The following is a 115,343-nucleotide window of genomic DNA, read 5'->3' on the forward strand; positions in this document are numbered from 1 at the left end:
GCTTTATTTTATGGTTCACAGGCATGGATTCCCGCTTTCGCGGGAATGACAGTAATAGGCATTTGTCATTCCTGTGTAAACAGGAATCCAGAAGCCTGCCCCTGGCTTTAACAGGGGTTGCAAAAACGTTATTGCCATGAAATATAAAGAGGATACGTTTATACCCCATGATGTTTTCTTTTTAATGAGTCAGTGCCTTTGTTTTTCCTATGCTTGCATTGCCGCACTTGAAAAAATTGATCGTAGTCTTTAGGATATCCGCCTGAGAGTTGAGTTCCTCGGAGGTGGATGCCAGTTCCTCTGCCGACTGGGCGTTTTGCTGGATCACCATGTCCAGTTGCTGGAGAGCCTTACTGATCTGTTCTGCACCCGTGTTTTGTTCGTTGTTGGCCGCGCTGATCTCCTGAATAAGTTCTGCCGTCTTTGATATGTCAGGGACAAGCTGTGTGAGCATCGTGGCGGTCTTCTCTGCGGTTGAGACGCTTGACTCCGACAACTGGGTTATCTCCACTGCGGCCTTCTGAGAGCGTTCTGCCAGCTTTCTCACCTCCGAGGCCACTACGGCAAACCCCTTGCCGTGCTCACCTGCCCGTGCCGCCTCTATTGCAGCGTTGAGCGCCAGGAGATTTGTCTGACCGGCTATGTCCTTTATGATTGATATCTTGTTGGTTATCTCTCTCATCAAATCAACAGTCGTTTTAACGGAGTTGCCGCTTTCTTTGGCATCGTGGGCGGCTTTTATGGCAATCTTTTCAGTATGCAGGGCATTTTCTGCGTTCTGCTTTATGTTTGAAGACATCTCTTGCATAGATGCCGATGTCTCCTCGATTGAGGCCGCCTGTTGCGTAGCTCCCTGCGAAAACGTCTGGGCGCTTGAGCTTATTACTCCACTGCCACTTGCTACAATATCGGAGGCCGCTCGTACATTAAGAATGACATCCGTCAGCTTTTCAGCCATGTGCTTCATTGCCGACAATAGTTGTCCCGTTTCATCCCTGGAGTCGGCATTTATACTCAGTGTCAGATCGCCATCGGCCAACTTGTTGGATACCTCAACGGCCTGCTTTAAGGGAAGCACTATACTGCGGGTGATCAATATGGCGATGACAATTCCGGCAAGTATAATAAGGCCAATTATTAACATCACGCCATACAGTGTAGTGTCGATAGTTGTCCCTATCCCGTGTGTCATATCCCTGGCCTCTTTCACCTGAGTGTCTCTGAACTGGCTAACCTTGTCGGTTAACTCCGAGGCAATCTTGTCAAAGCCCTCCATCAGCTTGTTTCCTTCTTCTATACCCTGTTTGATGTAGGTATCGGCCATCTTGTTGCCCAGTTCGTAGTAGCGTGAAAAGAGAGTCATTATCTCTTGAATTTCACTTATGGATTTCGTGTCATTCTCTGCCCTGTACATCCCCATGACCTTCTCTGCGTTTTCTTTAAATTTTGACGCTGCCTCGGCTGCCTCTTTATAACCGTCGGTATTGTGTGATGCTGCCACATCCTGTATAAACTGCTGCACCTGCACGACATCCAATACCATCTCATCGGCTATGAGGGCATATGGCAGACTCTCTTTTTCAATTTGCATGGCGTGTTGTTTGATATCCTTAAATGCAAAGAATACGCCACCACCCATGAGTAATATGAGCACTATGATTATCCCGAAACTGCCACCAATTCTGGTTCCAACCATTAAGTTCTTAAACATAATCTATCTAAAGTCCTCCTGTTAAAGAAATAGCTCTCTACACTCACCCCTCCCCTCCCCCCTAATGCTGTTGACTTAAGGAAACATAGTAACTGTCTGAACCAAGATTACACAGATTAAAAGATTTACAGGAAAAAAACACAAGCCTTCTTAACTTAATCCTGATAATCCCTTAATCCTTTTAAATCGTGGTTCAGACATCTTTATGCTTAAGTCAACAACATTACCCCTACCCCCTCCCATAAAGGGAGGGGAAACTAAAGCATATGTATACCGTATTGCCTTGTATTATTCTACCTTCCGAAGATCGGAGCCGCACTTGCACTTACCTGGCTTATCCGATACCGTATTGCATGTACAACCTGCGCCACAATTACACACGTAAAGCCCCTTGAGGCTTACCTTCTTGACAGGCTTACCGCAGGAACACTTTGTCGGATCGTTGGGGTCTATCTTGCAGGTGCAATCCTTGCCACAAGCGCATAGCACAGCCTCATTACCCTCGATCTTTAGCACGTGCATGGCGGCACTCTCATGATGTCCGCATGGACACTTACCAGGCTGCGCCAATGCCGCACCCTTGCAGTGACAATCCGCTCCACAGTCACACACGTACAGGATGCTGCCCTCATTGACCGAGGCACCTTCCTTTTTCTCCTGTGCCACAACAAAATTACCAAACACCGCTACTGCAACAAACACCGCCACTGCCATACCCAAGAGCCTTTTCATTAAAACCTCCATTGTTGATTTAATTTTCATGCTATCCATAGCATCCAGATTATAACATAACGGCAATAGAAACAGGTGACAAAAAAACTTTACTTTTTGGATAGCTTTTATCGCTACAAGGAAAGTGGGTATCCTCTTTATATTTCATGGTAACCATACTGTTACGCATCCTGGATTCCTGGTCAAGCCAGGAATGACACAATTGGAAAACGGCTGTAACTGTCATTCCTGCGAAAGCAGGAATCCATGTCTTTAAGCCATGAGTTAATTTTACCATGCTTTTTAAAGAGGATACGAATATCTCTTACTTAGGCAGACGGATAAAAAAACTGGTGCCTCTGCCTGGCTCTGACTTAAACGTGATCTCCCCCCCGTGCAACTTGACGATCCCGTGGCTGATTGACATCCCAAGCCCGGTGCTGGAGCCAAAGGGTTTGGTTGTAAAGAAAGGCTCAAACATCCTGTGGCGGTGCTTTTCTTCTATGCCCCGGCCCGTGTCTGTGAACTCTATTTCGACGAATTCTCTCTGCTCACACGCAACCTGCCTGGTTGTTATGTGCAACTGCCCCGTACCCTCCATGGCGTCGGCTGCATTGGTGAGGATGTTGATAAAGACCTCTTCGATCTGAGTTGCATCGGCCTTTATGTGACCTATCTCAGGGTCAAACGTAGTTGTTACGGAGACGCTGCCGAGGTTTGCACTCCTGAGGACCTTTCTCAGTGGCAGCCCGATGTCCTGGGGCGACTTGTGACGCTCCTGCAGCAGGTCGAGGATAAGTGCATTTACATCAACGTTGGTTATATTCGACGTTATCGTGGATGAAAACCGCAACAGTCCATTGACAACCCTCGAACACCTCTCCGAAGATTCCATGATCAGCTCAAGGTATTCCCTGTCCTCTGACTTGTCGGCAGATAAACGGTCTATCATCATCGACGTAAACATGATAATGCCCGTCAGCGGGGTGTTGATTTCGTGTGCAACGCCGGCAGCCATCCTGCCAATGGCCGCCAATCTTTCAGAGAGCCTCATCCGCTCCATTGCCTGCCTCTGCGGTGTGATGTCGCGCACCAACAGGATGACACCCACGACGTCTCCCGTGGCGTTGTCCCTGATTGGTGCCGCACTGCCCTCGATGTATACCCTGCCGCAGTTACCCGACAGCTTAGGTCTCAGCACACCGCTGACATAGGTTATGACCGCCCCGGTACGAAGCACCACTTCGGCAGGATTTTCCAGTTCTCTGTCAGAGTCCTCCGCCATGACGCCAAAGACATCTCTTACTGGCCTGTGCAGTGCAGCCTCGGCGCTCCAGCCCGTTAGTGATGTTGCATGGTGGTTGAGATATGTCACCAGCGTCCTGGTATCGGTTGTGATCACGGCATCGCATATGCTGTTAAACGTCGTTGCAAGCCAGGCCTGACTCTCCCTGAGCCTCTGTTCGGCCTTATGCTTGTACAGGGCGATGTCCACGGCTATTTGCAACTCCCGCTCCTTAAACGGCTTGATCAGATACCCAAACGGTTCGGCCAGTTTGGCACGCTCAATGGTCTTTTTATCCGAAAACGCCGTGAGAAATACAAACGGAATATGCAGGCGTGAATATATATGCGTGGCGGCCTCAATCCCGTCCATTTCGCCGTCAAGTTTGATGTCCATGAGGACGAGATCGGGTCTGAGTTCGGTAGCCCTGGCAATTGCCTTAACTGCCGTTGACACGATCCCGACGACCTCATAACCCATCTCCTGCAGACGTATCTCTATGTCATTGGCAATGACCCATTCGTCCTCTGCGATCAGTATTGTTGTCTTTGGAATGTTATTCATATTTGCCACGATCTCTAGTATACAATTTTGTCGCTCAGAAATATATAGCAGGGCTGATTACAAATTTGTCAGAGTTAAGTTATAATTAGACTAAAAAAAATATTTATACAACATATAGCAAAAATCAGGAGGACACGTAACAATGGCAGACGAATTCAGCAAGTACAAGGATGAGGTGGAACTGTTAAGAAGCCGTATCCTAGAGATGGAACAACGCAAACAGACAGAAGAAAAGGTCATCGCCGAAGACAGACCCCAGGTACAGTCCGCCCCCGTGCAGCGCGATGCATGGGCAGCAGATACCCCACCCCCTGCCCCACCCCAACAACGTACAGCGGCACCCGAACCGGCAAGACAAATATCCACGGAGGCAGAGAGTCCCAAGGGACCGGTAGGGCTTGACCTTGGCACCAGCAACATCGTCATGGCCCAGAACAAGGGAACCGACCTGCACATAGCAAAGCAGTTAAACGCATTTTTCCCTGTCATACAATCCAAGTTTACCAAAAAGATTTTGACGCAGAACAATGTCCTGTTTTTTGAGAAAAACAAGCTGTACTATATCATAGGTTACTCTGCGGAGAACTTTGCGAACATGTTCAACGAAAACACCCGCAGACCAATGGAAAAGGGCCTGCTGAGTTCCAGGGAAGACGACGGCATAACGATCATCCAGGCGATAATAAACACGCTTGTCAAGAAACCAAAGAATTTTGGTGAGTATATATGTTTCAGTATCCCCGGGATTCCCGTGGATAACCCTACGTTTGTGGCCGGCTATGAGTCGATCATCAAGATGTACCTTGGCGGGCTTGGTTACACGCCAATTTCCATCAACGAGGCACTTGCCATTGTGATGGAAGAGCTTGTCAATGACAACTTCACGGGGATCGGAATAAGCATGGGCGGTGGCATGTGTAACGTGTGTCTGTCCTACCTGTCGGTACCCGTCATTACCTTTAGCATACAGAAGGGCGGAGACTATATAGATGCGATGGTCAGCCGCGAAGTGGGCGAGCCGGCAACCAAGATAAAGGTGACCAAGGAGGAGGCGCTCGATCTGTCAGTCCTCCCCAAGAACAGGATAGAAACCGCACTGCACGTCTACTACCTGGACCTGATCAACACGCTGGTTGATACCCTCAGGGGTGTGATTTCATCTTCGGACAATATACCCAAGATATCGGCGCCGATTCCGATAGTCTTAAGCGGAGGCACGGCCATGCCCAAGGGGTTTAAGGAGAAATTTGACGAAACCCTTAGAAGAAGCAACATGCCCATAGACATATCCGAGGTAAGGATAGCGCGTGACCCTCTGAATACCACGGCAAAGGGTGCCCTGAAAATGGCCATGACCGTGGAGTCATAACCCCTGCAATGGCCGAAGACGTCTGCATATTCTCTGCCAATGCCATCAGGGCACAGGTGATACTTCATGCCTTGCAGCAGGCAGGGATATCTGCCGTCTTATCAGCCAACAAACCCATGAACTACAAGCTCTCAATATATGCCAACAACCCCCCCGGGCATCCCGGAGCGGTAAATACCAATGGCTTTACCCGCACGATCTTACCCGGGATTGTGATCATTGACGCCTACAGCTATACACGCGCAGAGCTGAAGGCCTTTAAAGAAGCTGCCTCAGACATCTTTGCACGGATGCACGCAGTTGTCCTGAAGGCTCCCCACGACAACACGGACTTTGAGGTTCAATGCAGAAGCATGAATTTTTGTGCATCAGTCCCCATTGACCCTGACCTCATTGTTGCAAAGGTGAAGGCGCTTATGGCCTCAAAAGATGCGGCAGATGCACGACCGTCGTCTGCCGCCAAGGATGACGATAAGCTCTTGAATGACTTGCGCGGCTTTCTCAACCTGAAATGATATTGTCGCTATGGAGACACACACCGGGAGGGCATGAGTGGACAAACAGGTCATAGCCATCGTTGGTCCCAAAGGGGGAGTAGGCAAGAGTACGATAGCGGCAAATCTTGCAGCCACCCTGGCAATGATGAACAAGAAGGTCATAGCGGTTGACCTCGACCTTAGCGGGGCAAACCTGCATACCTTTTTTGGTATCAAGGACACCGTGTCGCTGGACGACTTCATACTGAAGAAGGTGCCAGGTCTGTCATCGATACTCATAGACTCTGGCGTCAAAAACTTGCAGGTTGTCTGCGGCGTATCCAACATCCCCGGTGTGAGCAACATGTCCGAGCATCAGGAGATGAGGTTGGTCAGAGAGGTGCTGAGGCTCAATGCCGATGTCATACTGCTTGACCTTGCGGCCGGTTCATCGAACAGCGTGGTGGATTTTCTGTTTTTTGCCAACAAGGGACTCCTCATAACGACTACGGAGGTCAACTCGCTGCTAAAGATATACAGTTTTATAAAGACCTCGATGTACAAAAAGCTCCTGTTTTACTTCAAGGCAAAGGGGACGTCCGAACTTGTCAGGTTCATTGAGAATGCGCTGGACTTTGAAAATCACCCTCAAATAGCGACCATGGATGACCTCTTCAATCAAGCGGGAGCGATAAACGCCCAGGTTACGGAATCGGCGCGGGTGTTTATCGCCACCTACAACCCCCTTCTGGTGCTAAACCGGGTACATGCGCCCCAGGAGGCCGCCACCGTTGGCAGTGCCATAAAGGGCATTACCCGCAAGTTCCTCAATATCAACTGTGACGTTATCATGTCCATATCGGAAGACAGCGATATACGTAGATCGCTTGCGCACACTGCCCCGCTGGTGACTTACAATGCAGCCTCCACGTTTTCCAGAGAGATTAAGCAGCTTGCCATGAAACTCTGCACCGGATAAGTCCGCAAGAAAAAGAAAGGGGCGGCTCCGCCCCCTTCAGAACCCCCCGCAAGGGGACCAGTCCCCTTGACCCCATCTTGCGCAACCTTGATTTTTAAACATAAGGTAAACTCTTAACAATTCGTAAAATTCTCTGATGCGATTGCCTTGGGTTTGTCAAGGATTTTTTGTCTGCAGTTTTTAGTCTCCGTATAGTATAATATAGTTATGGATACACTGGCAGGGCAAGGGAGTTACGACAAGCTCATGAAGGAGCTTCTTGAAAAGATCGAGCGCCCCCTGATAGAGAAAGTATTGGGGATCAAGGCCGATAAGGTCAGCAAGCTCAACGTCGTGACGCAGTTGACGGACGAGCGGGAGGCGGATTTTGTCATCAAGGTGGAAAACCGTGATGAACCGTTCTTTATCGCACACGCCGAAATTCAGAGTACAAATGATCCCCCAAGAAGCTTAAAAATACGCTCAAGAGAATGCTGCGGTACTTTGTCCATCTCTATTCGGTGCACGAGGTCATAATAAAGCAGTACGTTGTCTTCATCGGCAAGGACAAGATGGCTATGAACAACGCCCTGGATATGCCCGGCGTCCACTACGAATACAATCTGATTGATATCAGAAGTATCCCCTGCGAGCGGTTTTTATACTCCAGAGTGCCTAATGAGATAGTTCTTTCCGTATTGTGTAACAGAGGGGATCGCGATGAGCGATCATTTGCGAAGGAGATATTAAGGGAGCTGCTGGTAAACGTCATAGGAGGCCTGGACCTGTCGATGTATATAAAGGAAACAGAGGTCTTTTCAAAGTTGAGGGACATGAAACAGATCAGAATAGAGGAGGTGGATAAAATGCCGATAGTATACGACTTGGAGACGGATATAAGATTCATGCAAGGAGTGCAGAAGGGTATAGAAAATGGCCGGGTAGAAGGCCGGGTAGAAGGTATGCATAATATGATTGAGACTTTGTTGAGGAGAAAATTTGGCGAAAGAGGTTTAGCCCTTATGCCAAAGATCAGAATGTATAAAGATGAGTCGAGGCTCTATGCAATAACTGATGCGTTGATAACTGCAGAGGACATCAGGGAGATTGAAGGGCTGCTCTAAAGAAGCAGAGAGGGCAAATCGCCCTGCCCTCCCCCCTTCTCTCTTTTCTTTTTTAACCGTAGAGGGCACGCTGCACGGTCTTGATGGCACATAAATCCGCACACATACTGCATACCTCCGACTGTGCAGGCGGCATGTGAGAGCGCATGGCACGAACCTTGTCGGGATTAAAGGACAGGGATATCTGCCCTTCCCAATCGAGCTTTTTCCTGTAGCGCGCCATCTGCCTGTCCCTGTCTATGGCTGACTGTATGCCCTTGGAAATATCCGCTGCATGGGCCGCTATCTTGGACGCTATAACACCCTCAATAACATCGTCAATATCCGGGAGCCGGACGTGCTCCGAGGGGGTAACGTAACAAAGGAAATCCGCCCCTGCTGCCCCGGCTATGGCCCCTCCGATGGCCGAAGTTATGTGGTCGTAGCCAACGCCTACGTCCGTCACCAACGGCCCCAGGACGTAAAACGGTGCCCCGCTGCACAACGACTTCTGCAGCTTGATGTTCATCTCCACCTGATGCAGCGGAACGTGTCCGGGACCCTCGATAATGCTCTGAACTCCGTGTTCCAACGCCGTCTTTTGCAACTTGCCAAGCGTGATAAGCTCCTGCACCTGTGCCCTGTCCGTGGCATCGGCCAGACAGCCCGGACGCAGACCATCACCAAGACTCAGGGTGAGGTCGTATCTCTTGGCCAGCTCCAAGAGCCGGTCGTACTGCTCATAGAGCGGATTTTCCCTGTTGTTGTAGACCATCCACTCAAGCAGCAGCGACCCACCGCGACTTACGATATCCAGCTCACGTCTCTGTGCCTTGAGGTGCTCTATGGCGCTGAGTGTCAGTCCACAGTGGACGGTGACAAAGTCCACGCCCTCCTTAGCCTGCAACTCTATGACGTCAAAGAGGTCATCGGCAGTCATCTTAAAGATGTTGCCATGTCGCTCGATGGTGGCAACGGCGGCCTCGTATATGGGCACCGTGCCAATGGAGACGGGGGATTTTTCGGTGAGACTCCGGCGCAGCTCCCTGATTGGTCCGCCGGTTGAGAGGTCCATCACCGCATCCGAGCCGTACTTTACCAACATGGCGAGCTTGACCAGTTCCTCTTCCACTGATACGTGGTCCTTGGACGTGCCGATGTTGGCATTTATCTTTGTGGTCATCCCCTTGCCAATCCCCAGCGGCTTGATGTTGCGGAGCGTGTTTCTGGATACCACGGTGTAACCATTGGCTATATCGGCTGAGACTGTCTCTGGTGATAGTCCTTCGGCAATTGCTACCTGTCTGATCTCTTCGGTTATTATACCCTTGCGGGCCTCATCTATTCTCGTAATCATAGTGACTCCAAATATTTTTTTGTCGCATCAAAGACACTATCACCTGACAGTATCCCAGAAATGACGGCAATGCCGTCAGCCCCGCTCCCCATAACATCCCCAACGTTGTCCACCTTGATCCCTCCGATGGCAAACACGGGAACCTTGACCTTTTTCCTGACCTTCTGAAGCGTCTCTATTCCCACGGGGGCGCCGTACATCAGCTTGGAGGGCGTTTCGTAAACCGGCCCCAGCGTTATAAAATCGGCCCCCTTCCTGGCCGCCTCCGTTGCCTCATCCAGGCTGTGGGTTGACTGACCTATTAGCACATTCTCCCCCACCAGCCCACGCACCACCGGGATCGGCATACTGCTCTGCCCCAGGTGAACGCCATCGGCCCCCACCAGGAGCGCCACGTCAACCCTGTCGTTGATAAACAGTTTGGCGCCATACCTGGCTGACAGTTCCCTGAGTTTCGTTGCAAGGGCCAACACCTCCCTGCCGGTCATGTCCTTTTCCCGCAGTTGCACGGCCTTAAGTCCCGCCCTGAACGCCTCCTCAACGGCCTCCTCAAGCGGGACTTTGGCAGTCTTCCTGTCCGTGATCAGGTACAGCCTGAAATCAATCGTCTGCATGATTTATAGTTACAGCAACATGCCGTCAAGTGGACTGCTTGCCGTTGCGTAGAGTTTCTTTGCAATCCTCCCGGCCTTGTGTGCGTATCGTCCGGCGATAACGGCGTGTTTCATGGCCTTGGCCATGGCGATGGGGTCTTTTGCCCCCGCAATGCCGGTGTTTATGAGCACGGCGTCACAGCCAAGCTCCATGGCAATGGCCGCATCCGATGCCGTCCCCACGCCGGCGTCAACGACAATCGGAAGGTCTACCGTTTCGATGATTATCTTGATGTTGTACGGGTTTCGTATCCCCAGCCCAGACCCAATGGGCGCTCCAAGCGGCATCACGGCGGCTGCCCCGGCATCGGCCAAGCGCTTTGCCGTTATGGGGTCGTCGCTGGTATAGGGCAGGACGATAAAACCCTCCTTGGCAAGCACCTCCGTCGCCTTTAGCAGTGCGCATACGTCTGGGAACAGTGTTCTATCGTCGCCGATGACTTCCAGTTTCACGAGGTCCGTCTCACATGCCTCGCGGCCCAGTCTGGCGTATCTGAGGGCGTCTTCGATCGTGTAGCACCCTGCCGTGTTGGGCAGTATCTTGTACTTCTTGGGGTCTATGAAGTCAAACAGGGCTGGCTGGCTTCTGTCCGTGAGATTGACCCTGCGTATGGCAACGGTAACAACGTCCGCACCGGATGCCTCTATGGCCCTGGCCGTTTCCTCAAAATCCTTGTACTTGCCTGTGCCCACCCACAGTCTTGAACTAAATTCTATGCCTCTGATGACGAGTCTGTCTTGCATCGTGTCTCCTTCTTATTGCCCATCAACATATTTGATATTCTGATACGAAATTCTCTTAACTCACGGTCTATTATCTGAGATTACACACCGAAAAGTCAAGAAGAAAAGGCATAAAAAGAAAAGACAAAGAAAAAAAGGGGTGGCTCCGCCCCCCTTCAGAACCCTCTGCAAGGGGTCACGGACCCCTTGACCCCTTTATAACCTCATTTCAGCGGTATTTAAATTCAGAGGGGAGGTTTAGGTGTACGCTCCATAATATTTATGCGTAGTGATCTTGTAAATTATATTGAACACTAGTCACAGCCATCATGGGATGTTTTTTTAACGGTTACAATGTGGGGCGTAGATGTTGAGTCTGGAAACTTAATATATGGATATTGGCCAAGCTCGTCGGCTTTTTTGAAATACTTATGTAACATATCTGAATTTTCTTTATTGAAAGTTGCAACTGCTATCTCAAACTCTTCATTAATGTTACGTGGAATACCAACAGTTGCAATTGCTCTCCAGTTACTTCCTTTTACTGTTGCTATTGGTTGTGGCCACCATCGCCCTTTTAGGGTTTTTACATGCAAAAAAACCCATATATCATCGTTATTATTAGCAGCATAATTGACAGTTCCTGTCACTTTTAACGCACACCCAACTGAGTTACCTTCTTCAGGTGATGTAATTTTAACTTTATTGTAAGATTCTCCAAATAGCTCACTTGCCTTCTTTGGATTTGTTCCTATCTTGTCTTCAGCATCTTTCAAATTAGGTTGGTTGGGAAATCCTTTTCCGTATACCTGAATCAGAGCAAGCTTATAGTAAAACGCTGATCTTGAATAGTACTGCTCTTTATAAGATTTATCTGCCTCTTTAAGTAAACTTTGATTGAATTCAGCTGCTCTTGGGTCTTGGAATCCTACTCTCATAACATTCGTATAACATGGTTGAATATACATGTTACGTATAAAGTTCTTGTATTCATCATCATCTTTTACATATGTCTCCATAGCTCTTTCTACAATATTTATAATAGCAAATTCAAAATAGTCTATTTCGCAATTTATTTCTTTATCCTTTAGTAAATTCAAGATGCTGTTTACGGATGTTATTGAAGATAAAATGGCTATCTGTTTGGAAGAATCTTTTATGTGTTCTGTAATGGCTGCATTTACATCGTCTTGCATTTGTTGATAGTTATAAATTTTTACGGTCATTATAATGCTCACGACGGTAAGCAAAACACCAAGGATGCCTAACATTATCTCGGTAAATGGGGCAAGATACAAAGCCTTGTTTCTTAACCGATTCCAAAAACCTATCTCTTTAGTATTCATTTCCATAATGTCCTCCAAGTCCTTATAACTATAATCTATGCAGGCTATGCCTGTTGATGCTCACACCGAAAGCTATGAACACCAGTTTAATTGTGGACTATTTAAAAAACAAAAATCCAGTGAATTTTACTTCACATGTTTTGTGACACTGCCATATGAGCACCATGATGTAAAACGTTGTAAAATGCGCCATGAGATGTATTATTAGAGGTCCGTACAGGTACCCATGTTGTGAAGTTTACTTCACTGGAATTTATCCGACTATTAAATTTAGGCTATTTCTTAAAGTGAATAGGTAAATGAGGTATCCCCCTCCCCCATTCCCTCCCACAAGGGGAGGGAGGTTAGAGAGACATCGTCATATTACCCTCCCTTTATGGGAGGGGTTAGGGGAGAGTTGGATGGATTTTGGCAACAGAGAACAAATTAGCCCTGATGCGACCACGCCGGACTGGAGTGCTATCTACGATTTAAGGTAGCATTTAAAACAACGGCATGTTTGAACCATCGGGGATGACTTTCCAGGTGTGGCCGGTTAAGGCGCCGGGGGAACCAACCGATGTTGCCTCCGTACCGTTTATCAGACCGATATACAACTGACCGGTTGGCTTGTCTGTGACACAGATGTCGCTGTTGCCGTCGCCGTTGAAGTCGCCAATGCCAACAACCTGCATGTTTGACGGCAATGTTGCCGGAGAACCACTGCCAATGATACCGCCGTTGATTAGCCATATGTAGAGCATCCCGGTTGAGGTATTGTACCAGAGGATGTCATTCTTGCCATCGCCGTTGAAGTCACCAATGCCCTTTATCTGCCAGGTCGTATCTGCCAGAGTCAGCGGGGAGTTGGCAGAGGTGATTTTGGTGCCGTTGAGGTACCAGATATATATAGCTCCGGTTGTCGTGTTTTGCCAAAGGATGTCGTCCTTGCCATCGCCGTTGAAGTCGCCTGTGCCCTTTATTTGCCAACCGGTATCAGGCTGTGTGCCCACTGTGCCCTGTGACGACACCCATGCTGTGTTCATAAACCAGACGTAGACCATGCCGGTTTTGGTGTTTTGCCAGAGGATGTCGTCCTTGCCATCGCCGTTGAAGTCACCAATGCCCTTTATTTGCCAACCGAGGTCAGGCTGCGTTGCCACTATGCCCTGCGCCAATACCGATGATGCGCTCATAAACCAGATGTAAACCGTGCCGGTTTTGGTGTTGTACCAGAGGATGTCGCTTTGACCATAGCCGTCAAAGTCGCCAATGCCCTTTATTTGCCAATCGAGGTCAGATTGCGTGTAAATTGCGTTGTCACTGACAGCCTTCAGGTCATCCATCAGCCAGAGTCTGGTGCTGCCGGTAGCGGTGTCGTACAGTAGGATATCGCCCTTGCCGTTGCCGTCAAAGTCCGCCTTTGCCTTTGGTGTTGGCGCAGTGCCACCCTCACAGGTGTATATTCTGACGTCATCGATGAGCCAACCCAGAAAGGCCGTGCCAACATCGGTCTTGAGGTTGAACCTGAATCTGACGCTTTTACCGGCCAGAGAGCTTAGATCGAGCCGGCTTGAGATGTAGCCGTTGCTGATGTCACTAAACCCATAAGCGCCATCATATTGACTCTTAAAGTTATAACCGTTGTGTGTAAACAGGGGGCCGGCATCAGTCCATGACACACCGTTGTCCGTGCTGTATGCAACACGCCCTATGTCCTGGGCAAGTAACTTGTTGGTGTTTGCCTCAAGGTCGTATGCGTGACTGAAGTGCAGATATGCCTTCTGTGGAATAACCACAGGTGTAGTCATCATAATGGCCGACTCTGACAGCGTCTCGGACTCCTCGCCGTAGATGCTGTATTTACCGCTTGTTGCGTAGCCTTCTTCGTGGGCGTTCCACGCATCGGAGCCTGTTATGGCGCTATGGGTCCACTTATCAGGGCCGCTCTCAAGGTCGTCTAAAAACACGTTCTTTGGCAAACCGCTATCACAGACCGGGGCATCGGCAGATGGACATTCCGATGGCTGTTGGTTCATTTCCACGGCTTCGAGGGCATTTTTCACCTGTAGACAGTCCGCCGATGTCGTCACTGAGGTGCTAATCAGCGTGTTGCAGGCCGCCTCAAGGGCGTTGTAGAGGTCTGCGTAGTCGCTGCCGGAGGTGAGTAAGTGGCTATGAGCCTCGTAGTATATCTTTGCAACCTTGGTGATGCCAATACCCGTAATCGTTTTTGAGTTAAAGGTATCGCCATCGGTCATCAGGTAAGCGGCCTTGTTGCTGATGTTGCTGTTTGTATGCACTCCGCCATTGTCTCTGTAACCGCAGTAGTAGTTGCTGCTGCTCATCTTATCTGGGTCTTTGAATAACGTCGGGTTCTTCATGTTGCGTATAGCCCCGATAGGGAGGTCTTCACCCATTGCCCACCTTACGCTTGCAGTATCGTTGCCATGTCCGTTTGTCAGGTCTGCGAACTCTCCCCACACATCGGAGAGCGACTCGTCAATGGCGCCAGATTGATAGTAATAAAAGAGGTTGGACGTAGCTTGCGTAACTGCGTGGGTATATTCGTGGGCAACGACATCATCGGCATAAGCAAAGCCACTGCCAAATACAAGTTGTTTGCTCTCAGTATCCCAATAGGCGTTTTCATAGGGACAGTCATCTCCGGTATTTTCCGGGCAATATCTGACCGTGACAACTATGCGACTGCCTGCGTTGTCGTAACCGTCTCTGCCGTGGATGCTTTGATAAAAATCATAGGCGTCACCAATATATGTATAGGCGTCATCGACGTCCTTTATACCGACAGCGGCCTGACCTTCACTCCTGACAGGGGTAGAACCCGGGAGGAAGTCATCCCGGACATTTTTTTTATCGTATATAGCCCTGTTTTTTGCGTCCCTGATCTGATTAAAGTGCAGGGCAATACGCCCGGTTTGTGCATCGACCAGTACAAGTTCATTGATTGTTCCTGGTGCATCTGCCTTGACGTTCATCCGCCAGACAAGGGTATTAATATTGCGTCCGTGGTCGAGCAAGACGGGGTTGTATATCCACAGTTGCGGTGTGTCGGCAGACAATTTTGCCTGTGAGGTGTCGTAATGCTTCGCTATCAGCCTCAGTGCCTCTGCCTTGGCTGCATCCGGCTCTACGGATGGCGTTGTCTTGACAACAGGCGTAGGAGAGACCTCCCCGTTGGCGGTTAAGACGTTCTTTTTGGCATCCATCTGGACTATCAGCTCACCGGCCATGACAGGGACGTCGTTATACACCTGCCGGAACCTGACTATCGACCTGCCGTCCCCGGTTGTCATCTGCCGCATAACCTTAAGTTCTTCCGCCTGGGAGTCAAGCCCAAACAGCCTGCCATAACCGTCAAGGAACCCCCTTGCCGCTGCCTCTGCCGTGGCGCTTTCCGTCAGCCCACGCACACGAGGCAGCATTGCGGCGCCATCAAATCTCATGAAACTGACACGCCCCGTACCACGATGGTAGGTCAGTATCACCTGCCCGCTTGCTGACTGCCTTAGCCTCTGAACCAGTTCGTCGTCACCTGAGGCCGCATACAACAAATCCCATGTGCTGCCAAAGCACCATGCAGTTGCAAGCAACAGCAGCAGAGATATAAACATTATCCGTCTTTTCACGCTAAAACCGCCTTTTTACTGATATCGGAAACTATGTCGTCTTACTTGCATTTTAGGATAAACAAAACGCTATGAAAAGTCAATCGTATATTAGACATTCGACATGGCAGGGCTATCGTATTAAAGAATTTGCAGAAGAGTACATGTTATGTAAAATATAGCAAAAAACTCATTTTGCAAGTGGCTGATATTAAATGATATTTGGGGGGCACGATAATTGCTTGATTTGAGATTTGCAAGAGGCTCATAACAATAAGCAATTTAAATGTCAAGAAGCGACAATATGATTTTTTTGATCGCATATTGTATAATAATCTGAAAGGGGGGTATGCACCCCGCGGCAAAGAGGGATTTACTTATGGATAACAGAGAACTTAAGCAAAAAATAATCACACTCCTTAAACCTCACGGTGTAAGGAGTATTGCAATATTTGGCTCTTACGCAAGAGGTGAGGAGACCTCTGAGAGTGATTTTGGACATACTTGTTGAATTCTCAGCAAAGAAAACGCTCTTTGATATCGTTGGCATCGAACAAGAATTATCCGAGACCTTTGGCATAAGCGTAGACCTGTTGACCGAACGAGCTATTAGTCCATATTTAGTTGACAGAATAAAGAAAGGGAACTATGCCAACTTATGAGGTGATTAAGTTGTGCTACCTTTTACGGCAAGCAAGAAATATATTAGTTATGGTTTAATACTAGAAAAAAATATGGAGGTAAATTTTTAATGGTTAAGTTAAAAAAGGATGCCACGATAGAGGCTTCACCAGAGGTGGTCTTTAACTATCTCAACTCCCCGGACAACTGGAGGGAGCTATACCCCAGGATCACTAAAATCTGGGATACAAAGGCCCTTCCCAATGGCGGCTATAGCTACAACTGGATGTTTAACATGGCCGGCATAACGAACGTCGAGGTGGCCAGTGAAAATACGGACGTGGTCAGAAATCATCGCCTCGATTTCAGGAACATGTGCGGCCTTAAGGGCAGGAAATACACCGAAGTCACCGAGTCCTTCAAGCTGGAGCCTGCAGATGGAGCAACCAGGCTGTCTTATACGGCTGACTATGTTGTCCATATTCCAATTGCCGGCAGGGTCTTCGAACTGATGTTTGTGCGGATGTACGAAATAAAGATAAATATAGTTATTGCTAATCTCAAGAAGAAAATGAAGTCGCTGAAATAACGCCGTAACTCCCTAAGCACATGACGGACAACCGCAGACCTGTCAGGCACCTGCCCCCATTGGCTGACAGGATGCGCCCCAAATCCCTGGAAGACTTCCTGGGGCAGGATGAAATCGTTGGCGTGGGTAAGTTGTTGAGACAGGCCATAGAAGGCGACCAACTGCCATCGATGATCTTCTGGGGGCCTCCTGGCAGTGGCAAGACCACCCTGGCCTCAATTATTGCCGGTCAGAGCAGGGCGGAGTTTCGTGCGCTAAGTGCGGTATCAAGCGGGCTGAAGGATCTGCGGGAGGTCATCACGGAGGCGCAGCGTAACAGCGCCAACGATAAGCGGACTGTCCTCTTCATTGACGAAATTCATCGGTGGAACAAGGCCCAGCAGGATGCCCTGCTGCCATATGTGGAGAAGGCGGTGGTTGTGTTAATTGGCGCCACCACGGAAAATCCCAGCTTTGAGGTACGCGGGGCACTGTTGTCCCGGTGTCGGGTGTTTGTCTTAAAGCAACTGAGTGAATCTGATATCGTCAGGATTATTGACAGGGCACTGGCGGATAAGGAAAACGGCCTTGGAGGGGTAGACATCAGTCTTGGCAGAACGGATGCCCTGTTGATGGCCCGGATGAGCAACGGGGATGCCAGGGCTGCGCTCAATGCCCTGGAGTACATCGCCGTTATGGGAGCCGAATCTGGCGGCCAGGTGACCATTACCGGGGCACTCGTGCAAGAGGCGTTTCAGAAATCGCATCTGCTCTACGACAAGGACGGCGAGGAACACTACAACATCATCTCCGCACTGCACAAGGCAATGCGCGGTTCAGACGCCAATGCCTCACTCTACTGGCTGGCCAGGATGCTGGAGGCTGGCGAAGACCCGTTGTATGTGGCGCGTCGTCTGATCCGGTTTGCCTCCGAGGACGTCGGTCTGGCCAACTCCAGGGCACTGGAACAGGCCGTTGCCGCCTATCAGGCCTGCATGTTTATCGGGATGCCGGAGTGTAACGTCATCCTGGCTCAGGCGGTTGTCTACATGGCCAAGAGCAACAAGTCCAACGAACTCTATACAGCCTATGCTCAGGCGGCCTCGGACGTCAGGGAATACGGCAATCTACCCGTACCGCTACATATCCGCAATGCCCCCACCAGGCTGATGAAAGACCTCGGTTATGGCAAGGGCTACAAGTACAGCCCCGATCACGACTACAAGGAGCAACAGGAGTACCTTCCGGCAGAGTTGCGGGGCAGGAAATATCTCAGGTAGCGTAGATAGCAATAGAATGGAGATATAGATTATGTTAAACATAGTTAAAAAGTATGTCGTTGATGAAAACAACAACAGACTTGCAGTGGAAGTAGACATAGAGACTTTTAACAAGATTGAAGAAATCCTCGAGGATTATGGACTTTATCGCCTCATGACCGATGACACTGACAATGAAATGCTTGACCTCGATGAGGCAAAGAGATTCTATAGCACACTGGATAAAGATTGAAATTCAAATATGGCAAGAGATTTAGAAATATCTCAGGTAACATCATTGTCCGATAAACCATTGTGGAGACAGCGTTATACATACACATTCCGTTTTGTCTGAGGAAATGCGGCTACTGTGACTTCTACTCGATTGTCCTGGACACCGGCATGGCAGGGCAGTACGTTGAGGCATTAAAGGTGGAGCTGCTCCTGCGACGGAGTGAGCTTGGCCCGCTGAAAAGCGTCTTCATAGGGGGTGGTACGCCCACGGCCCTTGAGGGTGAATGCCTGGCAGGACTGGTGGCGTTTATCCGGGAACACTTCGAGTCGGCCACCGACGCCGAAATCACCACCGAGGCCAACCCCCTGACCATTGATCCGCAAAAGCTCGTCCTGCTAAAAGACGTTGGGATAAACCGCCTGAGTATCGGTGTGCAGTCCTTTGACGATGCCATACTCAAGACGCTGGACAGGCTGCATGACGGCAATCAGGCCAGGAGGGCAATTGAGACCGTGGCCAAGGTCTTCAGCAACTACTCTGTAGACCTGATCTACGCCGTTCCCGGTCAGAGTCATGACAGTTGGCATTCGACGTTGGTTGAGGCTGTAGCCTGTGCCCCCTCACACGTATCGGCCTACGAGCTGACGCTTGAACCCTCCGTGCCACTTGCAAGGGCCGGATTGACCCTGCCCCCTGAGGATGTGGCCATTGAGATGTTTGACCTTACCGCCGGCTATCTCACTGCAAACGGATACATACACTACGAGATATCCAATTATGCCCGTCCCGGGTATCAATGCCTCCACAACCTCAACTACTGGCGTACCGGTGGATACGTTGGCGCAGGGGCAGGGGCTCACTCATACGCAGGCGGCAGGAGGTTTTCAAACATCGCCAGTGTCAACGATTACATCAGGGCCATCGCTGTTGGTACGTTGCCGGTTGAGGGGGTTATTGAAATAAATCCCCCGCTTGCACAACAGGAGGCTATACTCCTGGGGCTGAGAACCAGCGAGGGGGTGAGGGCTGTCATGAACCACGTTGTTGATGAACTGCAGGGGGAGGGACTGGTGAGCTTCAATGACGGCATTTTACGCCTTACGCACAGGGGGATGCTCCTGAGCAATCGGGTAATAGCGCAGGTCATTGCTGCCTTGGGATGATTGCCGCAGAAAGAAAATTTTTCCTGGCACTGTAAAAAATTTTCACCCTTATTCCATGCTAACCCCCCTGAGCAGATATAACTCAGAAGGCTATTATCTTGGTAAGTGTAACAATACAAACAGCACCTTTAATTGTTGGCATTAAAATTGCACTTGCTGCTATCAGTTTATTTTAAAATGGCTATATAATGATAATGGAGGTGCAATATGGCATTTGTAATTCAAACAAACGTGATGTCGCTAAATGCGCAGAGGAATCTGAGAAAGACTCAACCGATCTTAACTGAGGCCATGCAGAGGTTATCGTCTGGATACAGGATCAACGCGGCAAAGGACGATGCAGCAGGATTGGCAATTGCAACAAGGATGACGACCCAGACACGTGGTCTGACGGTTTCGGTGAGAAACGCTAACGATGGTCTCTCTATTGCCCAGACGGCAGAGGGTGCAATGGATGAGATAACCAACAACCTGCAGAGGATCAGGGAGCTTGCCGTACAGGCCATGAGCGGTCAGTACGGTGTTACGGACGTATCCTACATGCAGAACGAGGTTAACGCCTTGATTGAGGAAATCGGCAGGACAGCAGAACAGACAAAGTTCAACGACAGGAGACTCCTGGGCGGTATGTTTAACACCAGGCTGCATGTAAGTTATGCTGCCAGTGATGCAGGCATAAACGTCATTATTACTTCGATGAATACCGATGCCCTTGGCGGCAAAATATTTACATCTACAGGTAAGAATGGCGCTATGGCGTACCTAAAGGACATACACAGTGCCACTACGGTTGGTGTAGCTCAGGTAGGTGATAACTCCTTTGTATCTGTTGATGGAGCAGCCCCTACATGGAGTTACACGGCAAATGCTAGTATAACCTATTCCGGCATTGCTTCACTCTACGTTGCAGATTCTACCAGTGTGACGGGTTGGTCATCGAGGGCGTCTAACGCAATCGCCATAATAGATGGCGCACTAAATACTGTCTTGTCGGAGAAGGCGAAACTTGGTGCAAAGGCTAATCAGATGGAGGCTATAGTACGAAATCTCGACAATGTTCTCGAGACAACATATTCCGCACGTAGCCGAATCATGGATGCAGACTTCGCATTAGAGACGTCCAATATGACAAAGGGCATGATACTACAACAGTCTGGTATCTCGATCTTGGCACAGGCCAATAGTCAGCAGCAGAACATACTTGCCCTGTTGAGGTAGTTCGTTTTTTACAGATGCAAAAAGATGCTTTCTGTAAATATTTCAGTGATGACAGTGTTAAGCATTATGGGGTCAAGGGGTCAGCGAGGGGTCAGCGACCCCCGGCATAAAAGGGGCGAGCCGCCCCCGGCTAAGTTCCCCCGGCATAAAAGGGGACTTGTCCCCTTGACCCCACTCTATGAGCAACGGACTGTCTGCAAAGCATTATACGTGGTTTCCACGATAACCGTCCAGTTCTATTTTGCTGTGACATAAGTAATGGGCGACATTGACAGCCACGGACGCTTTATGCTACATTACCAAGTACGTGCGAGAGTGGCGGAACTGGCAGACGCGCTGGACTTAGGATCCAGTGGGGCAACCCGTAGGGGTTCAACTCCCCTCCCTCGCATTACCCCTAAAATCAACGGTTTATAAAGTTAGAGGGACAGTGATAGCCCCTCGAAAAACAGCCATGGTACCAAATTTAGTGTTAATTCTTATGATAATTAACAGCCGCCCCTTTCTTTCTTTGTATCGCATGCAATCGAAACACACTATAATAAAAATTCTCTGATGCAATTGCCCCTGTCATATTGTGTTTTGTGGTATTATATTTGAGGTTGTTTGATTTTTTAAAGATATTCGGAGGCAGATACATGAGCAGGACGTACAATATAGGGGTTATCGGAGGGGATGGCACGGGGCCTGAGGTTATCCGTGAGGGGATAAAGGTGCTGGAGGCGGCTGCGGCATTGGGCGGCTTTGAAGTTGAATTTACACACTATGATTTTGGCGGAGGGCGTTATCTCAGAACCGGTGAGGTGTTACCGGAGAGTGCCTTGTCCGATCTGAGGCGGCACAGTGCGCTGTTTCTTGGTGCCATAGGGCATCCCGACGTCAAGCCCGGGATACTGGAGAAGGGGATACTGTTGCGACTGAGGTTTGAGCTTGACATGTATGTAAATCTGCGACCTGTAAAGCTCTATCCGGGCGTAGACTGTCCACTCAAGGACAAGTGGCCCAAGGACATAGATTTTGTCGTCGTCAGGGAAAACACCGAAGGGTTGTATGCCGGAGCTGGCGGATTCTTCAAGAAAGGTACCCCTGATGAGGTTGCTGTCCAGGAGTCGGTCAATACACGCAAGGGGGTTGAGCGGTGCATCCGGTATGCCTTTGACTACTGCAAGCGGCGGAACAAGGACAAAAAACTCACACTCTGTGGCAAGACCAATGTCCTGACCTACGCATTTGACCTGTGGGAGCGTGTCTTTTATGAGGTTGCCCGTGAGTATCCCAACATCAAGGGCGACTACGCACACGTCGATGCCATTACGATGTGGTTTGTCAAAAATCCCGAGTGGTTTGATGTAATAGTTACCGACAACATGTTTGGCGATATAATCACCGACCTTGGTGCCATGATCCAGGGTGGTATGGGGATTGCTGCCGGGGGCAACATCAATCCGGAGGGCACATCCATGTTTGAACCCATCGGCGGGTCAGCCCCAAAGTACACCGGTAAAAATATCATAAATCCCCTTGCCGCCATCTGTGCAGGGGCAATGATGTTAAGCCACCTAGGTGAGGAGACATCCGCCACCCTCATTGAACGAGCAGTAATGGAGGTCACGGGCAAGCACATAAAGAGCCTCGCCGCCGGCAACATGGGGATATCAACGACAGAGGCAGGAGATCTGGTCGCAAACTATGTCGCTAAATTGTAGTGGTCGATATAGCGCATATGGCTTGGCGTGCAGCACAACGGGAACGGGAACGGCTATCCCCCCGTACCACGTAAGCAGAAGAGTATAAGTAGCTATAACGTAATTAACCCAATTAAAGAAAGAAAGGGGCGGCTCCGCCCCCCTTCAGAACCCCCCGCAAGGGGACCAGTCCCCTTGACCCCATAAAGGCTGGTGATGTTATACATGTTTATGCTAGGTTGCTTAACAATCTAATGATGTTCTAGTGTGGTCACTACAGCGATTAAGGGTATGCCTATTGAGCGCTTTAGCTTCAGGTATGCCATTTCGTAGCCGTATATGGCCTCTGAGAGTCTGCGTTCGGAGGTAACCAACAGGTTGTTGGCATCCATGACGTCTAGTGTTGTTGCAAGACCGGCATCGAATTGTCTGTTTACGCTGTGGTAGTTGTCGGCGGCGTAGGTCACGGTGTCCCTGAGGGAGTTTATGACGCCTTCTTGTGTCAGGTATTGCAACCAGGCGCTCTCAACATCAAGGGATATGGTCTTTTTCAGATATTGGACAGCCAACTCGCTCTGTCGTTGCTTTGCCTTGGCCTCTCTGATATCGGCTTGCCTGGTGCCACCCTCGTACAGGGGTAGGGTCAACTTTACGGTTGCGTAGACTGTTTCGGTGTTGTTGAATAACCAGCCGGGATTGTCGTCTTTTTTCATAAGCACGCCCTCTACGGACAACGTCGGCCAGGCAGAGCTGCTTGCAGACTCTATTGTCTTTTGGGCAATCTCACTGGCAGTAGTGTATGACTTGAGCTCGGTCCTTCTGTTGAGGGCCGTTTGTATGAGACACTCAATGTCGCCTGCAATGCAGTTTGCCAGGTCGTGTGTTACGGTGGAGGTGTCTCTGACGTCGAAGTCATCCGTGGAGTCATCCTTTAGGCCTGCGAGTTTTTTTAGTGTAGCCTTTTTGATCTTCAGGTCGTTTTGTGCTTGCAACACCTCGGTTGTGGCCGTTGAGAGTTCCGCTTCGGCCCTCAGAAGTGCGGTCTTTGTCACCTCTCCGGCTAACAACCTGCTCCTGGCCGCATCACGGTAGAGGGTTAGTCGTCCTACGTTTGCCTGTGCTATCTCAACGGACTTCTTTGCCTTCAGGCAGTCATAGAAGGCCCCAGCGATGCCGTAGAGATATCCCTCGGTGACGGAATCGTAGTCGTATCTGTTTTTTTCGATTGATTTTTCGGCCATATCAATTGCCTTGAACTCCTTGCCTCCCAGCGAAAGACTCTCATCCAGTCTGACGCCACCGCTTACTGATGAGTTTGGTTGCATCACCATTCCCCCGGAGGCAACCTTGTCACGGTTATATTGCGTGTAGAGTGAAAAGGCCGAAACCTTTGGGAGAACAGCCGCAACGGCCTTGTTTTTTTGCTGCTCTGCGATGTGGATATCCTCCTGCGATATCTTGATTGTTTCGGAGGTCTGCAGGGCATACCGGTAAAGCTCCTCCAGGCTGTAGGGATGCGATACGTCGGCCCCAAAGAGCAACGCCGGCAGCATCCATAGGGATATCAACCAGACCCCGATTTGGATAACAGAACTTGCAGCTTTCACTTTGCGGCAGGACTCAACCGGACTTTCCGTATCTATTGCTGAGATACTCATAGACAGCAGGCATGACAGAGAGTATGATGATAGCAAATATGACAATGGTAAAGTTCTTCTTTACAACCGGGATGTTTCCAAAAAAATACCCCGCCATAAGCAGAAGCGTGATCCACAACAGTCCGCCAACGACGTTGTAGGTGATAAAACGTGAGTAGGTCATCTTACCGATGCCGGCCACAAACGGTGCAAACGTCCTGATGATGGGTACAAAGCGTGCTATGATAATGGTCTTTGCCCCGTACTTTTCATAGAAGCGTCTGGTTCTCTCCAGGTGTTCTCTGTTGAACAGCCGCGAGTGTTCCTTGTTAAACACCCGAGGGCCGACGCTATGACCTATCCAGTAGTTGAGGGTATCGCCAATTATTGCGGCCAGACTGAGCAGGATGAGCAGCCAGTGAACCTTCATCGGCGTAATGGCGGCCAGCGCACCGGCGGCAAAGAGCAGTGAATCCCCCGGCAGAAACGGCGTTACGACCAGACCCGTTTCACAAAAAATAATGATAAACAAAATGGCATATGTCCAACTGCCATAGCCGTTGATCAGGTCATAGAGATGCTTATCGAGGTGCATCACGACCTCAAACAGGTTTCTAATCACTTGCATTGTATCACAAAGATTTGGTTCAATTTATGGATATATTCACGTTAAAGCAATCCCTCAATCTCTCTGATGTCCTGGGCCTTTATCAACGCCTCTGTTATTGAGCGGAGCCTTGACGTATCTCCATAGCCTCTGAATCTTCGACATAAACGATAAGCCTTCTTCACCAAATCTGGCCCTTAACAAAAGTTCTATCGTATCTTGCATGCCTTCCTCCCGGCCACTTTCCAAACCCTCTTCCTTACCTTGTATGAATCTCAGGTCCTTTTCTATTGGTAAATCGTATGCAAGTGACATTTTTCCAGCCTCCTCTATCACGATTTTTTGCATGTCTCTCAACCTTGAGAGCATCTCTAATGTCCTTATATTTCTTGACAGTTCCAGTCCTTTAGCGACCTTCATCAGCTCACCTAAAATCTGTCGTACAAGCTCCCTCTCATCGCGCCCGCCCATGAATCAACTCTTTGATGAGCTTATCGTAACTGCCTGGTGGTGTAGTATCCATACGATCTATTATAACGCATGACATTAAAAATTGAAAGATACCAAAAACTTGACAAGCACGTTGCTGTTGTTGTTTACTACCATAGATTGAGTTGACTGTCATCTTAAACAAAAGTGCCATACTTTAAGACTTTAGAACAAACATTGGTGGACAGCGTGTTGTATTGCAACCGGCAAATTCCCGATTTCAGGGAGAGGGTGTTCTATTGAGATTGAGACCTTCAGAGGCATTTTTGTTTGTTGCAATTGTGGGACTGATTTTCGTGCACAGTGCATCAGGTCGTGAGATTAGCAGAGTTAAGGAGCTTTATGCAAACAGACATGAGTTTGTTGATAAACAGGTCGTCATTGAAGGTAGGGTCGATACCATAGCGGAGATGGCAAATAAAGACAAGCTGGGCAGGTTTTCGTTGAAAGACGGCTACGGTGATGTCATAATGGTCAAGTCCCTGGATACGTCTCTGTTCCCCGGGGCCAATATCAGGGTGGAAGGGGTCGTCATCATAACCGATACCGGTAATGACAAAGGAGGTGGGATATTTATACATGCCTCCCGCATCACTGTCCTGGCACTGGGAAATACCACACCCCATGAAACCGTGCCACAACACTCCGACTCTGCACGCCCTGCTTACTCTGCCTCTTCGGTCAAGGGCACACTCCTGCTTATCGTGGCAGGTGTCGCTGCTGCACTGATAATCGCCCTTATCCTGATAAGAAAGAAGTCTGCCGGCAAACCTGAATTTGAGATAAAGGACATCATGTCCTCAAACAAAGATACTCTCACCGACAGGATGAACAAAGCAGGCATGGCCAACGTGCCCAACCCTGCACTGAACGATGTCACACTACAACTGCTGCCGGGTTACCTTGAAATCACCGCAGGGGTATACAAGTCTGCCGGCAAGAAGATATTTATCCATACTCCGTACACCAGGATAGGACGCCAGGAAGAGGGTGTAAACAAGGGGGTTGACTGGATAACCTTTCCCCCGGACTGCATGACGGTCAGCCGGTATCAGGCAGACCTGAGGTATGAGCAAGGTCAATACATAATCATATCGCGCTCACGGGTCAATCCAACCTTTGTAAACAACGCCCCCCTGATGGAAAATGACGCCAGCTTTATCAGGAACAACGACAAGATATCCTTCGGCGACGTTGAACTCACCTTCAGGGGCAAATAATAGTAAACCCTAACACACATACAGGATCGAGGACAGACGATGAAAGTTAAATTTTGGGGGGTGCGTGGTTCCATCCCCACCCCGGGAGAGAGCACGGTGCGATACGGTGGCAACACCTCGTGTATAGAGTTAAACGGAGATGATGGCACATTGATAATCTTTGATGCGGGGACGGGGATCAGGCTCGTGGGGGGGAGGTTGGCATCCAAACCTCCGGTGCCGGTGCATCTGTTTCTGTCACACACGCACTGGGACCATATACACGGATTCCCTTTTTTTATACCGGCTTTCATCCCCAGTTTCAATATCCACATCTATGGTCCGCCCCACTATGACAAGAGTGTCAAGGAGATCATGTCTCAGCAGATGGTGTACTCCTACTTTCCGGTAACGGCAAACGAGCTTCAGGCAAAGCTCCACTACCGTGACCTCAGGGAAGAGACCCTGACCATTGGGGCGCTCACCATATCAACCAAGTTGATGAACCATCCCGTCTCATGCTATGCCTACCGCGTTACCGAAGCAGGCAAGACCGTCATATACACCGGGGACAACGAACCCTACTACAACTTTATAAGCACCGGGGAGACCTCACAGGAGGAAACCCGGGAAATTGAATCGATAGTCGAGGAGCAGAACAACAGGAACGTGGAATTTGTAAAAGGTGCAGATATCCTGATAGCAGAGGCACAGTACACCGATGAGGAGTATCCATCGAAGCTCGGCTGGGGACACAGCTCCACCACTCATGTCCTCACGCTTGCCATAAAGGCCGGCGTCAAGCACCTGGTCATCTTTCACCACGACCCCGTCCACACGGATGAGTTCATGGACCGTCTTTATGAGCAGGCACTGGAGAAGTACGCACAGATGAACCACACAGGGCTTAAGATCAGCGTGGCGATGGAAGGGATGGAACTCACGACTTAGACGTCAGCCTCGGAGGGCGGTTCTTCTTCGTTGCCAAATGCCGCCAGGACTTCGCTGATGACCTCACGGTAGGAGTTGATGTACTTGGGGGAGACGTGGATGACCTCGACGGCCTTGACGCCTGCCTCTTTAGCTATGTAACCGGCGAGGGCTGTTGTCAGATGGTTGCGTCTGAGGGCGCGGTCGCTGTCGCCTTCCAGGAAGAATGCCTCGATGTACAGGACATCCGCTCCGGTTGCAAGGGCGATGGCCTTTTCGATGTTGCCTTGGGTGGGTGCGATGTCGGTGATGTAACACACCTTCTGGCCTCTGGTGATTAGCACCAGGCATAGGAGTTCCTCCAGAGTGTAGGCCCTGTCGTTGAGGACAAACTCTTGGGCGTTGTATCCGTTGCGGATGGCCGCCTTGAGGGTGTTGAGCCAGGGGCCTACGGTAAAGCCGCGTTCTTCCAGGAGGGCCTTGTTGACGTTTATGTGGAAGTCTTCCTTGAGGCTGTAGCCCAACACGGGGATGCCGTGGTCAAAGCCGCAGGCCTCAACGGATATGCCGTCGTATGAGAGTATCTCAGGGGTTTTCGGGAGTGTGAGGCGGTCAATGCGGCAAAACCCCTCCTGTGCGTAGAAGCTCGCGTGGAGTGCCTCGGTATCGGTCAGTTCGCAGACCTCGACCTTGAGCGGGTATTGTTTGATCAGGTTCCACGTGAAGCCTTTAAGTTTGCTCTGGACGGCCTCAATGATCCCCTCGGGGCCATAGATGTTGACGGGTGTCTCCCTGCCCAGGAGGCAGCGGATCAGCGGGTCAAAGCCTATGAAGTGGTCAATGTGCATGTGGGTGACAAAGACGTTTACGATCTTCTGAACCTCCCTGACGGATAACGCCGATATGTCGCCCAAGTCAAAGGCAAAGGCATTGCTCTGTCGCCTGAACCTCACAAACAGGACAGGATCGTTAAAGGGGTCGTTAAGTACCTTGCAAAAAAAAGTCGTCTTCATGGCGATAGAAAGAGGGGAAAGAAGGAGGGCGGAGCCGCCTCTTTTTCGCTCCAGGTCGCACCTGGCCCTCCTCAGACCTCCCCCGCAAGGGGAGGGGCGAGGCGCCCCGGCCGGAAAGAAGTCCCCTTGACCCCATTATTCTTAACCCTAATGTTCTAAACATTTATGCTCCGTTATTTATTTGGCCTTATCTGTCGCTTTAGGTTTTCCAATCTGAATATCGGTGTTGATGGTTTTTAAGACCTGGTAGCTCAACAATCCCAACATGTCGTTAAATGCGGTCGCACCGTTGGTTTGAGTGCTGCCGGCTCCCATGACGACCTCCGGCACCCACTTCTGCTTGGCCAGCTCCGTAACGGCCGTCTTCATAACGCTTTCGTAGACAGCGAGTTTTTGAGTCAGGGCGCCATCGGCTGCCATAATGAGTTCCTTCTTTTTAGCCTCACCCTCGCCCTCGGTAATGGCCGCTTCCTTTTTGAACTTTGCCGCTTCAAGTGTAAGCCTGGCCACGTCCCGTTCCTGTTCGGCCTGGGTTATGGCCTTTGCCTTGATGACCTCCTGTTCCCACTTGGCCTGGGCTGCGGATGCCTTACCCGTCTGTTCCACCGTGAGGGTTTGTTGTTCGGCCTTCTTGGCGTTTGCGATGGCCGTCTGGACGTCCATTATTGCCGCCTGTTGTGCGGCAATCTGCTTTTCAACCACATCATCGTACTTGATGCTGTTGATGCTGAGGTTATAGACCCGCACATTAAACTCCTTAAGCGGAGACGTTTCACGCCTGACCAGACCACCGGGAGCATCGGGACGCTTTATTAGCTCCACGACAGTAACCGTCTTGTCGGCCCCAGTGATGGGGTCCTTGACCTTGGTTTCTATCGAAGTTGTCGCAAAGACACCATCCTGGGCCTGGTCCTCGATGTAGCCAAGAAGCTCATTACGCCTGGCAGCATAGGACTCCGTACTGGACATCAACGGTCCCGACATATACACCGATTTTTCGATGATCGTTCTCACCAGCTCGTGCATAACCGCCCGTTGACTGCCGTACTTCGTATGTATGGCCGTAAGGTGTTTCTCATCCAGGGGCAGGTCTACCCTGACACTGCCGGAGACATTGGCGTGTCCGCCGTCGTTAAAGCGTATCTTGATGGATTCATCAGCCTGGGCGCCCTGGTCTTTCATCGAACTGAACCAGTACTGCATGCTCTTTTTGTACTTTGTAACCTTGCCAAACAGTTGCAGCTTTATCCCCTGCGTCGTATAGATATACAATGTACCGGTGATCGGATTTTGAATGATACATATTTCCCCGGCATCAACCTGCTCGAAAATATAGGAAGACATCAACAGGATCGCACCCGCTATGACAATCATAACGAACCGCTTTAAATGCTTACGGGAAAACTGAATCAGTGAACCAAGATTTCTGTTAGCCCCCAAGGGTAAAAAACCATCATCCATAATCCCTGCTCCTTAAATAATAGAGATTTTACATAGGCTTATAAAGTCCAAATCCATCATTAGATCGATATCAGACCACGATTAATCATTATACAACACCAGGCCAAACTTGTCAAATCTTTACATGTTTACTTTTCGCCCAAAAAAATGTTAGCCTATGAGTAAAGATAACAGATGACAGGCAAGAAGATACCAATAGTAGTTCGGCTGTTAGATATAATCAATGCGAACAAGGATTTCCCTGCAATGTCCCGGACGGTTGCACTTGTTAGTAAGCAGACTTCCTCTGACAGCGATGCCTCAGTAACGGAACTTACAAACACCATACTGGATGATTTTGCCCTGTCCAACAAGTTACTCAGGATGGTCAATACCGCCTTTTACATCAAGTATCACGGGGCAGGGAGGATCAACACGGTCTCTCGTGCCGTCTATATACTGGGATTTGGCAAAATAAGGGATGCCGCCCTGTCCCTTATGTTGTTTGAGCATATCAAGAACAAGTCCCTGGCCCTGGAACTCAGGGAGGCCTTTATAATCTCCTTTATGAGTGGCGTGGTGGCAAAGGAGATGGGCAAAAAGCTGGGCATCAAGGACATAGAGGAGGCCTTTATATGTTCCATTTTTCACGACCTGGGGAAGTTGCTGATCAGGTTCTATCTGCCGGAGGAGCAGAGAAAGATAAAGGAACTTGCCGCCGCTCAGGATATTACTGAGGATGAGGCAGCTCCTGATGTAATAAAGGCATCCTACGATACCGTCGGCATGGAGGTGGCCAAGAACTGGAACTTTTCCGACAGCATCGTCTATTGTATGCGCAAAATCCCCCTGTACAAGCTCGTCAAACCCACGACCGATATGGAAAACATAAGGGCTCTTGTCCTGCTCTCAAGTAAATTGTGTGAGCTAATAAACAAGGCAAAACCCGCTGATTGGGAAAAGACATTGGCCACCTTTAAGCACCGGTTTGATGTCTGCTTCCGCTCCGGTGAAAAGACCCTGGCAGACGTGCTTGAGGTATCATATAACGAAATAAAATCCTACTGTGATAATTTTGGCTTTAGCATGGACAACAGTCACTTCTTGCAAAATCTGGGCCTGCTATTAAAGGGACCCGAAGGCTTAAAAAAGGATAAAAAACTCTCTGACGCTGCTGCAAAACACCCTATGCAGATACTTGACAGCCTGCTTGATGGTGAAGAGGAGACCTCGCAGGTGCTGACCCCCGATGACATACTCACAAAGGGAATACTGGAAATAGCCAATGCCATGCTTGAGAGCTTCTCCTTAAATGACATACTGCGGATGATCCTGGAGGTCTTGTATCGCGGTATGGAATGTTCACATATTATTATCGGTATAAAGACTGCAAAGGAGCCATATATGGAAGGTCGTTTTGGCTTTGGCCATGACATAGGCAAGCTCGTTAAAGGGTTCAGGTTCCAGATTGAAAGCTCTTCGGATGACGTCTTTAATATATCGCTCAACAAGGATTCCATTGTCCTTATCAATAACGTCTATGACGTTGAGGTGCAGTCTTGCATACCCACGTGGTTGCGTACTACATTTGATGTCCGGACGTTTATCGTAATCCCCATTACGCTGAAGAAGGTCCCCGTAGCCGTGATCTATGGAGATTGGGCAGAAGTTGACCAAAAGGCGCCGCAACCCAAGCGTTTGAGATACGTCAAGACGCTCAGAAATCAGGCCATGTTGGCCATCAAGCATTACACGTAAGAACGATTTTTCCCACGAAAAAGGAGTAGCCGGATGATTCAGATAAAGAGACCTATGAGGCTGCGTGCAAGCGCCGAACTTAGAAATATGGTGAGAGAGACGGTTGTGTCGCCTGCGGACTTTGTGTATCCGTTGTTTGCCACCTTTGGCAGGGGTGTCAAGAGGGCGATAAATTCAATGCCCGGGTGTTTTCAGGAGTCCACGGACGAGCTCGTAAAGTCGGCCAGGCAGTTAAAGGAGCTTGGCATCCCGGCAACGATTCTCTTTGGCATCCCCCCGCACAAGGACGAACTTGCTTCCGGTGCATATGACCCCGATGGTGTTGTCCAGGAGGCGGTCAGGGCCATCAGGGATGCCGTGCCGGAGTTGTACGTTATCACGGATGTGTGCCTGTGTGAGTACACAAGTCATGGACATTGCGGCGTTATCAATGACGGCAGCATAGACAACGATGCCACGCTTGAGTTACTCTGCAAGGAGGCGGTCTCACACGCCCGTGCCGGGGCACATATGGTTGCACCCTCTGATATGATGGATGGCAGGGTCTACGCCATACGCACCGCACTGGACAGGGAGGGATTTCGCCCGGTGCCAATAATGAGCTATGCCGCCAAGTATGCCTCGGCCTTCTACGGACCATTCCGTGAGGCGGCCGCTTCAACGCCGCAGTTTGGCGACAGGCGACATCACCAGATGGACCCGGCCAACAGACGTGAGGCCCTCAGGGAGGTTGCCCTTGACATCGAAGAGGGAGCGGACATCGTCATGATCAAACCGGCCCTGGCCTATCTCGATGTCATCGCTGCCGTCAGGGAGACCTGCAACGTCCCCGTTTGTGCCTACAACGTCTCGGGCGAGTACTCTATGGTAGTGGCCGCGGCAGAGCGCGGGTGGATCGATTACAATGCCGTCATGATGGAGATGCTGCTGTCTATAAAGCGCGCAGGGGCCGATATCATCATAACCTACTTCGCCAAAGATGCCGCCAGGTTACTTTAACTGTAACTCTCCCAATATTTTTTTAAACCTATCCCGTATTAAAGTAGATTCACAGCCTCGTATCACAATGCCAAGCCTGGGGTGCATGAGAAAGTCATGAGTACATGCACCCGACAATCAATAAATATTTACTTGCAATTAACCGATAAACTGTAGTACTTTGTAAGAAAAAAATATACATATACTATAAAGCTTAATAAATAAGGAGATTAGGTATTGGTTTTAAATACAAGTGAAAAATTGGGCGATATATTAGTGCGGTCCGGCCTGATCGATTTAAAGCAGGTGCAAGAGGCGTTGGAGGAGCAGAAAAAGACAAAGAGGCGTCTTGGAATCATTCTATGCCAGAAGGGGTGGATCAAGGAGGAGGATATAGTAAAGGCCTTTTCCAGTCAGTTAGGCATCCCCTATGTTGAGCTGCGTACCTTTGAGCCGGACCACGTGGCCATGAGGATTATCCCGCAGGGGCTTGCCAAGAGGTATCTGACCCTGCCACTGAGCTTTGAAAGCGACAGGTTAAGCGTCGCTATGGCCGACCCTCTCGATGACCACCTCCTGGGCGCCATAAGGTTTGCCACCGGTAAGGAGATCAAAACCAACGTGGCTACCACTACCGAAATAAGGAAGGCCATCATCAGATTCTACGACGGGCTAAAGGTGCAACAGTTAGGCGATATACTCATAAAGGCAAGGGTAATCACCAGGCAGCAGCTTGATAAGGCGCTTGAAAAACAACGGAAAGACAACAGAAGACTGGGAGATATACTCGTTGCCGATAACGTGGCAACCGAAAAAGATATAGTGCTTGCCTGTGCATCGCAACTGGGATTCCCGTACAAGGAGCTGAGGGCAGTTGAACCAAACCAGGATGCCCTGCAATTCATCCCCGAGGGGCTGGCACGGACGCACCTAATCATCCCCCTGAGCATCATCAAACGGGTACTGATTGTCGCCATGGCCAACCCCCTGGACATCAATGCCATCAACTCCATTACCATTGCCACGGGTATGATCATCAAGGTTGTGATATCCACACAGGCGGAGATAAATGAGACAATCGACAGGTTTTACAACACCGTAAAGACGCAATGCCTGGGGACAATCCCCGTGAACTCCGATATCCTGTCCGTTAAAGACATGATCCAGAGCAAACCGTATAAAAAGCTGATGCTGGGTAATGTCCTGGTGGAAGCCGGACTCGTGGAGCCTGAACACATCAGACGTGCCATTGAAATCCAAAAGAATAACAAGAAACGACTGGGCGACATCCTGATCGAAGAAGGCTGCATCAAGGAAGCAGACCTGGCCAAGGCGATATCGGTTCAACTGAGCATCCCGTTTGTCGAACTCAGCGACTACCAATGTCAGCCGGAGGCATTGAAACTCATCCCTGAGAAGCTGGCCTCCAAGTACATGGTAATGCCGCTAAGTGTTGAAGAAAACCTCCTCTACGTAGCCATAACCAACCCCCTTGACAGAGAGGTTGTTGATATACTGACCTTCGCATCGGGTAAGAAAATAAAACTCAAGGTTTCTACGGCAACGGATATACGAAAGGGAATAGTTGGCTATTATCATAAAAAAGACGTAAAACGGCTGGGAGACATCCTCATGGACGCAGGTTTGATCACGGAGCAAAAGGTGACGGAGATGCTCGCCCTGCAAAAGGGCTGCACAAAGAAATTAGGCGAATTGCTCACAGAGCATGGTGTAGTCAGCGAAAATGATATATCCAAGGCCTTCTCAACCCAATTGGGCATACCCTTTGTAGACCTGCGAACTGTTACGCCTGATATAGAGGCGCTGGAACTCATCCCTGAGAGCGTGGCAAAGAAAAATATTTTAATCCCGCTGGAATTTGTAAACCGCGACCTGACCATTGCCATGGCCAATCCTGTGGACATCCTCACGATAAAAGAAATGGCACATCTCACCGGAAAACAAATCACGGTCAAGGTGTCAACCCCGTCTGTGATTTTAAATGCGATCTCCCGATATTACAGATACAACAATCCCCTGAAAAATATAGAGATAAAAGCAAACAAAATAAACGCGACAACAGAGGTATATCATACAAGTGACGATGCCGTAAATGACGTCAACTCCCCCCCGATTATACGCATAGTGGACAACATCCTGCTTCAGGCCGTCAGGATCAATGCCAGCGATATTCACATTGAGCCAAAGCAGAACACGCTTGATGTCAGATACAGAATAGACGGTCTGATGCGTAACATCAGCCAGTTTCCAGCTCACGTTCAACGTGCGGTGTCATCGCGCATCAAGATCATGGCGTCCTTGGACATAGCCGAAAGACGGGTACCCCAGGATGGCAGAATAAAGATCAGGATCGACGACAAGGAGATTGACCTCAGAGTCAGTACGTTGCCCAGTCAGTTTGGCGAAAAGGTGGTGCTGCGAATCTTGGACTCGACCTCCGCCGTGCTCAATATAAAAGACATAGGACTTTCCGGGCAGGATGCCCTGAGGTTAAAGGCCATGCTCTCCGTCTCAAACGGGATAATTTTGGTGACAGGCCCCACGGGCAGCGGTAAAAGCTCCACCCTCTATGCCATAATCAACTACCTCAAGAAACCAACGGTCAACATAATGACCCTCGAAGACCCCATAGAGTACAACGTAGAAGGCATCACCCAGATAGCAATCACCGAACGCCTCTCCTTTGTGCAGGGTCTGAGGGCTGCCCTGAGGCAAGACCCTGATATCATCCTGGTTGGGGAAATGAGGGACACGGAAACTGCCAACATAGCGGTGCAGGCCTCCGCTACCGGTCACCTGGTGTTGTCAACGCTGCACACCAACTCCGCCGTGGGCGCTATTGCCAGGATGGTGGATATGGGGGTCAAGCCTTTCATGCTGGCGTCCTCTCTGAGGGGGATCGTTGCCCAAAGGCTCGTAAGAAAAGTATGTGACAGGTGCAAGAAACCCTATCCACCCTCAAGTGAAGATCTCCTAAAAATCGGACTCCACAACAACGCTGACTTAAAAGACGCTACCTTCTATAAAGGGGGCGGATGTTCCCGCTGCTCAAAAACAGGCTACAAGGGGCGCATGGGTGTCTTTGAAATTATGACGCTAAGTCAACAGATGCGTACCCTGATTGTCAAGGAAGCCCCCGAGTATGAGATAGAAAGGGCAGCCGTAGAGGCAGGCATGTCTTTTATGCACGAAGACGCTGTTTATAAGGTCAAAAGCGGGTTGACAACCATCGATGAGGTTGCCCTGAGCATTCACCTGGTAGTGTAGTTAATTCATGGTTAGATACCAGTAATTGCGTGGGGGGTTGAAAGGGGGCGAGGGGGTGGGGCACCGCCAGGGCAATTAGACAAACAACCATGTAATATTATACAATGGACTAGCGGACAATTTTAAGGAGAACGATTTATGAATATAGCCATAATAGGTTGCGGCTACGTGGGACTGGTTACGGGTGCGTGTTTTGCCGAATTCGGCGGTACGGTCAGATGCGTGGATAATGACACCGAAAAGGTACGAATGTTAAACAGGGGTGAGATACCCTTTTACGAACCCAATCTTTCGGACATGGTCAGCAGAAATATCCGTGAGGGCAGGCTTGGGTTTAGCACAGATATGGGCGAGGCCGTCAGGAACTCACTGGTTATCTTCATTGCCGTTGGAACGCCCCCAAGGGATGACGGTTCGGCAGACCTATGCTATGTCTTTGAAGTTGCCAGGGAGATTGCCAAACACATCGACATATACAAGGTCATTGCCACAAAGAGCACGGTACCCGTGGGTACAGGTAGGAGGCTCAGAGAACTGATCGCTGAGGGATGTGACAACAGGACGAGTTTTGATATTGTCTCCAACCCTGAGTTTCTGCGTGAGGGGGCGGCCATTGATGACTTCATGCGTCCTGACAGGGTTGTAATCGGCGCAGAGAGCCGGCAGGCCATCTCTATCATGAAGGACCTGTACAGACCGCTTTATCTGATAGAGACCCCTTTTGTCATAACCAACATAGAGACGTCGGAGCTTATCAAGTACGCATCAAATGCCTTTCTTGCAACCAAGATATCATTTATCAACGAAATGGCAAACCTCTGTGAGCTGCTCAACGCCGATGTCCACGACGTTGCCCGTGCAATGGGTCTGGATGGCCGGATTGGCAAGAAGTTCCTGCACCCTGGTCCGGGCTATGGCGGCTCATGCTTTCCAAAGGACACGCGTGCCCTGCTGACCCTTGCCTCTGAGCACTCGCTTAATCTTAACATCATTTCTGCCACAATTAACACCAACGATAGACAGAGAGAGCGTATGTTGCAAAAGATACTCAATGTCATGGGTGAGGTCAGCGGAAGGACTATCGCATTTCTGGGACTATCTTTTAAGCCAAACACCGATGACATCCGCGAGGCGCCCTCACTATTTCTGATCGATGAGTTACTGAAACGGGGTGCCAACATTAAGGCATTTGACCCCGTAAGTATCAACAATGCCAGAAAACTATTTGATACCGTACACTACGCCAACGACCTCTACGATGTCTTTGTTGATGCCGATGCCGTTGTCCTGATCACGGAATGGAATCAGTTCAGAAACCTCGACATGCCCAGGATCAAGGCCCTGGTAAAGACTCCGTTGTTCTTTGACCTAAGAAACGTATACGAACCAGCTAAGATGAAGGAACTCGGCTTTTCATATTATGCCGTGGGACGATTATCAGGATAATTGGGCAAGTTTTTCATGGTTATGGGTATTATAGCAAATTTCGATTGGATTAAATACAACAGACGTGGCATTTTTATGGGGTCAAGGGGGCTTCTTCGTGCCCGGGGCGGCTCGCCCCTCCCCTTGCGGGGGATTCTGAAGGGGGGCGGAGGGGGTGGGGCACGATTTTCCCGCAGCGGGTCGCACCCGCCCCTGTCGTAAACCGCCCCTTTCTTCCTTCTTTACGTATAAAATTAATCACGGGCAGGTACTTATGATGAAAAAAAAGACATTAATAGCGTTGACACCGGTTTTGTTACCGATAGCCGTGGTACTCCTGCCGGTGTTGCTGCCGCTCATCCTGTTGTACGGATTTTCAGCGATTAACCTTCGGATCGGATACAGCAGGATGTTTTGCAGCGGTCCGCGCCCCACCGTCAAGGACCGGGTCATCAGCAACATGGAAAGCCGAGGGTTACCGGTACCTATGTGGTTGCGGAGGCCATCAAAGACCTGTAACCCTTAGGGGGTTACGGTGAAATCGACGCTGTCAGAGACAAAAAAGCTTGCGTCAGCGATGCCATCTGGTGTCAGGTCAACACCAAAGGTAACGGTATAGTTGCCCGGTGGCAGACCGTTGCCGTTAAAGACACTGCTGAGGGGGAAGTTAAACAGCGGCCCCTGGTAGCTTACACCGGCGCCACTGACCCACAACCAGGTGGCGGCGTTGAAGTGGTACATCAGGCCGTTTGGCCCGGTTGCATAGAGCCACCAGTCGGCATTGCTGCCGCTGAATTGGCCGGCTGCGAGGCTAACCGTTATGGATAGGTTATCGGTGGAACTAAGGCTTGTTTGGATGGACTTTCCGTTGACCATGACCTGTGGCAGGAGGCCCTTGCTGTGGCCATAGAGCTTGAGACTCCAGGACTTAAGCGTTCCCATATTGCCTGTTATGCGGTCTGCAACATGCAGTGTCCAGTTGCCCGATGCGGGTTCACCGAGGTGACGTGTTGAGCCAAAGCGCCAGTTGTCAAAGGTATACTCGGACGGACACGTGGTGGTTGGATGTGCAGAGGCCAGAACGCTCTTTGTCCCAGACGGGGAGGTCAGCGTTACGTCTAGGTCGGTGAAACAGGTGTGGTCGGGGGCATTGAGGTAAACCTCAACGAATTCAACTGTCATGTCTGCCGCTTCAGTTACGCTAACTGTGTTGTTGAGCCCTGCAGGGGTATTATCGGGGATGAATTGATTGACTGTGGCGGACTTTGTTACGGAGGTCTCCGGAGGCAGTGATGTCCACGTCTTTGCTTTGTTTATGGCCTCCGATACATCGATGGCTCCAAAACCATACTTGTGGTTGACGTGCAGTCCGGCGCCATTGACAGCCCAATCGCCGTCGAGTGGGTCGTTCTTGCGGGCGGACATTGCAAGTATGTAGCGCACATCACGCCATGACAGCAACGGGTTGGCCTCCAGGATGATTGCCACAGCCCCCGCCGCCATCGGTGCCACGGCTGAGGTACCACCAAAGTCGGTGGTGTACTTTCCGTTTTGGGTCAGGTCGGTGGTTGTGATATCGAGGGTGCCTCCGCTTGAGGGGGCATTTACCAAGATATTGGCGCCATCCTCGGAGTAGTATGCCACGGTGTCATTGTTTGTCGCTGCGCCAATGGCAAAGACGTAACGCGAGTTGGCATAGCCGTCGTTATTGGAGTTATCGTTATCTGATCTGCCATTGCCACCGGCCCAGGTGTAAACGTTACCCAGACCTCCACGCCCCTTACTGGTACCAAATCTGAGGGCATCCACAAAACTGGGGGGAGGGGCATCAAGCATATCTCCGGTGTCATCGGGACCCCAACTGTTGGTGTATATCCGGCCTTCATTGTAACCACGTGTCATTGCATCGATTCCGTTTTCGTCCGTGAAGTTCATCAGCAGGTTGTACCCCACCAAACCCGCTGCAGGAGCCACGCCGGTTACGCCAAGGGCATTAAACCCTCGTGCCGCTGCCAGACCGGCACAACTGGTGCCGTGTGAGTCTTTCTTGTCTGTGGGGGTCGGGTCCGTGGTATTGTTAAGATAGTTGTGGCTCTTGTCCGGAAGCACGTTGCCCCGGAGGTCCTCGTGTCCTATTTCCAGGCCGTTATCCACAACGGCAATTGTCTGGGACGGTGTTGCACGGTAGGTACTCCACAGGGACGATACGTTCATATCCGCTCCGGGGTGACCTCCACCCTGGCCGGTGTTTTTGAGATACCACTGTTGCAAAAACAGCGGGTCATTGGGTGTTGCGGTGTCTTTTGCAGAAACCGGTTTTTTAGTGATTACACGGTGGGTTACGTGCCTTATCCAGTTGGGATAGCTGTATTGTACCACAGCAGATTGGCGTATAGCGTTGGCTATACCTATGGGATCGCTGATCTTATCATAGGCGGACTCATATACGTATGTTGCGGAGTGTTCATCGGTAAGGGGCAGGACGCTCTTGCGTTTTAGGCCAAATTGTCCCTCTATGGCAGCAATCTGCTCCTGCGTGTAGGTGGCAGCATACCTCACGATGACCTCACCGCTGAGGGCCATGACACGTTTCATGCCCTTATCCGTGTAATAAACGTGTGAGGCATAGTTCATCCCCTCGGGCAATACGGCATACTCTCCGGCTGCCTTCCACGCATGGCGTTTAACGTCGCCCTCATACCAGTAGACGATATCCCTGTCCTGCATGGCCGCCTCCTGCCCCGCCGCCATGTGCGGCACCAGCAGCAGACAGCATGTCACCGCCACACACCACACTGCAATCAGCTTAATTGACTTCGAATACATCATCACGGTCACGCATTACCCTGTAAGTACAATCTCAACTCGGCTACTGATGCGGACCGCTTGATAAGTGTGCTTACTTCATTCAATTTATCTATTTTGTCAATGGTCCTGAGCATATTCATAAGCTCAAGTCCCTCAGGGCCATACTTAATCTCAAGCATCCCCTCTATCCCTTCCAGCTTGCCTTTGAGTTCGCCATCCAGCCTGCCTTTGAGTTCGCCTTCTTGCCTGCCTTTGAGTTCGCCCTTTGTAAATATATCCTTAAATAACTCGTATTCATCCAAATCAATGGTTATCGGCATATTCATTACCTCCTGTTTTACTTTATGTGCCAAATTTCTTAACCCGGAAAGATATAGCAATTTCTTGATATAATTCTCCCTTTCAACGGGCGACAGCAGGCAGAGTTTAACAAGTATCCTCCTGATGGTAACCTCTGCATCCTCGAACCTACACAGGATGGCCAGTATGATGTCATCAGGGTCATCGCTGTCAATGAGATAGTCGCCGTCAAGGGTTCGGCTGTCTATGAGCTTGTAGCCATACTTTATAAATCCAAACTCCATACTGCTTTTCATATTCAGCGGTTTGTTGCCAATATACAAGACAATCTGGATTGGTAATTTCTTGTACTGGTTGTATATCAACCCGGCATAGAGAAACATGCGTCCTAACATATTGCTATCGTTTGTCGATTGCATTTCGATCTGGACGATATCGTTGCCCGGCGCCGTCTCAAACGCAATATCAACACACCTGTTCTGAACGTCGGGGAATTGGACATCTATGAACTTGCCTGCCTCATAGCCCGTCAACAGCTTCAGAAACCTCTGCGGTACATCCTTTATGATGTCCTTTAGTGTTATGTCATACTTCTGGTACATGACTGCTTATTGTAATACCATATAAATACATGATGAATACATCATCACGGTTACGCATTACCCTGTAAGTACAATCTCAACTCGGCTACTGATGCAGACCGCTTGATAAGTGCGCTTACTTCATTCAATTTATCTATTTTGTCAATGGTTCTGAGTATATCCATCAGTTCAAGTCCCTCAGGGCCATACTTAATCTCAAGCATCCCTTCTATCCCTTCCAGTCTGCCCCTGAGTTCGCCTTCTTGTCTGCCTTTGAGTTCGCCTTCTTGTCTGCCTTTGAGTTCGCCTTCTTGTCTGCCTTTGAGTTCGCCTTCTTGTCTGCCTTTGAGTTCGCCTTCTTGTCTGCCTTTGAGTTCGCCTTTTGTAAATACGTCCTTAAAGACCTCGTATTCATCCAAATCAATGGTTATCGGCATATTCATTACCTCCTGTTTTACTTTATGTACCAAATTTCTTAGCCCGGAAAGATATAGCAACTTCTTGATATAATTCTCCCTTTCAACGGGCGACAACAGGCAGAGTTTAACAAGTATCCTCCTGATGGTAACCTCTGCATCCTCGAACCTACACAGGATGGCCAGTATGATGTCATCAGGGTCATCGCTGTCAATGAGATAGTCGCCGTCAAGGGTTCGGCTGTCTATGAGCTTGTAGCCATACTTTATAAATCCAAACTCCATACTGCTTTTCATATTCAGCGGTTTGTTGCCAATATACAAGACAATCTGGATTGGTAATTTCTTGTACTGGTTGTATATCAACCCGGCATAGAGAAACATGCGTCCTAACATATTGCTATCGTTTGTAGATTGCATTTCGATCTGGACGATATCGTTGCCCGGCGCCGTCTCAAACGCAATATCAACACACCTGTTCTGAACGTCGGGGAATTGGACATCTATGAACTTGCCTGCCTCATAGCCAGTCAACAGCTTCAGAAACCTCTGCGGTACATCCTTTATGATGTCCTTTAGTGTTATGTCATACTTCTGGTGCATGACTACTATAGTAATACCATATGAGCGCCCCTGTCAACAGTTATTTTACTTTGTTTTGGGTAAGTAGAATCATTCCCCGCATAAATATCAACATGAGGGTAGGGCGGAACCACTATTCTCCTTTCTTTATTCTTAGGGAGTGAAGTATTACGTCAGATTTTTTCAAGACGACTCTCTCCCTCTGTTATTTTATGGTATAATACCAGCGAAATGCTATAGAAAGGAGGAAAGACTAACGATGAAAAAGACAAGAATAACCGCTGCCTTTGAGAGACTGGGCAGCGCAGGGAGGAAGGCCTTTATCCCCTACATCATGGCCGGGGATGTGTCGCTGGATAGGACACGGGAACTGGTTCTGTTTCTGGAGCGACACGGGGCTGATATAGTAGAGCTTGGCGTGCCGTTTTCGGACCCCCTGGCTGACGGCCCTACCATACAGCGTGCCGCCGAACGGGCACTGCAAAACCACGTGACACTATCAGGGGTCATACAGGCCGTCAAGTCGCTGCGCAACCAAACGCAGGTCCCCATTGTCCTGATGACCTACTTCAACCCGGTCTACAAGCTGGGCCTTACACGCTTCATCGACGACGCCACAACAGCCGGGGTAGATGGCGTAATCATCCCCGACCTGCCACCCGATGAGGAAACGGATTTCATACGCTCCTGCGCCGATAGCGGCCTTGATACGATATTCCTCCTTGCCCCAACGTCCACAGAGGACAGGATAGAGCTGGTTGCACAGGCATCGCGGGGGTTTATCTACTACGTCTCCATCACTGGCATCACCGGTTCAAAGATATCAATAGACACCGAAATGCGGACGATGATCCGGCGCATCGGGCAGATGTCGGCCAAACCGGTCGCAGTTGGCTTTGGCATCAAGACCCCGCAGGAGGCAAAAGAGGTGGCAGACATAGCCGATGGCGTCATCGTCGGAAGCTCGATTGTCAACGCCATCCACGAAGACAAAGGCTCCCTGGAGCCGTACATAAAGGCCCTGAGAAAGGCCATATAGCAGAGGACGTCCAAATTTCCGCATTCTGTCAAAATATTGACACCAAGTAGCACTGACAAATGACGCCTCCTCTGTCAGTGCCTCTTGCACATGTGGTAGGCTTGTGTCGTTACCGTAAAGTCCTGCAACATCGGGATTAACAGACTCCTTACAGGCACTTGCTCCCAACATAATCACCATGAACCTCAACAACAACCTGACTCAAGCCATCCCCCGGATAAGGCTATTGCCGTATGGTACGTATTTTGCAAAGTACTTGGGATACGTCAGTAAAGTTATCTTTTTAAGATACTTATACGAAACAAAAGACGAAGACTGTATGTGTAAGAAGGCGTTTTGAGATGATAGGATTATTTAGCAAAAAAAACGAACCTGCAGGAGAGATCACCATGAAGAAGCTCTTTGAGGCAAAGGGTAAAGGGAAGGCAGTTGAAAAGAAAGAGGATACCAAAAACGATATTGCCATACTGGAAAATACCGCTAATGTCATCTTTAAGAAACTCGAAAAGCAAATAGAAATTCTTGAGGCAATAGAGGCCTCTGTGGATGCCAAGCTGGTAAATTTTGAGCGACTGTTACACATGGCTGATTCGGTTAATCACCCCCAGGGTGCGGTCAACAGACAGCACGAGGTCATGGCCCTGACATACAGGGGACTGGACATGGACGAAATAGCAGACGTACTGGGAATGCAGAGGGGAGAGGTTGAGCTGATCCTGAATCTCAATAAATAGAACAGGTTAGTCCATGAGCGGATGAGGTAGTGGAATAATATTCCCCCCTCCGGGGACGAATATGTCCGGTGTTGGGAGTGACGCTAAAAATTCGGCTTGGGCTTTAGCGGCGCTGTGTGGGCAATGAGGTTCAACGGAGGTTGGGACTGTCGTCAATATTTTATTGGGTACCAAACTTGCAAAATAATACGAAGGAGCAATTGATCTATGTATAAAGGAATTTATATAGCCGCATCGGGGGCAATTATGAAGCAACGTCACATGGAGACGGTATCGAACAATCTTGCAAATGCCGCCACGTATGGCTTTAAAGAGGACGGTATAACCTTCAGGGATTACCTGATGTCAGAATTCAGTGACACCGGCGATGAGGAACAGGCAAAGGTTGGCATTGGCGGCCGCTCAGGAGATGGCAGGATTATGACATACCTCTCCGATACCTATACCGATCATAGCAGTGGTGCGATGATCAGCACTGGCAACCCCTTGGACCTAGCCATTGATGGCCCTGGTTTCTTTGCCCTTGAGGGGGATAAGTACACAAGGGCGGGTAACTTTAAGTTAGACTCCGAGGGCTTTATCACCACCGCAAAGGGTGTAAGGGTGCTTGGCAGCGGGGGCTCCATACAGGTGCCTAATGGTAAGCTTGAAATAAGCGCATCGGGCGATGTTGCCGTCGATGGCACGATAATAGACAGGGTCAGGGTAGTGGGCTTCTCCGACAAGGCCAAGCTGAAAAAGGAAGGAGATACCAACTATACATCCAATGAGCCGGCCGTTGAATCAACGTCGGGGGTAAAGCAGGGTTTCCTGGAGGCCTCAAACGTAAACGTGGTACAGGAGATGGTCAACATGATCGAGCTGTACAGGGAGTACGAGTCAAATCAAAAGATGGTACAAACCTTTGACGAGGCTACTTCAAAGGTCGTAAGCGAAATGGCAAGGCTGTAGGGTGACGGCAATGATGAAAAAAATTTCAAGGAGGGAAATATAAATGTTAAGGTCTTTGTTTATAGCAGCAACGGGAATGAATGCACAAAAGTTGAGCATAGATGTGGTCTCCAATAATCTGGCCAATGTCTCAACGTATGGCTACAAGCAGGGTCGTGCGGAGTTTCAGGACCTCATGTATCAGGCCATGAAGTCCCCCGGTGGGCCAACGGCGGAGGGTAAGATGTCCCCCACCGGTGAGCAGATCGGCCTTGGTGTACGTACCGGCTCCGTGGGTAAGATATTTAAACAGGGCGACTTCGTCAACACCAACAACGAACTGGACCTGGCCATAGAGGGCGAGGGTTTTTTTCAGATTACGATGCCCGACGGCACCATTGCCTATACACGTGCAGGGGCATTTAAGCTCGACAGCGAAGGCAAGATTGTAAACGAAGAGGGTTACGCCCTTGAACCGGAACTCACCGTACCACAGGACACCACTTCTCTCACCATTGGCTCCGATGGCGTGGTCAAGGTACAGCAGAACAACCAGATAACCATGACGGAACTTGGTCAGATAGAGCTGGCGAGGTTTGTGAATCCAGCAGGCCTCAGGGCGCTGGGCAAGAACCTCTACCAGGAGACCGAGGCCTCCGGCACGGCAGTGGTCTCAACGCCGGGATTGCAGGGGTTTGGCACCCTGGCGCAGGGATTCCTCGAAACCAGTAACGTAAGCGTAGTGGATGAGATGGTCAACATGATAGTCAGTCAGAGGGCATACGAAATTAACTCCAAGGCCGTTCAGACCTCCGATGAGATGCTCCAGTTGGCAAACAACATGAAACGGTAACGGGATTTAAAGGAATCGTGCAATAATGGTAGCCTTTGTATTAGCGGCAGTGTTAAGCGGGTGGTCTGCCCAGGGGGTTGTCACCGACTACATCAGGGACAACTATCCGTGGTCAGAGGTGCGGGTGCAATCCGTAAATGAACCTGAGACCCTGCCCCCTGATGCCCCCGAGGGGATAGCGCTGCTCAGTGGCAAGGTCCCTGGAAGGGCGACCTTTCAGTTGAGTTTCCCCACAGGGAATACGATAAACTACGTGGTAGACGTCGATGCCTACGACTGGGTGGTGAATGCACGCAGGGCACTAAAAAAGGGCGATGTAATCAATGATGGCGATGTCTACAAGGAACTGGTAAACATCAAGAGGATACCCATTGGTGCCATAACAGAGGAGAGCGAGTGTACAGGCAGGACACTTACCCGTTCAGTTGCCGTCAACCGTGCCATTACCGAGCGCGTCCTTGATAACCTCTACGCCATCAAGAGGGGACAGGAAGTGATGATGCTGTATGAAAGCGGTACCGTGCGGATCACGGTAAAAGGCATAGCCAGAGACAATGGCAACGTTGGAAAATCGATCAAGATTGAAAATCCATCGTCAAAAAAAATAGTCGTTGGCAAAGTTATTGACAGTCATACCGTAAGAGTGGAGAGATAAGCAATGACAAAGTTCAAGGAAATAATATCATCAACGGTCTGGTTATCGGTGGGGTTTGCAGTGCTGCTGGCAAGTGGTTGTTCAACACCGGCAAGCAAGTTGCCATCGTCACCGCCGTCCTACGTATATGCCCCTGCGGCTGCCAGGGACCCGCAACAACAGGGGTCGCTCTACAGCGACACGGCAAGCCTCTACGAAGACAGTCGCGCCAGAAGGGTAAACGACCTGGTGACGATAAAGATCGTTGAAAACATCAAGGCCAACACCAAGGAAGAGACCACCGCAGACAAGGAGTCCAGTTACAACTCTGCATTGTCGAACTTCTTTGACGTTACATCCCAGGCTGCCGGCCTTGTAAAGGGTTCCGCAACCAACCCCCAACTGGCAACCAGCAACAAGGACAAGTTCAGCGGCAAGGGTGAGGTAAAACAGGAGGGCAGCTTCCTGGGCTCCATCACGGCCAGGGTCATGGAGGTGCAACCCAACGGTAACCTCATCATAGATTCACGCAAGGAGATCACAATAAACTACGAAAAGCAGATACTCGTCCTGCAGGGTATCATCAGACCCAACGACGTGGATGCCAACAACGTCGTGATGAGCCAAAAGGTGGCCGACGTCAGGCTGTACCTGGTGGGAGACGGCCTCTTGCAGGAGCTACAGACACCAGGGTGGTTGGGTAGACTGTTTGGACAGGCAAGGCCATTCTAATGAATAAGTCAGCCAAGATAAGATTCCGCAGCATGGGGCAGGGCAACGGCGGCAGGACAATCGCCCTTGTCATTCTGATAGTGATGGTGTTGCTGCCAACCTCTCAGTTGTACGCCGAGCGTCTCAAGGACGTGGCAAGCATCAGGGGGATCAGGGAAAATCAATTGGTGGGTTATGGATTGGTCGTTGGCCTGACCGGCACGGGTGATAAGAAGGGTGCAATGCTCATGAGTCTGACCAACATGCTGTATAAGATGGGCATAACGATAGACCAGAAGGACGTTGTGTCCAAGAACGTGGCCGCCGTAATGGTAACGGCCAAGCTGCCCCCGTTCCCCAAGGTAGGCAGAAAGATAGACGCCACCGTGTCGGCCATAGGGGATTGCAAGTCACTCCAGGGAGGTGTGTTGCTTATGACACCGCTTAAGGGCCCCGATGGTAAGGTCTATGCCCTTGCCCAGGGTGGCGTGTCAATAGGCGGGTTTGCGGCGGGACGTGGCGGGGCCACGGTGCAGAAGAACTTCCCCACGGTGGGCAACGTCCCCGAGGGGGCAACGATAGAAAAAGAGTTCGGCTACGACCTGGCAAATGCCGAAGACTTCACCATTGTCCTTAACAAGACGGACTTTACAACGGCGTCAAATATAAAAAACGCTATCAATAAACACCTCAAGGGTGATTACGCACAGACCCTTGACCCCTCATCGGTGAAGGTAACGGTACCGGAACAGTACAGGGGTGATGTCGTAAGTCTGGTCAATAACCTCGAGGCCGTTGATGTGAGCATAGATGTTCCGGCAAAGGTGATCATAAACGAACGCACGGGCACCGTGGTTATCGGCGAAAACGTCAAACTGTTGCCTGTGGCCATTGCCCACGGAGACCTGACCATAGAGATAACCGAGGCCACTCCCACCGATGTGGCGCTCCAGGCCATGGGCGGGCAGTCGGTGCAACCCGGCGTCAGTGTAAAGGAAAGCACCAAGGTGTCGTTGTCCAAGATTTCCGGCACAAACCTTGGCGATATAGTAGCAGGTTTAAACAAGCTGGGTGTTTCACCCAGGGACCTGATAGCGATAATGCAGGCAATAAAGGCGGCAGGTGCACTGTCGGCTGACTTAGAGATACTATAAAGAGGATAAATTAATATGAAAACGGTTAACGGACTATCGGCAAACCCCATGACCGCCCTGCGCAACATAAAGGGCAAAAAGGACCCCGAGGCAATAAAGGAGATCGCCAGAGAGATGGAAGCACTGTTTGCCGAGCAAATGGTCAAGGCGATGAGGTCTGCCTGCGGACCGATGGTGGGCAAGGGGTTGGGTGCGGAGATGTACGTGAACCTTTTTGATACAGAGATAGCGAGGCTTATGGCTCAACGCGGCCTCGGCCTTCAGGATACCTTCGTAGAGCAACTGAACAGGTTGAACGAGGAAAGTGGTTCAAAACAGAAACCGGCTACCAAGGATTCAGGGGATCCCCAACAGGATAAAGGCTCCTTAAAGAAATCCGAGCTAAGTACCGATAGTAAGTTATAGAAAACAACTTTCCTTAAAGGAGGTATAGAGATGAAGATATATGGTAATAAACCACCGGAAGGCAAAGAGGCCATCAGTCCTGTTAAAAGGATAGACAGGGCCGAACCCTATGCCGGCGGGGGTGGAATGTCAAGCGTGGAGAAAGTAACGACCTCCGACAAGGTCAACCTCTCGCCACGGGCAAAGGACTTTGAAGAAATAAGAGGGAGAATAGATCAGCTCCCCGAGCAGCGAATGGACAAGATAAAGATACTCAAGGAATCCATCGAAAACGGTACCTACAGTATTGACTCAAAGGCCATTGCCGCTAAAATGCTGCAAGAGATGTCATGAAAACAACCGATGCTTTAAAGAAAATTCTCAATGAGCAGGTCCTTGGGTATAAGGCGTTGTTTGAACTCTTGCAGGTAGAGCGGCAGTCTCTGGTTGACTTTAACGAACAGAGCGTCGAAAGACTTTCGAAGGAGAAAGACACCCTCGTGCTAAAGCTAAGGCTGCTGGAGGACGAAAGGGTCAGGCTCATGAGGAAATATTCTTTGGAGGCATCAAAAGAGGTAAAGGCCAGGCAGATACAAGCCGGTACCAACGATGGTAACAATCAACAGGTTTACACAAATATCAAAGCCGACATCAGTCTCAAAGAACTGGCAGAGATAACCGGTGATAGTGTGTTCCTTGATATCCGCTCAAAGCTGAGATCGCTGCTCCAAGGTATTGAAGAGTTAAACGACTACAACAAGATTCTGATAGAACGTTCGATAAACTATCTGAAAAATAACCTGAACTTTCTGAGGACCCTCGGGATTAACCCAAATGTTGTCAGAAAGGGGTTCTTCATTACAAAGGAGGCTTAAATGTCTGTTACAGCTTTGTTTGACATAGCAAGGTCGGCAATAATGGCATCCAGGACTGGCCTGGAAGTTACGGCCAACAACATCGCCAATGTCAATACCCCGGATCACAGTAGACAGGATACAATACTACAGATATCATCCCCGCTGATGACGCATGTTGGGGAGATCGGCAGGGGAGTGGATGTTGCCGATATCAAGAGACGGTATGACAAGTTCATAGAGACGCAGTTGATCTACGAGAAGTCCAACATGGGCAGAAGTGCAATGCTGGATGACACGTACTCCAAGTTGGAAGACGCCCTCAATGAACAAACAGGTGTCGGACTTGGCGGCATAATCACAGACCTGTTTAATGCCTGGCAAGAGATAGCCACCAACCCCGGTGCCTCAGCCCAGAGAAACCTCCTGCTGACAAAGGCAACCGAACTCGTCGATAAGGGCAAGGAGATCGAAAAGAGGCTGACCGACCTGGCCGCCTCCGTGGACAAGGAAATTCCTGCCGTAGTTGACAATATCAATAAACTGGCGGATACAATAGCACGATTGAACCTAAATATAGCCCAGACAGAGGCCGGCTCAACGCACGAGGCAAATAACCTCCGTGATCAGAGAACAGGCGCCTTGAAAGAACTCGCCGAACTGGTGAAGTTTGACAGCTTCGAAGATGAATTTGGGCGAGTCAACGTGATCGTAGGCCAGAGAAACCTCGTCAGTGGCAACATAGTTCATCCCATGCAGGGCACCAAGACGGCAGCCGGCAAGTTCAGTGTTGCCGTGGGTGACATCGACGTCACCGACAAGATAACTAACGGCAGACTAGGCGCCTTGCTCGAACTAAAGAACTCCGACCAGAGCGGAGTGCCCTTTGCCATCTCAAACATGAGAAGGATTGTCGGCTCCCTCACAAACGAAGTAAATATCATCCAGTCCACGGGCTTTGGACTAAACTCCACACAATCCGACTTCACCCTGACCAATAATACCCCTGCGGCAACCACCACCGGCGTTATATCCTCAACGAGTATCACTAACTTTACAAACTTTATCCCCGGTGAATATCAGATCAAGTTTTCGGCAACAGGGACGACATACGATGTCTACAGAAACGGACAACTATCAAGCAGCGGTAATGCCTACAACGGTTCAACCATCAGCTTGAATGGTATGGATATAAATTTCTCAACAGCCCCGGCAGCAAACGATACCTTCTACGTTGCAGCCAAAGGGTATGACCTGTTTAACTCCTACTCACCAACCGTCATAAATTACAACAGCACGACCGTCACCGACGTCAGTGCGATAATATTCGACAGAAGCTCGCTTACCTACAAAGAATACGAGGTGAGATTCACGGGCACCAACACATACGACCTCTACGATATAAAGGAAAAGACTACCGTCAGTGGCACTCTCACGACAGCCAACACGTTGATCGTAGACGGCATCCAGATGAGCTTTTCTGCGGCCCCGCAGGCAGGGGATGTCTTTAAACTCTCCCCAATAGACCTGGCAATTAAAAATAGCGGTGTTGCAATAACCGATATAGAAAAGATCGCAGCGGCATTAGGCTCACCAGGCTTACCCGGCGATAACAGAAATGCCCTGGCAGCCGTGCAACTGGCCGAGTTCAAACACGCTACCAATTCGTCTATGAAAAACAGTACGTTCAGCGATTTCTACTCCGCCTTCGTTGTCACCACGGGAGGCTTTAGCAGGGCAGCCAAGGACACCAATACGTTTGAAGCAAACATGTTCAACGAGCTTACACAACGACGTAATTCCGTGTCAGCCGTATCGCTGGATGAGGAGGCCATGAATATCATCCGCTTCCAGAAGGGATTTGAGGCCGCCGCACGACTTGTAAGCGTAACCGACGAAATGCTCAAAACTCTGGTGAACCTATGAGAGTCTCCACGTTTATGATATATGACCGCACCAAGCAGAGCTTTCAGGGCAACTTCGCCAAACTGTACGAGGTGCAACGAAAACTGGCCTCCGGGCTTAAGATAAATAAACCTTCTGATGACACCATAGGAATGCAGAAGGTACTCGACTACAAACTCACGCTCAATCACAACGAGCAGTACAGAAAAAACATGGACGATGCACGCTCCTTCCTGGAGGCAACGGACTCCGCCCTTGAGGCCGTAACGGATAACCTACAGCGCATGCACGAACTGATGATAGATGCCTCAAACGGCTCACGAGGCCCCGTTGACAGACAAGATGTAGCAAAAGAGATAGCAGTCCTCAAAGATGCCCTCTATAACCTGTCAAACAGCAAGTTCAGAGACAGATACCTGTTCTCAGGCTTCAACGCCTACACCTCCAGCTATGCCACTAACGCCGGCGGCTCCTACACCTACCTCGGAGATGCCAACCAGATCAACGTGGATATAAGCCTGACCGGTCGGGTAACCGAAAACATAACCGGTACGGATGCCTTTGCCATGTCCCTGCCACGCTCGGAGTCCATGCGTGTGGATACCGGTAACTTTGCCCACATCTCCTCCATAGCCAGCAGCGCACAGATCACTATTGTCATGAGCACTTCAAGCGACCCAACGGTTGCCGGCTACGACCAGTTGAGCTTTACCAATTACATCGATATGGCCAAAGAGATCGAAATTGCCCTAAATACCGATAACATCGAAAGGCTTTCGGCTCTGCAAAAATGTGTCTTCTTCGCCCTGGATAAAACGACAACCGTGCGCTCAACCGTCGGGGCAAGGTTAAACTACATCAGTTCAACACGGCAGGCCAACGAAGATTCATCCATGGGGGTTGAGGCGGTAAAGTCCAACGTCGAGGATGCCGATATGGCTGAAGTCATGAGTGATATATCAAAAACAGAGGTGGCCCTCCAGGCTCTGAGGCAGACATCGGCCCAGATATTGTCACAGTCCTTGCTGGACTTTCTAAAGTAAATTGCACCCCCCACGCAGAGAAAAAAAGATGTACTTCTTTACTGATTTGTTCTATAATAACCGTATAGCTGAATTTGTTCAGACTCATAGTGTATTGCATATTTGCATTGCTTAAGAAAAAGAATTGTGCTTTAAAAGGAGGGCAAGATGCTCGTATTGACAAGGAAGTCAGAAGAGGCAATAAAGCTGGGTGACCTTATCACTATCACTATCGTAGAAATAAAAGGCAATAAGGTCAGGCTGGGAATAGATGCACCAAACGGTGTCAGAATATACAGAAAGGAACTGTATGAAAGGATAAAGGCAGAAAACTTACTATCTGCCGGGTTGACCAAAAACGACTTTGACGAGATAAAAAATGCAATACAGTAATAGTATTTTATTTGAAACAACGCGGTTTGGTCCTCTCGTAATACAAACCAGTAAAATCATAGAATTCCCCGAGGGTCTGCTGGGCTTTGCAGAACTCAAGCGGTATATCTTGGTCGATCACAGGGATACCCCGCTTAAGTGGCTACAGGCTATCGACGACCCTGATATAGCCTTTATCGTTACGGACCCGACTATTGTATCGGCTGATTTTACCCTGACCATTGATACCGCTACCAAAAAGTACCTGGAAGTAGACAATGATGCCGACATGGTTGTCCTTGTTATCATCAGGGTAGACAATGGACGGGTAATCGCAAACTTCAGGGGACCGCTTGTCTTTAATGCCGCCAAAATGAGAGGCATACAGATTGTCCTGGATAAACTATAGTCACCACATCTAAGGCTGTATGATAGAAAACTACGGTTTAGCCAAGTCCGATAGTATTGTCACTGTCTTACGCACTGAGAGCAGACCGATAACGCTATTGTCTGGCGATGTGATGATGGCCGATGTCCTGGACGTGATAGAGTCCGGGATGGTTATGTTGCGTATAACCCCACCGCCTGGCAAGGGGGCTGGTGTCCAGGGTGGTGTCGTTACGGCCAAGACCAACGTACCGCTAAATGAGGGTGATAAGGTTGTCCTCGAGGTGCTTGGCTCAGGCAAAGAGGTCAAGTTCAGGTACCTGGGCACGGAAAAGGGTGAGCAGGAAACTGGCGGACAGGAAACACCCACCAAAACCCCACTAGAGCAGTTACAACTCAGGGTCTTCAGCCTGCTGTCAGAGCTATCAGACGCCAAACTCCAGAGTGAAGACCTCAAAACCCTCAAGGCCGCCTTTGACGCCATACCCGTTAGCATTAAGAGTAACTATCCGGAATTTTCGATGTTTTCCAAATTCGCACCAGACATAGAGCAGATAGATGCCAACCTCCTGAAGTCAGTCATAGAGGGGGCGGGCGTGCTGTTTGAATCAAAGCTCAAGACCGCCGTCATGCAGGAGATAAAGCAGGCCCCTGATGTGTTGCTTGCAAAGGAGACCCTGCATGGGGTCATCAACGTGGCAACCCTGGGGCTTGAGGAGCTTCAGGGACTTAAGTTTGACATAAGGGGGGCGCTAAACACCATCGTCTTTAAGGCTGAGGAGGGACTCTATGCCCTGCAGGATGTCAAGAGTGATATCGACCTCAGACAACTGCTCAATGCCCCCCTGGAAAAGGTAGAACTGGCGTTACAATTACCCCTGGATGGCAAACTCAGAGACTCGCTGATATATCTCAAACAGAGACTGCTTGATATAATGCAGACACATGACCCCATCAAGCAAGAACAACCCAAAACGGCGATCAACTTTGCCGATGATCAAAAGGCCCTGTTGTTCAGGCTCCAGGACGTGCTGTCTGAGGGTAGGGTCGCCGATATCCTGAAATACTCTGTCGGCAGAAAAGACGACATCCCCGACATTGTGGAGCGATTGATCAAGCACATAGAGTATTTCCAGGTCTCCTCAAAGGCCAATGACATGGTCTACTCGTTCTTGCCCTTTTCCTGGCAAGGGTTGAGGGATGGTGAGATGTTGTTCAAGAAAAACAAGTATTCCTCCAAAAAGACCTTTACCTGTGACATCAACCTCAATCTCCGGCAACTGGGGAAGTTGTCGATATCGGCAACGCTTTCGGATCGGGTGTTTTTTATATCCTTCCATGCCGAGCGACCTGAGACCAAGGACCTGATCGCTATCCACAAGTACGAGCTTGAAAGACGCTTTGAAGAGGTCGGCCTGTCCCTCAAGGTCATAAACGTGGCAGTAAAGGAAAAGATCGACTTTGCAGAGGCCAAAAACACCAGGGCCTTAGACCTTGTGGTGTGAGTCATCCCAAGTATGAATGAAAAACCCCGCAAAGCCGCAGCATTAAAGTACAAGCCTGGTGTTCCCGGCGCCCCCAGGTTGGTGGCCAAGGGGGCTGGCACGGTGGCCGACAAGATAGTTGAAATGGCCCAGGCAAGCGGCATCCCCGTTACAGAGGACAGGCAACTTATCGAAATCCTCTCCGCACTCGACCTCTACCAGGAGATTCCCTATGACCTGTACAAGGCCGTAGCAGAAATCCTCGCCTTCGTCTACTCTATAAGCAAAAAGGCATGAGATATATTGCCCCTATTTTCATGTGATACCTTAAGGATAAGTTGATATGTTTGAAGATATGCCTGCAATTTATGACTCATTTCAGATTGATGCACGGCTTGTTGTAACAAAGGATGACGTGCTAAATGCCTGCCAGAAATTACCGGATAATACCTTTTCTCTTATTGTTAGTTCACCGCCTTACAATATGGGTAAAAATTATGAAAAGGAACTGCCTTTGCAAGAATATATACAATGGCAAGAGACAATAATCAGTCAACTGGTAAGAGTTATGAGTAAAACGGGCTGCTTGTGTTGGCAAGTTGGAAACTATATAAACAATCGCGAGGTATTCCCTCTGGATATTTATTTCTATCCCATCTTTAAGAAAATGGGGCTAATACTTCGTAATAGAATCGTGTGGCATTTTGGTCATGGGTTACATGCCTCACATAGATTTTCAGGACGTTATGAAACCCTGTTATGGTTTACCAAATCTGAAGATTACGTTTTTAACCTTGATGCGGTAAGAATTCCGTCTAAATATCCTGGTAAACGTCACTATAAGGGAGAAAAACGTGGACAACCTAGTTGCAATCCTTTGGGGAAGAATCCTTCTGATTTCTGGGAAATTATTGCAGAGGAATTTGAATCCGGCATTATTGAAATTCCCAATGTCAAATCAAATCATCCGGAAAAAACCTCTCATCCATGTCAATTCCCGATAGAACTTATAGAACGATGTATACTTGCATTTACAAATGAAAACGATTGGATTTTGGACCCTTTCTGTGGGGTGGGTTCCGCACTGATTGCCGCTGTTAAACATCAACGTAAAGCAATGGGCATAGATAAAGATACAGAGTATTGTGAGATCACGAAACAACGATTAAACTCATATTACGAAGGAACTCTTAAAATACGCCCTATCAATAAAGAAATTTATAAACCTACAGGAAGGGAACGTGTTTCTCAAATCCCTATAGAATGGCTAATCAAGGAACAGACCTAAATGATAATTGCAGGGATATTCTCATTCAACCGTGGAAAAGAAATTGTCGAAAAAATATTGGTTAATAGTTATGACTTCCTTTAAATCAGACGAAAGTTTTCTTGAAAAAATCTCTATTGGTGCGATAGGCGCTAAGAAGGTTTTTGAATATCTTCAAAATCAAGAATTGGACCCCATTGAACTTGAAAGAGGTTCAATGAATTATAAGATTTGGAAAAAGATAAAAATTAAACGAATCAGGGTGCCTGATATCCTTTGTGTTAGGTGTGGGATTAGGATAGAATCCAGAGCAAAAACCAAACTGGAGATATCAATGTCTCATTCTCTGTCTGACCCGGAGAGGGGATGGGACTATGGCATGAAGGATAATGACTACGTCGCATTTGTGGTATGTGACAAAATTGGTGAAAGACCTATTGACTGGCAGGCTGATAATTTAATCCAGTTTGTTTCAATTAAGAATTTAAGACTAGCAGAGAAGGAAAAGATGGTCTTATATGTTAAGCCTAAAGGGTCAGAAGAAGGCTTTGAGGCCAGAATTACCTGGCCTGCTGCCACTGCTTCAGCAGATGGTATTATTAAAGAATCAACGGCTGAAAGAATACAGTATGAGCGCGAAAAGGATGGCAGAATAATAAGTCTGAAGACTTCTAAAAAAGGATTAAAGATGATCCCCCTTGTGCATACCGGGGACATTGTTCATAAGAATCAGGTGCTGGCCTCTGTTATTCCCGTTTCTATGACCTTTTCATGTGATTCAGTTGACTATAATTACTTTTTAGGTAATTTATCCAATCCGGCTCTTAGCGAGAGATATACTGCATCAAAAGCCCTTTCTTTTTTTAACAATTCTGAAGTTCAGACAAACTTGTCAAGTTTGTTAGACAATCCGGATGAACATATTTATGTAAAGCTGGAAGCGGCGGCAAGCCTCGCACGATTTGGAATAAGTCAAGGATATAATTTTATAAAAAAGTGTATCGGTAGCAGTTACCTGCAAAATGTTCTTGAATCAGTAATCGTATTAGCCGAGATTAAGACAGATACCTCATGTAAAATGCTCTGTGATATCTTAAATGATAATAATAATGATCCGGAAATACGAGCTGCTGCTGCATGGGGTATAGGCGAACTGAAAAATAAGACTGCACTCGATGCCCTTGTTAGGAGCTTCTCTGAGGTAAACGAAAATATAAAGATAGAAGCTGCCCGATCTTTGGCAAAGCTTACCAAAAACTATAGCCCTGAGATATTGAATAGTTTCACAAAATCAACTGCCATCCAAAAGCCAGGTATTGCATGGGCGTTAACTAAGTCTAACTCAATAGTCCTTGACCAGTTAATCAATGCTCTATCTGATGATGATTCAAAGCACTGGATTTCCTATATCATTGGGACACAGGGAGAGAGCAGATATATTACTGATATTGAAAAACTAAAGACAAAATATCCAGAGGTCTATTTTGCCGTTACGGTATTATGGAAGATTATGACAAGCTGGGTATATAAACTAAATGAATACTAAATATCTTTACAGAACAAAAATTGGCAGAGCGGTTGTTGGAGATTCTATGGAATTGTTAAGAAAAATTAATGACGATTCCGTTGATTTGGTCATAACATCTCCTCCTTTTGCCCTGCAAAGGCAAAAAGAATACGGTAACAGAGAGCAAAACGAATATGTGGACTGGTTGCTTTTATTTACTCAGGAAGTAAAACGTGTTATTAAAAATACGGGAAGTTTTGTTTTAGATTTAGGAGGAGCATATCAAAAAGCTAGACCCATAAGGTCATTATATAATTACCGTATTCTCATCAGGATGTGTGACGAACAAGGATGGCATTTGGCTGAGGAGTTTTTTTGGTTCAACCCGGCGAAACTGCCTTCACCTATTGAATGGGTTAATAAGAGAAAGATCCGTGTCAAAGATGCCGTTAATACCATCTGGTGGCTATCTAAAACTGATTTTCCAAAGGCTAATGTAAAAAACGTTTTAGCACCATATTCAGAAAGAATGAAAAAATTGATTGAGGACAGTGCAAGTTTCTATACACCTAAAAAACGACCTTCCGGACACGATATTAGCAGCGGTTTTGGTTTTGATAACGGCGGAGCCATACCATCAAACATGCTTCAGATTCCAAATACGGAAAGTAATTCTCAGTATTTAAGGTATTGCGCAATCATGAAAATAAAGGGACATCCAGCGCGGTTTCCTGCTAAATTACCAGAATTTTTTATCAAGTTTCTGACTGAGTCCAATGACCTTGTTCTAGATATTTTCGCAGGGTCAAACACGACTGGAGCTGTGGCAGAACAATTAAACAGGAAATGGTTGGCATTTGAAATAGATAATGCTTACTTAGCTGCTTCGGTGTTTCGTTTTCTACCATACGGGAATCCAGAAGTAATAGAACAAGTTCATAGTGTGTTAGCTAGCTCACCAGAGGCGACTATGGATTTAGACGAATTGATAGATTTAGCAGAAAAAAAGAGAATGATATCACCTTTCAATATTAATGAACCAGTTTTACCTTATTGAGCCAAAACAAATGATTTTCAAATATGAAAATCAGATACAGGAAGGAGGCATATGAGAATGATAAAACGTTTGAGTGTTATACTCCTGTTGCTGATTGTGCTGCCGATGTCTGCGGCAGCGGCGACGATAACTCTCCCGCAAACGGGGCAGACCACCAGCTACGTCGATGGCGACGGCGGGGCTATAAGGGCCGGTGTTGCGTGGCCGACCCCCCGGTTTAAGGACAACGGCAACGGCACGGTTACGGACAAACTTACGGGATTGATGTGGATGTCAAATGCCAACATGGCCGGTGGTAAGGTGACGTGGCAGGAGGCACTGAATCTCGTTGACTCGCTCAACAAGGGCGCCGCAAGGAATTACACCAACTGGCGTTTGCCAAACGTCAATGAGCTGTCAAGCCTCCTCAACGCCGAATACTCACTTGCCGCCGACTGGCTCAACACGCAGGGGTTTAAGGGCGTGCAACCATACTACTACTGGTCATCCACCTCCTATGCACCAAGGACGTCCTTTGCATGGGTCGTTGGGATGGGCAACGGCATTGTGTTCTACGATGACAAAATATTCAAAAACGCATTCTTCTGGCCAGTTCGCACGGCAGATGCAGCGGTAGTGGCCAGCCTCCCGCAAACGGGACAGACTACCAGCCTTGCCCCCGGCGATGATGGCGCACTAAAAACCGGCGCTGCATGGCCAACTCCACGCTTTAAGGACAACAGCAACGGCACCATCACCGACAATCTCACGGCCTTGATGTGGGTCAAAGATACCTCCACGCCATTAGTTGGCACATGCACGGGCGGAATCAAGGCCTGGCAAGAGGCCCTCGACTACGTGCGGTGTCTCAACGCCGGAAACTACCTGGGATACAACAACTGGAGATTGCCCAATAGCAGAGAACTTGTAAGCCTGATTGATCGCTCAATGGCCTGGCCACTTGCCCTGCCACAGGGACATCCGTTTACGTCGGCACAGTCACAATACTACTGGAGCGCCGACACGTACAGTATCTATAATCCCTACGCCTGTGTAGTCCTCCTGGCCAGCGGTGCCGTAGATTACACAAATAAAACGTACCAGTACTTTGTCTGGCCAGTACGTGCAGTACAGTAGCTTATAGCGTGTTTCGTTTGCATCCGATACAAAGAAAGGGGTGGTTTGTGGCAGGGGCAGGTGCGACCTGCTGCTGGAAAATCGTGCCCCACCCGCTCCACCCCCCTTTAGACCCCCCAGCAAGGGAGCACAGCCCCCTTGACCCCGTAAAAAATGCCACATGTTTTGTATTTAATCCAATAGAAATTTGCTATAACGACTAGAGCCTCGTGTAAAAAGGGGGCAGCGCCCCCAGGCATAAAAGGGGTCAGCGCCCCCGGCATAAAGGGGGACAGAACCCTTCCCACCTTCTTATCTTTCTTCAACCTACTGAATCTGCCACTCCGTACCGAGTACCGCCGGTAAGCCGCCAAGCGACAACTGCGTGCCATCCATGAGCCAGATGCATATCTCTCCGGTTGCGGTATTACGCCAGACTATGTCTCTCTTGCCGTCGCCATTAAAATCACCCACGCTTATGATCTGCCACTGAGGGCCGGCCTTGGCCGTCAGATCGCCGCCGGTTATGGTTGTGCCGTTCATAAGCCAAGTGTAGACCATGTCGTTTTCGGTGTTGCGCCACAGGAGATCGCTCTTGCCGTCACCGTTGAAATCGCCCACGTTGACTATCTGCCACTCCAGGCCAAGCGTCGCCGGTGAACCGCCACCCGTTATTGTGGCGCCGTCCATGAGCCAGATGTAGACCACGCCGGTTGATATGTTGCGCCACAGGATGTCGGTCTTGCCGTCACCGTTAAAATCGCTCACGCACGCAATCTGCCACTGAGTCCCAACCGTACCCGGGGAACCTCCGGCCTTACCGTTCATAAACCAGATGTAGGTCATCCCGGTTGAGGTGTTTATCCACAGGACGTCGCTGGTGTCGTCGCCGTCAAAGTCGCCTGAGCTTACCACCTGCCAGGCAGAGTCAACCGCCGATGGCTGCGACATAGACGATGGCGAGGCGCCGCTTTCTATCTCAGTACCATTCATGAACCACGTGTAGACCATTCCGTTGGAGGTATTGCGCCACATTATGTCGCTCTTGCCGTCGCCGTTGAAGTCGCCGATGCTTTCGATCTGCCATTCATGGCCAAGCGTTGCCGGTGAACCGCCGTTTGCTACCGTAGCCCCGCCCATGAGCCAGATGTAGACCATCCCGGTTGAGGTGTTACGCCAGACGATGTCCGTATTGCCATCGCCGTTGAAGTCGCCCATGCTTTCGATCTGCCACTCGTCGCCGAGCGTTGCCGGTGAACCGCCGTTTGCTATGTTGATACCGTTCATGAGCCACGTGTAGATCATGCCGTTTGACATGTTCCGCCACAGTATGTCGCTCTTGCCGTTACCGTTAAAATCCATCCTGGGGATTCTGCACAGCAGGCAGACGCCCTGGGTAAAGCTGACGGAGACGCTCCTGTTTGACGACATCGCTACGGTACACTGGTTGCCGCTTGTGGAGTCGCATCCCGTCCAGCCCCCGAACTTTGAGTCCTGCGTCGGAGTTGCGGTCAGGGTAACGGACGTCCCGCTGGCGTAGGTTGTCGTGCCGGTGTTTTCGTTCCAGGTTAGGGTGCCCGTTGAGGCGGTCACCGTGCCGGTGCCGGTCTTCGTGACGGTGAGAGTGTATAAATTTGGTGTCGGCGTTGAAGTTACAGTAAATGCTTGGATGAGATTGTTTAAGACGTCTGATACATAGACGTTACCGGAGCTGTCCACTGCTACGCTAAATGGCATGGCAAACTTACCATTACCCGTACCGCTTCCACCCCACTGAGTCTTAAAAACCCCGCTTGAGTCAAACTTTTGGATAAGGTTGTTTAAGGAATCAGCCACGTAGACATCACCGGAGCTGTCAACTGCTATACCAGTGGGGTTGTTAAACTTTCCGTTGCCTGCGCCGCTGCCGCCCCATTGGATGCTGAAAGTGCCGCTTGAGTCAAACTTCTGGACGAGGTTGTTTAAGGTGTCTACCACGTAAACATTGCCTATAGTGTCAGTTGCTACACCATATGGGGCATTAAACTTGCCGTTACCTGTACCACTTCCACCCCATTGTGTTATGAAAGTGTTGCCATAGTCAAACTTCTGGATGAGGTTGTTTAAGGTGTCTGCCACATAAATATAGCCGTTGACGGCCACTGTCACGCCAAATGGTGTGTTAAACGTTCCGTTGCCTGTGCCGCTGCCACCCCATTGGCTCTTGAAAACGCCGTTTGAGTCAAACCTCTGGATGAGGTTGTTGCCGGCGTCAGTCGTGTAAACATAACCACCAAGGTCCACCGTTATACCAACTGGAGAGTTAAACATCCCATAGCCAGTGCCGCTTCCGCCCCATTGGCTATTGAAACCGCCGTTTGAGTCAAACTTCTGGATGAGGTTGTTCAAGGAATCTGCCACGTAGACGTTGCCGGATTTGTCCACTGCCACACCATATGCCAGACCAAACGTCCCGTTACCCGTGCCATTTCCGCCCCACTGGGTCTTGAATTGATAGTCCTCAGCGTACAGGTTGCCTGTACTCAAACAGAGGACAAGGGCAAACGCCACCATAAAACCCTTGAATACAAACCTTTTATACAAGACCATTGAACTCGTGTCTTTTTTCATTAAACCCCTCACTAAGTGACTTTAATTATCAAATATCGAAAAAATTAAATTCGACAGGGGCTTCGCCCCTGTACCCCAAATAACCAAATAACCAAATGATCAATGTCCCAAGCGCACTGGCCATACGCTGTTGTCGTTGTAGACGTAGACGTTGCTGTACACGTGGCCGTCGTACGTGTTGGCGTACCACGCGTAGGATGTACTGTTAGCATTGGGAGTAGATGACCAGTAGTAGTCTGTCTGCACATTAAACCCCTGATCGTTAAGCCAGGACATCATATTAACTGCATAACCTTTACCTTCACTGTCCATGTTACAATAGTCCCACCAATAATTTGAAAGAACAGTTGGCAACCAACTGATATCGCCAGTTTTATTGCATATACCTGCCAACTGCTGAATGCTTGGCACCTGCCAGTCGCTATGCCCCTTGTATTTAGCATTGTTCAGACATTTCACAAAGTCCTGGGTTTGACTCCATTCCATATAATTATAACCATTGGTTAAACTACCATATGAACTACAGGAAGACACAATAGGTGCCGAATTCTGCGACCACATCAGGCCGGTAACGGAGTCGGTCATCGTACCATCGCCGTTATCCGTAAAGCGCTTGCCACCTGGAGTTGGTGTGGGAGTCGGTGTAGGGGTTGGAGTGGGTGAATTTACTACATTGAACGTATAAGTACTACTTAATTCGCCAACTGTGCCATCTGCATAAATAGGAAGTACATTCCAACTATATTTTCCTTGAGCAAAATTATCAACCTCGTATGAGCAAGAAGATTTCCATCCTCCCGTGTTGTTTGATGTACAAAAGTCTTTTACATTTACTGTTAGTTGACCTTTTGAAGTTATAGTAAGATAATATTTCGTAGCCCCAGGAAAATTTGTATTCCATTGGAAAGTAATCTTGGTCGAAGTACCATTAGCAGGGATATTATCTTTTAAAGGGTACACGAGTGTAGGAGCAAAGTCGCAGGTTGGGCCAGATATAAAGTCCTTAATCGCAAACAAAAACATCCAATTACAACGTGCATCGAAATAAGAATATTTCTCCTTACCGACACAGACATCGTGATTAAGACAAGCCTGCGTGTATATATTCACACCACGATTAGGAATACTATCCAAATCCCATATGGATGCAGGTATACATCCCTTGCCACAACGCCCCATACATTTATCTCCGCCAAATAACGTAGCTTCAGTTATAGTATCATTAGCATCTGAAGGCGGTTGAAATACCGTGTTTAAAATTGCGGCTATATCTGAGACGCCACCTGAAACATATCCAACATTTACAAGGATAGCTATTAGGTACGGCGGAATTGAGCAGATGTTTCCACCCACCTTTGTATATGTCGCATCTTGTGTAAGGTCTGTTTTACTAAAAACACTGCACAGATTAGCGCTTCCTGTAAATAAAGAAAAACTAAATCCACACCAGGGCAGGACTTGTGGTGTCTCTGACCTCGTTGTAAGGTTGACGATCTCAAGGATATTTAACGGCAGATTGCTTGGCCAACTGTCCATAAGGTTTAAAGTGCGCACCAACTTATCCTCTACAAGTGTCGAACCTCTTAGTCCACTTGCCACCACGTGCAGTGCCTTATTTACAAGGACGTTGTCTTCTTCCGTGAGCATCGCTACTGGATTGTTGCTATCATAAGCGCTGATATGGAAATCACCTTCTTTGCTTCCATAGCCGATTCTTACGTTTATCTGTTTGTCGTTCAATAGCAGGTTTATATCGATTACCTCATCTGCCCGTCCATTCACGGCTGAAAACCTGACTCCAGGCTTTTGGGTGTCTTTGGTCTTACCAACGTCAATTGTGTAGCCCTCTATCTTATCCTCCGTATATGTGGAGACAGCCAACCGTGTTAATGTCTCCTCGGCAGACACGATACCCAAAAGAAAAACCGTGCAAAGCACCACAGCTACTCCTACCACCCTTATGACTTTAAACATACAACCCTCCATTTTAATCCTTAACACGTAATACGTGTCTCATAGTTAAATATCCTCTTCAGAGTAAACACTCACATCGTCTCTATGCGACATACCGGAAGTCGCTCCTTTATCCTGCTTACATAATCGCCCGTCTCCTTCACGATTAACACCGACCTGGTCCTTACCTGCATCAGTCGTCTCAAAAAAACACCCTCGTGTCTCATCGGAAATCCATACTTCACCCCCTTATTGTTCTCCTTCATCCTTGTCAGGTTTAGAACCTCTCTTATCTCGGAGACAGGCTCCTCATAAAACTCATAGAAACACCCTACCTGAAAAAAAAGTACCGAGTCCCTAAACATACCACTGTAGTATATATACTGCATCTTTGATGTCTTAAAATGAGTCGCAAATCTATAGCGTGGGACTATACACTCGTTATCAAATGAGAAATACTCATTAAGAAAGCTGTATCGCTTGAGTATGTCGCTCCTTAGATTATACGTATCGGCCCACTTTAAGTGTCCAAAGTACGATGCAAGCACGCTACGCATGCTCTCAAGTATATCGTAGGCGTATATGAATCGTCTCATCCCGTTTACTTCTATAAGAAGCTGTTTCTCATAGTCATCAAGCCTCGTCTTTAGATTATTCACAACACGCCTCCTCACAAGTGTATATTCACGCCGAATTATGTAACCAAGGAAATTTATACCGTTAATCACCGGATATACGGAATTGTATTTTTCGTTTAAGGCAAGAGATAGCCGGCCCTCGATAAACATTCGTATCTTTTCCTTGACCTCGTCAAGCCACTGTTTGGACGTATGGAGTATTAAAAAGTCGTCGCAATATCGGACATAGTATCTACACTTGAGGGTATGTTTTACATACTGGTCAAGTTCGTTTAGGTACACGTTTGCAAAGAACTGACTTGTCAGGTTACCCACCGGTAGACCACGGTTGTCAGGGGCATTGAATAGGCTCTTGTGTATAGGCAAGTGTTTCAGGAGCCTCCTGTTGCCCTTTATCAGACAGTTCTGTGTAGGGTTATGTTGAATAACTACAGATGACAGGTAGAGTAGGGTTTCGTCCCTTACCTTCCTCTGCAACAGACTGTATAGGATACCCTTTTCAATTGTCATAAAGAAGTTCTTTATATCCATATGCAGGTAGTACAGCTTCTGTTTACCGTTATCGCTTCCCTTCCTTATAAATGATTTAACCCTTTGGACTGCCCCGTGTATTCCCTTATGTTTTCTACACGCATAGGAGTCGTAGATGAATACCGGTTCGTAGATTGCCTCAAGTCTCTCCACAAGCGCATGATGCACGATCCTATCCCTAAAGTCAGAGGCGATAACTTCCCGCATCTTAGGCCTTTCTAATACGAAACAGACAGTGCGAGAGGGACTATATGCCATTGTCGTTAGCTCCTCCGAAAGGTCGAACAACCTTTCTTCGGCGTTTATCTCAAACCTCAACGCATTTATTGTGTTTCGCTTATTGCGTCTACACTTTAGGTAACAACCGTAGAGGTTCTCAAAAGAAAAAAGAGGTTCTAACCACTCTCCCAAGCGCACTGGCCATACGCTGTTGTTGTTGTTGACGTTGTTGTTGCTGTTCACGTTGCCGTCGTTCATGTTGGCGTTCCACGCGTTGGATGTATTGTTAGCATTGGGAGTAGATGACCAGTAGTTGTTTGTCTGCACATTAGCACATCCTCTTGTGTGTCTTTCATCAGGTAATCCTCTTCGGTATGCCTGACTACCTGCTTATGCCTATAAGGCGGGATGGGCGCACAGTGGTTATCTATGCTCGCCCGACTCTCTGTTTCAGCCGTTGCTTTACAGCGGAAAAGAAAAGTCAGCTCTGGCATTATTTCTTACCTCTTACCGATTTCAACCAACCCTCGCACTGTCTGCTTAGTGATATTACGTCTTCTATGAGACGCTTAAAGGCATTAAAATTCTTAAATACTCTTATCTCCTTGCCCAGTCTGAGTATTACCCTCAGCTCCTCAACTGTATCCCTGAGTTTCGCAAGGGTGTCTGTTTTGTCTGTCTCTGAATTGGCTCGTATTATTAATCGTATAACCATACGGGATAGCTCCCTCATCTCTGAACCTATACTGTATTTGTTATACCTTGAAAATCCCCTGACAATATTGTCGATATATATTGACATGTCAAATGCTGTCTTGTATATTGGGAGGTGCTCATACTGTGCCATTGCAAACTCCCCTATCTGCTGACATCTCAATTCGGACATAGTCACAGGCATTGCGCCATCCTTTCTTGTCTACGGCAACGCATCCCTCACAAGTCCGCAAAGGCTCCCTTATTAAAAAATATATGTTGACAAAATAAAATGGAAGAAGTAGACTTACTTGTGACTTGTGACTTGTGACTTGTGACTTGTGACTTGTGACTTGTGACTTGTGACTTGTGACTTGTGACTAACGGTAAGCCCCTCTGAATGCTGCCCCGCTACACCCTCTGTTGTCTTGCACTCATACATACGACAGACTATCATAACTGGAAATGATTTGTCAACATATTTTTATGCACCCCAAAACAGAGGCAAGGGGGTGCTACCAGGACAATCGCATTGGAAACGTTCATGAATTGTTAATAGTTTACCTTACAGCCCTTGCCAGAACTGCCACATAGACCTCTTTGGCCCCGGCATCCAGCAAGACTTTGGTGCATTCGTTGACGGTTGCACCGGTGGTCAGGACGTCGTCAACGAGCAGTATGCGCTTGCCCCTGACATCCCTTGAGACCTCAAAGGCCCCCTTGAGCGCATGAAGGCGCTCCTCCCTGGACAAATGCACCTGATGCCCCGTCTCCCGAATCTTTAAGGCAGCATCATCCGCAACAGCGATACCAAACTCCCCTGAAAGACGGTGCGCCAAGAGTAGTGTCTGATTAAATCCTCGCTCTATGAGCCTCTGCTTTGTCACCGGAATTGCCGTTATCAAGTCAACTTTTGGTATGGGCAGTGAACAGATAAGGTCGCCCAATGGCCCTGCAAGGCGCTTGATGGGGGAAAACTTGTACCTGATGATGGCTTCCCTTAAAACGCCCTCATAGACCCCAAAGGCAAACGCTGCCCTGTACAAGGGTCGCACATCCCTACAGTCTTGACACATGACGTCGGAGTCGTCGTCTGAAGACTCGGCAAGTGGTCTGCAACAGACACTACAGTGCTTGCCCGTTATAGGCCTGAGCGTTGACCAGCACATGCTACAGATAGGGGCAGTTCTGATGCTGTCGGAGGGCTGCAAGCACATTGGACAACTCTGCGGAAACAAAAGGCCGGCAAGCCAGTTGAGAAACCTATGGATAGCCCCGGAACTCATTTTTCATTCACTGCGGGCAGGTGCCACAGAGGATGCTGTTGTTGGTTGAGAACATGCTGCAACGAAGTTCAGTATATGCCGTGCCATACCAGATGCCTCCAATGTCTCCTTCCAGGGCATTGCCCATGCTGAAGACCTCCGGGTGCATCCGTATGCAGCATGGTGTGACGAAGCCATCGCAGGAGATAAAGCATCCAAAAAATGGCCACCAACACACCCCTCGTCTGCGCTGTGAGCCGCCATACGTAACCGCTATCCCGGACCTGGCAAGCCTGGCACTGTATGCCCTTACCTGCGCTATGATCTCACCCTCAACCTCTAAAGATTTGGCCACAAATGCGGACATCGATTCAAACCCCTCCTGCCCTGCTATGTACCAGTTCTCCACAAACTGGATATGCAGTTGATCGGGTGAGGCCTCGGTTACAAAGTCGTACAGCAACGCGAGCTTATCAACGTTGTCACCGACGACGACAAAGTTAAAGACCACCCTGGGGACTCCCGACGTCCGGACACTCAACGCTGGTGCGATCTCCGTGAGATACCGCCGCCTGATGTCTCGTTGTCCCTGCGTGTCTATGGAGACGATCAGTTTGTCGAGGTGTTTCAGGAGACCTCCTTCGATGTTACGCCGCAGGGCAGAGGTGTTGGTCGTTATCGATGTGTTGATTCCCCTGTCTTTGCTCAACCTGAGCATTTCGATGAGTGCGGGATTTAGGGTGGGTTCGCCAAGTCCCTGGAGTTGCAGGCGCTTTACGGTTGGAAAACGGGTGATCAGTCGTTCAAAGTCGTCAAAGGACATGTTTCGGTTTCTCCTGCCATCGGGCAGGGTGTCCCTGCTGCATGAAGGGCAGGTGTAGGTACACTTTGTCGTCGGCTCTGCCTGGATGAAGAACGGCTCCCAGAATACGTCGTTATACAGTGCCTCATGCGTGTATCCGGCAACACCTGAGATGGCGTCTCTGGCCACCTGCCAATCAAACGTGGCAAGTACGATGCCGTCAAAGCTGACCTCCCTGAGCTTGCTCACCGGTGCAACCGTGTAATCGCAGAGCGTCTGCCCGTGTCGCTGCCGGTCGGCATCCACGACAGCGGCAATCTCAACACCACGCACCCTGGCTGCATCCAGGACGTGCCGCGCAATCCCCAACGAACCGTACACGGCAACCTTCATGGTAGCAAAAGAAAGAAGGGGGCGGCTCTGCCCCCCCTCAGACCCTGCAAGGGGAGGGGTGAGGCACCCCGACCATGAAGAAGTCCTCTTGACCCCTTCCTGCGAAACCTTTTACCATGCTTTTTTAAGAGGATACCCAAAATCGTTATATGACTGATATCTTAACGCTGATGGTGCCGGCGAGTTTTTTAAGTGGCTCCGAAGTGTCTATCAGTTTTCCGATGGGGTTGACCTTGGATGCGGCGCGGGGTTCATCGCCTATGCTTACCGGGGTGGGGCCAAAAAAGATGCAGAGCGCATTGCCAACCGGCCAGACCGCAAGCTCGCCCACCTCCATGACCTCCTTTGCGTCCCCTGCGATATCAACGTTGATACCACAATCGCCGTAGTACTCATCGCCCCAGCGCTCCATCCTTACCTCAAGTGGCAAGAGCATGCGGAAGGTGTCCGCCGTTTTGCTGTTGTTCAGTTCGGCCTTTAGTTTCACTTCTCCGGTTGACAATAGTATACTGTTACTCATAGACTACCTCCAGTGTAGAGAATCTTTAATGTTTTTATTAAGGCTTCTGCCTTGCTGAGTGTTTCGTAGTACTCTCTTTCGGGGTCTGAGTCTGCTACGATCCCGGCCCCTGCCTGAACGTAAGCATAACCGTCCTTGACTACAAAGCTGCGTATGATGATGTTGATATCCATGTTTTGAGCAAAACCGATATACCCCACAGATCCCGTGTATGGGCCGCGGGCAACCGGTTCGAGTTCGTCTATTATCTGCATACAGCGCACCTTGGGCACCCCCGTGATAGTCCCCCCGGGAAAGACGGCCCTGATTACGTCTATGCAGTCCTTGCCGCTGTTGAGGACACCCCTGACGTTTGATACGATGTGTATTACGTGCGAGTAGTCCTCCGTGATCATCAGCTCATCCACGCCGACCGTGCCATACCTGCATACCCTTCCCAGGTCGTTGCGTTCCAGGTCAATGAGCATGATGTGTTCGGCGCGTTCCTTTTCGTTGAGCAACAGGGCGCTGCGCTGCGCCTCATCCTCACCAACGTCCTTGCCACGTGGTCTCGTCCCGGCAATGGGACGCGTATCGACAACCAACACACCGTCGCTTTCGGCCATGACCCTGACCAACCTCTCCGGGGAAGAGCTGACTATCTGGTAGTCACCAAAGTCCAGGAAACACGCAAACGGCGACGGATTCACCCTTGACAGCAGGGTGTATATCTGCCAGGGGTCCGTATCCCCGATGCGTGCGGATAGCCTCTGCGAAAGGTTGGCCTGAAAGATGTCTCCGGCTCCTATGTACTCCAGCGTCCTTCCGACCATACCCATGTAGCGTTCTTTTGTTGTTTCGTGAATGATCTCAATTGTCCTGTGGCACTCAGGGGCAGGTTTTATGGTGTCAGTTGAGGCAACATCGGATAGTTTGCCCTCCAAAAAGGACGCCATGTTATTGATGAAGTCTGCCGTTTCATCATACTGGCGGCTCCAGTCGATCTTGGCTGCGTTAAAGACGGGACCGTCTTGCCTGATGCCAGGACAGACGATCAACCACGCCATCTCCCTGACGTGGTCTACCGCTATGAGCCTGTCTATCATGAAGAAGTGCAGCAGGGGGATGTTCAGGTCGTCTATGGCCGTGTTGGGGATGTCCTCGATGCACCGCACCAGGTCGTAACTAAGCAACCCCACTGCGCCTCCCTGAAACGGCGGCAGAGTGTCTGATATGCGCTGCTTGTAGCCGCCGATAAGCTCCCTGAGTTTGGTCAGCGGGTCCTTTGACGACAGGCTCCTTTTGCCGTCCTTCTGTACTTCTACCAGAGAGCCTTTTGCCTTGACCGTCATGTATGGCTCAAAGCCGATGAAGGAATACCTCGCCGTATTGACTGACCCGCGCACGCTCTCAAGGATAAAGGAGTTCTTCTGTCTCAAGGCAGCATAGTACAGCGATGGCCGTCTATAGGTCAGTTCCCTGTAAAGGGCAGGGATAGAGCCATTCGTCACGGCGGCCAGGAATGCGGGCTTGTCAGGATATATGGTCTTCATTCCAAGAATTAAGAAAGAAGGGAGGCGGCTCCGCCCCCCTTTAGCCCCCCCCGCAAGGGGAGGGGTGAGGCACCCCCGCCACAAAGAAGTCCCCTTGACCCCATTATGGCTTGTCCACGGCACATGTTTATTTTATCGCGGATTGTCACTGCTTTTCTTGAAGAATAGACTTGCTATAACCTTTGTCAGCAAAAAGTTCAAAGGTATAAGTAATAAAATGATCAACATGGCTATAAAAATTAACACTAAAGTGGCAGTGGCATAATCAGGGAATGTATGTTTAAAAGGCTCTGGTGTATATCTACCGGAATAAATGATGATCAAGGTTATTATTATTACAATTATAATGCTTATAATATTAAGAGTTATAAAGATTATTTTTTTTGAACGTGCCCTCTCTTTATCCGGATCATTATCCTTAAAGATTTTAAATACCCACGAGAAGATATCTACAAACATCTCAAATAGAAAACCGATTCCCTCAACTATAGTCATTGCCCTAGCTCCTGCTCATTTCCCGCTATAATTGCGATTTTCTGTGGTGTAAGGTCGTAGAGTTGGTAGACAAGCTGGTCTATAAGGATATAGTCATAGGTCTTAAACCACTGTCTGGCCTCAAGGGAGAGTGTATTGAGCCTCATCTTTTTACCTTCTTTACCTGATACGACAACTTTAAGGACGTTGGTTCCGGAGTTTCCAAAGAACCAGATGATATATCTGTCAAGGACCTGACCTTTAACAAACTCTCTTGTTATTCGTTCGATATTGGTCTTTGGAAGTCTTTCATCCCTGAGCTGCACGAAAAAGAAAAGGAGCTGTGAGGTCTCTCCTCTGCTAAGACAGACAGGACGAATCTCATTCCGATCAGCAAACTTTGGGTGTTCGGCTACAAGACGCAATATCTCAACGCCAAACAGATTGCGTTGATCCTGATGTGGAAACACGCTGTCCCAGTATCCGGTGGCAACAGACAACTCCGTGTACTTGTTTGACGTAAGCAGATCAGTCAAACAGGTCTTTAGTTGAAATTGAAATGTTGAGTTGTCAAGTATCTTGGCAAGTATTTGGGGATTGGCTGTCATACTATAATGTTGTCCTCTGTCAGTTCTGATAAAATCTTACACCTCACTTTATCATAAAACTCAGGATGTTGTCAATGGTCAAATTCAGAGAACCAAACGCCGTGTTTACACAATTAAAAAAAATCGTGATATTATATAATCTCGAGTTTTCGAAAAACATGCAACCAATGTGCATCAATATTGCCTGCCTATTTTTTTGCGATCTCAAGCAACTCCTTCTGTTTTTCACGCTTTCTTTCGACATTCTTTTTTTCAACCTCCAACCATTTTTTCACAAAATCATCATCGTCTTTTATTTTATCCATCAGAGAATTCAAGTTTTCATACTGAAGGGGCCAGGAGCGCATTGAGCCGGGGGTCGCTGACCCCTCCTGGAGCGAAAAAGAAGCGGAGCCGCCCCTTTCTTATTTTTTTACACGCCGCCAATAAACATTTCCTGTGTGTACCGGAGCATGTAGTAGTTGTCTGTGAACTCGCCGATGACAGGCGCTACTGGCAGCCCCTTGAGCAACCTTACCAGAAACAGCGGGCTGTTGGCCCCGGCGGCAATGCCCAAGGCAGCCCCGCCACCAAATCGCGGATTGACCTCGATGAACTTGACGCACCCGCCATCCAAAAAACACTGCAACGTGTTATGTCCTCTGAGATTGAGCTTAACGGCAAGCCTCTCTGCCTCGTCCATCAGTTGAAGGTTCCTGCACGTCTTGCCGACAAAGGACTCCCCCCCAAGGACGACTATCCGCTGACGAGGCACTACCGATATGACCCACCCGTTGAAGTCCGCAAACAGATCAATCGTGTACTCCTGCGCACGTACAAACTCCTGGACAAGCAGCTCAGGCGTCTCTTCAAGCACCCGCCTGTGCTCCTTGCGTGAGTTGATCAAAAAAATGCCACGACTGCCCTTGCCAGTACGTGGCTTGACAAGCAGCGGATACGTAATCTCCCTCTCTGCCGCCTCTGCTGTGTACAACCTTGGTGCAGAAAAACCATGTTGCGTGCAAAACTTGTAAAACAACAACTTGTCCTGACACGTCCTGATAGTCAACGGCGATGATACCATGACCGTGACCCCGATGTCGGCAAACCGCTGTTGGTGTTGTGCAAAGATCGGTAACTCCTCATCCCTGGTTGGTATCAGCAGTACGATCTCATACTCCGTACAAATCTCAAGCATCCGCGGGATAAATCCGGGATCGGCATCGGCAGGGACGAGGCAATGTCCATCGGCCATGTACAACGCCGCGGCCAACTCACTGGTATCAGCGGCAATGACCCTGCCACCACCCTCCAATGCCAAGGCGGCCTTAAAGGCATTGATCAGACTCACCTTGCGGGAGGCGCTTGTTATCAGGACGTTCATTTTGCCCTCTTTGCCCTTTCGTACTCTGCGACCATCCTTATGCCCTCACTGACGGATATCGACGGCAACCATCCGGTTGACTCCTTGAGCCTCTCAAGATTGGCGCCACTACGCTCGATCCGTTCAGTTATACCCTTGTCGATGTAACGCAGGCCCATTTGTACGCCCAGGATATCCAACACCTGCGCAATCGTAGTTGACACACCGGAGGCGAGGTTGACAACGCCATGTGCATCCCCGCTGCAGGCCAACCGGTAAAGCCCCTCGGCTACGTCTGCGGCATATATGAAGTCGAAGGCGTTTTCCTTGTTGTACACCTCCACGACCTGACCCTCAAGGGCCATCCCAATCCAGCGCGATATCACGTCCTTTGAGCCACGCCCAAACACCCTGTAAATCCGTGCGTTGACGCAGCGCAGGGCAGGATTGACAACCTCGTTGACAAACTGCAACTCCCGCTCCGTGTAATACTTGGATGCCCCCGTGACGTTTCTGGGATCGACCATGTCAGACTCCGTGAGATACCTGGTCGCTGAACCTGAACCCTCCTGCATATATAGCTCTTTTGCGTATATAAGATAACTCGAGGCAAAGACAAACACCGCCACCGTCGGCAATTGTCCGGCAAGCTCAACCATCCTGTGACTGAGCAGCGTGTTGTCCTGCCAGTTCCTGTACCAGAATCCCGGTGATTCACTCGACCTCTCAAAACCCGCCGCCAGGTGAAATACCACCTGTGGGGCAAAGTCCCTGATCGGCTCCAGTGAAGTCTCTGACAGGTCGGCCTCAATGTGTCTAACCCCGCGTTTAATTACATCCGGCGCAACGCGATCCAACGGCTCCCTGTCAATGGAAAGGACCTCCACGTTATCCTCCGCCAGCAGGGACAACAGTTGTCGCCCGATAACCCCTGACCCGCCGGTAACCAATATCCGTTTGTTTTTTATCATATGCGATTCATCTCCATAAAGACCTCCTGGCAGCCATTGCCCGTGACGGTTTGCCGCCCCTTTATACTCATCTCCTTCCGTCGGGTGGCATCTGCCATAAGCGTCGTCAGCATTGTGCAGATAGCGTCGTCCCTGGCTGACTCAAACCAGCCGATATCAATAAACAACCCGTGTCTATTTAATCCGCCAACCAGGTAATCCTCAATTTCGGCCACCCTACCCACGATACTGGGCACCCCCATAAATGCCAGCTCCCACACGGTTGTCCCACCCGAGGTAATTGCCACATCCGCCCACGACATAAGAGAGGGCATGTCCGTGACGTTTTGGAGAACCGTCAGCCTGCTTGACATCGTCACGGCCCTGATACGCTGGACGTTGGGGTTGCCCGCACCCACCACCACGATCACCTCAAGTGCGTGGACATCTCTGATGGCCAAAAGTATCTTCTCCGTGAAATTGGCCTTGTCTATACCACCAAGGGTTATGAGGAGGTTCTTACCCATACCGTCGATGGGCTTTGTCACAGGGTGCAATCTCAAGAATTCCCGCCTCAACATGACATACCTGGCACCCAGGAGCAATTTTGTCCCCACAGTGCAGTTATAATGCAGGTCGTGGGCGTGGAGGTTCTGGTTGATCACGATATCGGCATTATACAGCGGCAACCTTGCCATGTCGTCAATTACGGCCACCCTGCATCCACAACTGCGCAAGAATTCGTGGTATGACTCATCAAAATGGACACCGTCAGCAACGATCCAGTCGGCCCCCTGGGAGGTCAGGAGGCTTCGCTGCGATGCCTCATCCAGTGGGACAAAGCCAAAACCCTCCGCCTTGAGCCTCTCAATAAGCCCCACGGGGTCACACCTGCCGACAAAGACAACCCTCAACCCGTTGTCCGCCAGGGTCTGCCCCAACGCCAGGCAACGCATCAGATGCCCCGTACCAATCCCGGCAAAGGCATCCGCCCGCATAATCACAGTATTCATGCCACCTCTGTCTGTTGCCGGAATATTGTCAGGAGTCTACCAGACTGCCGTTTACTCAAAGACAACCGATTCAATCCCGCCTATTTGGAGTATACCATATGTTTGGCCATTTTACAAGATATCAATTTTATACGTCAAAAATGACTATCTTCTTAATTTTACAATGTCACATCCCAAATTTCTGCAATCAAAGATGTCTGAACCACTATTTAACGGATTAAGGGATTATCAGGATTTTGTTAAAAAAAGTCTTATCCCTATTTTCCTGTAAATCCTTTAATCTGTGTAATCCTAGTTCAGACAATCCCTATGTTTACCTATACTTTCGCACTTTTTTATAAACCAGCCTTTTATGCAGTTCTTGAAAATGGATTCCCGTTTTCACGGGAATGACAGTAAATGGCGAGGCTGTTCTATGTCATTCCACGGCCTGCCCCTGGCTTGAACAGGGGTAAGCAGGAATCCAGAAAGTGCGAAACCATAGTAACAAAATATCTCTCAACCCCTTTCGCTGAGATTTGCCAGAGACAGAGCAGGGGCCCCCCACACTTCTATTACCATCTTCTGGTATAATCATAAGCATGAAGGGTAAGGCGGACAACGTCAGGGTGATGGCCCTGAGGGCACTTGATGCAATTGCCACGGGCAAGGGACTGCCCAAGGACGTCCTGGAGCGGTCTGCTGATGACCTGGAGCAGCGTGATAGGGCATTTTTGATGGAGCTTGTCTATGGCGTGCTCCGCTACAGGGACACGCTGGATTGGATGCTGAGGGCGTTTCTGAAGAAACCATCCGGCCTTAAGCCTTTTACTATGAACAACCTCAGACTTGCCGTGTACCAGATAACCCACATGAGGGTGCCCGATTGGGCGGCGGTCAACGAATCGGTCGAAATCGAAAAGGCCTTCGGTACACATGCCGTTGTCGTAAATGGCGTCCTGAGGCAATTACTCAGAAGCAGCCACCAACTGATTATCCCATCGTTGGAGGAATCGCCCTTACAGCATATAGTTCTGTCCACGTCTTCCCCGCAGTGGCTTGCAGAGAGATGGCTGAGACGATTTGGTCCGACCAGGACACTGGCCATTGCGCAGGCCAACAATGTAACATCAGCACCCACGCTGCGGGTCAACACCATCGTCGCCACACGGCAGGAGATAGCACGAGAGCTTGACGCCCTGCACATAGGGTATGCCCTCTGCCGGTACAGCCCACACGGCATAAGGCTCACGGAACACCTCCCCATGGCCGCACTGGACCCACTCAGGGGCAAGGTTTATATCCAGGATGAGGCATCACAGTTGGTGAGCTTCATGCTCGACCCACAGGAGGGCGACTACTGTCTCGACGCCTGTTCCGCACCAGGAGGCAAGGCCACACACATGGCCGCACTGGGCAACGACAAACTCCACATCGTGGCCGTTGACGGCAGCAAAAACAGGGTCAACAGGATAATACAAAACGCCCAAACCCTCGGGATTAAGAGCATCACCCCTGTGGTTGCAGATATCAGGGCACTACCCCCACAGCAGAGGGAGTTTGACAAAATACTGCTTGACGCCCCCTGCTCATCACTCGGTGTGATGAGGAAAAACCCCGATATTAAGTACAGACACTCGGAAGCCTCCCTCAGGCAGCTCTCACGACATCAGCTTACCCTGCTTGAGAGCGTATCGGGGCATTTGAAAAAAGGAGGCCTGTTGGCGTACTCTGTATGTTCAACCGAGTGCGATGAGGCAGAGGACGTTATTAAAGAATTCTTGACGAAAAAAGAGAATTTCTGTATAATAAACAATATGGATATCTTAAAGAGGAAATATGGGATAGACTTGAGCGACTTTGCTGACCAGAGGCAGGCATCGGCGGTGCAGGGGGCGGGGTCGGGCATTTACAGGGCGTTTCCCGATGTTCATCAAACGGATGGCTTCTTCTTTACCGTGATGACAAAACAATGAAGGCAATATTAAGGATCGTACTGTTCTTTTTCATATTCACCGTAGTGACTGTAATTACCGGTTATATAACATTTGGCCTGCTAACTACGAGTAAGAGCATAACGGTTCCTGATTTGCGAGGCAGGAGTCTTTTGGATGCCAACGGGATATTAAGCGGGGTCAAGCTCTACCTCAAGGTGGAAGGAGAGACCTACGACAATGTCATTCCAAATGGTCAGATATCCAAACAGAACATCCCCGCAGGCAATAAGATAAAGGAAGGACGAACCATTTCCGTGGTCATGAGTAAGGGCAAACGCTCTCAGATGGCAGGAGACCTTCGCGGTCAGCCCGTGGAAAAAACCCAGGACATGGTCGCCGTCAATAAACAGGATGTCGCAAAGGTGATCGAGGTACATTCCGATACGGTTGAAGAGGGCAAGGTGATAGCACAATGGCCATCCCCTGAAGACAAGGGAGGCGGAGAGCTTTCCGTGGTGATGAGCAAGGGGCCATATGTCTCACCGCTCTACTGTCCAGACTTCATGGGGCAGGACGTTGAGCAGGCACAGGAGCTTGCAAAATCCCTTGGGCTTGAGGTCAATGTCACTGGCACCGGAGTGAGGATCAACGCACAGTTGCCCGCCCCCAATACGGTGATTAAAAAGGGCAGCACGGTTGAACTAAAAGCAACCTTCCCCGATGAGTAAATTCTTCCTGTAGATATTGCCGTGATGAGATAGCTATATCTACAGGTAATCCTGAAACGTGGAGCAGCGCTATTGATGAACTCAAAAATAGATTTTAATGAACCAACAAAGTTGCTAACCGGTTATAGAACATGTTATTGTAGAGACGGCAATGATAAGGTAGGATTTGGGATTACAGATGACATGGCACAAATGGCTATACAAGATGGAGCCGAAGAAACCTTGCCTTCACTTTAGGTTAACGCTATAAATGTTTATTTGCTGTTACTGAATTAATATGCTGTTTTACAGACCGAGGTTGGTGATAGCCGGGCTGCGGGGCGGAGGGGGTAAGACCACTCTTTCTATAGGACTCCTAATGCTGTTCAAGCAAGCCGGGTTAAACGTTGTCGCCTTTAAGAAAGGCCCCGACTATATCGATGCTGGATGGTTGGCTGCCGCATCCGGAAATCCCTGCTACAACCTCGATTCGTTTATAATCTCAGAGGACAGATTGCTGCAATCCTTTGTAGCACACTCCGAAGGCACCGACCTTGCGCTGATCGAGGGCAACAGGGGGTTGTTTGACGGCGTCGATGCCTATGGCACGTTTAGCACGGCGGCCCTGGCAAAGTCAACGAACTCACCGGTTATCCTTGTGGTTGACTGCATCAAGACGACTACCACAGTCGGGGTCATAATCAAGGGTATCAGCGAGTTTGACGCCGACCTCTCCCTCAAGGGGGTCATCCTGAACTACGTCGCCAACGACAGACACAAAAACGTGATCCGCCAGGCCATCGAGCATCACTGCAACGTCCCGGTGCTGGGGACGATTGCCAAACGCTCCGATGCCGTTGTCCCAGAAAGACACATGGGGCTGGTGGCGCAACAGGAGCACGGGCAGGTCGATGCCGCCCTCGATGGCATCGCAACAATGCTGAGGGCCGACATTGACATCGACGCCATAAGCGATATCGCCCACCAAGCCCCTGCCATCGACTGCGACATGCCGGATACGCAGACGAGCAGCATCCCCAGATATGACACGACCGTCAAAGTAGAGACAGCGGATCGCATCCGCATTGGCGTTATCAGAGACAGCGCATTTCAGTTCTACTACCCCGACAACCTGGAGGAGTTGGTCCGCTGCGGAGCTGACATCGTTGAGATCAGCGCAATTGAGCACTCCCGTCTGCCCGATATCGACGCCCTCTACATTGGGGGTGGCTTTCCCGAAACCAATGCCATCCTGCTGTCCAAAAACACCGCCTTCAGAGAACATCTCAAGTGGCTCATCGAGGACGGTCTGCCCGTGTATGCCGAGTGTGGCGGCCTCATGTTCCTGGGCAGGAGTATCATCTACAACAATAAGACCTATCCGATGACCGGTATATTCCCTATGGATTTTGTGATGTCCCCCACACCTGCGGCACACGGTTACACGGTGGTAGAGGTGGTGGAGGAAAACCCTTATTTCCCCCCGGGCACTGTCCTCAAGGGACATGAATTCCACTACTCAAGCGTCACGGACGTTGGGCGCCTTGCAACGGCATTTAAGATGACACGTGGCAAGGGGATTGTCAGCGGCCCCGATGGCACAAGGTGTGACGGGGCCATATACAAAAACGTCCTCGCCTCCTATACACACCTCCATGCACTGGGCACAGAGCAGTGGGCAACAGGTGTCATCGGGGCAGCACGGAGAAGAAAAAAAGCACCCTCTTAAAAAGGCATGGTAAAAATGGGAGCAAGGGGCTTCTTTGTGCCCGGGGCGGCTCACCCCCCCAATGCCTGAGCCACCCTGCCCAGGCCATCAACCTCACTGGTGTTTAGCGCGCCATCGCAGATGGCAATCTGGCGGCAGATATCGAGTAACCGTGTGACATCGTTGCCCGATAGCGTCTTGATACCCCTGAGTTCTGCGATGACGCCGTCCCTGAAACGCCTGATGCCGGCCTTGCAGTTGGCGATAACCTCATCGATGTTGAGGTCAAATCCAGACTTGCCATTGAGTCTGCGTATAAATGACTCCTCTGCTGCATTGAGTTCGCCATCGCACACGGCAACATACAACAGGGACAACACCAAAAGCGACCCCCCCTCCCGACTCCTGAACACGCTGCCATACTCAAAGGGGTCACTGCCAATGAGCACCTTTGTGATCTGCGCATCTATATCGTCAAACCCTCTGAGCATGACCTTGTCCCTCTGCCCCCTGAGCGCTATGACGTCCAGTGCTACAAGCTCAAGGCTCTTGTACCGGATGGGGATCAACGGGTGCGTAGAGATGTCATCGGAGAGCCATTGAGCCTCGGATATGGCCTTGACTTCATTATACTGTGCCGACAGACAGCGAATAACCGCCTCATCGTCCTCCAGGCAAAGCCCCGACACCAGCTTGAAGAACGCACTTGCAGCCGACCTGAGGTTGCCGCAGCACAGAAGCCCAAGACGGTCGGCAGATATCTCACTGGCCTTGGACCAGCTTGATATCATGTGTATAAGCTCGTGAGGTATTTGCATTTCCCCGGAGAAGAAAAACCCTGCCGGTATCTTGTTGTGGCCAAAGATGACATGCCCCAGCTCATGACCAATGACAAAGGCTATCTCTCGTGTATCGAAGTCCTTGATGATCGACGAGGACACCACAATGTTAAAGCAGTTTCCGGAGCAGTCTATAAAGGCGTTGTACTGGCTGTTTTGCTGGACGTAGAGGTTGCCCGTAAGTTCCACCCCAACATAGGTCAGACACTCCTGATAGAGCCTGTACAGGTCTGGCAACAGAGCCTCCGTGATCTTTGCCGAGGTGGACAACAGGTACCTCTTGCGCATGTAGTCTTCCCTGTCCTGGCCTATAGACCCCAGGATCGGGGATAGTGCGCTGCTGGAGTTGAGCTGATTAAACAACCACCGCTCATACTGGAAACGCAGGTTATCCAGGTGACCCGTGTTCAATGGATATCCCCCTCAGTCCTTCCTGCCCTCAACCCACCTCAGTCCCCAGTTATAGGCCTTGTCAAGGGCCTCGTGTCCGTTGACATACTGGACGACCTTGGTCACCTTAAGGGAGCCTCCGGATCGCTCAAACAAGGCTATGCCGCACATCTGCACGCCATCTTGTGTGTTGTCGAGGTTGACGACGATGTCGGGTGAGCCGGGCTGCTTTATCGTCACCACGCCGTTGGCCTGTGTCCAGTTTGCAGCACCTTCGTAGATGTATGAGTAGATCAGGATGCGTTTGATGTCCTGGAGGTGATTGCCGTTAATGCGGAGGTTTTCGCCTTCGGACCATGCCCCGGTTCGATCATCGCCACAGTGGAAGATATAGGGGGGACTCTCAAATGAGCCAAAACTCTTGCCCAGGGGTTGGATGGCGCCTTTCTGACCGTTTGACAGCTCATACAGACATCCCAGGTCGAGGTCTATGCCGCCTCCGCTGCCGCCTCCACCCATCAGTTTGCTGAAGAAGCCGCCAGTCTGTTTTTGTTGTCCCTGATTCCAGTTGAGGTTCACCAACAGCTCTCCCACACCGCCATCGGATTTGGTCTTGAGCTGGATGGAGTCACCCTTGGCCTTCAACACGATCTTTGAGGACAGCTTAAGCAGACTCGCCCCCGGTATCGTAGACTGGAAGGTCGGCATGTCGATGATGTGATTTTCGTTGACCAGCTTGGCCCCCATAAAGCCGGAGTTGTCTATCCTGGCAATGACGGCAACCGTGCCGGGTTGGGTTGAGTTCAGCGGTACGGCAACGGACTCACCCTTGTCATCGACTATCTGTACGTGCCCGTCGTAGTTGCTGAATGTGGAATGTTTGTTTTTCGATGCGTCCGTGAAATTGATCGTGCAGATGTAGACCTCTGCCATGTCATCGAGCCTGGTGATCCGCAACTCTTCTTCGTTGTCACCGCCCTTGGAGCCGACCCCGGCATCCGCACTCAAGGCTATATAGGGAAAGGAGTTAAGCTCTCCCATTGAGCCGCCGGCGTAGTTGTCCGAAAACACGCCCCCAACACGGCCATCCTTGGTCTTGTAAAATGCCATCAGGTCAAGGTCTACGGCTGCAGACCACTTGAGTGTTACCTTCAACTGTTTCAGAGACAGGTATGCCTCCTCGCCCTTTTTCTTTAGCACTATCTTTGACTTAATCTCTGCCATAGTTCAACGATTTCCTCCTGATTGTTTATGACCCCGTGCGTATAAACTGCCTGATCCACTGGCCGAACCCCTGGGGGTTTCTGGTCTGGATCAAGACCCTGCCAGGCCCCCTGAAACGGCACACCATCCCCTCACCCGAAGTAAAAGAAGATATCCATCCCGAAGATGCCTTCTCTATCGTGTAGACAACACTTTCGGGCCATGCCACAAGGTGGCCGTTATCGACAATCATCTCCTCCCCCGCCGGTATATCCAGGGCGTGGATGGCTCCATATGAGCTGACAAATAGGGTGCCGGAACCGCCGACCTTTATTACAAAAAAACCCTCTCCGGAAAACAGCCCCTTTGCCAGATTCTGCATCTTGGTGGTAATCACCACCTCATTAGAAGCGGCAAAAAAACCGTCCTTCTGTATAATGTAGTTAGTCCTGCCGTCCAACTGCAACTCCATGATATCCCCCGGGACCACGGGAGACATCAGTACTTCGCCATGACCACGCCGTGCGGTGAGCGTCTGAAAGAAGAACTTCTCTCCGGAGAGCATCCTCCCCAGACCGCCCAACACGCCACCCTCCAACTTGCCTTCCACGTCGATTGTACTGCTCATGGCCACCATCGCATCCGACTCTGCCTTTATTATTTCGCCAGCCTTGAGGCGGTATCGCAGCATCGTAAATGCCCCGCGATACAGGTACTCATAGGGCACGGTAGGTGACGGTGTTGGTGACGGCTGCGGTCTGATGTCCATTTTGTCTGCAAAGAAATCTACCATAATGATATTTGTCCTGTCCGTCTACTTTATTAAAAGATTGCCGGCGGGTATGGTGCTGACAAATGTCTCCAGGCTCATGATGCGGTTTTCGTTGATCAATTTTGGCCCCATTGCGCCGGTGTTGTCGATCTTTGCAACAAGGGCTACCGTACCTTTTTCGGGCGAGTTTAGGTGCACCGAAAAGGACTCTCCCTTGTCATCCATGATCACGATACCGCCATCATACTTGTTAAACGCCGATTCTATCTTTTTGCTGGCGTCGTCATAGTTCAGCACGATGATGTAGATTTCAGCGATTTCATCGAGTTTGGCAATGCGCAAGACCTCTTGTTTATCGCCGCTGCTTCCGCCGACGCCCTCATCTCCGGTGTGCTGGATGTAGGGAAACTCATTGAGAGTTCCCAGGGAACCGCCAAGCTGGTCAGTAAAGATACCGCCGGTGCGACCATCCTTAGTCTTGTAAAACGTCATAAGGTCAAGGTCTACATTGGCCGACCACTTTAATGTCACCATTAACTGTTTTACTGGTATATAGGCCTCGTCACCCTTGCTCTTGAGACTAATCTTTGCCTTAAGCTCTGCCATAACAATCCTCCTGATTCTTTTGTGATACTGAAATCTATGAGCACCATACTCATAGTTGTTGTTGAGCCGATATGCTGATTATTAGGTATTCATTACTCCACATCTGTTATATTAATTTAACAATACCATATTCTATACCATACCACATCTGGCGGTACAATTGTCAAGTTTTACATACACACAACTTCAGATAGAAGGACAATGCGTCGGACAAACACAACAGCACGCTACCATCTGCTACCGCTTGTTCCTCACACGGAGGAACGCTCAACACATTCAGAGGCTGCTGGTTATTATGCTGCCGGTTGCCTCCGACGTCAGATGAAACTCTATCCTGATGCGCTTATCTCTGAGGTGTTTTTCAATTAATCTCTTGGTGGTATTGCTTAAACGGCGCAGACAATCAAACCTCTTCTGCTTGTACATAAACTCAAAGACCTCATCCGTGGAGGCGGTCAACAACACCTCCTTACACTCAGGGATCACCGAGGCCAGAAACGCCAGGACTTCCTCAGCGGCAGGGTCATATTTCCACAACGCCAGAGCGATCATGCCACGACACTGCGCAGCCACCGATACCGTCGCCCCACCGTGGACCTCCAACCCCTGTAACACTCCTATCAGATCGTCACCGGCTGGGACATAGACATCGTCATCGAAGTGAAAAAGCTCTCTGTGTATCTGCATGGAGACAGGGTGATCGTATATCACAATTGGTTTCATAAAGACTACCTCCTGTTTAATATCCCCAAGACTTCGCAGTGATACGTGTTGGGAAACATGTCAACAAGCCTGACTGACGCCAACGTGTACTCTTTACCCAGCTTGTGTATATCCCTGGCAAAGGTGGCCGGGTTACACGAAACGTAGGCAATCCTCTGGGGACTGAGGGCCAGGAGCCGTAAAACCCCTGCCGTAGTAAGACCAACTCTTGGAGGGTCAACGATTACGATGTCGTACCTGGCGGTCTTTTTATCGCTGCGGGTTGCTTCTGTTTCCTTGATTTTTTCCAGTGGACGTGAAATATATCTGATGTTCTTGAGGTTGTTGTCTTCGATGTTTCTCTTACCGTCTGCAATGGCGTAGGGGTTGTTCTCAAGGACGGTGGCACCACGACAGCGCAAGGATAAGGGGAGGGAGAAGTTCCCCGCCCCCCCGTAGGCATCCAGAATGCTCATGCCATCTATATTTCCAAGCGCCTCGGAGAGCTGTTGTATCAGGCGCAGGTTCAACTCCCAGTTTGACTGGAAAAACGTCTGCACACTGACCACGTAACTCAATTCTCCGAGCATAAACCTGCAACTGGTGACTCCAACAGAGGGGCCACTCTCTAAGACCGCACCATCAAAGCCAACGTCCAGGAAGAAATCCAGGCGCCCCTCATCGACATCCGCACCCTTGACGTAGGCTATCGTGTTTTCTCCGGAGAGGATGTGTATCTCCCTGATGCCCCTGACAAACCGCGCTCCACTGAGCTTTCTCAGCAGAGCGTTTATGCTTGCCTTGCATATAAAGCACTCTTGCACGGATACAACATCCCTGGAGTCTTCCTTGTAGAACCCTATTGTGCCATCATCGGCCAGCTTAAACTGTGCCTTGCTCCTGTAATGCCACTGTTGACCTGCAAGGGTTGCTTCCAAGGCGATATCAGTTTTTCCGATCCGCTTAAGGCAGTCTGTGACGATCTCCTCTTTGATCGCAAGCTGACGCTCATAGGAGATATGTTGATAGTGACAGCCTCCGCATACCGAAAACACCGGACATATAGCCTCCACGCGGTCCTCGGAGCCGTGCAGTATCTCTATCGCATCGGCAATAGAGTAGTCCCGCTTTTGTTCCCTTAACTGCGCAACAACCCTCTCACCGGGTATGGTGCCCCTGACAAAGACGACACCATTGTGCCGGCTAAGACACAATCCCCCATACAACGGGGCTTCAGTCTCCAGCTCTACCTGTTCCATTTCTTGGCGCTCCAGGACGCTCCTGGCTCAGGACAACAGCTTCTTGATCGTGTTCTTAAGTTCCGTCATGTCGGAGGACTTTACCACATAGGCATCCGAGGCCCACACCGAAAAGTCATCACGGTAGTCATAGGCCGTTGACATGATTATGGGCAGGTCCGGTTTCTTTTCCTTCATCCGACGCAGCACCTCTATGCCATCCATCCCGGGCATCAGTATATCCAGCGTTACTATACCTATGTCCTCCTTGTCAAATATCTCAAGGGCCTCCTTGCCGGAACTCGCTACATACACATCGTACTTCTCATCCTCCAGCTCCATCTTGTACAGGTCTCTAAGGTGAGGGTCATCATCGACTATTAATACCTTCATTTATCTTGCCTCCTTTAGTATGAATTTAATCTTGAATATAGTCCCAACTCCTAACGTGCTCTTTACATCTATCGTTGCTCTGTGTTCTTCTATGATCTTGGAGGTTATGGCCAATCCAAGGCCGGTTCCCGTGATCCTGGTGGTGTAGAAGGGGTCAAATATCTGGCTGAGTGCCGCCTCTTCCATGCCAACCCCCGTGTCTTCGATCTCAACAATGGCCGTGTCATCTTCCCTGCGACTGCGTATGCTTATTCTGCCGCTATACTGTATGGACTGCCACGCGTTGGTTACTATGTTGGTAAAGGCCTCCTTCAATCTGTTGGGATTACCGGTTATCTCAAGGGACTCGGCACTGTAATCTTCATCAAAGACGACCCTGTCCTTCACTGTTGTACTCATCTGCTGCCTGACGGAACGAAGCACGGAGTTTATGTCTATGGTTTCGTTGGACATCTTTGATTCCCTTACGAAACACAACGCCTGTCTTAGTATGGTCTCAAGGCGTGTGACTTCTTCCACGATTATGTTTGCATAGTCCTGCAGCGGGCCATCTAACCTCTTCTGAAGACGTCTGGCAAAGCCGCCAATGGAGGACAGCGGATTTCTGATCTCATGGGCAACCCTGGCCGTCATCTCTGCCATTGCCGCTATCTGCTGCATCTTGGCCAACTGCTCTCTGAGCTTTTTGCCCTGGGTCACGTTGCCGGCTATGTGGACTGCACCGGTATATGATCCATAAGAGTCTATGATTGGCGAAATCGATACGCTAAAGGTGTCCTTGCTACCGGCATAAAAACCCTCTATCTCGGAGACCACCGAACTACGCCTCTGCAGCATCTCATCGTAGGGACACTGTGGTATAGTGGTGTCCTGATTGTGAAACAACTCACAACACTTTCGCCCTATTACCTGCTCCTGCTGTAAACCAAGCAACTCACATACGGCCTTATTCACCTTGGTTATAACCATATCCAGGTCGGTTATAAAGACGCTCTCCGATATTGACTCAAAGATGTTGTGCAGCTCACTCTCTGCCACACTCACCTGCTCAAAGAGCCGGGCACTCTCTATGGATATGGCCGCATGGTCTGCAAAGGTCGATATAAATCCAAGGTCATCACCTGTTATCTGCTGTTTGTTAAACAGATTATCGACCCACAGCACTCCGATCACCTTACCCAGGGCTATTAGCGGAATAACGGCATAGGCTTCCGTGCCAAGCCGCTCTACGACAATTGGGTCGGCCATCGGGTCCGTCTGCGCCGAGGTTACATTAAAGGACTTCTTGTACACTACCGCGGCCGACAGGTAATTGCTCCCTTCATCTGCGATTGATATCTCCAGCTCCCTGCACTGTCTGTCCAGGAAGGTGTCGCGTCCAATTGTGCCCTTTTCGATCTCCTCCAGGAGTTCGACGATTGGTTTGTCTTTTAGTGTGGGGTCGTTCCAAATTTGGTGTGCCTCCTGCAGGGTGGCAGGGCCTATGCCCATTGTTCCTCTGAGGCGGCCATGCTGCTCGTCGTAGAGAAAGAGGATTGCCCGGTTAAAGCCAAGGCCGTCCTTGGCCGTTACCACCGTGAGGATCATCAGCAGGAGTTTCTCCAGAGCAAGTGTGCTGCGTATCACGGAGCTTATGAAAAACAGATGTGACAGCTTTCTCCTGCTCTTTAGCAACTCACGCTCGACTATCTTGCGCCGGGAGACGTCCCGTGCTATGAGCGTTATGCCGGTGACGGTGTCGGAGGCATCCTTTATGGGTGAGATCGTTATGCTGATCTCCACAGGGCCTGAGTCCTTTCTCTTGCCGGATATCTCTATATCCCTCAGGATATCGCCCTGGCCGACTGCTGCAAAGTATTTAGCAAACGTCCTGCCGTTAGAATCGGATAGGAACGGTAAGAAATGACCTGCTATTTCCTCCTCCGAAAAGCCGAATATACGCTCCGCACTCTTGTTCCACGACTGCACCGTGCCGTCAAGGTCGGTGGTAATAATAGCATCTGCGGAGTTTTCTATCAGGCTTTCGAGTCTGTCCTTGGTCTGACTGACGCTCTGGTAGAGGTCTATGATTTCGTGCTGATGAATGACCGTGTCGGTTGTCTCACGGATGATGACTATGCACTCTTTTATCTCTTTGTCGTCTTCTATGGGGTAGGCAGACAGTTCTGCGAAACGCCTGTTGCTGCTGTAGGTATCCGACTGCGGCAGGCCACTTTTGAAGGTCTCTGCGGCCACGTCCTGGGGCTGTATGCCCTCGGCGTCGTTAAAGACATCGCAGCAGTTAAGGCCGACCACGTCCTCGGGACTTCTGTTTATCCAGAACGCTATCATCTTATTGGCCGATGTGATCGTCATGTCGGCTCCCACGGTGAGTATAGCCCCTTGTGCTATATCGTACAGGGCAGCCATACGTTTTTCGGCCATAGCGGATGTGTACGCCGTCTCAGACATCAGGGGTTGCCTTGCGTCGGAGACCTTATGGGTGCCGGTCTTGTCGGCCATGCTAAACATCAGAGTGTGCAATGCCTCTTGTGGGTCATCAATACCTGTTCTGTGCTACAGCCCGTTTCTCATGTACTTGGTTGCATCTTCGGGGGAAGTTGGGTTGATGTAGAAACCCGAACCCCATTCAAACCCTGCCGTTCTGGTCAGTTTTGGGAACATCTCTATGTGCCAGTGGTAGTAGAGGTTTTGCTCGTCCACAAACGGAGATGTATGGAGCACAAAGTTGTAGGGGGGCACGTCCAGTATCTTGTCAAACTGTCCCAGCACTGCCTGGATCACCTCGGAGAGCGCCGTGAAGCTGTTGTTGCGTGGGCCAAAGGATGATTCATGGTACTTGGGGAGTATCCACGTCTCAAACGGCACTCTGGGTGCATAGGCCGAAATGGCCAGGTATGAGTCGTTCTTGTAGATGATCCGTTTATTGGCGACCAGTTCTTGTTCGATGAGGTCGCAATAGATACATTTCTCCATGAAGCCGAAGTACTTGCGTGCCGATTCGACTTCTTCCTGGACGCGTTTGGGCACTATTGGCAGTGCTATCAACTGGCTGTGTGTATGTTCGAGAGTGGCGCCGGCGGACTCTCCTTCGTTTTTAAATACGAGGACGTATTTAAACCGGGGGTCTTTTTTCAGGTCATTCAGGCGTGAGTTAAATGCCCACAGCACGTCCTCGGCAGACTTCTTGTCCATGCTTGCCAGGGAGAGGCTGTGGTCAGGGCTTTCAACCACGATTTCGTGTGCGCCGATCCCGTTCATCTTACCGAAGATTCCCTCGCTTGACCTGTCGAGGCTGCCCTCGATCTGCAGTGCAGGGAACTTGTTGGGCACTACCCGCAGGCTCCAGTCTGAGGGACCGTTCTTGCCGGGTTGCTTGAACGATACGATCTCAGGGGGGGTCTTGGACTCGTTCCCCGGACAAAAGGGACAGAACCCTCCCGTCTTCTTTCTCTTGTGCGATGGAGATATAAAGTCAGACGGTCTCTTGCCTCGCTCCGTTGATATAATGACCCATCTGCCTATGATGGGGTCTTTCCTTAGCTCTGACATCTCGCCTCCTAATATTTTATTATATTAAAACAATACATAGGGTTTATTGTATCATATAAGTGGCAGAGTTTTAAACAGGGCAATCGCATTTAAAATTTTTATTAGCTTGACATTGTCATAATAGTTCTACACTCTGAACTGCCGTCGCAAAAAAACACGTCTACAAAAATCCGTAGAATTTATGATACAATAAGGGTTGAAAGTTATGTTTAACGACAGGGTCTTAGTCGTCGATGACGACAGTCTTGCTATTGACACCATTGTCAGGTCTCTGGGGTCTGAGGGGTACGACATTGCCGTTGCCAGGTCTGTGCAAGAGGGCATGGAGCTGTATCGCGGACTTGCCCCAGAGGTCGTCATGACGGACATGTCGGTGCTCAGAGATAACGCCTTTTTGGAGCAACTGACTGCATCCAGCCTGGAGTCTTGCTCATTGATTGCGCTCTGCCCTGATGTGGTCATGACCGAAGAACTCTCCTCAAGGGGAATCAGTGCATCCCTGAGGAGACCCCTCAACGTACACGAGGTCAGGGGCGTTGTCGGCAACACGATAGAACTCAAACGCTTGCAAAAGGAACTGCAAAAGGAAATCGACGGTCGCAGACGAACCGAACATGCCCTCTGTGAACTCAGACAACACCACGACGTCTCACTGGACGCCATCAGGGATATGCAGACCATCTTTGACAACATCCCGCTGGGGGTTGCCTACCTCGACAAAGACTTCAGGTTCCTGAAGATCAACGCATTCCTGGAGAAGATGCTCAGGACAAAGAGCGCCGACCTCGAAGGCAAGACCTGCTATGACACGGTCGGGGAGTTCTCAAGGAGCACAAAAAAAAACGGACCGGAAAAAAATTTGCAGCTTCTGCAAAAAGGACGAATGTTTCACCAATAAGACGCAAACCGTCATAGAACGCCCAATGGGCGACATGATACTCAGGGTTACAACGATCCCCGAGGTTGACGCCAACGGTAACATCTACCGGTTCCTGGAGATCATCGAGGACATCACCATGCCCAAGTACACCGAAGACAAGATGGTCAGGACGTACCAGATACAGAGCGTGGTGGGGGCGATCCTCCAGATATCGCTGGAACCCGTTTCACTCAGGGAGCAGTTAGAACGCATACTTGAACTTATTTTTTCTATCCCCAGTCTGTCTCTGATGTCCAAGGGGGCAATATTCATAGCTACCCCCGGCACCGATGAACTGACCATGAAGGCATCACACGGGTTTAACACTGCCCAGGTAGAGACCTGTTCAACCGTCCCCTTTGGCACCTGTCTGTGTGGCCTGGCCGCACAGAGACGTGAGATCGTATATGCCCCCTCTATTGATGAACGACACACAATAGAGGTTGATGCCTTTATCCCTCATGGTCATTACTGTGTACCGATCATAAATAAGGGTCATATACTTGGAGTCATTAACCTCTACATTGCCCCGGGACACGTCAGGGACAAGTCGGAGGAGGAGTTCCTGTCAATAGTGGCCAACACCATAGCCGGAGTCATTGTGCGTAAAATGGTCGAGGAGAGTCTGCGAGACCAGGAGGAGCTCCTGAGTTCCGTCGTGCAATCTACCAAGGACGCCATCGTGACAATTGACGGCAGCGGTAACGTCCTGTTCTGGAACCGCGGGGCAGAAAACACCTTTGGTTACAAGGAATCAGAGATGAAGGGGCAGTCCCTGTCCATTGTCATACCCGAACGCTTTCGGGAGTCCCACCAGCAGGGCATTAACAGAGTCATTACCAGCGGCAACTCAACCCGCATAGGGCAGACCTTTGAGCTGGTTGCACTGCGACGCGATGGCAGCGAGTTCCCCATAGAACTGTCCCTGACCAGGGGCAAGATGCACGGCGTGGACTTCTTCACGGGAACAATACGCGACATCACATACAGAAGACACACGGAAAAAGAACTGCAACGAAACATAGACAAACTACGCAAAACCATCGGCGGTATCATCCAGACCATATCCATGACCGTGGAGGTCAGGGACCCCTATACGGCAGGACACCAACGGCGTGTGGCCAACATCGCACGCGCCATTGCCGGCGAAATGAACCTCCCCGAGGAGACCATCGATGGCATACGCATGGCCGGGGTCATACACGACATCGGAAAAATATACGTCCCCTCAGACATCCTCAGCAAACCCGGCAAGCTAAACGACCTGGAGTTTGGCCTAATCAAGCTGCACTCCCAGATCGGTTACGACATACTCAAGACGATAGACTTCCCCTGGCCCGTTGCAACCATGATCCTTCAGCACCACGAAAGAATGGATGGCTCGGGCTATCCTGCCGGTCTCAGGGGCGAAGAGATACTCCTGGAGGCACGAATAATCTGTGTGGCCGACGTGGTTGAGGCAATCTCATGCCACAGGCCATACCGCGCTGCACTGGGCATAGATACAGCGATGGCGGAGATATCGCAACACAGAGGGAGCAGGTATGACGCCGATGTCGTTGATGCCTGCCTGCGGCTGTTTCGTGAACGCGGGTTCAGCTTTGAATAGCGCCACCACAAAATACCAACGCCTGGGAGGAAGACATTGAAACCGATACGCTCTATAAAGACAAAGCTCATCATACGCATTACGATAGCCTTGATACTGCTTTCGATAATGTTGCAGACCGTAGTGTTTATGAGCTTCAGGTCGCTCACACTTGAGAGCGCACAGGACAAGGCCAGGACTGTGGCAGAGTTGACAAAGGATGCCATCACATCTTTTATGGTCCTGGGGGTCTATGACAAACGGGACGTATTTTTGGACAGACTCAAGTATGCATATGGATTAAAAGAGTTAAAGATACTGAGGGGGACAAGTGTTATCAAACAGTTTGGAGAGTCAGTGGTAAAGGGACAGTCGTTGTCTGCGCTGGAGTCTGAGGCGCTGCAGAAAGGGGAGCAAAGAGACGATCTGAAGGATGATAGTTTATTTGCCACGGAAGTCGAGTATGCCCTTGTGATACCTTATAATGCAGTGTCGGACCAGAAGGCCAGGTGCATCAGTTGTCATCAGGCAAGAGAGGGTGAGCTACTCGGTGCCATATCGCTGGTGATGGACCTTTCAAAGCAGAAAGAGCGGGGGGTATCCTCCATGTACTATATGGTTACCATATCGCTGATCTTTTCGATGGGAACGTTGTATTTGATCTACGTCTTTTTTAAGCCGTACACGGAACTGTTTCAACGTCTCAGGAGTGGCTTTCGGCGGGCACAGTACGGCGACTTCAGTGAGACCATTGACGTCCCCCTGCTGGATGAGGCCGGCGATGTGGCAAGTGGATTCAACCACATGAGCGCCACCCTCTCACAGACGCTCTCCGCCATAAGCAACAGGGTATCGCTGCTGATAGGCTATGAGGCGTCAAAGAGCGGCAATGCCATAACTGATACGGCAAACACGGTTGACAGCCTTGTCAAGGTATACTACTTCAAGCGGACAATTGAAAAGGACACCAGTAAGTTTGACATATTTCTGAGGTTTCAACAGATACTCACAGAGATGGGCATTACAACATTCTGTATCTACGAAATCGATAATGAGCAGGATGTAATGTCAATACTCTCTGCGGAGGGGCTTTCACAAGGGCTTCCCGGTACAGGAGACTCTCAGGACTGGGATTGTTATTGCAGCGAAGAGATATTGACCAACACCAATGAGTGCAGGGCAAAGAGGACTGGCGGCATTGTGGACTCGGGGGAGTTTACATCCATATGTCTGAGCTTTACGCCGCCGCTGATCATAGGTAACGTCAGGCCGTGTCACTACTGCATTCCGCTGTATGTGGGCGGGCGGGTTGGTTATGTCATCCAGTTGATCTACCCTGTCGGGGACTCCGGGCGTCTGCACTCCGTGATTCCCTATGTCAAGAGCTACCTGCAGGAAGGGGAATCGGTCATCGAGGCAAAAACGTTCATGGAGTTACTGCGGGAGCAATCGTTGGTTGACCAGTTGACAAAGCTCTACAACAGGAGATATATCCAGGAGACAGGCCCAAAGTTCAGCGCCCAGGCACTCAGGAGAAAAACAAACCTGGGCATTCTGATGCTTGACATAGACCATTTCAAGCAGGTCAACGACACCTTTGGGCACGACGTGGGCGATATCGTGCTAAGAACCGTTGCCGGATTGATAAAAGATTCGGTGCGGGACTCCGACATCGTGGTGCGCTATGGCGGCGAGGAGATACTGGTCGTCCTGGTTGACGTCTCGGGCACGGGGGCGCTGGATGTAGCTGAAAAAATACGAAAAACGATACAAAACACTGCAGTTGAACATCCCTCGGGCGTGCTGAAAAAGACCGTAAGCATTGGTATAAGCGAATTCCCCACCCATGCGGAGAACTTCTGGCAGTGCGTCAAGTACGCCGACGTTGCCATGTACAGGGCAAAGGCCGATGGCCGCAACAGGGCATATGTCTTCTCCAGGGATATGCCGGAGGACGCAAAGTGACTAGGGTTACAGCAATCCGGCGTGTTTCAGGGCCTCTTTCAGCTCCGGGTCCTTATCGGCTTTTTCTTTAATTGCCAGTTCCAGTTTCCCGGTTCGGGTCTCAAGTTCCTTGACGGTTGCTGCCAGAGGTGCCAGGATTGTTCGTCTGTCCCATAAGGCAAAACCGACAATAAAGAGCATACCGCTTATGGTTACGCTGATCATTACGTATATCAGTCCCCTGAGATCGTCGATTCTCTGGCTGGTAGCCTTAAAGCCATCGTCCATCCTTTGGTTTGTGGCCTTCAGGCCGTCGTCGATCTTTTGATTTGTAGCCTTTAAGCCCTCTTCCAGCCGGACCAGCCGTTCCCTGTCCGCCTGCGTAAACGACGAATCAGCAGCGTCTACTACAATCGTCATTCCAATCATCAAGGTAAAAACTATCATTATAGTTCTCATGCTTAATTATACCATAAGCACAGGATTGGTTTTGCGCTACACTATCACACTATAAAAAAATAAAGAAGATACCGTTATCTTTATTCTTAAATAAGCGGGCGACGGGATTCGAACCCGCGGCCTAAAGCTTGGGAAGCTTTCACTCTACCACTGAGTTACGCCCGCAATTTACTAACCGGATATATTATAATATATGTACAGAGAAAAAACAACAGGAGGTTGGTGACCATGATGCGAGAATTTTTTATTTTTTTGTTTCTATTACCCCTTGTGCTGCTGTGCAGTCTTAATGCCAATGGCGCTGTTATTGTCAGCGACTACGAGGCGCAGTTTAGGGTTGTCCCCAATGAATCAGGACGACTTGAGGATGTTGCCGTTACCCTGAAGATCACTTATGCCGCCACCAACCAGACACTCGGCAAGGGATTCAAGTTCGTAGGCACGGACAAGGTCAGACAGGTGCGTGTCAGCGATGAACACGGCGATATCCACTTTAGTGTTGATAAACTCCGTGAGACGAAGATCAGCTTTAACTTTACCCCTATAATCCGAGGCAGGAAGTTGATTACCATAGATTTTCTGCTCGAAAGAGCACTGAAAAACGGATTGTTATCGAGTAAGTTTAATGCCCCGTGGCTTGGCAACTGGAACATTCCCGTTGACATGGCCAGGTATTCCTTCGTGTTGCCGGATAAGTACAGCCACGGCAGCATTGAAGCCAATATACCATACACGACAACGACCGCTCCATCCGGTGCGGAGATAATCGCATTTGAAGAGACCCCTCTGAAGACCCGGCACCTCAAAATAGAGATCAGTCCGGCAGTCAGCGGACATAAGTTATCGTTTTTGATTGCCTGGGTAGCCATTTCCCTGTTTGCCGTAATCGTCAGTGTAATTAAGCGATTGAGACTGCCTCAACCACCAATCATGGATGCCCAACAGCCCACACCGGCCGAAGTCGCATATCTGAAGAAAGGCTCCAAACATGCCGTCTGCGTAGCGATCTTTGACCTGATACAGAGAGGCTTTTTGCAGCAAGCGCCAGAGAGAGGACACATATGCCAGAATGCAAGCAAAAAAGATGACAAGGCCATTACCACCTCCTACGAGTATGGTGTCGTGTCTTTTTTTGGCCGACCTGCGACGTTGAGGGACTTGTTTGCTAATAGCGCTGCAATAAAGGCATTTAAGAAAGAACTCCTCGACGTACTGAGACGCAAGGGATGTCTCATAAGCAGTTATGACAAGCAGTCTTTCTTTTCTACGGTGTTGTTTACCAGCATACTGGCTGTGATTGCCCTTATTGCAATGGGGGGCAACCTTGGGATTGACACGGGTGTTATTGTGTTGTCCCTTGCCGTGCCGGTGATATGCACAATCTGGGCGGTTGTTTTCTTGATGTCAACAGTTAAATCACACAGAGCCATGAAAGTCCTGTCCGACTTTGAGCAAGCCATAGACAGAGACAATCTGATATTGACAAGCAACCAGCAATACAATCCACTGTTGGGTTACGCCATTGCCATAATCGGAATATCAATCCTGGTGGGTACGATATATGACACGCTGTTGCCGAGCATCTCTTACGCCCGGGCGATGAACGCAGGGACGAGTACGGCGTGTAGTTCGTGCAGTTCCACTGTAGATGGTGGCAGCAGTAGTAGTAGTTGCAGCAGTTGCAGTAGTGGAGGCGATGGCGGGGGCTGTGGTGGTTGCGGTGGGGGCGGTGATTAGGGTATCCGGCTTTGATCCGTATTTCTATCTCCAATGGCATATAAACAGCCAGTGCAACCTCAGTTGCGCCCACTGCTATGTGCAACAGCGCAGGGCCGAACCGGACGAAACCAATCTGTTTCTGATCCTTGCCAAGTATAAGGACTTTCTCAGACAGAAGGGCATAAAGGGGCGGATTCAGTTCTCCGGAGGAGAGCCGTTTCTGTCGAAGTCACTGATGCCGCTGTTGCTTCAGGCAAGGAAAGACGGCATCCCAACGCGAGTGCTCTCAAACGGGACACTGATAACCGCAGATGTCGCCTCCGCCCTGCAACGGACGGGGTGTCGCACCGTCCAGATATCCATCGATGGCGACGCCTCCGTGCACAATGAACTCAGAGGCAGCAACAACGCCTTTGAGCGTGCAACTGAAGGTGCCATCCACCTGCGAAACAATAACGTCCCCGTCACCTTTATGATGACCGTCTCACGGCACAACCACCTGAGTCTCAAGTCCGTCTGGGACGTTTCACGGCAATATGCCGACAGGTTTTCCTTCTCGCGGCTTGTCCCCATTGGTGTAGGCAGCCGGATGAGTGACGACGTCCTGACAGTGAAAGAGACCAGGCGTCTGTTTGAGACGTTTCATGAGCTGAAGCCGGACGACACAAATCCCGTATCCAAGCCCATGCGTGACCCCCTGTGGCATCCCTACTTCAAGCGTTGTAACCTGCATCTGCTAAACGGTTGTTCGATAGGCTACAACGGCGTCTGTATTGACAGCGACGGGACGGTCTATCCGTGCAGGCGTCTGCCCATACCACTTGGAAATGTCATGACAGACGACTTGGCCGATATCTACAACTCAGATGTCCTCAACCAGCTCAGAGACAGGGATATGCTAAAGGGCAAGTGCAGAAGGTGTCCCATGCGGTGGCAATGTGGTGGCTGCCGCGCCATTGCATATGCCCTGACGGGCGATTATCTTCAGCAAGACCCGCAGTGCTTTCGGTAAAAGAGTTCCCATAAGCACATGAATCACGGGATGGTAAAACCAAAGAGACAAAGCTCACCCCTTAACCCTGGCGATATCATTGGTATAGTTTCGCCTTCTGATCCGCTTTGTTATTGCGATGATCTACGCAGGGGGATCGAGTACCTGGAGCGTCTTGGGTTTCGCACGGAGGTGGGCAGATACATCGGCTCACCCGTACCTGGGGAAAGGGCGGAGGATATAAACGACTTTTTCGGCAGGGGCGATATCAGGGCGATATTTTCAACGCAGGGTGGCAACAGCGCCGAAGAGGTCTTGCCGCATTGTGACATGGACGTCATACGGGCAAATCCCAAGATTTTTATGGGACTCAGTGATGTGACGGTGTTTTTAAATGCCATACATCACAGGACGGGGCTTGTCACCTACCATGGCAACAACGTGCGTCTTGGCGTCAACGCAGAATTGGACGCCTATGACAGGCATGAGCTTATTGACAGGCTCTGCCTTGGCAAGGCGGGCGATGTGAGACCACGCAGGGGACGCACTGCCATACGCGCCGGGGTGGGTAGGGGGAGGTTGCTTGGGGGCAATCTGAGGTGTCTTTTGAAGTTGACCGGTACGGAGTTTTGGCCGGACTTTACCGATTCGATCCTGTTTATCGAGTCCTATCGCATTACGCCGGAGAGCTGTCTGAGGTACTTTGAGGTACTCCGGCATATGGGGGTTTTTGAGGGTGTGAGGGGGGTGCTTGTGGGATTTAACTACAGTATGCAGGTAGCGCATCCTGAGATGCGGCAGATGGAGAGACTGTTGGCCGAGTTTACGGATGGTTATGACTTTCCGATCCTGAAGGTTGAGGACTTTGGCCACTTTTGCCCGAACACTGTCTTGCCCGTAGGCTCTGTGGTCGAGGTGGACGCTAATGCAGGACGTATTACCATAATCCCCGATAGCGTTTAATGTTTTGCATATGAACCAGATAGTTCATGCTTCAATTTTTCAGGGTTTCCTTGCCCACGAAAGGGATCACGATTAATTTCCTTGATTAGATTGATAATCTTTAGAGTCATTTTCCTGTCTTTTTCTACCCACCAGCCTAAGTCTTCAAAGACATGTGGGTCAAACTCCAAGCTTCTCACGAACTACCTCAAAGGCAATACCATCACTACGCCCTTTTGCCTCTAAAAGTCTTTTCCTCATTGTTTTGCTCTTAAGAAGATAGGTCGTCTCTTTCTCCGACTCAATTTCCAACCACAAGTCAATGGGAACTATAACCCCTGTCACTTTTCCGGTTTCGTCAGAGATATATTGTATGCCTGTTTGATTCATATAAGCTCCTTCAATGACCTATTGCCCAGTTAAAAAAACTTCATGCTTTTTTTATACCATATCAATATCGTCTATAGCAAGATATGCAAACCTGTTGCTTCTTGGTATAATATATATATAGAAGAATTCTATGTTGGAGGGTTGGGTTATGATAGACAAGTTTAACGAGTTAATCGCTTTAGCCAATTCAAAGACATTTCTGAACAAGAAAAACGAGCCGTTTTGTATACGTCCTTTTGATAAAACCATGCACGAGGCCTTAATTGAGACATACCTCGCCTACGAGCCAAAAAACTCCTTTAACGGACTTCCGCCCATTGCAGAGTCGGCCTGCATCCAGTGGGTCAATGACATGGTCCGTAGTGGATTGAATGTGCTCGCCTTTTCCGTGGATAACACCATATTGGGTCACGCCGCGCTGTTTACCGTAAGCACGAAGTTGAGTGAGTTTTTTGTTGCGGTTTCGTCCATGTACCAAAACATCGGCATCGGTACGCAACTGACCAGGTCGGTTATCGATGTCTCAAACGACCTCGGGTTTGATAAGATATGGCTGTCAGTGGCATCATCAAATCTGAGGGCAATGCACGTGTACCTCAAGTGCGGCTTTGATTACATATCCAAGGGATGCTTTGATGACATGGAAATGATCCTGGACCTCGATTGCTACCGTAAAAAGACATCGCAGAGATAAGGTCTCATGTTTTGGGGTGGGGCACAATTTTCCCGCAGCGGGGGGCGAGCCGCCCCTTTCTTTCTTTCTCTTTGCTATAATCTGGAGCTGCCACCCTTGCCGGCCACCCTTATTGTTATTTATTCGACGACCCAGACTGCACAGTTTTTACACTTGTGTATGAGGTTGTTTGTGGTGCTGCCAAGTATGAACTCTTCTTTTTTGGATATCCCGCGCCTGCCAACCACGATGATGCAGGCGCCACTGTTGAGCTGCTCCCTGATGATGCTCTCCGTGATGGTTGACTGCTTACTCATTACTACACTGGTAGACAGGGCGTCATCGGCAAATCCGGCCTCTGCCAGCATGTTGCGGTAGCCCTGTAGCATCTTCTGCTTTTCTTCAACGAGGAACTTGACCCATTCCCTGGACTCTTCCTCAGAGACAAAGGCATCGTCTTCAAGCAGCACGGCAATGTGGCATATGTGTACGCTAAAGCCCGGCAACCCTCCAAGCAGTTCGCCCACAAAGCGTACTGCACGCCGTGAGTGCTCGTTGTCATCCACGGCTATGAGGAGCCGTCTGGCCTTGATCAATGTAAACATATCAAATCTAACGTCTGTTTCATTCATAGCACGCGGCTCCTTGGTCTCACTTACGTGAGCTTATCTCTTGCCTCCAGGAGGTCCTCCAGGAACTCCGCAACGGTGTCATAGAAGACGTTGGCCCCGTTGGAGAAGTGCAGGAGCACCAGGTTTAATGCATCAGCAACGTAGGGATAGACCTTCCTGAGATTGACCAGGCGGTTTTGAAAGACGATGTTCATGTCATCCTCACTGAGACGTTGCAAGAGTTGCGGGTTATTTGTCTGAAGCGTTTGGACTGTGACATCGCCGCCGGCCACGACAAAGGTCAGGATGTTGCCAAGGCCAAAGAGATCATAGCCAAACCTGTTCTGCGCATTTAAAAAGGTGTAGTCAAAGTCAATCCAACGCCCCTTACCAGTGTTGCTATCCATGATAATGTGATCGCGTCTGATGTCGCCATGTTTTTCGTTGCAGCCATGCAAGAACCCGATGGCCTGTACCAAGGCAATGAACTCGTCGATGACCTCCCGGAGATTGGTGTGATAATATTTTTCGTGTCCCTTGTTTAGTGACAGGACGTGGGCCGAAAAGTTTACCCCCCTGATGTAGTCTAGCACACGGATTATGTTACCTGCTGAATCCTTGGCCGCAAAGCCTTGCATGAATCGCTCGTTACCGGCAACCTTGCCCAGGATACGCGCCTCCTTCTGCGGACTCCTCACACAGTCAAAGACAATCCCGCCGATGTTGGCGTTGTATCTTTCGTGAAACACCATCTTGATTATCTTTTCGCTGCCATCGACAAGGTCTATGGCCTTTCTGACCCAGAACTTTGGCTCATCGTCAATGCCAAAGCGCCCCTCCTTCTGGTTGTTTCGCATGAGGTATGGCCTGCCCCCCAGCAGGACGACATCGTCGTATTCGATCCTAAAAAAGTCCGACGTATCCTCCATGAGCCTTATCCTCCGTGGCACTCGCTCATCACCCACGTAATGGGCTATCATGCGCCTGAGGTCATCCGTGTCGTAGGAGCAGGATTCGACGGATATCATGACCTTATAAATGTCGCCAAGATGCGTTGCAGTTCCTTTCGTAGGATTGCCATTGCCTCCCTGGAGAAAAGCAGTACCACATAACCTCTTAGACTAGAGTGTCTGCGCTCGTCTTCCTCGGTCTTAAAGTCCATCATCAGAAAAAAAGCCTGTTCTTCGTCGTTACTGTTGTCAGACTTGGTTGAACGGACTATTCTGTGGGAGTTCAGGGCAAGCAGTGCTTCACAGTCGGCCTTGAGGAACTCGGCTGCTTCGAATTCAAAGTCAATGGTCATCATCTGCGTAAAGCTCGACAGAAAAGCATTCAGTATGACGTTACCCACATCAAGCAAGGTCTCTTGCTCAAGCTCCGTCAGCGATTCAAGCGGGATGTTTTCACCCAACAACGTCCTGACCAGCTCAAGGCCCTTGCCCCCGGGGAAGATTAACAGCGCCGTCCCCTCCAGTTCACCCAGAAAATTCTGCCGTACTGCAACGAGCTTACCCTCGTCCTGATGGTTGACCAACGCTATGGCCTGCTGATGCGTCACTACGGCGAGCTGCGGCAGGGACAGGAATATCTCCTTTTTAACCATCTGACTCAGCGAATCCGCCGCCATACCAAGCCCCATGTTAAAAAACTCCTTCAGTGCATCCTGTTCCATGTCGGTTAAATCCATGACTACTGCCCCCCCTCAACACCGGCAAATACCCTGGCAAGGGCATCCCTGGATACCGGCTTGCGGATAAATCCAACCCCCATGGCGTCGGCCCGCTGCTGCATCTTCTCCTGGATGTTGGCCGTTACCAGGTGGATGCTCATTGTCGGGTACAGTGTCATCAATTGCGCAGAGAGCTCAATCCCGTTCATGCCGGGCATGTTAAAATCGATCAAGGCTATTGCTATTTCGCTATCCCTGACAATGGCCAGGGCTTCGTCACCATTGCCAGCCTCTGCAACCTTCCAGTGCGGATATGCTTGGACTATTATGTTTTTCATCATCATGCGTGCCAGACTGCTGTCATCCACGATTAGTACCGTCTTTTGTAACATATTATAATATTACCTCAATAAAATGATGAGCTTGCCATCTACACTTAACGCAACACCCCAACACCATCCCCAACCTACAACTGTACGAACCTCCTCCCTTGCGCATAATCATTCTTCCTACACTTTCTATGTCTCAGCAAACTCCTCAACAGGTACCTTTATTTCCTGCTCAACTACTTTACCATAAAAATATATGTCACGAAAATCCTTTTCGATTTTTTTTAATACCACGGCCTCAAAATATTGTTCCCCACAAAACGTACACTCCTGGCATGGCACACCGTTTACAATAAGAAATCGATCGTCGTGCTTGTATATATATTGTACTCGCTTTTCTACAAAACTACTGTTTCCACAAAAGTTACAAATTTTCATCTTTATTCCCCCGTTCATAAGGAGTCCTAAACTTAGGCGGAAGAGGAATGTATACGGTTATAATCGCTAACGCCTTTCCCCTTCGGCCACACACTATATGTATGGACTTACCCATCTCCGTAAAACCAACAACCAAACAGCTCTCGCCACGTCCTGTATCATCGTAATGTTCTAAAATTATACCTGTATTTAATGCCTCTTCAACTTCCCATACTGTGAGATTGTCAGTTTGACGTTCAATGTCAGCATGTCTTGAAAAATAAAAATCATTTTTCATAACACACTCTTTTATCCATGTAAGGTCAAGCACTTTTTACGCTATCCTAATTATAGTTACCCCTTTCCAACTTAATCAACCAGCCCTTTACGGGGTCAAGGGGACTTCTTCGTAGCCAGGGCGCCTCGCCCCTCCCCTTGCGAGGGGGTCTGAGGGGGAGCAGAGCTCCCCCTTCTTTCTTTCTTCTTCTTTTTCTTCAGTTTTTGCTTGAGTATATACGGAAGTCGAGGTCTTCGAATATGGAGTTTTTGTATTCGAGCCAGTTGAGGAATATCACGTCAACGTTTTTGTTATTAAAGCTCTCCAGCAGACGGTTGAAGTTGGAGATGTGTTCTTTTGTGCGCTTGACGGAATACTCGATGGCGGTTCCACGGGTTATCAGAAACGCCCAGTCACTACTCTGAGCAAGCAGAAGTTCCCTGGCCAACTGATTCAGCACCTTTGTGTTGAGCCGTTCGGTTTCGGGGTCTTCACCGGACATGTCGTAGTAGGTGTTGGCCAACTTTTGCATGGTGTCTGCCATGAAGTGCAGGTGTCTGTAAATCCAGTTGTTGTCGTCGTTGAGCCAGACCTCGTAGTAGCCGTTTTCACCCCACGAGGACGGACTGGGACATACGGTCTGATTCTTGGGATACTCCTTGAGGTACTCCGGAGCGGTTACGGGCTTGATGATGCCGTCCTTTTGCAGTTGCATCAGGACGTGATAGAGGAAGTCCGGCCCCTCAAACCACCAGTGACCATACAGCTCGGCATCATACGGGGAGACAATCAGCGGCGGTCTGTCAATGGATGCCTTCAACATTTCGATCTGCTTGTATCTGCCAGCGCAGAAGTGCTCGGCATGAAACCTGGTCTTGTGAAACGCCGCCAGCGGGTCATAGGGGAGCTTGTCTTCGGTCTCACCGGTTATCTTGTAGTACTTGATTCCGGTAAAGACCCTGTTGCCATCGGGTGAGATGTATGGTTTGATGTAATCCATGTCCAGGTCAAAACCGATGTCACGATAGAAGTCACGATAATCGGGGTTGCCCGGATAACCGGCCTCGGCACTCCAGACCTGCCTGGATGTCTCAACGTCCCTGGCAAAGACCGCTACGCCATTTAACGTGTGGGCGGCTGAGTACACCGAGTACTTGGGTGAGGGCACGCCGTTGGCCAATCCGTGCGATTCTATGAAGAAATATTTCAGGCCGTATTTTCTGAGGATTTCATCGAGGTCCTCGTAGTACGCACACTCGGGCAACCATATGCCATCGGGCGCCTTTCCAAAGTGCTTGCTGTGACTCTGCACGGCCAGGTCTATTTGCGCCTCCACTGCACGAACGTTTGTCCGCAACAGGGGCAGGTATCCGTGGGTTGCACCACAGGTGATTACCTCCAGCCAGCCCTTTTGAGAAAAATACTTGTAGCCATTTAACACACTATAATTAAGCACGTCGGTAAAGAATGACTTCAGCTCAAGAAACCTCTTGTAGTAGAACGTGGCAACAGGCAACAGTCCGCTGTTTGTCCTCAAGCGTCTCATCTCCTTCTGGGATAGCTCGATGAGTCTGTCGAGGTACTTAAGGAACAGGTCGGTGAGATACTCGTCGGCAAGCATTTCGGCCAGCGGCGGTGACACCGATACGGTCAGACGAAAGTCCTGATTTTCGGCCTCGAACTTCTTCATTCGCATAAGCAGCGGCATGTACGTCTCAGAGACGGCCTCAAAGAGCCAGTGTTCCTCCAAAAAATAGTCAAACTCCGGGTGTTTTACAAATGGCAGATGTGAGTGTAAAACCGGCAACCAATATCCCTGTACCATCGGATTAGCTCCTTTCACTTGATGACATTTCGCTTGAACCGGGCATTCCGGCTGCGTCTTTTAATTTTTCAAAGTACTCCCTCACAGAACCGGAACCGGATTCCTTGCCCTTGTCCTTTTGACCGAGAAACTTGATAAACTCCAAAAACAGGCTCAACAACCGGATGTCCTCTACCCTGGTCTCAAAGAACCGTTTTATCAGGTCAAGCATCGTCTTGTCATCGCCCGACAGGTGCTTGAGCTTCTCTATCAGTGCCAGGATCACCTCTATGCTCTCCGTGTCCTTGAAGCGTATCTCAAGGAGCTGGCCGACTATGCCCATTTCCTTTTCAAAAATATCGGTGGTCTGTTCAAGTTCGGGGGCGATTTCCTTGATGGGTGCATCTGCGACCTTCTCTTCTTCGGTAATCAGGACGCCCTTGCTCCAGAACTCCTCTTTCAGCCCCAGCACCTTAAACGACGGCACGTTTAAATGATTAGACCTCAGCAGTTCGACGAAGTTGCCATCCCTCTCCACGCCAATGGCAGCCACCATGGGTCTGAAGGCCTCCGTGCAGGGGATGTAGACACTGCCCACGACTCCATCGGCTGGGGTTACCCATATTTCTTTTTCTTTATCGTCCTTTTTCTGGCCTGCGTTTATTTCGTATATCTTTACTGTGAAATTCGATGACGCAGGGTCCTGTAACTTGTCTGACAGCAGAGTCTGCGTTAATTCCCAGTAAACAAAAATCTTGTTTTCGTTAACCGGCAGCGCTACTATGGTATCAATGTCGTACTTAGGGGGGATTTCGTATTCCTCATTGATGGGATATCGTGTCATGTCCGAAATCAGGTATGTGATGCCATGCACGTCATCGGTTTGTATCCTGTGTCCTAAGGTGTTTGTGTTCATGTCTGTGTCCATAGAGTCTCCTTTTGTTGTATTGTCCATTTCGATGATTTATTGTTTACCGGATATTTTACTGTATACGGTCAGGTACTTCTCAGCAGGCAATGTCCACGAGTAATCGGTGGTCATATCGGTCAGCATGATTTCCCTGAAGGTATAAGGTTTTTCGTTCCATGTTGAGGCGGCGCGTTTGAGGGTCTGCTCAATGGCATCGTAAGTGAAGTCTGTGAATACGAAACCGTTTCGTTGAGTACGCAGGGTATTGGGGTCCTCGATGTCAAAGACGGTATCGCTGAGGCCGCCGGTTTTTCTGACGATGGGTACGGTGCCGTATCGCATGGCGAGCATCTGTGTCAGGCCGCACGGCTCAAACAGGCTCGGCATCAGCAGGAAATCAGACCCGGCATAGATCAGATGTGCGAGGTCTTCGTCATGGCTGAGATTTATGTGGCAATCGGGGTTGTTCCTGAGGTAGTGTTTTAGGTGATAGAAGTACTCGGCTATTTCCTTATCCGGGGATGAGCCAAGGAGGACAAACTGCATACCGGTGCTGAGGGCATTGAGTATGGCGTGTCTGATCAGATGTACGCCCTTTTGCATATCGAGGCGTCCCACGACCGAAACGATTGGTTTGAAGGCATTGCGCATGGAGAGCTTGGCTCTGAGGCGTTCCTTGTTTTTGAACTTGTCCTCTATGGTTTCTATGGCATAGTTGAAGGGGATGTTGGTGTCAGTTGCGGGATTCCAGGTGTCGTAGTCAACGCCGTTGATGATGCCTTCGTACTTGGCTGCATGTTGGGAGAGGATAGCCTCGAGGCCCTCGCCGAGCTTTGAGGTGCGGGTTTCCAGGGCATACTGCGGAGAAACGGTGGTGACCGCATCGGCGTGGATTATACCGCCCTTCATGAGATTTATGTAGCCCTGTTTGGAGTCGTCCATGATGGAGCCCTTGCCGGATAAGGATGCGGGGTCCAGACCGGCCTTTTTCAGGGCATTGTCGGTGATCTTGCCCTGGTGTTTTATGTTATGGATCGTGTAACAGGTCTTTGTTGCTCTCTGGTGACTGGTTTTGAGCAGTATCGGGATCAGTGCGGTTTGCCAGTCGTGGCAGTGGATGACGTCGGGGTGTTTGCCGGCCTCCTTGAGGAACTCCAGGGCAGCCAGGCAGAAGAAGGTGAAACGTTCCTCATCATCCCCGGCACCATAGAAGCTGCCTCTGTCGAAGTATTTTTCCTCCGAATGCGATTTGATAAAGTAACAGACGTTATCATGCACCCTGCCCATGTGGGCGGTGCAAAACACACGTTTGCCTCCATATTGAACCGAAAGCGCCATCGGATTGTTCTGCAGGTCCTCAACCAGCGAGTGGTTCATGCAATCGTAATATGGAAGGATTACTTCGATCTTATGGCCCTTTCTGGCCAACTCACGGCTTAATCCGTCCACTACGTCTGCAAGTCCGCCCACCTTGGAAACCGGCGCACACTCCGAGGCAATCATAGCTATATACACAACATACCTCCTTGGAAATTTTTTTTATGCTCTCAATAGGCCATTCTATTGTTACTTTCTCTTTTCATCGTAATATAACACGTTATCTCTCAAAAACACACCATTATCATATACGGTACGGTATCGCCGGAGATTTTGTCAATCGCTCACAAAGACAATCCGCTGCAACCACAGTGCGGTGTATTTGTGCGTATTTATAACTCAATACGAAACTCTGCTCCATGGTCAACGTTTCGGACGTCGAGCTTACCGCCCATGTTACGTTCAATAATGGTCTTGGACATGTACAGACCTATGCCGGTGCCCTTACCCTGCTCCTTGGTTGTGAAATACGGCTCAAAAATCCTGTCAATTATACCTTCTTCTATACCCCCGCCGTTGTCTGTTATGACCACGACGATCTTGCCGGCTTCTTTGGATATATTTATCGTGATCCTGCCTTTTTCGGCAACCTGAGCCGGCTTCCTTCTGTTGTCTATGATGGCATCTTTGGAGTTATTGATGATGTTCAGCACGGCCTGCTTGAACTCGTTGGGGAAGCCGTTGACAAACAGTGCGTTGTCATCAGCGGAAGTGACCTTGACACCTATGGAATTGTTAAAGAGCTGGGCGCTGACTATAGATATCATGGAGTTAATTGCGCTGAGACAGTTAAAGGTTTCTTTTTCCTTGGCCGGTCGGAAGAAGTTGCGGAAGTCGTCTATGGTCTTTGACATGAACTGAATCTGTTTCATTGTATCTGTGACGGCCCTCTGGATGTATTCCCTGTCGATTTCGCCGTACTCAAATGCGTCCTCGAGGTCCTGTACTATCAGTCCGACGGCATTAAGGGGTTGACGCCACTGGTGGGCAATGGCGCCTATCATCTCACCCATTGCGGCCATCTTGGACTGCTGTATCAGCATCTGTTCCTTCTGCTGTCTCTGGACGATCTCTTCGGCGACACGTTGTTCAAGTTTCCGGTTGAGGTCTTGAAGCTCTGCATGTTTGAGCTTTATTTCGATCTCCACGCATTTGCGCTTTATGCCGGTTGCGATATTGTCTGCGGAGGCCACCATTGCCCTGAATGCAAACTCACTGAGTCTGTTGCGGCAAAAAGCGGCCATAACACCCATCAGTTGGTCCTCCACAACCAGCGGATATCCGCCAAAGGAGACAAACTGATTACGTCTTGCCCACTCGTCGTCGTGAAAGAACGGCTCTGCCAGTGCATTGTTTGTCATCACCGGTCTGCGATTTGAGCCTATACCACCGACCTCATACATTCCCAGGGGGACTCTGTCGTAAGCGTCATCTATATCCGTGCATGGCCCCGAGGCGGATTGCATGACAAGCATGTTCGTCTCAGAGTCATAGAGCCATATGCAGCAGAGGGAGGCCCCTATCTTGTTGACCACTGCATCCGTACAACTCCTGAGCATCTGTTGGAGGTCTTCCTTACAACTGAGCGCATTGCCTATTTCGGCGGAGAAGGCTGCCAGTCGTGCCTGCTCCTCCAGCGCCTTTGACACCTGCTTGTGTTCGGTGATGTCAACGATAGACATGATACACTTGTCGCTGCCGGTGATGTTTTTGAAGTTGACGTAGACGTTTTTTCGCGTGCCGTACTTGTTGACAATAATGGTCTCATATTGTTTTAATGAGGCGTTTTTATACAGTGCCCTGTTGTCATAATTTAGCTTTATTCTGGGGACTTCATCGGGGGCAAGTATGTCCATCCAGATTTTTCGATTTTCGGTATCTTTGCGGTTGTAGCCGGTGATTGTTTCGAACTCGTCGTTAATCATCGTGATAGTGCCGTCGCCGTCGATGACGATAGTGGCCCCGCCGGATATCTCGAATATGCTGCGGTAGAGGCTTTCACTTTCCACCAGACACTCTTCGGCGCGTTTCTGGTCTGTAACGTTGGCAAAAATCCCCATGAATCCGGTAATATTACCGGAGTGATCCCGCACGGGTGCCATAGAGACATTTATGTCTATCAACATGCCGTCCTTGCGGAAGCGCCTTAGCTCAACCCCGGTAACGGCCTCTCCACGTGACAGTGCATCAAATATCTGCGGACACACGGTTGTAGGGTTTCCCGCAGAAGGCTCATCGAGGACAAAAGGCAGCTCAGAGCCAACGACATCCTCTGCACTCCAGCCAAAAATCCCCTCCGCTGCAGCGTTGTACATCAACACCTTCCCCGCCTTGTCCATATATATAATTCCAAGGGGGGAGGCCTCGACAATGGTTCGCAACTTCCCATTGTCATTAGTTGAATAAAAGGACTCCCTGTCAGGGTTATCCGTCTTCATGTCTCCCACTGAGTGAAACGAAACAACATCATAACTAACCTAAACCAATACTATCATATTAAATCGTAGTATATCATGCTAATAATAAAAAATGCAATGAGTTTATGAATCATGGCACGAGCATTATGGGGTCAAGGGGACTTCTTCGTGCCTGGGGTGGCTCACCCCTCCCCTTGCGGGAGGGGTCTGAGGGGAGGGCGGAGCCGCTCCCCTTCTTTTCTTTCCTCTGCCTGCGTGCTTCATACAGAGAGACGGCGACGGAGGTGGCCACGTTGAGACTTTCTGCGGCGCCGACCATGGGGATGTTGACGGTGAGAGTAGCCCTGTCAAGGAGCCAGGGGTCGATCCCTGCGGCCTCCTCCCCTGCGACCAGGGCAAGCGGACACGCCAGATCGGCATCGTCGATGGCCATCCCGATATGCGGCGTGGTCACGGCCAGCGTGATGCCCCGTTGCCGCACCCAATCCACAAGCTCCACGGCAGAGGCATACACAACGGGCAGATTGAAGATGCTCCCGGCAGAGGCCCTGACCACCTTGGGTGAAAACGGGTTGCACGTCTGCGGCAACACCACCACGGCATCGGCACCAAAGGCATCCGCCGTGCGTATGATCGCTCCAACGTTGCCGGGGTCCTTCACCCTGTCGCACACCACGGCAAGGGCAGCACCCTTGAGCAACAGCCCCCGCAGCGGCACCACGTCCTTCTGCGCAATGGCCACCACACCCTGGGGCGCCTGCGTGTCGCTTAACCTGGCAATGACCTCCCATGAAACCTCAATGGCTTCGATGGCCGCACTGCGTATTGGTTCGACGTCCAAAACATTGTCCGCCGTATAAAATAGCCGCCTGATAACAGCCCCCGAACTCAAGGCCATTGAGACGACCTTCAGACCCTCAACGAAAAATGCGTCGTTCTTGTAGAAGGCGTGGCGTTTCTTTATCAAGGTGGCCTCTTTTATTTTGGGGTTAGACACTGACGTTATCATTGTCGAAACGCTCTATATTCCAACTCTCATGCTTTTAAAAATAACATGCCCGTTGATTGAAATGCAATCGTAAATTTATTTTTACGCAACTTTTTGTGAATTTGTATCCTCTTAATTTGACAATGTCACGTTATAGTAAAATCGGGGGGGGGTAGAGTCCACTTGACAAAGATTTGGTAATTCTGATAGAATTTTAATTTTAATATTAATGAATAGTTTGTTAAACGAGAGCAACACTGGTATAGAAGAGGAAGAGCTGATTGGTAGTGAGTTCGCTGCTCAATCATACGATCCGCGTTTGATTAGGATAGATAAAGATTCATTCCCTGTGTTTCAAATAATGAGAAAGGTTGAAAAGCATGAAATAAATCTCCAGCCTGATTTTCAGCGAAATTTTGTGTGGGATGAGATTAGACAAAGCCGTCTTATAGAGTCTATGTTGATGAGAATACCATTACCAAGTTTTTATGTAGATGCAACAAATGATGGTCAATGGCTGGTTGTGGATGGTCTTCAACGACTTAGTACGTTAAATGATTTCATAAATGAAGACAATTTGACTTTAACCGGTCTCGAGTTTCTTGAAAGTGAGATAGGTAAAAAGAGATTCAGTCAAATCCCCAGACATTTGCAACGACGGTTGGAAGAGACATCTCTTTTCTTTTATATTATCAGGCCAGAGACACCCACTGAGGCAAAATTTACTATCTTCAGGAGGCTCAATACTGGCGGCTTGGTCTTAAGCTCTCAAGAAATACGCCATTGTCTGTTTCAGGGTAAATCAACAAGACTACTTAGAGACCTGGCGTCTTCAAATGAATTTAAGACAGCCACCGATAACTCAATACCTGATGAGCGAATGGCTGATATGGAGTGCATACTCCGTTTTTTTGCATTCTACCTGACAGATTATAAGTCATATAAAAAACCTGATCTTGATACCTTTCTCGGAGATACAATGAAAAACATCAACGCTAAAAATAATCAAGAGATTATATCTCTAAAAGAATCTTTTATTGGTTCCATGTTAAAGGCCATCGAAACATTTGGTAAGTATGCGTTTAGAAAAATTTACAAAAAAAATGGCAGGAAAAATCCCATAAACAAAGCACTCTTTGAAACATGGTCTGTCTCTCTTAGTGCGATAGACATTGAGCTGATTAAGAAGCATAAAGAAAAGATAGTGAGCAAATTCATAGACGTTATAAATAATGATCAAAGATTTAATACTTCAATCACACAGGGTACCAGTGATGTTAGCAAGGTTCATTACCGTTTCAGCACCGTTGAAAATTTAATAAAGGAGTCGATACGTCAATGATAGCTTATGTGAGATTAGAAAGGTTTAAGTGTTTTTTAGATGAGACAATACCACTTGCCCCGCTGACAATACTCGCCGGTGCCAACAATACTGGTAAGTCGTCGGTGATTCAAGCTCTGTTGTTGTTGAAGCAAACGGCTGAAACAAGCGGGTATGGAATCGGAAATACTATGTACGCAGTTGGAACGCAAGGCTCCGGGCAATACTCTCATAGACACGGATGCCGGATTATATCTCTCAATGGCCCTTATGTACACATAGGAAATGCACGTGATGTTATCTGTCAGTGGTCAGATAAAGATGATATAACTATTTCGTTTTCCGTTACTGAATGTCCTGATAAGATTTTAAAATTGGTGTTACTGTACGATAAAAATAATTACGAAGACCATCACATAGACATAGAGTATGACGAAAGCCTTGCTCTATTACACAAGACATTGCGAGATATACGTCTTACACATATAAGTGCAATGAGGACAGGACCACTGTTGTTCTACCCAATAAGCGATGAATCAATATCTAATATGTCTGTAGGTAATATGGGGCAATTTACCGTCCATTGCCTTCACCAATTTGGACAAAATCCAATTGCTACAAGAGAGCTGGCTTATATTGAATCAGATGCCAATGGCAATGCAACGGATCCAAAATCATACACCCTCTTATATCAAGCTGAACAGTGGATGAATTATTTGATTCCTGGAATCCGATTTGAGTATAAGAAAATAACCGAGTCAGATGTTTTAACTATGGGTATTAGTAGTTACAACAAGGATACGGAATATTTCAGGCCAACAAACGTTGGCTTTGGTATAACATATTGCCTGCCTATTGTCGCGGCAGCCCTGATGAGTAAAAAAGGCGACGTCATCATCTGTGAAAACCCTGAATCTCACCTACACCCTAAGGCTCAGTCTCACCTGGCTGTATTTTTGGTTCGTGTGGCCTCTGCCGGTATACAAGTTATAACTGAGACACACAGCGATCACATACTCAACGGGATAAGAGTGGCAGTTAAACGAGGGATAATAGACAGCTCTGACGTGGCTATTAATTATTTCAACAGGGACTACAAACTCTCACACCCTTTGATGGACAAAGACGGGAGGATCGATAGTTGGCCTGAAGGCTTTTTCGATCAAATGGATACAGACTTGGGAGAGCTGCTGTAATGTATGGATTTGTAAATGAGTTCTCATTTGCAGGACAAGCCAAAAACCTCAATCAATGCACGGAATTAATAGGAGAACTAATTAAGACTATCGATGTACTTCGCCCTGTCTTAACTGGTAATCAGGTTCATGTTTCCCGTAATCTGTGGCAATATGAGATTTCTTCAGGATACGCAGTGAAAAGATTTATCTATGACAACTCCATCGATCAAGCAATAAGAAGCAGATTTCTGAGGTATGTTACCAAGGGTCCATATTTTGAGACACTTATAGAATATACCGTCCACCAATGCACCATAACCTCCAACAACCAAGACGCTACAGGTAGCAGTATTGCTGCCGCAGCTCAACTCTCAGGTATTCTGACGAGCCTAAAAAACGCACCACCTTTTGGTCTCGATCACATAGAAGTTCTATATTGCGATGAAACCGGTAAAGAACAACCTTTGAAAATAGACAATATTTTTGACCATTCTATTGCTAAGTGTTTTTGTAATAATGCCATTAAGACTGACATTACTTCGTGGGACGATTTCTGGAATCAACGTAAGCTATTATTTCCTGAATTGATTTTCTGTGAAGCCGTTAAAGTTCAGCTCAGAGACGGCAATTTCAAGGTACTCTCTCATCTCATCTTCCGTCATCTTAAATATATGAATGATTACATTAGCAATGTCCGTACAGGCAAGGTTCAAGCCCCTGATTTTCAAAATATGGGTATTAAGGCTACCCCTGAAATTGACATAACATTAAAACATTATGGCCGCCAAAGAACGTTTGAGTGCCCTGACGGAGTAGAAAGAACCTTCAGTTGGCACAGCAAACTATATGGCCAAAACATACGCATACACTTCCATCCACCTGACGCTGATACAAATGACTTTATTATTGGATACATCGGAGAACACCTTCCTGTCTAAGGATTTTTCACGTTGATCTTACTTCAGATGCTCCACGATGTTCTTCAGCCACTGAGCTTGACCAGGAATCCAGGATGCGTAAAAGTAGAGTTACCATGGAATATAAAGAGGATACCTTTTTACGATAATTAACAGACACTTGCCATGCTTTTGTTGTCAGACTCCATTATTTTAGAATAAGGCATCCGAATTAATAACACAAAAAAGACTATTGACACGGTTTTTTTTTGATATACTACGTTGTGTATTTTTGGTTTAGAAGTAGATTTAGATGCTTCTGCTTTGATTGTTATAAACATAAATTCAGGGTATATTAAGTTCGCAGGATATGGACGGTATAGAGAAATATTACGAAGTGCTTGGAATAACGGCTGGTGCTTCTGAAAATGAGATAAAGGATGCCTACAGGGATTCAATAAAGGTTTGGCATCCTGACAGGTTTGCTGTAGAAAATGAACGATTAAAGAAGAAATCAGAAGATAAGACTAAAGAGATAAATGACGCCTATCGGAAAATTTTAGAGCATCGCAAAAACTGTTTTAAACCAAGACAAGAACAAAAGACACCTGGACATTCCAATAAGGAATCATGTATCTATGACGTGGCTATTGCCGACTACACCAGGGCCATTGAGATAAATCCGCGAAATGCCGTGGCCTACGTTAGTCGTGGTAACACATGGTTTAAAACGGATGTTCTGGGTTTTGACTGTAAAAAATCGTGTAACCCCTTGACACTAAACGATTATTCAAAATTGATAGTGTCTACATTTTAAAATTCTTTGCTATATTAATAAGTTATCATGAAATGTATTATACCATGCCTCACTAATAAAATCAAGTTTTAGTGTCTACGTGTTTACACATTTTCTTTTATAAAACCTTATATTTAAAGGAAGTAAGCCTTTTTTTGCGCAGAACATCCGTTAAAAAGGGAGATTACGATAAGGCTATTGCTGACTACACCAGAGGTATTGAGATAAACCCACTGGATACTGTGGCGTACGTTAACCGTGGGATTGCCTGGGCAATAAAAGGAACCTGTGTCTGGCTCTTTAGCAAAGAGTACTACGATAGGGCTATCGCTGATCATACCAGGGCTATAGGAATAAATCCAAAGTATGCAGAGGCGTACTATGATCGTGGCGCTGCCTATGATAAAAAAGGAGATTGCGACAGGGCTATTGCTGACTACACCAGGGCTATAGAGGTAAATCCAAAATATGCAGAGGCGTACTATTATCGTGGTGCTGTCTACAACAAGAGAGGAGACTATGAGATGGGTATCCCTGATTGGAACATGGCTGTAAAACTTGGCTTTGAACTTGCGCGGAAATGCTTCCGACCTGTTGACTACAAGTAGGGCAACTCCCCTTCTTTCGTATGTTCAACTCCATCCACGCTGACACTGTTGCCTTGGCAGAAACTCAGGTCTTTTTCAGTTTTTGTTTGACCATTTTTTTCAGTTCGGCATCGACACTCCCTGCGGATAGATGACCATGGCCGGCACACCCCAGCATAAACAAGAGGTCTTCAAGGTCATTGGCATTCCACACGGGCTGTCCTCTCCTGGTGAGCTTATCAATATACGGGGTGTGATTGGTCAGGAATATATCGAGGTAGGCGTTTGCAGCCACGTCCCAATCCTTAACTTGCCTGGTATTAAGCTCCCAGTCGAGTACCCAGAGCTTGATGCTGCCATCTTCGCTGGCCGATGCCGCCATCCGGCCATCCCTGCTCATGAACACGGACTGAATGGCGTGCAGGTGTCCCTGGAAGACTCGCACACACACACCGGATTTAGTATTCCACAGGCGGATCGTGTTATCAAGGCTGCCTGAGAGAATGTAGGCGCCATCAAGGGTCATATGCACACAGGTAACCGGTGCAATGTGTCCCTCAAGCGTCTTTACGCACTGGCCCGTGGATATATCCCATACCTTGACGGTCTTGTCCTCGCTGCCCGATACCGCCACCTTGCCATCGTGACCGAGATAGACCGACAGTACGTTGCCATAGTGGCCCTGAAACGTATTGAGGCTCTTCATAAACCCTGCTATCTCCCAGCGGTTTATCCTGTTATCAGCGCCGCCGGATATGGCAAACCTGCCATCCAGACCAAGACTCACGGAGTTTACGGCGCCATTGTGGCCCTCAAATCTCTTTAACTCCCTACCCGTGTTGATATCCCAGACCCTCAGGGTGCCATCGCTGCCACATGACAGCGCCAGCCGACCGTCCCTGCTCATGCAAATCCCCCTGATCGGCCCTACGTGTCCTCTAAATGCGCGCTTTTCACGCTCCCTCGACGTCTCCCATAACCTGATCGTGGAGTCGGCACTGCCGGAGAGAGCAAGCTCGCCATCTGCGCTCAACACCGTACAGAGCACGGACCCCGTATGAGACTTAAAGGTACGTATACAGTACCCCTGCTCTATATCCCATAGTTTCACCGTACCAT

At 49.3% G+C, this 115,343-nt stretch carries 108 protein-coding genes and 2 tRNA genes (1 of these 110 cut by a window edge); 56 read left to right on the forward strand and 54 right to left on the reverse strand.

Going from position 1 to position 115,343, the window contains the following annotated elements:
* Window positions 1-181: 181 nt before the first annotated feature.
* The 3 genes from Mcas_RS02215 to Mcas_RS02225 all read right to left on the reverse strand — a co-directional run bounded on the left by Mcas_RS02215 (window position 182) and on the right by Mcas_RS02225 (window position 4,271).
* On the reverse strand, window positions 182-1,711 hold the full coding sequence (locus Mcas_RS02215) for a methyl-accepting chemotaxis protein (protein WP_052566728.1): 1,530 nt from the start codon (window positions 1,709-1,711) through the stop codon (window positions 182-184).
* Between the two features lie 288 nt (window positions 1,712-1,999).
* Window positions 2,000-2,443, reverse strand: coding sequence for a hypothetical protein (locus Mcas_RS02220; protein ID WP_040333833.1), 444 nt, complete (start codon window positions 2,441-2,443; stop codon window positions 2,000-2,002).
* Between the two features lie 304 nt (window positions 2,444-2,747).
* A complete protein-coding gene (locus Mcas_RS02225) occupies window positions 2,748-4,271 on the reverse strand; it encodes an ATP-binding response regulator (protein ID WP_052566729.1) in 1,524 nt (507 codons plus the stop codon).
* A gap of 142 nt (window positions 4,272-4,413) precedes the next feature.
* On the opposite strand from Mcas_RS02225, the gene Mcas_RS02230 reads away from it, so the two are divergent.
* From Mcas_RS02230 to Mcas_RS02250, 5 genes are all read left to right on the forward strand, one after another.
* Window positions 4,414-5,640 (forward strand): disk-shape morphogenesis protein volactin, encoded by a 1,227-nt coding sequence (locus Mcas_RS02230; protein ID WP_156033025.1) that lies wholly within the window; start codon window positions 4,414-4,416, stop codon window positions 5,638-5,640.
* Window positions 5,641-5,648: 8 nt separating this feature from the next.
* On the forward strand, window positions 5,649-6,155 hold the full coding sequence (locus Mcas_RS02235; protein ID WP_040333834.1) for a hypothetical protein: 507 nt from the start codon (window positions 5,649-5,651) through the stop codon (window positions 6,153-6,155).
* 37 nt (window positions 6,156-6,192) lie between these two features.
* Window positions 6,193-7,095, forward strand: coding sequence for a nucleotide-binding protein (locus Mcas_RS02240; RefSeq protein WP_040333835.1), 903 nt, complete (start codon window positions 6,193-6,195; stop codon window positions 7,093-7,095).
* Window positions 7,096-7,302: 207 nt separating this feature from the next.
* Window positions 7,303-7,611 (forward strand): hypothetical protein, encoded by a 309-nt coding sequence (locus tag Mcas_RS02245; RefSeq protein WP_040333836.1) that lies wholly within the window; start codon window positions 7,303-7,305, stop codon window positions 7,609-7,611.
* Window positions 7,566-8,198 (forward strand): RpnC/YadD family protein, encoded by a 633-nt coding sequence (locus Mcas_RS02250; protein WP_156033028.1) that lies wholly within the window; start codon window positions 7,566-7,568, stop codon window positions 8,196-8,198. The genes Mcas_RS02245 and Mcas_RS02250 overlap by 46 nt, the downstream gene beginning before the upstream one ends.
* 52 nt (window positions 8,199-8,250) lie before the next feature.
* Here the strand turns inward: Mcas_RS02250 and thiC are convergent, their stop codons facing one another.
* From thiC to Mcas_RS16100, 5 genes are all read right to left on the reverse strand, one after another.
* On the reverse strand, window positions 8,251-9,534 hold the full coding sequence (gene thiC / locus Mcas_RS02255) for a phosphomethylpyrimidine synthase ThiC (RefSeq protein ID WP_040333838.1): 1,284 nt from the start codon (window positions 9,532-9,534) through the stop codon (window positions 8,251-8,253).
* Window positions 9,531-10,148 carry a thiamine phosphate synthase gene (thiE, locus tag Mcas_RS02260; RefSeq protein WP_040333839.1) on the reverse strand — a complete coding sequence of 206 codons (618 nt, stop codon included), beginning with the start codon at window positions 10,146-10,148 and terminating at the stop codon, window positions 9,531-9,533. Before thiE ends, thiC begins: the two co-directional genes overlap by 4 nt.
* Window positions 10,149-10,157: 9 nt before the next feature.
* A complete protein-coding gene (locus Mcas_RS02265) occupies window positions 10,158-10,931 on the reverse strand; it encodes a thiazole synthase (RefSeq protein WP_040333840.1) in 774 nt (257 codons plus the stop codon).
* Between the two features lie 293 nt (window positions 10,932-11,224).
* A complete protein-coding gene (locus Mcas_RS02270) occupies window positions 11,225-12,262 on the reverse strand; it encodes a hypothetical protein (protein WP_040333841.1) in 1,038 nt (345 codons plus the stop codon).
* A gap of 476 nt (window positions 12,263-12,738) precedes the next feature.
* Entirely contained in the window at window positions 12,739-15,885 is a 3,147-nt protein-coding gene (locus Mcas_RS16100) for a M4 family metallopeptidase (RefSeq protein WP_052566730.1), read from the reverse strand.
* A gap of 358 nt (window positions 15,886-16,243) precedes the next feature.
* Between Mcas_RS16100 and Mcas_RS19395 the strand changes: the two genes are divergently transcribed.
* The 9 genes from Mcas_RS19395 (at window position 16,244) to Mcas_RS02315 (ending at window position 22,634) form a co-directional block, all read left to right on the forward strand.
* On the forward strand, window positions 16,244-16,375 hold the full coding sequence (locus Mcas_RS19395; RefSeq protein WP_200873613.1) for a nucleotidyltransferase family protein: 132 nt from the start codon (window positions 16,244-16,246) through the stop codon (window positions 16,373-16,375).
* Window positions 16,353-16,526 carry a nucleotidyltransferase family protein gene (locus tag Mcas_RS19400; RefSeq protein ID WP_200873614.1) on the forward strand — a complete coding sequence of 58 codons (174 nt, stop codon included), beginning with the start codon at window positions 16,353-16,355 and terminating at the stop codon, window positions 16,524-16,526. The genes Mcas_RS19395 and Mcas_RS19400 overlap by 23 nt, the downstream gene beginning before the upstream one ends.
* An 89-nt stretch (window positions 16,527-16,615) precedes the next feature.
* On the forward strand, window positions 16,616-17,074 hold the full coding sequence (locus tag Mcas_RS02285; RefSeq protein WP_040333842.1) for an SRPBCC family protein: 459 nt from the start codon (window positions 16,616-16,618) through the stop codon (window positions 17,072-17,074).
* A gap of 20 nt (window positions 17,075-17,094) precedes the next feature.
* A complete protein-coding gene (locus Mcas_RS02290) occupies window positions 17,095-18,333 on the forward strand; it encodes a replication-associated recombination protein A (protein WP_052566731.1) in 1,239 nt (412 codons plus the stop codon).
* A 31-nt stretch (window positions 18,334-18,364) separates the two neighbouring features.
* Window positions 18,365-18,565 carry a RelB antitoxin-like protein gene (locus Mcas_RS02295; RefSeq protein ID WP_040333843.1) on the forward strand — a complete coding sequence of 67 codons (201 nt, stop codon included), beginning with the start codon at window positions 18,365-18,367 and terminating at the stop codon, window positions 18,563-18,565.
* Between the two features lie 62 nt (window positions 18,566-18,627).
* A complete protein-coding gene (gene hemW, locus Mcas_RS02300) occupies window positions 18,628-19,710 on the forward strand; it encodes a radical SAM family heme chaperone HemW (RefSeq protein WP_040333844.1) in 1,083 nt (360 codons plus the stop codon).
* Between the two features lie 207 nt (window positions 19,711-19,917).
* Window positions 19,918-20,928, forward strand: a complete 1,011-nt coding sequence (locus tag Mcas_RS18455; RefSeq protein WP_040333845.1) for a flagellin N-terminal helical domain-containing protein — start codon at window positions 19,918-19,920, stop codon at window positions 20,926-20,928.
* Between the two features lie 309 nt (window positions 20,929-21,237).
* A tRNA-Leu gene (locus Mcas_RS02310) sits at window positions 21,238-21,319 on the forward strand.
* Between the two features lie 247 nt (window positions 21,320-21,566).
* Complete coding sequence (locus tag Mcas_RS02315) at window positions 21,567-22,634, forward strand: 3-isopropylmalate dehydrogenase (RefSeq protein ID WP_040333846.1); 1,068 nt, start codon at window positions 21,567-21,569, stop codon at window positions 22,632-22,634.
* A 230-nt stretch (window positions 22,635-22,864) separates the two neighbouring features.
* Here Mcas_RS02315 and Mcas_RS02320 read toward each other — a convergent pair whose 3' ends face one another.
* The 3 genes from Mcas_RS02320 to Mcas_RS02330 form a co-directional block, all read right to left on the reverse strand.
* A complete protein-coding gene (locus tag Mcas_RS02320) occupies window positions 22,865-24,166 on the reverse strand; it encodes a TolC family protein (protein ID WP_040333847.1) in 1,302 nt (433 codons plus the stop codon).
* Between the two features lie 67 nt (window positions 24,167-24,233).
* Window positions 24,234-24,878: a DedA family protein gene (locus tag Mcas_RS02325; protein WP_040333848.1), complete on the reverse strand. Its 645-nt coding sequence runs from the start codon at window positions 24,876-24,878 to the stop codon at window positions 24,234-24,236.
* A 54-nt stretch (window positions 24,879-24,932) separates the two neighbouring features.
* The gene (locus Mcas_RS02330) at window positions 24,933-25,328 is read right to left on the reverse strand and encodes a hypothetical protein (RefSeq protein WP_040333849.1); all 396 of its coding nucleotides are present in this window, start codon (window positions 25,326-25,328) and stop codon (window positions 24,933-24,935) included.
* Between the two features lie 257 nt (window positions 25,329-25,585).
* On the opposite strand from Mcas_RS02330, the gene Mcas_RS02335 reads away from it, so the two are divergent.
* Both Mcas_RS02335 and Mcas_RS02340 read left to right on the forward strand, forming a co-directional pair.
* Window positions 25,586-26,566 (forward strand): FHA domain-containing protein, encoded by a 981-nt coding sequence (locus Mcas_RS02335; RefSeq protein ID WP_156033030.1) that lies wholly within the window; start codon window positions 25,586-25,588, stop codon window positions 26,564-26,566.
* Between the two features lie 39 nt (window positions 26,567-26,605).
* Window positions 26,606-27,496, forward strand: a complete 891-nt coding sequence (locus tag Mcas_RS02340) for an MBL fold metallo-hydrolase (RefSeq protein WP_040333851.1) — start codon at window positions 26,606-26,608, stop codon at window positions 27,494-27,496.
* Here the strand turns inward: Mcas_RS02340 and Mcas_RS02345 are convergent.
* Complete coding sequence (locus Mcas_RS02345) at window positions 27,493-28,488, reverse strand: MBL fold metallo-hydrolase (protein WP_052566732.1); 996 nt, start codon at window positions 28,486-28,488, stop codon at window positions 27,493-27,495. The two genes, Mcas_RS02340 and Mcas_RS02345, sit on opposite strands and share 4 nt — an antisense overlap.
* A gap of 177 nt (window positions 28,489-28,665) precedes the next feature.
* Window positions 28,666-29,862 (reverse strand): SPFH domain-containing protein, encoded by a 1,197-nt coding sequence (locus Mcas_RS02350; protein ID WP_162176235.1) that lies wholly within the window; start codon window positions 29,860-29,862, stop codon window positions 28,666-28,668.
* Between the two features lie 261 nt (window positions 29,863-30,123).
* Between Mcas_RS02350 and Mcas_RS02355 the strand changes: the two genes are divergently transcribed.
* From Mcas_RS02355 to Mcas_RS02375, 5 genes are all read left to right on the forward strand, one after another.
* Window positions 30,124-31,686, forward strand: a complete 1,563-nt coding sequence (locus tag Mcas_RS02355) for an HDOD domain-containing protein (RefSeq protein WP_040333853.1) — start codon at window positions 30,124-30,126, stop codon at window positions 31,684-31,686.
* A gap of 33 nt (window positions 31,687-31,719) precedes the next feature.
* Complete coding sequence (gene hemB, locus Mcas_RS02360; protein WP_052566733.1) at window positions 31,720-32,685, forward strand: porphobilinogen synthase; 966 nt, start codon at window positions 31,720-31,722, stop codon at window positions 32,683-32,685.
* A gap of 216 nt (window positions 32,686-32,901) precedes the next feature.
* A complete protein-coding gene (locus Mcas_RS17340) occupies window positions 32,902-35,952 on the forward strand; it encodes a type II/IV secretion system protein (RefSeq protein WP_081853543.1) in 3,051 nt (1,016 codons plus the stop codon).
* A 138-nt stretch (window positions 35,953-36,090) separates the two neighbouring features.
* Window positions 36,091-37,398, forward strand: coding sequence for a UDP-glucose dehydrogenase family protein (locus tag Mcas_RS02370; RefSeq protein WP_040333854.1), 1,308 nt, complete (start codon window positions 36,091-36,093; stop codon window positions 37,396-37,398).
* Window positions 37,399-37,651: 253 nt separating this feature from the next.
* Complete coding sequence (locus Mcas_RS02375; RefSeq protein WP_156033031.1) at window positions 37,652-37,903, forward strand: hypothetical protein; 252 nt, start codon at window positions 37,652-37,654, stop codon at window positions 37,901-37,903.
* Here the strand turns inward: Mcas_RS02375 and Mcas_RS02380 are convergent.
* The 3 genes from Mcas_RS02380 to Mcas_RS02390 are packed head-to-tail and all read right to left on the reverse strand — an operon-like array spanning window position 37,900 to window position 42,085.
* Window positions 37,900-40,206 carry a S8 family peptidase gene (locus Mcas_RS02380; protein ID WP_235203266.1) on the reverse strand — a complete coding sequence of 769 codons (2,307 nt, stop codon included), beginning with the start codon at window positions 40,204-40,206 and terminating at the stop codon, window positions 37,900-37,902. The two genes, Mcas_RS02375 and Mcas_RS02380, sit on opposite strands and share 4 nt — an antisense overlap.
* A 5-nt stretch (window positions 40,207-40,211) precedes the next feature.
* Complete coding sequence (locus Mcas_RS02385) at window positions 40,212-41,087, reverse strand: RpnC/YadD family protein (RefSeq protein WP_040333856.1); 876 nt, start codon at window positions 41,085-41,087, stop codon at window positions 40,212-40,214.
* Between the two features lie 50 nt (window positions 41,088-41,137).
* The gene (locus tag Mcas_RS02390; protein ID WP_040333857.1) at window positions 41,138-42,085 is read right to left on the reverse strand and encodes an RpnC/YadD family protein; all 948 of its coding nucleotides are present in this window, start codon (window positions 42,083-42,085) and stop codon (window positions 41,138-41,140) included.
* A 238-nt stretch (window positions 42,086-42,323) separates the two neighbouring features.
* On the opposite strand from Mcas_RS02390, the gene trpA reads away from it, so the two are divergent.
* The 20 genes from trpA to Mcas_RS02490 all read left to right on the forward strand — a co-directional run bounded on the left by trpA (window position 42,324) and on the right by Mcas_RS02490 (window position 59,474).
* On the forward strand, window positions 42,324-43,103 hold the full coding sequence (gene trpA, locus Mcas_RS02395) for a tryptophan synthase subunit alpha (RefSeq protein WP_040333858.1): 780 nt from the start codon (window positions 42,324-42,326) through the stop codon (window positions 43,101-43,103).
* 341 nt (window positions 43,104-43,444) lie between these two features.
* Window positions 43,445-43,837, forward strand: a complete 393-nt coding sequence (locus Mcas_RS02400; RefSeq protein ID WP_040333859.1) for a hypothetical protein — start codon at window positions 43,445-43,447, stop codon at window positions 43,835-43,837.
* A gap of 207 nt (window positions 43,838-44,044) precedes the next feature.
* Window positions 44,045-44,788 carry a flagellar basal-body rod protein FlgF gene (flgF, locus tag Mcas_RS02405; protein ID WP_040333860.1) on the forward strand — a complete coding sequence of 248 codons (744 nt, stop codon included), beginning with the start codon at window positions 44,045-44,047 and terminating at the stop codon, window positions 44,786-44,788.
* 43 nt (window positions 44,789-44,831) lie between these two features.
* Window positions 44,832-45,620, forward strand: coding sequence for a flagellar basal-body rod protein FlgG (gene flgG, locus Mcas_RS02410; protein ID WP_040333861.1), 789 nt, complete (start codon window positions 44,832-44,834; stop codon window positions 45,618-45,620).
* 25 nt (window positions 45,621-45,645) lie between these two features.
* The gene (flgA, locus tag Mcas_RS16105) at window positions 45,646-46,275 is read left to right on the forward strand and encodes a flagellar basal body P-ring formation chaperone FlgA (RefSeq protein WP_052566735.1); all 630 of its coding nucleotides are present in this window, start codon (window positions 45,646-45,648) and stop codon (window positions 46,273-46,275) included.
* A 3-nt stretch (window positions 46,276-46,278) separates the two neighbouring features.
* The gene (locus Mcas_RS02420) at window positions 46,279-46,986 is read left to right on the forward strand and encodes a flagellar basal body L-ring protein FlgH (protein WP_052566736.1); all 708 of its coding nucleotides are present in this window, start codon (window positions 46,279-46,281) and stop codon (window positions 46,984-46,986) included.
* Window positions 46,986-48,119, forward strand: a complete 1,134-nt coding sequence (locus Mcas_RS02425; RefSeq protein ID WP_200873615.1) for a flagellar basal body P-ring protein FlgI — start codon at window positions 46,986-46,988, stop codon at window positions 48,117-48,119. The genes Mcas_RS02420 and Mcas_RS02425 overlap by 1 nt, the downstream gene beginning before the upstream one ends.
* Window positions 48,120-48,134: 15 nt before the next feature.
* Window positions 48,135-48,524 carry a rod-binding protein gene (locus Mcas_RS02430; RefSeq protein WP_040333862.1) on the forward strand — a complete coding sequence of 130 codons (390 nt, stop codon included), beginning with the start codon at window positions 48,135-48,137 and terminating at the stop codon, window positions 48,522-48,524.
* 30 nt (window positions 48,525-48,554) lie between these two features.
* Window positions 48,555-48,857: a flagellar biosynthesis anti-sigma factor FlgM gene (gene flgM / locus Mcas_RS16110; RefSeq protein ID WP_052566737.1), complete on the forward strand. Its 303-nt coding sequence runs from the start codon at window positions 48,555-48,557 to the stop codon at window positions 48,855-48,857.
* Window positions 48,854-49,378, forward strand: coding sequence for a flagellar protein FlgN (locus Mcas_RS02440; RefSeq protein ID WP_040333863.1), 525 nt, complete (start codon window positions 48,854-48,856; stop codon window positions 49,376-49,378). Before flgM ends, Mcas_RS02440 begins: the two co-directional genes overlap by 4 nt.
* On the forward strand, window positions 49,379-51,283 hold the full coding sequence (gene flgK / locus Mcas_RS02445) for a flagellar hook-associated protein FlgK (RefSeq protein WP_040333864.1): 1,905 nt from the start codon (window positions 49,379-49,381) through the stop codon (window positions 51,281-51,283).
* Entirely contained in the window at window positions 51,280-52,305 is a 1,026-nt protein-coding gene (gene flgL / locus Mcas_RS02450) for a flagellar hook-associated protein FlgL (protein ID WP_081853544.1), read from the forward strand. The genes flgK and flgL overlap by 4 nt, the downstream gene beginning before the upstream one ends.
* A gap of 147 nt (window positions 52,306-52,452) precedes the next feature.
* Entirely contained in the window at window positions 52,453-52,677 is a 225-nt protein-coding gene (gene csrA, locus Mcas_RS02455) for a carbon storage regulator CsrA (protein ID WP_040333866.1), read from the forward strand.
* The gene (fliW, locus tag Mcas_RS02460; RefSeq protein WP_040333867.1) at window positions 52,664-53,065 is read left to right on the forward strand and encodes a flagellar assembly protein FliW; all 402 of its coding nucleotides are present in this window, start codon (window positions 52,664-52,666) and stop codon (window positions 53,063-53,065) included. The genes csrA and fliW overlap by 14 nt, the downstream gene beginning before the upstream one ends.
* 19 nt (window positions 53,066-53,084) lie before the next feature.
* The gene (gene fliK / locus Mcas_RS02465; protein WP_081853545.1) at window positions 53,085-54,548 is read left to right on the forward strand and encodes a flagellar hook-length control protein FliK; all 1,464 of its coding nucleotides are present in this window, start codon (window positions 53,085-53,087) and stop codon (window positions 54,546-54,548) included.
* 12 nt (window positions 54,549-54,560) lie between these two features.
* Window positions 54,561-54,824, forward strand: a complete 264-nt coding sequence (locus Mcas_RS02470; RefSeq protein WP_040333869.1) for an EscU/YscU/HrcU family type III secretion system export apparatus switch protein — start codon at window positions 54,561-54,563, stop codon at window positions 54,822-54,824.
* A gap of 46 nt (window positions 54,825-54,870) precedes the next feature.
* Complete coding sequence (locus tag Mcas_RS02475; protein ID WP_040333870.1) at window positions 54,871-55,815, forward strand: DNA-methyltransferase; 945 nt, start codon at window positions 54,871-54,873, stop codon at window positions 55,813-55,815.
* A 31-nt stretch (window positions 55,816-55,846) separates the two neighbouring features.
* A complete protein-coding gene (locus Mcas_RS02480; protein ID WP_040333871.1) occupies window positions 55,847-57,340 on the forward strand; it encodes a HEAT repeat domain-containing protein in 1,494 nt (497 codons plus the stop codon).
* A complete protein-coding gene (locus Mcas_RS02485; RefSeq protein WP_040333872.1) occupies window positions 57,330-58,358 on the forward strand; it encodes a DNA-methyltransferase in 1,029 nt (342 codons plus the stop codon). The genes Mcas_RS02480 and Mcas_RS02485 overlap by 11 nt, the downstream gene beginning before the upstream one ends.
* 57 nt (window positions 58,359-58,415) lie before the next feature.
* Window positions 58,416-59,474: an Lcl C-terminal domain-containing protein gene (locus Mcas_RS02490; protein WP_040333873.1), complete on the forward strand. Its 1,059-nt coding sequence runs from the start codon at window positions 58,416-58,418 to the stop codon at window positions 59,472-59,474.
* Window positions 59,475-59,780: 306 nt separating this feature from the next.
* Here the strand turns inward: Mcas_RS02490 and Mcas_RS16115 are convergent, their stop codons facing one another.
* The 13 genes from Mcas_RS16115 to pseG form a co-directional block, all read right to left on the reverse strand.
* The gene (locus tag Mcas_RS16115; RefSeq protein WP_052566738.1) at window positions 59,781-62,063 is read right to left on the reverse strand and encodes an FG-GAP-like repeat-containing protein; all 2,283 of its coding nucleotides are present in this window, start codon (window positions 62,061-62,063) and stop codon (window positions 59,781-59,783) included.
* Between the two features lie 99 nt (window positions 62,064-62,162).
* Window positions 62,163-64,037, reverse strand: a complete 1,875-nt coding sequence (locus tag Mcas_RS02505; protein WP_040333875.1) for an Lcl C-terminal domain-containing protein — start codon at window positions 64,035-64,037, stop codon at window positions 62,163-62,165.
* Between the two features lie 71 nt (window positions 64,038-64,108).
* Window positions 64,109-65,731 (reverse strand): reverse transcriptase domain-containing protein, encoded by a 1,623-nt coding sequence (locus Mcas_RS16120; RefSeq protein WP_052566739.1) that lies wholly within the window; start codon window positions 65,729-65,731, stop codon window positions 64,109-64,111.
* 166 nt (window positions 65,732-65,897) lie between these two features.
* The gene (locus Mcas_RS02515; protein ID WP_162176236.1) at window positions 65,898-66,251 is read right to left on the reverse strand and encodes a four helix bundle protein; all 354 of its coding nucleotides are present in this window, start codon (window positions 66,249-66,251) and stop codon (window positions 65,898-65,900) included.
* A 406-nt stretch (window positions 66,252-66,657) separates the two neighbouring features.
* Window positions 66,658-67,383: a ComF family protein gene (locus Mcas_RS16125; RefSeq protein WP_081853549.1), complete on the reverse strand. Its 726-nt coding sequence runs from the start codon at window positions 67,381-67,383 to the stop codon at window positions 66,658-66,660.
* Between the two features lie 7 nt (window positions 67,384-67,390).
* Window positions 67,391-68,545: a radical SAM/SPASM domain-containing protein gene (locus Mcas_RS02525; RefSeq protein ID WP_162176237.1), complete on the reverse strand. Its 1,155-nt coding sequence runs from the start codon at window positions 68,543-68,545 to the stop codon at window positions 67,391-67,393.
* Between the two features lie 157 nt (window positions 68,546-68,702).
* Complete coding sequence (locus Mcas_RS02530) at window positions 68,703-69,077, reverse strand: cyclophilin-like fold protein (protein WP_040333878.1); 375 nt, start codon at window positions 69,075-69,077, stop codon at window positions 68,703-68,705.
* Window positions 69,074-70,609, reverse strand: a complete 1,536-nt coding sequence (locus Mcas_RS02535; protein ID WP_040333880.1) for an anthranilate synthase component I family protein — start codon at window positions 70,607-70,609, stop codon at window positions 69,074-69,076. Before Mcas_RS02535 ends, Mcas_RS02530 begins: the two co-directional genes overlap by 4 nt.
* A 132-nt stretch (window positions 70,610-70,741) precedes the next feature.
* Window positions 70,742-71,104: a hypothetical protein gene (locus Mcas_RS02540; protein WP_040333882.1), complete on the reverse strand. Its 363-nt coding sequence runs from the start codon at window positions 71,102-71,104 to the stop codon at window positions 70,742-70,744.
* Window positions 71,101-71,691, reverse strand: a complete 591-nt coding sequence (locus Mcas_RS02545) for a hypothetical protein (RefSeq protein WP_040333883.1) — start codon at window positions 71,689-71,691, stop codon at window positions 71,101-71,103. Before Mcas_RS02545 ends, Mcas_RS02540 begins: the two co-directional genes overlap by 4 nt.
* A 412-nt stretch (window positions 71,692-72,103) precedes the next feature.
* Window positions 72,104-73,054 (reverse strand): ATP-grasp domain-containing protein, encoded by a 951-nt coding sequence (locus Mcas_RS02550; RefSeq protein WP_040333885.1) that lies wholly within the window; start codon window positions 73,052-73,054, stop codon window positions 72,104-72,106.
* On the reverse strand, window positions 73,051-74,004 hold the full coding sequence (locus Mcas_RS02555) for an NAD-dependent epimerase/dehydratase family protein (protein ID WP_040333886.1): 954 nt from the start codon (window positions 74,002-74,004) through the stop codon (window positions 73,051-73,053). Before Mcas_RS02555 ends, Mcas_RS02550 begins: the two co-directional genes overlap by 4 nt.
* A complete protein-coding gene (gene pseG, locus Mcas_RS02560; RefSeq protein ID WP_052566741.1) occupies window positions 74,001-74,996 on the reverse strand; it encodes a UDP-2,4-diacetamido-2,4,6-trideoxy-beta-L-altropyranose hydrolase in 996 nt (331 codons plus the stop codon). Before pseG ends, Mcas_RS02555 begins: the two co-directional genes overlap by 4 nt.
* 581 nt (window positions 74,997-75,577) lie before the next feature.
* Between pseG and rsmB the strand changes: the two genes are divergently transcribed.
* The 3 genes from rsmB (at window position 75,578) to Mcas_RS02575 (ending at window position 79,348) form a co-directional block, all read left to right on the forward strand.
* Window positions 75,578-76,951: a 16S rRNA (cytosine(967)-C(5))-methyltransferase RsmB gene (gene rsmB / locus Mcas_RS02565; protein ID WP_052566742.1), complete on the forward strand. Its 1,374-nt coding sequence runs from the start codon at window positions 75,578-75,580 to the stop codon at window positions 76,949-76,951.
* Entirely contained in the window at window positions 76,948-77,640 is a 693-nt protein-coding gene (locus tag Mcas_RS02570; protein WP_040333888.1) for a PASTA domain-containing protein, read from the forward strand. The genes rsmB and Mcas_RS02570 overlap by 4 nt, the downstream gene beginning before the upstream one ends.
* A gap of 277 nt (window positions 77,641-77,917) precedes the next feature.
* Complete coding sequence (locus Mcas_RS02575; RefSeq protein ID WP_040333889.1) at window positions 77,918-79,348, forward strand: cobyrinic acid a,c-diamide synthase CobB; 1,431 nt, start codon at window positions 77,918-77,920, stop codon at window positions 79,346-79,348.
* Between the two features lie 50 nt (window positions 79,349-79,398).
* On the opposite strand, the gene Mcas_RS02580 is transcribed toward Mcas_RS02575, so the two are convergent.
* The 9 genes from Mcas_RS02580 to galT form a co-directional block, all read right to left on the reverse strand.
* Window positions 79,399-80,577, reverse strand: a complete 1,179-nt coding sequence (locus Mcas_RS02580) for a M48 family metallopeptidase (protein WP_040333890.1) — start codon at window positions 80,575-80,577, stop codon at window positions 79,399-79,401.
* 12 nt (window positions 80,578-80,589) lie between these two features.
* Window positions 80,590-81,780 carry a stress response protein gene (locus tag Mcas_RS02585; RefSeq protein WP_040333891.1) on the reverse strand — a complete coding sequence of 397 codons (1,191 nt, stop codon included), beginning with the start codon at window positions 81,778-81,780 and terminating at the stop codon, window positions 80,590-80,592.
* 25 nt (window positions 81,781-81,805) lie between these two features.
* Window positions 81,806-82,528, reverse strand: a complete 723-nt coding sequence (locus Mcas_RS02590) for a TIGR00266 family protein (protein WP_435050989.1) — start codon at window positions 82,526-82,528, stop codon at window positions 81,806-81,808.
* A 45-nt stretch (window positions 82,529-82,573) separates the two neighbouring features.
* Complete coding sequence (locus tag Mcas_RS02595) at window positions 82,574-83,137, reverse strand: hypothetical protein (RefSeq protein ID WP_052566744.1); 564 nt, start codon at window positions 83,135-83,137, stop codon at window positions 82,574-82,576.
* A 276-nt stretch (window positions 83,138-83,413) separates the two neighbouring features.
* Complete coding sequence (locus Mcas_RS02600; protein ID WP_040333892.1) at window positions 83,414-83,860, reverse strand: hypothetical protein; 447 nt, start codon at window positions 83,858-83,860, stop codon at window positions 83,414-83,416.
* Window positions 83,861-83,865: 5 nt separating this feature from the next.
* Window positions 83,866-85,098 (reverse strand): class I SAM-dependent RNA methyltransferase, encoded by a 1,233-nt coding sequence (locus Mcas_RS02605; RefSeq protein ID WP_040333893.1) that lies wholly within the window; start codon window positions 85,096-85,098, stop codon window positions 83,866-83,868.
* Between the two features lie 27 nt (window positions 85,099-85,125).
* On the reverse strand, window positions 85,126-85,470 hold the full coding sequence (locus tag Mcas_RS02610) for a response regulator (protein WP_040333894.1): 345 nt from the start codon (window positions 85,468-85,470) through the stop codon (window positions 85,126-85,128).
* Complete coding sequence (locus tag Mcas_RS02615) at window positions 85,471-87,981, reverse strand: PAS domain S-box protein (protein WP_040333895.1); 2,511 nt, start codon at window positions 87,979-87,981, stop codon at window positions 85,471-85,473. It lies immediately after the preceding gene.
* A gap of 45 nt (window positions 87,982-88,026) precedes the next feature.
* Window positions 88,027-89,022, reverse strand: a complete 996-nt coding sequence (gene galT / locus Mcas_RS02620; RefSeq protein ID WP_040333896.1) for a galactose-1-phosphate uridylyltransferase — start codon at window positions 89,020-89,022, stop codon at window positions 88,027-88,029.
* A gap of 205 nt (window positions 89,023-89,227) precedes the next feature.
* On the opposite strand from galT, the gene Mcas_RS02625 reads away from it, so the two are divergent.
* From Mcas_RS02625 to Mcas_RS02635, 3 genes are read left to right on the forward strand one after another with little or no spacing between them, the layout of a single operon-like run.
* On the forward strand, window positions 89,228-89,920 hold the full coding sequence (locus tag Mcas_RS02625) for a response regulator (RefSeq protein ID WP_040333897.1): 693 nt from the start codon (window positions 89,228-89,230) through the stop codon (window positions 89,918-89,920).
* Between the two features lie 25 nt (window positions 89,921-89,945).
* Window positions 89,946-91,550 carry an HD domain-containing phosphohydrolase gene (locus tag Mcas_RS16130; protein WP_052566745.1) on the forward strand — a complete coding sequence of 535 codons (1,605 nt, stop codon included), beginning with the start codon at window positions 89,946-89,948 and terminating at the stop codon, window positions 91,548-91,550.
* Window positions 91,551-91,586: 36 nt separating this feature from the next.
* Window positions 91,587-93,494, forward strand: coding sequence for a diguanylate cyclase (locus Mcas_RS02635; RefSeq protein WP_052566746.1), 1,908 nt, complete (start codon window positions 91,587-91,589; stop codon window positions 93,492-93,494).
* Between the two features lie 6 nt (window positions 93,495-93,500).
* Here the strand turns inward: Mcas_RS02635 and Mcas_RS02640 are convergent, their stop codons facing one another.
* A complete protein-coding gene (locus Mcas_RS02640) occupies window positions 93,501-93,920 on the reverse strand; it encodes a hypothetical protein (protein ID WP_040333898.1) in 420 nt (139 codons plus the stop codon).
* 105 nt (window positions 93,921-94,025) lie between these two features.
* Window positions 94,026-94,097: transfer RNA gene (locus Mcas_RS02645), tRNA-Gly, on the reverse strand.
* 63 nt (window positions 94,098-94,160) lie between these two features.
* On the opposite strand from Mcas_RS02645, the gene Mcas_RS02650 reads away from it, so the two are divergent.
* Genes Mcas_RS02650 through Mcas_RS02660 form a run of 3 tightly spaced genes read left to right on the forward strand, consistent with a single transcriptional unit; the run spans window position 94,161 to window position 97,605 of the window.
* On the forward strand, window positions 94,161-95,669 hold the full coding sequence (locus Mcas_RS02650) for a TIGR04222 domain-containing membrane protein (RefSeq protein ID WP_040333899.1): 1,509 nt from the start codon (window positions 94,161-94,163) through the stop codon (window positions 95,667-95,669).
* The gene (locus Mcas_RS02655; protein WP_081853551.1) at window positions 95,581-96,663 is read left to right on the forward strand and encodes a radical SAM/SPASM domain-containing protein; all 1,083 of its coding nucleotides are present in this window, start codon (window positions 95,581-95,583) and stop codon (window positions 96,661-96,663) included. The genes Mcas_RS02650 and Mcas_RS02655 overlap by 89 nt, the downstream gene beginning before the upstream one ends.
* A gap of 30 nt (window positions 96,664-96,693) precedes the next feature.
* Window positions 96,694-97,605 carry a S66 peptidase family protein gene (locus Mcas_RS02660; protein WP_162176238.1) on the forward strand — a complete coding sequence of 304 codons (912 nt, stop codon included), beginning with the start codon at window positions 96,694-96,696 and terminating at the stop codon, window positions 97,603-97,605.
* On the opposite strand, the gene Mcas_RS19120 is transcribed toward Mcas_RS02660, so the two are convergent.
* Window positions 97,602-97,715 (reverse strand): type II toxin-antitoxin system YoeB family toxin, encoded by a 114-nt coding sequence (locus Mcas_RS19120; RefSeq protein WP_353740380.1) that lies wholly within the window; start codon window positions 97,713-97,715, stop codon window positions 97,602-97,604. The two genes, Mcas_RS02660 and Mcas_RS19120, sit on opposite strands and share 4 nt — an antisense overlap.
* Before the next feature lie 49 nt (window positions 97,716-97,764).
* Entirely contained in the window at window positions 97,765-97,974 is a 210-nt protein-coding gene (locus tag Mcas_RS02670; protein ID WP_040333902.1) for a hypothetical protein, read from the reverse strand.
* Between the two features lie 148 nt (window positions 97,975-98,122).
* Here Mcas_RS02670 and Mcas_RS02675 point away from each other — a divergent pair, with 148 nt between their 5' ends.
* Window positions 98,123-98,668, forward strand: a complete 546-nt coding sequence (locus Mcas_RS02675; RefSeq protein ID WP_040333903.1) for a GNAT family N-acetyltransferase — start codon at window positions 98,123-98,125, stop codon at window positions 98,666-98,668.
* Between the two features lie 119 nt (window positions 98,669-98,787).
* Here the strand turns inward: Mcas_RS02675 and Mcas_RS02680 are convergent, their stop codons facing one another.
* The 11 genes from Mcas_RS02680 to Mcas_RS02730 form a co-directional block, all read right to left on the reverse strand.
* The gene (locus Mcas_RS02680) at window positions 98,788-99,279 is read right to left on the reverse strand and encodes a universal stress protein (protein ID WP_040333904.1); all 492 of its coding nucleotides are present in this window, start codon (window positions 99,277-99,279) and stop codon (window positions 98,788-98,790) included.
* Between the two features lie 23 nt (window positions 99,280-99,302).
* The gene (locus Mcas_RS02685) at window positions 99,303-100,286 is read right to left on the reverse strand and encodes a protein kinase family protein (protein ID WP_052566748.1); all 984 of its coding nucleotides are present in this window, start codon (window positions 100,284-100,286) and stop codon (window positions 99,303-99,305) included.
* The gene (locus Mcas_RS16135) at window positions 100,283-100,945 is read right to left on the reverse strand and encodes a chemotaxis protein CheC (protein WP_052566749.1); all 663 of its coding nucleotides are present in this window, start codon (window positions 100,943-100,945) and stop codon (window positions 100,283-100,285) included. The genes Mcas_RS02685 and Mcas_RS16135 overlap by 4 nt, the downstream gene beginning before the upstream one ends.
* Before the next feature lie 2 nt (window positions 100,946-100,947).
* The gene (locus Mcas_RS02695; protein ID WP_040333905.1) at window positions 100,948-101,319 is read right to left on the reverse strand and encodes a response regulator transcription factor; all 372 of its coding nucleotides are present in this window, start codon (window positions 101,317-101,319) and stop codon (window positions 100,948-100,950) included.
* Between the two features lie 126 nt (window positions 101,320-101,445).
* The gene (locus Mcas_RS02700) at window positions 101,446-101,694 is read right to left on the reverse strand and encodes a YgiT-type zinc finger protein (RefSeq protein WP_040333906.1); all 249 of its coding nucleotides are present in this window, start codon (window positions 101,692-101,694) and stop codon (window positions 101,446-101,448) included.
* Complete coding sequence (locus Mcas_RS02705; RefSeq protein WP_200873616.1) at window positions 101,681-102,004, reverse strand: DUF4258 domain-containing protein; 324 nt, start codon at window positions 102,002-102,004, stop codon at window positions 101,681-101,683. The genes Mcas_RS02700 and Mcas_RS02705 overlap by 14 nt, the downstream gene beginning before the upstream one ends.
* Before the next feature lie 163 nt (window positions 102,005-102,167).
* Entirely contained in the window at window positions 102,168-103,775 is a 1,608-nt protein-coding gene (locus Mcas_RS02710) for a glycoside hydrolase family 57 protein (protein ID WP_040333907.1), read from the reverse strand.
* 4 nt (window positions 103,776-103,779) lie between these two features.
* On the reverse strand, window positions 103,780-104,682 hold the full coding sequence (locus Mcas_RS02715) for a DUF4912 domain-containing protein (RefSeq protein ID WP_040333908.1): 903 nt from the start codon (window positions 104,680-104,682) through the stop codon (window positions 103,780-103,782).
* Window positions 104,683-104,718: 36 nt separating this feature from the next.
* The gene (locus Mcas_RS02720; RefSeq protein ID WP_040333909.1) at window positions 104,719-106,179 is read right to left on the reverse strand and encodes a glycogen synthase; all 1,461 of its coding nucleotides are present in this window, start codon (window positions 106,177-106,179) and stop codon (window positions 104,719-104,721) included.
* Window positions 106,180-106,373: 194 nt separating this feature from the next.
* On the reverse strand, window positions 106,374-108,479 hold the full coding sequence (locus Mcas_RS16140) for a PAS domain S-box protein (RefSeq protein ID WP_052566752.1): 2,106 nt from the start codon (window positions 108,477-108,479) through the stop codon (window positions 106,374-106,376).
* Between the two features lie 109 nt (window positions 108,480-108,588).
* Window positions 108,589-109,467: a TrmH family RNA methyltransferase gene (locus Mcas_RS02730; protein ID WP_052566753.1), complete on the reverse strand. Its 879-nt coding sequence runs from the start codon at window positions 109,465-109,467 to the stop codon at window positions 108,589-108,591.
* 217 nt (window positions 109,468-109,684) lie between these two features.
* Between Mcas_RS02730 and Mcas_RS02735 the strand changes: the two genes are divergently transcribed.
* From Mcas_RS02735 to Mcas_RS02755, 5 genes are all read left to right on the forward strand, one after another.
* Window positions 109,685-110,788: a DUF262 domain-containing protein gene (locus tag Mcas_RS02735; protein ID WP_162176240.1), complete on the forward strand. Its 1,104-nt coding sequence runs from the start codon at window positions 109,685-109,687 to the stop codon at window positions 110,786-110,788.
* Window positions 110,785-111,963, forward strand: coding sequence for an AAA family ATPase (locus Mcas_RS16145; protein ID WP_052566754.1), 1,179 nt, complete (start codon window positions 110,785-110,787; stop codon window positions 111,961-111,963). The genes Mcas_RS02735 and Mcas_RS16145 overlap by 4 nt, the downstream gene beginning before the upstream one ends.
* The gene (locus Mcas_RS02745) at window positions 111,963-112,883 is read left to right on the forward strand and encodes a hypothetical protein (RefSeq protein WP_040333911.1); all 921 of its coding nucleotides are present in this window, start codon (window positions 111,963-111,965) and stop codon (window positions 112,881-112,883) included. Before Mcas_RS16145 ends, Mcas_RS02745 begins: the two co-directional genes overlap by 1 nt.
* Window positions 112,884-113,211: 328 nt before the next feature.
* Entirely contained in the window at window positions 113,212-113,658 is a 447-nt protein-coding gene (locus tag Mcas_RS02750) for a J domain-containing protein (RefSeq protein ID WP_040333912.1), read from the forward strand.
* 134 nt (window positions 113,659-113,792) lie between these two features.
* The gene (locus Mcas_RS02755; RefSeq protein WP_052566755.1) at window positions 113,793-114,245 is read left to right on the forward strand and encodes a tetratricopeptide repeat protein; all 453 of its coding nucleotides are present in this window, start codon (window positions 113,793-113,795) and stop codon (window positions 114,243-114,245) included.
* Window positions 114,246-114,309: 64 nt separating this feature from the next.
* Here Mcas_RS02755 and Mcas_RS02760 read toward each other — a convergent pair whose 3' ends face one another.
* A protein-coding gene (locus Mcas_RS02760; protein WP_040333913.1) for a protein kinase domain-containing protein crosses the window boundary here: on the reverse strand, window positions 114,310-115,343 show its end. Its footprint extends 2,794 nt past the window's final position; 1,034 of the gene's 3,828 nt are visible here — the last part of the coding sequence; its start codon lies off the right edge, out of view — the gene reads right to left on this strand; its stop codon occupies window positions 114,310-114,312.

It is taken from the genome of Candidatus Magnetobacterium casense (genome assembly GCF_000714715.1).
GTDB lineage: Bacteria > Nitrospirota > Thermodesulfovibrionia > Thermodesulfovibrionales > Magnetobacteriaceae > Magnetobacterium > Magnetobacterium casense.

Bases quoted from the DNA above. Each gene is read 5' to 3' on its own strand.
- Mcas_RS02215 (WP_052566728.1), bottom strand. From the start codon at position 1,711: ATGTTTAAGAACTTAATGGTTGGAACCAGAATTGGTGGCAGTTTCGGG.
- Mcas_RS02220 (WP_040333833.1), bottom strand. From the start codon at position 2,443: ATGAAAAGGCTCTTGGGTATGGCAGTGGCGGTGTTTGTTGCAGTAGCG.
- Mcas_RS02225 (WP_052566729.1), bottom strand. From the start codon at position 4,271: ATGAATAACATTCCAAAGACAACAATACTGATCGCAGAGGACGAATGG.
- Mcas_RS02230 (WP_156033025.1), top strand. From the start codon at position 4,414: ATGGCAGACGAATTCAGCAAGTACAAGGATGAGGTGGAACTGTTAAGA.
- Mcas_RS02235 (WP_040333834.1), top strand. From the start codon at position 5,649: ATGGCCGAAGACGTCTGCATATTCTCTGCCAATGCCATCAGGGCACAG.
- Mcas_RS02245 (WP_040333836.1), top strand. From the start codon at position 7,303: ATGGATACACTGGCAGGGCAAGGGAGTTACGACAAGCTCATGAAGGAG.
- Mcas_RS02250 (WP_156033028.1), top strand. From the start codon at position 7,566: ATGCTGCGGTACTTTGTCCATCTCTATTCGGTGCACGAGGTCATAATA.
- thiC (WP_040333838.1), bottom strand. From the start codon at position 9,534: ATGATTACGAGAATAGATGAGGCCCGCAAGGGTATAATAACCGAAGAG.
- thiE (WP_040333839.1), bottom strand. From the start codon at position 10,148: ATGCAGACGATTGATTTCAGGCTGTACCTGATCACGGACAGGAAGACT.
- Mcas_RS02265 (WP_040333840.1), bottom strand. From the start codon at position 10,931: ATGCAAGACAGACTCGTCATCAGAGGCATAGAATTTAGTTCAAGACTG.
- Mcas_RS02270 (WP_040333841.1), bottom strand. From the start codon at position 12,262: ATGGAAATGAATACTAAAGAGATAGGTTTTTGGAATCGGTTAAGAAAC.
- Mcas_RS19395 (WP_200873613.1), top strand. From the start codon at position 16,244: ATGGATAACAGAGAACTTAAGCAAAAAATAATCACACTCCTTAAACCT.
- Mcas_RS02285 (WP_040333842.1), top strand. From the start codon at position 16,616: ATGGTTAAGTTAAAAAAGGATGCCACGATAGAGGCTTCACCAGAGGTG.
- Mcas_RS02290 (WP_052566731.1), top strand. From the start codon at position 17,095: ATGACGGACAACCGCAGACCTGTCAGGCACCTGCCCCCATTGGCTGAC.
- Mcas_RS02295 (WP_040333843.1), top strand. From the start codon at position 18,365: ATGTTAAACATAGTTAAAAAGTATGTCGTTGATGAAAACAACAACAGA.
- Mcas_RS18455 (WP_040333845.1), top strand. From the start codon at position 19,918: ATGGCATTTGTAATTCAAACAAACGTGATGTCGCTAAATGCGCAGAGG.
- Mcas_RS02315 (WP_040333846.1), top strand. From the start codon at position 21,567: ATGAGCAGGACGTACAATATAGGGGTTATCGGAGGGGATGGCACGGGG.
- Mcas_RS02320 (WP_040333847.1), bottom strand. From the start codon at position 24,166: ATGCTGCCGGCGTTGCTCTTTGGGGCCGACGTATCGCATCCCTACAGC.
- Mcas_RS02325 (WP_040333848.1), bottom strand. From the start codon at position 24,878: ATGCAAGTGATTAGAAACCTGTTTGAGGTCGTGATGCACCTCGATAAG.
- Mcas_RS02330 (WP_040333849.1), bottom strand. From the start codon at position 25,328: ATGGGCGGGCGCGATGAGAGGGAGCTTGTACGACAGATTTTAGGTGAG.
- Mcas_RS02340 (WP_040333851.1), top strand. From the start codon at position 26,606: ATGAAAGTTAAATTTTGGGGGGTGCGTGGTTCCATCCCCACCCCGGGA.
- Mcas_RS02345 (WP_052566732.1), bottom strand. From the start codon at position 28,488: ATGAAGACGACTTTTTTTTGCAAGGTACTTAACGACCCCTTTAACGAT.
- Mcas_RS02350 (WP_162176235.1), bottom strand. From the start codon at position 29,862: ATGATTGTCATAGCGGGTGCGATCCTGTTGATGTCTTCCTATATTTTC.
- Mcas_RS02355 (WP_040333853.1), top strand. From the start codon at position 30,124: ATGACAGGCAAGAAGATACCAATAGTAGTTCGGCTGTTAGATATAATC.
- hemB (WP_052566733.1), top strand. From the start codon at position 31,720: ATGATTCAGATAAAGAGACCTATGAGGCTGCGTGCAAGCGCCGAACTT.
- Mcas_RS02370 (WP_040333854.1), top strand. From the start codon at position 36,091: ATGAATATAGCCATAATAGGTTGCGGCTACGTGGGACTGGTTACGGGT.
- Mcas_RS02375 (WP_156033031.1), top strand. From the start codon at position 37,652: ATGATGAAAAAAAAGACATTAATAGCGTTGACACCGGTTTTGTTACCG.
- Mcas_RS02380 (WP_235203266.1), bottom strand. From the start codon at position 40,206: ATGATGTATTCGAAGTCAATTAAGCTGATTGCAGTGTGGTGTGTGGCG.
- Mcas_RS02385 (WP_040333856.1), bottom strand. From the start codon at position 41,087: ATGTACCAGAAGTATGACATAACACTAAAGGACATCATAAAGGATGTA.
- Mcas_RS02390 (WP_040333857.1), bottom strand. From the start codon at position 42,085: ATGCACCAGAAGTATGACATAACACTAAAGGACATCATAAAGGATGTA.
- trpA (WP_040333858.1), top strand. From the start codon at position 42,324: ATGAAAAAGACAAGAATAACCGCTGCCTTTGAGAGACTGGGCAGCGCA.
- Mcas_RS02400 (WP_040333859.1), top strand. From the start codon at position 43,445: ATGATAGGATTATTTAGCAAAAAAAACGAACCTGCAGGAGAGATCACC.
- flgF (WP_040333860.1), top strand. From the start codon at position 44,045: ATGTATAAAGGAATTTATATAGCCGCATCGGGGGCAATTATGAAGCAA.
- flgG (WP_040333861.1), top strand. From the start codon at position 44,832: ATGTTAAGGTCTTTGTTTATAGCAGCAACGGGAATGAATGCACAAAAG.
- flgA (WP_052566735.1), top strand. From the start codon at position 45,646: ATGGTAGCCTTTGTATTAGCGGCAGTGTTAAGCGGGTGGTCTGCCCAG.
- Mcas_RS02420 (WP_052566736.1), top strand. From the start codon at position 46,279: ATGACAAAGTTCAAGGAAATAATATCATCAACGGTCTGGTTATCGGTG.
- Mcas_RS02425 (WP_200873615.1), top strand. From the start codon at position 46,986: ATGAATAAGTCAGCCAAGATAAGATTCCGCAGCATGGGGCAGGGCAAC.
- Mcas_RS02430 (WP_040333862.1), top strand. From the start codon at position 48,135: ATGAAAACGGTTAACGGACTATCGGCAAACCCCATGACCGCCCTGCGC.
- flgM (WP_052566737.1), top strand. From the start codon at position 48,555: ATGAAGATATATGGTAATAAACCACCGGAAGGCAAAGAGGCCATCAGT.
- Mcas_RS02440 (WP_040333863.1), top strand. From the start codon at position 48,854: ATGAAAACAACCGATGCTTTAAAGAAAATTCTCAATGAGCAGGTCCTT.
- flgK (WP_040333864.1), top strand. From the start codon at position 49,379: ATGTCTGTTACAGCTTTGTTTGACATAGCAAGGTCGGCAATAATGGCA.
- flgL (WP_081853544.1), top strand. From the start codon at position 51,280: ATGAGAGTCTCCACGTTTATGATATATGACCGCACCAAGCAGAGCTTT.
- csrA (WP_040333866.1), top strand. From the start codon at position 52,453: ATGCTCGTATTGACAAGGAAGTCAGAAGAGGCAATAAAGCTGGGTGAC.
- fliW (WP_040333867.1), top strand. From the start codon at position 52,664: ATGCAATACAGTAATAGTATTTTATTTGAAACAACGCGGTTTGGTCCT.
- fliK (WP_081853545.1), top strand. From the start codon at position 53,085: ATGATAGAAAACTACGGTTTAGCCAAGTCCGATAGTATTGTCACTGTC.
- Mcas_RS02470 (WP_040333869.1), top strand. From the start codon at position 54,561: ATGAATGAAAAACCCCGCAAAGCCGCAGCATTAAAGTACAAGCCTGGT.
- Mcas_RS02475 (WP_040333870.1), top strand. From the start codon at position 54,871: ATGTTTGAAGATATGCCTGCAATTTATGACTCATTTCAGATTGATGCA.
- Mcas_RS02485 (WP_040333872.1), top strand. From the start codon at position 57,330: ATGAATACTAAATATCTTTACAGAACAAAAATTGGCAGAGCGGTTGTT.
- Mcas_RS02490 (WP_040333873.1), top strand. From the start codon at position 58,416: ATGATAAAACGTTTGAGTGTTATACTCCTGTTGCTGATTGTGCTGCCG.
- Mcas_RS16115 (WP_052566738.1), bottom strand. From the start codon at position 62,063: ATGAAAAAAGACACGAGTTCAATGGTCTTGTATAAAAGGTTTGTATTC.
- Mcas_RS02505 (WP_040333875.1), bottom strand. From the start codon at position 64,037: ATGTTTAAAGTCATAAGGGTGGTAGGAGTAGCTGTGGTGCTTTGCACG.
- Mcas_RS02515 (WP_162176236.1), bottom strand. From the start codon at position 66,251: ATGGCACAGTATGAGCACCTCCCAATATACAAGACAGCATTTGACATG.
- Mcas_RS16125 (WP_081853549.1), bottom strand. From the start codon at position 67,383: ATGAGTTCCGGGGCTATCCATAGGTTTCTCAACTGGCTTGCCGGCCTT.
- Mcas_RS02530 (WP_040333878.1), bottom strand. From the start codon at position 69,077: ATGAGTAACAGTATACTATTGTCAACCGGAGAAGTGAAACTAAAGGCC.
- Mcas_RS02535 (WP_040333880.1), bottom strand. From the start codon at position 70,609: ATGAAGACCATATATCCTGACAAGCCCGCATTCCTGGCCGCCGTGACG.
- Mcas_RS02540 (WP_040333882.1), bottom strand. From the start codon at position 71,104: ATGACTATAGTTGAGGGAATCGGTTTTCTATTTGAGATGTTTGTAGAT.
- Mcas_RS02545 (WP_040333883.1), bottom strand. From the start codon at position 71,691: ATGACAGCCAATCCCCAAATACTTGCCAAGATACTTGACAACTCAACA.
- Mcas_RS02550 (WP_040333885.1), bottom strand. From the start codon at position 73,054: ATGAACGTCCTGATAACAAGCGCCTCCCGCAAGGTGAGTCTGATCAAT.
- Mcas_RS02555 (WP_040333886.1), bottom strand. From the start codon at position 74,004: ATGATAAAAAACAAACGGATATTGGTTACCGGCGGGTCAGGGGTTATC.
- pseG (WP_052566741.1), bottom strand. From the start codon at position 74,996: ATGAATACTGTGATTATGCGGGCGGATGCCTTTGCCGGGATTGGTACG.
- rsmB (WP_052566742.1), top strand. From the start codon at position 75,578: ATGAAGGGTAAGGCGGACAACGTCAGGGTGATGGCCCTGAGGGCACTT.
- Mcas_RS02570 (WP_040333888.1), top strand. From the start codon at position 76,948: ATGAAGGCAATATTAAGGATCGTACTGTTCTTTTTCATATTCACCGTA.
- Mcas_RS02575 (WP_040333889.1), top strand. From the start codon at position 77,918: ATGCTGTTTTACAGACCGAGGTTGGTGATAGCCGGGCTGCGGGGCGGA.
- Mcas_RS02585 (WP_040333891.1), bottom strand. From the start codon at position 81,780: ATGGCAGAGATTAAGTCAAAGATAGTGCTAAAGAAAAAGGGCGAGGAG.
- Mcas_RS02590 (WP_435050989.1), bottom strand. From the start codon at position 82,528: ATGGACATCAGACCGCAGCCGTCACCAACACCGTCACCTACCGTGCCC.
- Mcas_RS02595 (WP_052566744.1), bottom strand. From the start codon at position 83,137: ATGGCAGAGCTTAAGGCAAAGATTAGTCTCAAGAGCAAGGGTGACGAG.
- Mcas_RS02600 (WP_040333892.1), bottom strand. From the start codon at position 83,860: ATGAAACCAATTGTGATATACGATCACCCTGTCTCCATGCAGATACAC.
- Mcas_RS02605 (WP_040333893.1), bottom strand. From the start codon at position 85,098: ATGGAACAGGTAGAGCTGGAGACTGAAGCCCCGTTGTATGGGGGATTG.
- Mcas_RS02610 (WP_040333894.1), bottom strand. From the start codon at position 85,470: ATGAAGGTATTAATAGTCGATGATGACCCTCACCTTAGAGACCTGTAC.
- Mcas_RS02615 (WP_040333895.1), bottom strand. From the start codon at position 87,981: ATGTTTAGCATGGCCGACAAGACCGGCACCCATAAGGTCTCCGACGCA.
- galT (WP_040333896.1), bottom strand. From the start codon at position 89,022: ATGTCAGAGCTAAGGAAAGACCCCATCATAGGCAGATGGGTCATTATA.
- Mcas_RS02625 (WP_040333897.1), top strand. From the start codon at position 89,228: ATGTTTAACGACAGGGTCTTAGTCGTCGATGACGACAGTCTTGCTATT.
- Mcas_RS16130 (WP_052566745.1), top strand. From the start codon at position 89,946: ATGGGCGACATGATACTCAGGGTTACAACGATCCCCGAGGTTGACGCC.
- Mcas_RS02640 (WP_040333898.1), bottom strand. From the start codon at position 93,920: ATGATAGTTTTTACCTTGATGATTGGAATGACGATTGTAGTAGACGCT.
- Mcas_RS02650 (WP_040333899.1), top strand. From the start codon at position 94,161: ATGATGCGAGAATTTTTTATTTTTTTGTTTCTATTACCCCTTGTGCTG.
- Mcas_RS02655 (WP_081853551.1), top strand. From the start codon at position 95,581: ATGGTGGCAGCAGTAGTAGTAGTTGCAGCAGTTGCAGTAGTGGAGGCG.
- Mcas_RS02660 (WP_162176238.1), top strand. From the start codon at position 96,694: ATGGTAAAACCAAAGAGACAAAGCTCACCCCTTAACCCTGGCGATATC.
- Mcas_RS19120 (WP_353740380.1), bottom strand. From the start codon at position 97,715: ATGACTCTAAAGATTATCAATCTAATCAAGGAAATTAATCGTGATCCC.
- Mcas_RS02670 (WP_040333902.1), bottom strand. From the start codon at position 97,974: ATGAATCAAACAGGCATACAATATATCTCTGACGAAACCGGAAAAGTG.
- Mcas_RS02675 (WP_040333903.1), top strand. From the start codon at position 98,123: ATGATAGACAAGTTTAACGAGTTAATCGCTTTAGCCAATTCAAAGACA.
- Mcas_RS02680 (WP_040333904.1), bottom strand. From the start codon at position 99,279: ATGAATGAAACAGACGTTAGATTTGATATGTTTACATTGATCAAGGCC.
- Mcas_RS02685 (WP_052566748.1), bottom strand. From the start codon at position 100,286: ATGATATCCGTCGAATCCTGCTCCTACGACACGGATGACCTCAGGCGC.
- Mcas_RS16135 (WP_052566749.1), bottom strand. From the start codon at position 100,945: ATGGATTTAACCGACATGGAACAGGATGCACTGAAGGAGTTTTTTAAC.
- Mcas_RS02695 (WP_040333905.1), bottom strand. From the start codon at position 101,319: ATGTTACAAAAGACGGTACTAATCGTGGATGACAGCAGTCTGGCACGC.
- Mcas_RS02700 (WP_040333906.1), bottom strand. From the start codon at position 101,694: ATGAAAATTTGTAACTTTTGTGGAAACAGTAGTTTTGTAGAAAAGCGA.
- Mcas_RS02710 (WP_040333907.1), bottom strand. From the start codon at position 103,775: ATGGTACAGGGATATTGGTTGCCGGTTTTACACTCACATCTGCCATTT.
- Mcas_RS02715 (WP_040333908.1), bottom strand. From the start codon at position 104,682: ATGGACACAGACATGAACACAAACACCTTAGGACACAGGATACAAACC.
- Mcas_RS16140 (WP_052566752.1), bottom strand. From the start codon at position 108,479: ATGAAGACGGATAACCCTGACAGGGAGTCCTTTTATTCAACTAATGAC.
- Mcas_RS02730 (WP_052566753.1), bottom strand. From the start codon at position 109,467: ATGATAACGTCAGTGTCTAACCCCAAAATAAAAGAGGCCACCTTGATA.
- Mcas_RS16145 (WP_052566754.1), top strand. From the start codon at position 110,785: ATGATAGCTTATGTGAGATTAGAAAGGTTTAAGTGTTTTTTAGATGAG.
- Mcas_RS02745 (WP_040333911.1), top strand. From the start codon at position 111,963: ATGTATGGATTTGTAAATGAGTTCTCATTTGCAGGACAAGCCAAAAAC.
- Mcas_RS02750 (WP_040333912.1), top strand. From the start codon at position 113,212: ATGGACGGTATAGAGAAATATTACGAAGTGCTTGGAATAACGGCTGGT.